The following is a 115,343-nucleotide window of genomic DNA, read 5'->3' as shown; positions in this document are numbered from 1 at the left end:
GACTTTTACATTGTTTTGCCTTGCCATCTGAACTAAGAAATAATTTGCGGAAAGATCATGGTATGGTTCTTCATATGCAATGGCAGTTTTATTTATATGTTTAATTATATCTGCAGAATCTGCGTGGGAAATGATATGATTTAGAGAGTGTAGTTTTGCAGTCTCCATAGCTGGTTCAATTTCGTTTAATTCCTTATAATTATTGAAGCCTAGCGTTAATGCCTTAATATTTGGTTTCATTTTAGAAGCCAATATGGCAATTAATGAAGAGTCAATACCTCCGCTCATAAATGTACCCACTTCTACATCTGCATTAAGTCTTAGTTTTACAGCCTCATACAAAGCTTCATCAATTAATTTTGATGCGACCTTTTCATTTATTTCAAAATCAATTGAATTTGTTGGTATATTCCAATATTTTATTTTCTTTGATTGATTTCTATTAAGATCAATACTTAAATAATGACCAGGTTCAAGAGCATAAATATTTTTAAAACATGTTACTGGTCTTTGGGCAATTGAATATCTAAAGTTTTGTGATAGTCCTTCCCAATTAATTTCTTTTTGATATAATTCTGAATCTATAATAGCCTTTTGGGTGCTAGCAAAAATCAAAAACTCTTTATTTGGATAAAAATAAATTGGTTTTATACCAATTCTATCCCTTGCTATAAAAACTATTTTTTTTCTAAGGTCGTAGATTGCTAACCCAAACATTCCATTAAATTTATGTAATGCCTTTTCTCCCCATTCAATATAAGATTTCAAAACTACTTCTGAATCAGATTGAGACCTAAAGGTATGACCTAAAGAAATTAATTGATTTCTTAATTCCTTATAGTTATACACTTCACCATTAAAAACTATACAATAAGCGTTGGATTCATCTACCATTGGTTGATGACTTTTATTGCTTAAATCAATAATTTTGAGCTGTCTAAACCCAAATCCAATTCTAAACGATTTTTGAAGATTATTTTGAATATGTGAAAATTCTTTAGATATACTATTATCACCAATATAATTATTGATTCGATCATCCACTAGTATATATCCTTCGTCATCTGGCCCTCGGTTTATCATACTTTGAGTCATGTTCACTAAAGCATTGGCATTACATGTTACACTATTAAAATTTATTATCCCAGAAATTCCGCACATTTATTTAATTTTTCAAAATGTTGTTGTATTGATTTGAAAATGAATTAGCAATAGTGTTAATACTATATAATCTTTTTATTTCATTATGCATAGTTTTTGTATCTATTGGAGAATTTAAATTTAGATGATACTGAATAGCATCTAAAAGTGCATCTTCATCTCCTACATCAATAATTTTGCAGTTAAATTTATCTAATTCTCCGGCAATTCCTGTATTTGTAGCTACAACGGGTGTTCCGCATGCAATTGCTTCTGCCAAAACAATTCCAAATGTTTCATAATTACTAAAAGAGACATATAAATCAGCGTTTTGATATATAGCAGCAATATCTTTGTGTTCTTTCCCAGGTTCGAATTGAACAATTTGATCAGTAAGACCGAGGTTTTTTTTATAGGCAAGAAATTCTGTAGGATCTCCATTTCCAATAATCTTAAAAACAAAATCATCCCTCAGTTCAGAAAGTCTTTTAATTACATTTAAAATGCCAAAAATGTTTTTTTGAGGATTATATAAATTAGAAATATGAACTAAAGTGAACTTCGAGTTTCTTTTTATTGTTTTTTTAGGTATGAATATCTTGGTATCAATAACATTTGATATAACCTTATATTTGCCCTTCAAACCAAAGGAAATCATTGCGTTTTCTAATTCATAACTAACTGGACAAACCAAATCTGCTTTTCTAATAATTAATTTGGTAAATAATTTTCGTAATGGTTTAATTTTTTTGTTTAATGGGAATTCATAATCTGTCCAATGTTCACTAACGATATATTTTTTTTTGTAGAAAATTTTATAAAATAGTGCAATAAGTCCAGAAGGGTACGTTACATTAACATGAATAAGATTAAATATCCCAACTTTTCTAATAAGTAGTTTATATATTTTAAAATAAAACCACATTTTTACCAGTGGGTTTGTGAATTTTTTTAAATACCCGATATAAATATTTATATCATCTTTGGTAAATATATTTAGTTCGTAATTTTCTTTAAGAGATTCATCAGTAATTACATGAACAATCGAAACATTTTGAAGAGTAGATATTGCTTGAGCATGTCTAAAAATAAAATCGCCATCAGTAGGTCTAACTCGAGATGGGAGCCAACTACACAAGAATAGAATATGAAGTTTTTTATTCAAAAAAAATATTATTTAAATTTCGTATTATTTATAAATTAAATACTATTATTGAATAGTAAGTAATCCTGTTGTTAGTATGCTCCAAATAAGAATTGCACTTGCCAAATTAATTAAATTAATTTTTAAAATTGGGTTTGTCAAGGATAAATATTTTGGCTTGTATAAAAGAGTTTTTAAACCATTTAAATTATTCAAAGGTGTTGTTCTGCGACACTCTATAAATGGAATAAATTATGACTTACATATTGATGATTGGATTCAATCTCAACTCTATTTTTTAAATGAGTATGAAATGCCTGAAATCAAGGCTTTAGGAAGATTTCTGAATGATGGAGATGTTTTTGTTGATATTGGAGCAAATATTGGTTTATTTACGTTAAATGCGGCAAATTTAGTTGGGGAATTTGGAAGTGTAATAGCTTTTGAACCTTTTAAAATGAATTGGAATTCTCTAAAGAAAAATGTTTTGTTGAATAGGTATACTAATATTAAAATTGAAAATTTCGCAATTGGTGAAAAGAATGGAGAAATATCATTATTCTATGATGATAGTGAAAGTAATTTGGGAATGGTTTCTTTTAAAGAAAAAGGAAACTCAATAAAAGAGAATATTGAATCAATAACATTAGACACTTATATTAAAAATCACTCAATTACTAAAGTAGATTTCATAAAATTGGATATTGAAGGTGGAGAATTTAATGCTTTAAAGGGTATGATTGAAACTTTGAACCGTTTTAAACCAACTTTGTTAATTGAAATTTTGAATGACGAATTTTACAAAGACAACAATGATAGCATTGAAAACTTCTTGAGTAATTTAGGATATAGTAAATTTTTTATTGATGATGAGGGGGATGTAAGTAAAAAACAAAAAGAACTAAAAAGAGAAAACTATATTTTTTCTCAGTGAATTATATGAATTTAAAACATGTGTTTTTTGATTTAGACCACACGCTGTGGGACTTTGAGCGAAATTCTGCTAAAACATTTAAGCATATATTTCAATTAAATAATATTGGTGCAGACATCTCTGAATTTCTAAAGCGTTACGAATCAATAAATTTTGAATATTGGCGTTTATATAGAGTAGATAAAGTTACAAAAGAAGCGCTTAGGTATGGTAGGTTAAAAGATTCTTTCGATGCGATTAATTACACCATATCTGATCAGATGATAGATAAATTGTCGGAAGATTATATTACTTTTCTAGCTGCCTATAATCATGTGTTTGAAGGTACATTTGAGTTGTTAGATTATCTAAAACCAAAGTATCAATTACACATAATTACAAATGGTTTTGAGGAAGTTCAAAATAGAAAGATTGAAAATTCTAATATGACATCTTATTTTAATCAAATCATTACATCTGAACAAGTAGGTGTGAAAAAACCAAATCCTAGGGTGTTTGAATATGCCCTACAAAAGGCCAATGCAAAACCAGAAGAAAGTATTATGATAGGTGATAGTTTTGAAGCTGATATACAAGGGGCTATGAATTGTGGTATTGATGCTATTTTTTTTAATGAACAGAAAAAGAAAGTTGAAGAGGAAATTAAAAGTGTTACCTCCCTCTTGGATATAAAAAAATACTTATAAATATGAAAAAATACCCCTTTAAGTATTTGTATGTGGCTATACTATTTTCTTTTAGTAGTTGCATAAGTGATATTGACTTTGACCAAGTAGATGATATCGCTATTGAAACAGAACATTTAGCTACTTTAGTTTATTTTAACGTAGATGTTAATTCTTTTCTCGATGATCTAGGAAATGAACTTTTAATCAGTTCAGACACATTAGAGCTGCCTATATTTAACGGGCCTTATAATGAAAACTATTTGGTCCAAGTTGATTTTAATTTTGAAGTTTCAAATACTTTCGATCGAGATTTTGAGTATCAATATGAATTTTTAGATGAGTTTTATAACGAGGTGTATGAGTTTTCTCCTGTGATTGTTCCATCGAACATAAATAACTATCAACAAGTACAGACAATCAATAGCGATATAGAAGATGTTTTACAAACTAAATATGTTGTGCTGAATTCAAGATTATACCCAGGAAATACACCTTTATCCTCTGCTGATCCATGGATTATAAACTTTAAATCAGCAGTACGATTATACTATATAGTTACAGTTGAAAATGAATAAACTTAACCCCATTTTAATATTTTGCTTGTTCTTTCTAGGCATAACATATGCTCAAAATCAACAAATTATTTATGATTTTGATGAGGTGCCTCAAACCTTATTACTTAATCCTGGAGCCGATTATAGTCATGATATGTTTATCGGAATACCTTTTCTTTCTGGTTTATCTGGTCATGGAGGGGTAACCAATTTAGATGCTTATGATATATTTTCAGATGATGGTAGAAGTATTAACGACAAAATAAGAGATGTTTTATATCGATTGGAAAACGATGATTCTTTTATTCTAAATGAAAAGATAGACATTTTGCATGCAGGTTTCAGATTGAATGAAAATGATTTTTTGAGTTTTGGATTTTATCAAGAATTCGACTTTTCTTTTTACTATCCAAAAGATTTGATTTTGTTGGGTTATGAAGGTACTTCAAATATAAATACCCCTTATTCTATTAATGGACTCAACTTTAAAACGGATGTAATAGGAGCGTTACATATTGGCGTTTCTCATAAGGTAAATGAAAATTGGACTATAGGAGGTAGGTTTAAAATATATTCTGGGGTAGCTAATGCACAATCTAAGAATAATCAAGGTACATTTTACACCTCTCTCGGTTCAGACAACTTGTATAGACATCATATAGAAAATGTATCGGCGTTAGTTCAGACCTCAGGAATTATTTTAGATGATTATGAGAATATAGACCAATCTTTCTATTTAGGTAGATTATTTGGCTTTAAAAATGCTGGTTTGGGTTTCGATTTTGGTTTTACTCATAAACCAAATGATCAATGGAAAATAACGGCAAGTGTATTAGATGTTGGTTTTATAAAAAATAAAAGTGAAGTTTTAAGTTATAATGCTAGAGGTAGTTATAGTACAGAGGGTTTGGAAATTCAATTTAACCCAGATGAACCAATAGAGTATTGGGATGATTTTGTAGATGAGTTTGAAGCAGATTTGCCTCTAGATTCTATATATACAAATTACAATTCTTATTTACCAATTAAATTGAATTCTTCAATTAAATTTAGTTTTGGGCAAGAGCATTATGAAGATTGTTCAAAAAGTAATAGTGATAGTCCTTATAGAAATGCAATTGGGGCGCAATTATTTATGGTTACTAGACCAAAACAGGATTATTTTGCAGGCACATTTTTCTATGAAAGACGATTTGGACATGCATTTACTACAAAGTTAACCTATACTTTAGATCCGTATTCTTTTAAGAATGTTGGAGTAGGAGTTTCTGCTAAAATTAGTTCGTTTAACTTATATCTGGCGGCAGATAATTTATTGTCACTCCAAAATGTTGCAAAGGCAAACAGTGCATCATTTCAATTGGGAATGAACTTTATTTTTGATAGAAAATTTCCGTAGCTTTATAAAAATTTAAAAAAATCATGCGTAAACAAACATTTTTATCTTTAATTATCGGACTTATTTCATTTAACGTATTAGCACAATCAGAATTGAATGCTTATAAATATGTAGTAGTGCCAATTAGATATGATTTTCAAAAGAAAGATGATGCTTTTCAAGTAAATTCATTGACAAAATTTTTATTCGAGAAAGAAGGTTTTGCTACAGTATTGAGTTCAGACACATTTCCTGATGATCTAAAGGTGAATAATTGTTTGGCTGTTACAGCGAGATTAATTGATGGCTCTAGTATGTTTACTACTAAAATGCATTTTGAATTAGTTGACTGTAATAATAAGGTTGTTTACACTACCAAAGAAGCCAGATCGAAAGAAAAAGATTATAAAAGGGCTTACCATGCTGCTGTAAGAGCTTCTTTGCAGGACTTAAATCAACTTAATTATGCATATGAGTCAGAAACAATAAGTCTGGAACCTTCAGTAACAGCAAAAGTTACCCAGTCATCTGAAGCAACTAGGACAGTTTCAAAAAATGTCAATATAGTTGCAAATAAAAATGAAACACCACCTAATAATTCAACGATGTCTTCTGCAAGTGTTACAGCCCCTGTTATAGTTAAAAAGCCTGAGGTTAAAAAGCAGGTTGACAAAAATGTACTGTATGCCCAAGAAATTGAAAATGGGTATCAGTTAGTAGATAGCACTCCTAAAGTAGTTTATAAAGCCTATGGAACTTCTATTAAAGATGTTTATATTATTAAAGATGGAAACGGTATAATTTATAAAAATGGAACTGTTTGGGTAGCTGAATATTATGAAGGTGACACTTTAATCCAAAAAGAATTGAATATTAAACTGTTGTAAACAGTTTACTCATAACCATATTTTTTCCAACGCTTTTTGAGAGTTTCTCGAAAAGCGTTTTCTCTTGCATTCATACCAGGATCATAAATTTTAGTGCCACTTATTGAGTCTGGTAAATATTCTTGTTCAACAAAATTTTGAGGGTAACTATGAGAGTATTTGTAATCTTTACCATAATCTAATTCCTTCATTAATTTTGTTGGTGCATTTCGCAAATGCAATGGCACTGATAAATCTCCAGTTTGACGCACTAATTGTTGCGCTTTTCCTATTGCTTCATAAGAGGCGTTACTTTTGTTGGAATTAGCAAGATAAACAGCACATTGACTCAATATAATTCTAGCTTCTGGATATCCGATAGTCGTTACTGCTTGAAATGTATTATTTGCCATAATAAGTGCTGTAGGATTGGCATTTCCAATATCTTCAGAAGCAGATATGATCATACGGCGCGCGATAAACTTTACATCTTCTCCTCCTTCTATCATTCTTGCTAACCAATAAACTGCTCCATTTGGGTCTGAACCTCTAATTGACTTGATAAATGCTGAAATTATGTCGTAATGTTGCTCGCCAGTTTTATCATAGCGTGTCATATTTTTTTGAACTCGACTTATAACAAATTCATCGGTAATTTCAACCGGGTCTTCAGCACCCATAACTAACAGCTCAAAAATATTTAAGAGTTTTCTTGCGTCACCTCCTGACATACGCAAAAGCGCATTGGTTTCTTTTAGTTTAATTTTTCGATTAGACAAAATAGTATCAACTTCCATAGCGCGATTTAACAAGGCTATTAAATCTTCTTTTGAGAAAGGTTCTAAAATATACACCTGGCATCTTGAGAGTAGGGCAGGTATAACTTCAAAACTTGGATTTTCTGTTGTCGCACCAATCAAAGTAACCCAACCTTTTTCTACGGCACCTAATAGTGAGTCTTGCTGTGATTTACTAAACCTATGAATCTCATCAATAAATAGTAAAGGGTTTTTGGTAGTAAATAATCCATCACTTTGTTTTGCTTTATTAATGACATCTCGAACCTCTTTTACACCAGAATTAATGGCGCTCAAAGAATAATATGGTCTATCTGTTTCTTTTGATAAAATATTAGCTAACGTTGTTTTTCCAACACCTGGAGGCCCCCAAAAAATTAAAGAAGGTACCATGCCGTTAGCTATTTGTTGCGTTAAATAACCTTGGTCTCCAACAAGGTGTTGCTGACTGATGTATTCATCAAGAGATTTTGGCCTTATACGTTCTGCTAATGGTTCATTCATAGAAGGATAAAATTAATGCTTTTAGGTATTTTGAAATAATCTAACTGACAAAATTTCTGAAATCTTTATTTGGTTTTATATTTGACTAATAGAGGTATGGAAGACTCACAACAATTTAAGTATCACCCTAAGGTAATTCTTGTGCCATTTATGTTGGTTTTTAGTATTTGGCTGGTGTTTTGGTTAGAATTAACGTTTCATTGGGATTTTGCAAAGCACGGTATTTACCCAAAGCGTTTATCGGGTTTACAAGGAGTATTGTTTTCTCCATTTATTCATGGTTCAGTTGAGCATATAGCTAACAACTCAATTCCATTGACTGTATTAACAGCAGGCTTATTTTTCTTTTATAAAGAAATGGCTTTTAGAATTTTGATTGTTGGATGTGTGCTAACGGGATTGTTAACTTGGCTCATAGGTAGACCTTCTTATCATATAGGAGCAAGTGGAGTAGTATACCTGTTATTTAGTTTTATATTTTTTAGTGGGGTTATTAGAAAGCACATTCGATTAATTGCTTTGTCTTTGGTAGTCGTATTTTTATATGGAAGTATGGTGTGGTATGTTATGCCAATTAAAGAAGGTATGTCTTGGGAAGGACATCTCTCTGGATTTATTGTAGGATTTCTTTTTGCTTTAATTTTTAGAAAAAAAGGACCTCAAAAAAAACAAGTTGTCTTCGAACATACCGCGTTTGACGATATGTTTGATGAAAATGGAAATTTTGTTCCAACCGAAGTCGAAAGTAATAAGTAATTACTTTAGGCGCTGTCTTGTGGCTTCATATAAAAGAGCGCCACAGGCCACAGATACATTTAATGATTCAATACTACCTAAAAGAGGTAATTTGGCCTTAGCGTCTACCATTTTAAGTATTGAAGGCTGAATCCCTCTTTGTTCAGAACCCAAGATTAATGCAGTGCCTTTGGTAAAGTCTATATCATAGGCTGTATCTTCTGTTTTTTCTGTTGCAGCCACCAATTGAATTTCTGAAGCTTGCAGTGCAAATAGGGCATCTTTTAAATGATTAACTCTAGAAATGGGAACTTTAAAAGCTGCTCCTGCAGATGTTTTGATAGTTTCGGCATTTAAAGGGGCACTACCTGATGTTTGAATAATAATCCCGTTTACTCCAGTACATTCAGCAGTTCTAATTATTGCTCCAAAATTTCGAACATCGGTAATTTGATCTAATAAAAGAAATAATGGAGTAGAGTTAGCCTCTAATGAATTTTCAATCAATTCATTTAAATCTACAAAAGAAACTGGTGAAATACTTGCTGCCGCTCCTTGATGATTGTTATTCTTAGAAAGATGATTTAGTTTTTCAACTGGTACATAACTAAAAGGAATACTATACTCTTTAATAAGTGCTGTTAATTCAGTATACAAATGGCCTTTTAAATCTTTTTGTAAATAAACCTTTTGTATAGTGGCATTAGCATTAATTGCCTCAATAATGGCTCTTAAACCAAATATTTTTGTAGATGTAATTTCTTCCATGCGGCAAAGGTAGAAATAAAAACTCCTTCATTTTAATAAATGAAGGAGTTTATGAATTAAATTGTTTCGATATTGTTATCTAATTATGATTTTTTCTGTACCAACTTTATTTCCTTGTTCAAGTTTAACAAAGTAGACACCACTTGCTAGTATAGAAGTATCAATAGATTTATTTTCATTAGAATCTAATGATCTATTAATAAACGTTCTGCCTTGCATATCATAAACAGAAATACTAATAGGCTTAGATGAAGATTCTTCCATACTAAAGAATACTCTATCTCCTGCCGGATTTGGCCAAATACTATAACCAGTTAATTCATTATCACCAACTGAAAGTGAATTAGAATCAGCACCAGAAAGAATTAATGAAAATTTTTGTTCATCATCTGTTAATGTTGATCCTTTATGGCTAATGGTAACTGTGTATTGCCCTGAACTAGGAAATGAAATTTCAATTTTTTCAACATTATCAACAGTGTTGTCTCCAGTAGTTGCAAAACCACTGACGTTATTTCGATCTAATTTCCAAGGGAAAAATGTATCAGTGTCTTTAGTAATTCTTAAATCTAGGTCGTTAACTAAGGCCGCTATAGAGCTATTTGTTGACCCTGATTGATCTGTTCCTGGTGGGTCTGTCCAAACCACAGTACATACTAATGGTTCAGAAGCAGTAGTAACCTCAACATTAAAAGAAAAGTTTCCCCCGTTGTTTAAAGTACTTTCTAAAATTACGTCTCCATTATTAAACTCACTTGTAATAAGCTCTGCTGCAGCCTTAGAATTCAATAATCCCCAGCCAAATATAGCATCTGGTCCTGTTATTAAATTGTCATCATCTGCTGTGTGAATTGCAAGTGCTTTTAATGTAGCTGAACGCATATAGCTAGAGTTCAAATTATTATAGTATTCTTGTAATAATAATAAAGAACCTGTGACATTTGGTGCAGACATAGAGGTGCCTGTATATGTAGCATAAGACGTATTATTTGTACCAGTAATTGGAGAATAAACAGAAGTTCCGTCACCTGTAATGTCTGGTTTAATTCTACCATCATCACTAGGTCCTTGACTGCTGCTGGAATTAATAAAAAGACTTAATAAATCTCCAGAACCATTTGGATTAATTACTGGGTTATTTGCATTAGCTATTACCAAATTATTTTTTGCATTGCTAAAAGTAGTTAACTTATCATAATTAGGTGCTAATCCACCAGTATAAGAGTCATTGCCGCTATTTCCAGCAGATGAAACCATTAAATAATAAGGAGCATTGTACATGATATCATCCCACAATCGTGCGTCAGAATTGTAACAACCCATCATCCATGTAGGGGCATTTTGTTGCCCAGAATTATTAAGAACTGGCACTCCATATGAATGATTTGATAATAATAAACCATTATTCGTTGCTTCATCTAATGCTTCTAAATCATCGTTATCCCAATCAAATGATGTAAGTGTTGCTTTCGGAGCCATTCCTTTTGCTTGAGATATAACTCCCTTGGCTATTATTGTACCCGAAACGTGTGTTGAGTGATTACTCTGATCGTTTGAAGCAGAAGAATCTGGAGTGTTTACTCTAGATTGTGATGATTCTGCCCCATAACCTGTAAACTCCTGATGTGTAACAAGGGTTGGTCCACCATCCCAAGTAGCAACGTGCATATTTTCTCCTTCTAAATTTAAATTTAAAGTGCCTGAAGGTTGCAAAAAATCAGTTCGTGTGGCTTGAGCACTACCTGCATTAGCTGTAGCGATAAAAACAGGTTTGTCATTTATTATTGCTTTTAAACTATAATAAACTCCATTACTTGTAAAAGATCTTTTGACCCTAAGATTGTGTTCTAAATACGTTTTGATTTCTTCTTCAAGTAAAGTATTTTTTTCTTTAAGGTCTTGTTTTAATTGTAATATAGCATCTTTATCATAGGAACTAATTATTATGTCCTTTTCAGTTTTAGTTTGTGAAGAACTAACTATACTGAAAAATATGATTGATAAAAATGTTAATTTTTTAATCATAAGAATTGAATTTTAATCTATTTGATGAAAAAAGGAGCACGCGTGCTCCTTTTTTATAAAACTATATATAATATAATTTACTTATATACCCGGAGTCAATGTTACATCAACAGTAAATGGAGATGTAAATAAAGCTTGAGTTAAAGTATATGTAATAACTTGGTCACAAGGAGAAAATACGCCAGTACCTCCAGTTGCCCACGCATCATTACCATCAAAATCAACACTAAAGTCTTCATTAATAGTAATAGTGCCAGAATATACATAAGCACCGCTAAATCCTGAATTACCAGTAGCCCATGCAACAAAATCAGTACCCCAACCTGTAAAAACTGTCCATTGGTTGGTTGTGCCAGGTACAGGAACTAACTCTACAGAATATGCAGGTGCATCATCATCAAATGCTACAACAGCAGCATTATAATCGGTTGTGTTTAATCCATCAAAAGGACAAGATTTGAATAGGTTTAATTCAAATGTATTGTTAAGACCAACAATTACTCCAGCAGAATCTTCTGCAGTTAATACTAATAATGCTCTTTTTCCTTCGATTAAGGCGTTATCAAAATCACCAGTTACAATAAATTCTGTCACTATATCACCTTCGTTAAACATAGTACTAGAAGTAATTTCGAAATCAATACCTTCTTGTGCAGAAGACGAAGGGTCAACAGATATGTCAAAGGCAATATCTGAATCTGCCAAAGCAGTAGAGCTAACTAATATTTTAATTTCATTATCACCTCCATCTTCAACAAATAATGAGCCAGATGAGCTAGTGAAAGAAATTAGAGCATCTCTATTATTCAAGTAATCTGTATTACCTTGATCTCTATCACAAGAAATAAATAATGTGATAGATAGAGCTATCGTAAATAATTTTATAATTTTTTTCATAATGTTATAATAATATTATAGTGGTGTATAAACTGAAACTCCGTTTTCTCCGTATGCTTCGCAATACCAAGAAATTGTAACAACCCCAGTATTTAAATCTACTGAGTTAACGCCTCCATCTAAAGGAATACAAGCTCCCCATTGATCGCTTTGTCCAGTCCAACCAATTTGACCACAGTTTTCTGTAAATTGTACTACAAAGTCTGAAGTACCATATGCAGAACTATATGGTCCATCAGAATAAAGACCACCAGAGAAATCAAATATTTCATATAAACCAGCTTCTTGGTCGATCACTGAAATCTCTACTTCCATAGTATTAGTACTGTATGAAGGCAAAAAATCGTGATAACCATAGGTTGTAGTTACGCTGTAACTCCCTCCAAGATCAGAAATACATTTTTGAACTATATCAAGGGTAAAAGAATTATTAACCATTACCTCATTAACACCACCACCATTAATACTCAATACTAATTGAGAACCTTCTGAAGTTGTACCTTCAAAGATACCTTGAACTTGAATTTCTCCAAAGTACTCTCCTGCAGGAATAACGATATTTGTAAATGGTAAAGAATAATCTACTCCTTCCACTGCAGTTGAACTTTCATCTATAACAACATTAAATATTCTTTCAGTTGAACTTGTATTTGTTGCTCCGATTTGTATTGTAAATACATCGGCATTTGGCGTAACAAAGTAATTTCCAGTAGAACCAGCCGTAAAATAAGTAACTGGTGTTCCATTATAATTATTTGCATCTACTCCATGATCTTCGTCATCACAAGCTGTGAAAACCAATGAAGCAAAGAGTAGAAATATATATTTTAGATTTTTCATTTTATTATTTTTTTATTAATACTCTGGGTTTTGTTGAAACTCAGGATATACATTTATTTCTCCTTGAGGAATAGGCATTTGGAATAAATGATCACCCGCATTTAAATCTGTAAATCCTGGAGGGTAAGGAGTTCCTGTACCATCAAAAAACTCTCCATTACTGGGGTTACGATTAATACTTTCTCCCCATCTTTTAATATCAAATAACCTATGACTTTCAGCAAAAAACTCTAATCTTCTTTCTTTTTTGATAGCATCTAGTAAAGCAGCTCCAGTTTCATTTCCTGATGAGAATGTTGAGTACCTATTAGCTCTAACCATATCAAGAGCATCTAGAGCAGGACCATCTTGATTTAGCATGGCATGAGCCTCAGCTTTATTTAAATAAACCTCAGCTGCCCTTATAAGTTTTGGATCAACAATACCATTATTTTGACCAGCTTCACCAAACATTTTAGTAATAGCGTTGTATAAATTTCCTTCACTATCAGGTAAAATTTGCGTATAAGCTGCTTTACGGACATCGTCGGATTCGTACATATTGAATAAGTCAAATTCCATAACGTATTCTGGTACTATTGCACCTGCATTAGATTGACTCCATTCTACACCAATATTAACACCATCAAGTACTCTATCTTGATCGATTTTCATAATTACACCATCTTCTGAACCATCTACCCATATTTGTGCAAAATTTGAAATTTCTGATACTGGTGTGTTAACTCTATTGGCAGCATTAATTGCATCTTGATAATCTCCATTATAAAGATAAACTCTAGATAATAATGCATTTACTCCATCTCTATTAAAAGCACCTACGCCATTATCTGCACTAATTAATGTTCTAGAAGTTTCTAGTTCAGAAATAATGAAATCATACGTTTCTTCTACCGTTGGTCTTAACTTTCTAATATTAGGATCTAATTCAACAATTACTGGCATTCCTAACGAAGCAGATGCGCCGGCAGATTGAGTTGGTATTTGAGAATATAATCTAACTAAATCAAAATGTGCTAATGCTCTAGCAGTTCTTGCTTGAGCTAAAATGTTAAGAGCACCAGGAACTCCTTGAATATTATCAATATTGTCAATGATAAGATTTGCTCTGTTAACTACTACGTAAGCAGAAGACATTAAGTCCCACGCTACGTTAGGGTTATACCTCCACTCATGAAAAGCTTGATTACTTCTTCTTCCAGCAGGAGCTATAATTACATTGTCTGTTTGAATATCTGGCCTACTTGTAAAACTTCCACCATAGTAAGCACCATTAAGGAAACCAGAATAAACACCGCGCATTGCAGTTTCAAAATCACCAATAGTTTTATAATAACTATCTGGAGATAATGAATCGTTGGGCAATTGATCTAGGTCATCTTCACAAGACTGTAAAGATGTAAACCCAACAACTAAAATAAATATTTTTATAAAATTTTTCATAATCATCTATATCTAATAATTAAAATTTAATATCTACACCAACTGATAAAGACTGAACTTGTGGGTAGCTATATAAGTTATAGTTACCAAAACCTACACCATTGGCAGTTTCGCCACTACCAATACCAACTTCAGGATCTCCATTAAAGTGCGGAGCCCAAGTCCATAAGTTTTGTCCTTGTACAAATAATCTCACTGAATTTAACCCCATGTTTAAATCTTGAATTGGTAAATTATATGCAACAGTTAGGTTTCTTAATCTTACGAAGTCTCCTTTTTGTAACCAGCGGTCACTAGATTGTTGTGCCTCATTTCCATAGATTGGATTAGGTAATACATTGGTATCTCCTGGGTTTTTCCAATAGTTGAATGCATCTACTCTTTGATTAGAATCTACACTTTGTCCGTCACTTAACATGTTAGATTCCATGAAGTTTTGAATATAGTTACCAACTTTATAATAGAAGTCAGCAGATAAATCAAAGCCTTTATACCTAAAGAATATGTTAGCACCTCCATCAAAATCTGCTATTGGCGATTTACCGCTTAATAGTTGATTTGCATTAGAATCATAAACAGAAGTAATATTATTGTTTGAATCATAAAACAAAGGTTGTCCATTTGCTGGATTAATTCCAGCCCATTTTGGAAGATAGTATGAATAAATCTCTTCTCCAACTCTAAGTATATTATCACCAACAATAATATCCTCATCATTAACTAATTTAGTTACTTCATTATCTACAAATGCAATATTACCACCAATAGTTAATAACATATCTTGGTTTTTAATTACATCAGCTGAAAGTTCTATTTCAAGACCTTTGTTTAACATTTCTCCAATGTTACTGAAAATTGAACCATCTGGCTCACCTCCTAAAGCAGGAAGTGGAGCATTTAGCAGTAAATCAGATGTAGTTCTTTGATAATAATCAACTACACCACGGAATCTCCTGTCCCATCCAGTGAATTCAACCCCTACGTTCCAAATAAAGTTCTTTTCGAACCCTAAATCTGGGTTTCCGTTGTCTGTAGGAATTGCTGTTGATTGACCACCTAAACTACCAAATTCTAATGTGGCCAAAGCACCATAAGAAGCTAAACCATTTCTATTACCAGATGTACCTGCAGAAGCTCTTAATTTTAAATCGTTAATAAATCCGTCTTGGTTAAAAAAGTCTTCTTTACTAATATTCCAACCAGCACTAGTAGACCAAAACCATCCGTATCTATTATTTGCTCCGAACACAGATGAACCATCACGTCTTATAGAACCTGTAACAATATATTTTGAGTCATAATTATAATCTAAGAAACCACCATAAGATACAAGAGTATTTTCAAAAAGATTCGTGCTAGCAGCATCAGGTAAAGCAGCTACAGCTTGTACAGATAAGTCTGGATTAGAAAAACCTCTACTTGTTAAACTGTAATTTGTTGTAGTTCTTTCATTATATTCAAATAATGCTGTTAAATTTAAATTGTGTTTCTCAGCAAAAGTATCGTTGTATTCAAATAAGTTTGTAATAGTATAATCTAAAGAGCTAGATCCGTTATCAGTTTTGATACCTGGATTGTCGGCATCACCAACATAACCATCTAGAATAGAACCTGGCTTAATAAAGTATTCCCTTCTAAATCGTGTATTAGTAGCACCTGCTCTAAAAGTATTAGAGAATTTGTCGCTAAATTTAACTCTAGCGCTAAAACCTCCAACAATAATAGTTCTGTATTCATCCTCTGGGTTGTTTATAAGGGCCTCAGAGATTGAGAAACCAGCTCTTGTTGGATTAAATTGAGGTTGTCCATTTTCATCTAAAACCAATTCATTGTTATCATCTACAATGTATTTGGGTTCATATGGGTTGTAATCATACATTGCCCTAAAAGGGTTTTGAACATTGTTTCGATCTCTTGGTTCGTCACTACTTGTTGTAGTAATACTAATGTTTGCAGACATATCTAACCATTCTTTTGGGCTAAAATCAAGGTTCAATCTTGAATTAAGTCTTTCGAAACCAGCAACATCTTTAATTATACCAGTGTTTCTATCATGTCCAGCACTAAAAAAGTATGACATGTTTTCGCTACCACCAGCAACAGAAAAGTTATTTGATTGAATTTCTGATTGTCTGATTAATGTATCAATCCAATCAGTATCTCTTCCCACTAAACGTTCATAATCTTCATTAGATTGAATAGTTGCACCTGGCAAAGAAGCTGCGTTAGAAACACCTAATGCCGATAATTCTCTTTCGTATTGAATTTTTTGAGCGGCATTCATCATTTTAAAATTATCTTTTATTCTTTGACCAATACCATACCTCGAATTAATTGTTATTTCAGCATCTCTATTTCTTTTTCCAGATTTTGTCTTAATTACTACAACACCATTTGCAGCTCTAGATCCATATTTTGATGCAGTAGCGGCATCTTTTAGTACAGACAAACTTTCGATATCATTCGGGTTGATTGAATTCATGTCTGGAGCAACGATACCATCGATTATATAGAGTGGTGCACTAGAAGCGTTAATAGAACCAACTCCTCTAACACGAACAAAGGCCGTTTGACCTGGTTTACCATTTGCAGCAACAACTTGTACACCTGGAGCAATACCTTGTAACATGTTGTCAATAGATACTGTAGATGATAATTTAGTTAATTCTTCTCCAGTAACCACTGCAACGGCAGAAGTTAACTCTTCTTTTTTCTTTGAACCAAAGGCTACAACTACTACTTCATCAAGTACATTGTCTGACTCCATAATAACGTTGATTGAGCTTGAAGCTCCAACAGTTATCTCTTGATTTGCCATACCAACGAAACTGAACTGGAGAACATCTCCTTCACTCGCTTCTATAGCATAGTTTCCGTCAAAATCAGTTTCAGTACCAGTAGTTGTTCCCATTACAATGACGGTAACACCTGGAAGTGGACCTGTATCGTCAGAAACATTACCTGAAATTGTTTTAGTTTGTGCAAAAGAAACCTGCACAGCAAACGCCAAAAACAGCGTTAAAATTCCATTAAACTTTGTTTTCATTATGTAATTATTTGAATTAATTTCGCTCAAAAATCTTAAAATATACTTAATAAACCAACTTTTTAACATAAAAAGAGTTAATTAAGTTAACGAAAACTTAACATATTTTGATAATTCTCCAATAATCTAACCTTTCATTTTCTTTATAGTCAGTCAGTAAGATGAAATTATTCAAGGTCTTGATTGAGTAGAAATTAGTTAGTCATTTTGAATTTTGTGAAACTGTGTTTAGTTAAATAAAAAAAGCCGTTACAAAAGTAACGGCCTTCAATATTCAAATAATTAATTCTTAGTTAATGTCCCACCACATTTTGGTAGTTAAGTTACCAGGATCTGAGGTTACCAAATCTAAGTTTGCTGAATTCGTTTGTGTTTCAGAAAGAGGATAAGGCAATTTAACAGGAATTGAACTAATTACGCCTTCACTAGTTGGAGTTAATACAGGCTGATCTAATCTTCTCCATTCATTCCATGCTTCGAAACCATTCATATATAGTGCTATCCATTTTTGATTACCAATCGATTCGTCCCAATTAGCAGCATCATAAGAGTTGGCAGCTAAATAAGCTGAAATTGCAGCGCTATCTGTAATACCCCATTGTTCCATTGAAGCTGTTACTGCATTGTTGTATGCAGCTTCAGAATCTCCAGAAATTCCAATATTTCTCTCGTAAATTTCGGCTAACAAGAATTCAACTTCAGCATAAACCAACACATGGAATGGCGTAGTTGCTTCTCTCACAGCATCATTTGGTCGAGATGTAGTTGGTTTTAAAGCGGTGGCATCGTTATCAGATAAACCATAAGGCATACCAACATAATCTCCGCCAGAAGCTAATTTTGCAAACATATCTAATCTAGGATCACCTAAATCTTTTAATTCTTCTACAAGTAATTCTGAAATACAGTAGTCATCACGATTACTAATTTGAGGGCTGTAGTTTCTGTATAAAGGATTTGCTCTAGCATCTACATTAGGATAATTAAAATCTGCATTATCCATGTTACTAGTCATTAACCCACCGCTAATTGCTTTATTAATATATGAACTTGCTATTGTAGAATCTACGTCTAACAATCTCGAAGCATATCTTAACATCAAAGAATTAGCAAACTTTTTCCAAGCTGAAACATTACCTCCAAATAAAACCTCTCCTGAAGAGAAAGAAGCTTTTGAAGTATTTAATCCTGTGGCTGCCGCATCAAGAGTTTCTAGAATACCTATATAAATTTCTTGTTGAGAATCATATTTTGGTAAACTAACATCGCTTAACGCTTCTGAATAAGGAACATCTCCAAAACCGTCGGTTAATACGCCAAATACCTGAGCTTCCATAATATCTATTATGTATTGTTGGTTCGCTTTGATACCTTCATCAATATCTAACGCTGCAACTAAATCACTAGCAGCTTGAAGTTCTTTAAGAACATCTGTATACAAGAATCCCCAAGTACCATTGAAACTAGTTACATCATAGTTATATCTAGAATCTTCTGTATACTCATTTTGAGCCCATTGTTGTACCATTAACAAACCGAAATCTGCATTTAAAGAGGTGCCATTCAAGCGATCATAAAATCTATACTGCGCTGTGGTTAATAATGTACTCGCAGGTACAGATGTTGCTGAATTTGGATCATCATTCATGTCTCCAAAATCGCTACAACTTACTATCATTAGTGCTGATAGTGCTGTGAATATATAAAATTTTACTTTTTTCATTTTATCCATTTTTAAAATTTAGTTGAAATACTAAAACCTAATGATCTCTGTGATGGAACTTGCGCGTTTTCTAAACCTTGAGTGTTTCCAGATCCAGTAACAATTTGTGGATCAATGTATGGAACGTCAGCAGATAGAATCGCTAAGTTTCTACCAAAGAAACTAACATTTAAAGTTTCCAAGAAAGTTTTATCTAAAACTTTTGGTGAGAACGCATAGCTTACTCTTAAATCTCTAAATTTCAAGTAGCTTGCATCATATACATTTGGAGCAGCTTTTCTCCAATGAGTTTGGTAGTATGTTTGAGGATCAACTCTTAAATCATTCACTGATCCATCTTCTCTTACACCTGGTAAAACCATTCCGTTTGCACGAGTATCAGACTCTCCATTGAATCTTACAGTTTCTGGGTGCATACCTGAGTATTTAGACCATTGTAAAGAAGTAGAGTGAATAACACCACCTACTTGGAAATCAAATAAAGCAGCTAAAGTAATGTTCTTGTATGTGAAAGAAGTATTGAATCCACCTACCCAGTCAGCAATAGCAGAACCTAAATACACTCTGTCGTCAGTAAATAAGTACATACCATCATCTCCAACAACTTTGTTTCCATTATCATCTCGGATAAAGTCTTGTCCATACAATGCCATATAAGGTTGGCCTTCTTGAATTCTTAAATCAGCAGCCCAAGTTCCTCCCATATTAATACTTTCTACAACAGAGTTGCCATCTTCATCTTTTAACAACTCAACAACCTCATTGTTTTGGTTTGTTAAATTAAGTCCAACATTCCATTGGAAATTCTCTGTTTGAATTGGCGTACCATTTAATTGGAATTCGAAACCGTAGTTTCTCATAGATCCAGCATTCACAATAGCAGATGAGTAACCTGTTGTTGTAGATGTAGAAACAGGGAAAATTTGATCATCTGTTGTTCTGTCATAATAAGCAGCATCTAGAGATAATCTACCACTAAACAATTTTACGAAGAACCCAAATTCATACTCTGTAGTTAATTCATTTGTTAATATTGGGTTATTTCTAGAGTTAGGAACATCATAAATTGGATTACCATCAAAATTAGGAGTAATTGGATTATATACATCATATAACCTGTATGGACCAGCATCGTTTCCTGCTTGAGCAATACTTGCTCTAATTTTAGCAAAGTTTAAAATGCTGTTTCCTTTTAATGCAGGTAATTCTGTTAAAGCAAAACTCACAGAAGCAGCAGGGTAGAAATAGCTATTATCATTCTCTGGTAATGTAGAAGACCAGTCGTTTCTAGCTGTTAAGTCTAAGAATAACATATCTTTCCAATCAAGAGAAGCTGACGCGAAAATACTATTAATAGATCTGTTAGCCTCATAAGTGTCCGTTGATGGATCTTGAGCAGAATTTGCAATGTTAAAGAATTTATCAATTACTAATCCTCCATTTGCAGTAGTAGTTAATCTTTTTTGAGATTGAATCATAGCGTTACCTCCAACGATTGCTGATAAACCGAAGTCATCACCAAAATCCGTGTTGTAGTTAATTCTACCTTCAAAGTTAGATTCTTGGAATTTTCTTTCTGTTTCTGTATAGTCAGAACCATTTACAGATCCTAAAGGAACTCCTTCTCTAAGTGAAAACTGGTACCAGTCTGTACCTGCTCTACCCGAAATACTTAATTTATCTGTGATTTGATATGATAATGCAATGTTACCATATAATCTATTCTTTAAATCTTCTTGCAAGTAATTGTTTCTTACCCAATAAGGATTGTCAAAATAGTTAGGGTCGAAGTTAACGCCAGTTAAGTTGTCAGATCCATCTTTAGTAATACCTTTAATATTCCAAGTGTACTGAGAACCATCACTTAAGTATTGTTGTTCTTCTAATCTCTTAACATCTAATTGTGTTTGCCACCATTGCGTGAAAGCTTGCATAGGATTTGTATTGTCATATCCTGTAGCATTTCTGTTTTCTGCATCAGTTTGAACATAATTAGCATTAAATTCTGCTTTGAATTTGTCTGTTAAGTTGTAAGAGCTGCTCATGTTGAAAGAATTTCTTCTTAATGCTGCATTAGGAGTAGTACCTGTTTGGTAAAGGTTCGTATAACCCAGTCTGAAAGCACCTTGATCATTACCACCTGAAATAGCAACATTATTCGTTAAAGTTAAGCCAGTATTAAAGAATTCTTCGTAAGAATTTTCTGGAGCAACCCAAGGTCTAACTTCTTTATAATTCGGAGAGTTTGGATCCCAAGAATCCCAGTGTCTAACCATCATGTTAGGATCGTATTTTGGTCCCCAAGAACCATCTTTTGCATAGTTAGGTGCAAAATACTCAACACCATCTTGAAAAAATCTGTTAAAACCTGATGGATGTGAACTGTAAATTGAACCTCCACCATATTCTTGCTGCATAGGGATTAAATTGATAACATCGTCAAAAGTTACCGAAGTTTCAAAAGTAACACCTAAACCTTTTTGAGCTTTACCAGTTTTAGTGGTAATTAAAATAACACCATTCGCACCTCGTGATCCATAGATAGCAGTTGCAGCAGCGCCTTTTAATACAGACATTGTTTCGATATTAGCCGGATCAATATCAGCAGCTCCATCACCATAGTCGTAAGCACCACCACCAAATCCTCTTTGTTGAGAACTTGAAGCATAGTTGGCATTATTAATAGGTACACCATCAACAACAAATAAAGGCTGGTTGTTTCCTAAAAAAGAGTTTGCACCTCTAATTGTAATTCTCGCAGAACCACCAATTGCAGAAGGAGATCCTTGAATTTGTACACCAGCTACTTGACCTTGTAATGCGTTAACAATGTTTACTTCTTTCGCTTGGCTAATTTGTTCGCCTTCAACTTTCTGAACTGCGTAACCAATAGCTTTTTCTTGTTTCGAAATACCTAATGCAGTTACAATAACTTCATCAAGCATATTGTCAGATTCTAGAACAACATTAATCTCGTTGCTTTCACCTACACTAATTTCTTGAGAAGCCATTCCAACAAAACTAAACTGAAGAACATCTCCAGAAGCAGCTTCGATAGAGTACTTTCCATCAAAATCAGTCTCTGTACCATTATTGGTACCTTTAACTACAATACTAACACCTGGTAACGGACCTGTTTCATCAGTCACATTTCCAGTGATAGTTTTTGTTTGCGCAAATGATATTTGCGCAATTAACGCTAGGACAAGCGTTAAAATTCCATTAAACTTTGTTTTCATCATATATATATTTGAATAAATTACGGCCAAAAATCCTAAATTAATGTTAAACAAAAAATTTTTAAGAGTTAAAAATGTTAAAATTATTAACAATTGGTAACTGTGTTAAGAATTTTAAGAATATTTAAATTATTTAACAAAATATTGAATATTATTTAATAATTTGTTTTTAGATTATTTTAACATATTTAAAGTGTTTATCCCGCTATTTTTAAAAGTTTTAAATGTGTAAAATACTTATTTCATTTATATTAAGCTCTTTGATGTATTGAATATATTTTAACATATTAAGATATTTATTAGAAGATATTCTATGGTGTAATATGTTTTAACTTGAATTTAGGCTTCGTAATAAGTTAAATAAATAAATAAATATCAATTAAAAGTTAAATATTGTAAGTTTTAATTTGAGAATACGTCAGCATTTTGCTTTTTTAGATGAATAATTTGGAATATTTAGTTATAAGTGTTTAATGTAAAGGTCATAATTAATTTTGGTTTCAATGTTCAGATTTGATTTTGCCTCAATTTTTAAAGGAATAGAATATTTAGTAATTTTTTATGGAAGTTTTTTAGCTTGATTTTAGCATTAGAAAGTATTATAGGAGTATTAAAATGATAACCAATAGAGTTATTCGTTTTTATGGTATCAAATTATTGCTTTAAGCAGAAGTATTTATTCTCAAAGTTTGATAGAAGAAATTAATAAATTAAGGAAGTAATAATGCGGAATTATGAATGGTTTATTCACAATGCTACCTCATACTTCGCAATAATAATCTTATTGTAGCTTTAATTTTTATTCTGTTATTTCTATTGTTTTTATCTTAGGTCTCTGAATTTGCAGCTCTAAATGAGTACATTAAAATTTTATTATTAGAATTAATCTCCTTTAATCTTCAGCTTAATATCCAATTTTTTTGTGCATTGTATCATGATATTAGATCAAAATTACTTTAAAATTTTTCCATCTAGATTTCAATCCTATAATATGTCCTGTGAAATGTATATTTGTTTTTCTAACCTGCCTTCTCATTTTGACAATGAAAATTATTATGTGGAGTTTTTAATGAGAATTATCTCTATTGGTATATGTCTTTTAGAGTAGTAAATTGACTCTCATAACAACTGTTGTGGTCTGCCTTTTTCGTTAGGATTGAGCCCGTAGTATATTGAACAGAAGCTATTATCTTTTTAGTAGTCTAAAAGAATTGCGTTAGTTTAATATGGAATTTTGTGTTTTGAATGTTAAATGGTGTCGATTCTTCTTTCCCTAAAGCGTAGCTCATATCTATAATGCCTGAATTTAATTGGTATTTATAACCAATTCCAAAACTATAAAGATTGTTTTTTATACTTTCTATCGTGTTTTCAATTCTTCCAACATCTGTTATTGAATATAAGAATGATGTGAAATTTAGTTGGTAACGATATTCTAGATTGAATATAATGTATGAAGAGCAGAAAATACTTTCTTCGTTAAAACCTCTTATAGTGTTTGTTCCGCCAACTCTAAATAATTCATTAGTGTAAAGCTCATCAGATAATAGTAGGCCGCTTTGATTTTGTATGAATATAAAATTTCTAGGGTTTAGCTTCCAATTGTAATAGCCTTTAAAATTGTATCGCTGCTGATTTAATTTTACATTATTGTCTGTATTTGTTTTGTTGCCAAAGAGGCCTTGGGCTTGAATAAATGTTTTGTAGTTAATTATTTGATTTTCGGAAAATTGTCTAAAGCTATATTCGCTACCAAATAGTTTGGATTTAAAATTGATAATTTCAAGAGAGGTGCTGTAGTTTTCTAAATCATTAGAGCTTTCGCTAAAATAGGTTGCGGCTAATGTGTGGGAAGGGTTGATATTGTATTTTAATCGGATTTGGGTTTTTATGTTTAAGAATGTTGAATCTTGCTTGTAAAGATTAAAATTCACTTCTGGTGTAATTGGTGAACTGAATAGAAATGGTAAGGATAAGAAGGTATCAAATTGCTTTCTGTCATCAGCATTGCTTTTCCATTGAATATTTAATTGCTCTCCTTTATTGATAGCATTGTTGAGTTGTAGGTCTAGATATCCGTCAAATTCAAGTTTGTCTGTATTGCTTGAAGAAAACCCTATAATTCCATCAAATTGATTTGCCTTTTGTTTTTTAAGGTACAGATAAACAATTGTCGAATCTTTAGTAAAGAGTATTTCAGGCTCTTTGCTTTCGGTTGCGTAGTTTAGAGAGTTTAAGGCTTTTGAAGCATTATTTATTTGATCCTTTGAAAAAGTTTGTCCAACTTTTAGATTGGCATAGTGTTTTAGGAATGATCTTGGGAAATTTTTATATCCTCCTATAATTATTTTGTCAACCCTTCTTTCTTTTGAGGTTCTAATAGCTAATTCGGCTAATAAAGTATTTTTAGAAATTGAAATATTCTCAAGTTTTACTGTTGTAAAGGGTTGGCCTTGAGCTTCGAAAGAATTGCTAATTTCTTGAAGTGTTTCTTCAAGTTTATCGAATGGTAGCGTAATGTGATTCTTTTCAATTGATTTGTTAATGTACGGTTTAAGTGATTCGTCTATCAGAATCTTAGCACTGTCAATTTTAGCTCCAAGAGAAAAGTAGCTTAAATATTTATTTTGATTTAAGATTGTTATAGAGTCGTGGGTAGATTGTATAAAGCCAATTTGCTTTAATTGGCTGTTTATGTTTTTAGAGTAGTCTTCAATTTCTTTTTTAGAATTGAATTTTTGAGTAGGTTTTAAGGAGCTTAAAACAATTTGTTCTAAACTGTCTATACTAGCTAATTTCAACTCAAATTCTTGACAAAAAAGTTGAGGGATGGCACAGAAAAAAAATAGTGTATATATATAAGGTGTAATTGAGGCTTTCAATTCTTTCTGCAATATGAATTAAAATTTCGTGTGAATATACCTTTTTGAACTTACATAATAGGCTTAATAAAAAATTAATTACCAGCTATTTGATTAATTCATTTTTAATCGTACATTTGCACACGCTAAAAAAAGCGGTTTATTAATTTTAAAAACGTAAACAATAATTAAATAGTATGCCAACTATACAACAATTAGTACGCAAAGGAAGAACCAGTATAACTAAGAAGAGTAAATCGGCTGCTTTGGATTCATGTCCTCAAAGAAGAGGGGTATGTACGCGTGTTTACACCACTACACCTAAAAAACCTAACTCGGCAATGAGAAAGGTTGCAAGGGTTCGTTTAACAAATGGTAACGAGGTGAACGCATATATCCCAGGAGAGGGTCATAACTTACAAGAGCACTCGATAGTATTAGTTAGAGGTGGAAGGGTTAAAGATTTACCAGGTGTTAGATACCACATTGTACGTGGTGCGTTAGATACTGCCGGAGTAGAAGGTAGAACGCAACGTAGATCTAAATATGGTGCTAAAAAACCTAAGTAATTAACAACTTAATGTAAAGACATGAGAAAAAGAAGAGCGAAAAAAAGAATTCTTTTACCAGATCCAAAATTTAACGATCAGTTAGTAACACGTTTTGTGAATAACTTAATGTGGGATGGTAAAAAATCAGTGGCTTTTAAAGTGTTTTACGATGCATTAGACATTGTAGAGCAAAGAAAACAAGACGAAGAAAAAACTGCTTTAGAAATTTGGAAAGACGCATTAACTAATGTTATGCCGCATGTAGAGGTTCGTAGCCGTAGAGTAGGTGGAGCAACATTCCAGATTCCAATGCAAATTCGTCCAGACCGTAAAATTTCAATGGCAATTAAATGGTTAATTAGTTACTCTAGAAAGCGTAATGAAAAAACGATGGCTCAGAAATTAGCGGCAGAAATTATTGCAGCTGCAAAAGAAGAAGGTGCTGCAGTTAAGAAAAGAGTAGACGTACATAAAATGGCTGAGGCTAATAAAGCATTCTCTCACTTTAGATTTTAATAAGAAATGGCAAGAGATTTAAAATTTACAAGAAACATTGGTATTGCTGCGCACATTGATGCAGGTAAAACTACTACTACAGAACGTATTTTATATTATACGGGAGTTTCACATAAAATTGGAGAGGTGCACGATGGTGCTGCTACTATGGACTGGATGGAGCAAGAGCAAGAAAGAGGTATTACAATTACTTCTGCTGCTACAACTTGTGAATGGCAGTTTCCAATTGAGAATGGTCAGCCAACTCCAGATACTAAAGGATATCACTTTAACATTATTGATACTCCGGGTCACGTTGACTTTACAGTAGAGGTAAACAGATCTTTACGTGTATTAGACGGTTTAGTATTCTTATTTAGTGCAGTTGATGGTGTTGAGCCTCAATCTGAGACTAACTGGAGATTAGCAGATAACTATAAAGTTCCTAGAATTGGTTTCGTTAACAAAATGGATCGTCAAGGATCTAACTTTTTAGCTGTTTGTCAGCAAGTAAAAGATATGTTGAAGTCTAACGCAGTGCCAATTGTATTGAACATTGGTGATGAGGCAGACTTTAAAGGTATTGTTGATTTAGTGAAGAACAGAGCTATTGTGTGGCATGATAACACACAAGGGGCAACGTTTGATGTAATCGACATTCCAGAAGATATGAAAGAAGAGGCTGCTAAGTATAGAGCCTTATTAATTGAAGAGGTTGCTAGTTACGACGAGAACTTATTAGAGAAATTCATGGAAGATGAAGACTCTATTACAGAAGAAGAAGTGCACAATGCATTAAGAGCTGCTGTAATGGATATGGCTATCATCCCAATGATTTGTGGTTCTGCATTTAAAAACAAAGGAGTTCAGTTCTTGTTAGATGCAGTATGTCGTTACTTACCTTCTCCAACAGATAAAGAAGGTATTACAGGTGTGAATCCTAACACTGATCAAGAAGAGTTGCGTAAGCCAGATGTAAAGGAGCCTTTTGCTGCTTTAGCATTTAAGATTGCTACAGATCCTTTCGTAGGTCGTTTAGCATTCTTTAGAGCTTATTCTGGTAGATTAGATGCAGGTTCTTATATTTTGAACAATCGTTCAGGTAAAAAAGAACGTATTTCTCGTATCTACCAAATGCACTCAAACAAGCAAAATGCTATTGACTATATTGAAGCTGGTGATATTGGTGCAGCTGTAGGATTTAAGGATATTAAAACAGGAGATACAATGTCGGCAATGGATGCTCCAATTGTATTAGAGTCTATGGACTTCCCTGATCCAGTAATCGGTATTGCCGTTGAGCCAAAAACAAAAGCAGATGTAGATAAATTAGGATTAGCTTTGGCTAAGTTAGCAGAAGAAGATCCAACATTCCAGGTTAAAACTGATGAGGCTTCAGGTCAAACAGTAATTTCTGGTATGGGTGAGTTACACTTAGATATTATTGTAGATCGTTTAAAGCGAGAGTTTAAAGTTGAAGTAAGTGTAGGTGAACCTCAAGTAGAGTACAAAGAAGCATTAACTAGAACAGCAGAGCACAGAGAAACTTATAAGAAGCAATCTGGTGGACGTGGTAAGTTTGGTGATATTGTATTTGAAATGGGGCCTGCTGATGAAGACTTTAAAGGACCAGGATTACAATTTGTTGATGAGATTAAAGGTGGTCGTATTCCAAAGGAATTTATTCCTGCAGTAGAAAAAGGATTCAAAGAGGCTATGAAGAATGGTCCTTTAGCTGGATTCGAAATGGATACTATGAAGATTACTTTAAAGGATGGATCTTTCCACCCTGTAGATTCTGATGCACTTTCATTTGAATTGGCTGCAAAATTAGGGTACAAAGCTGCTGCAAAAGCTGCTGGTGCTGTAATTCTTGAGCCTATCATGAAAATGGATGTTGTTACTCCAGAAGAAAACATGGGTGATATCGTTGGTGACTTGAACCGTCGTAGAGGTCAGGTTAACTCAATGGATGATAGAGCAGGAGCAAAAGTTGTAAAGGCAGATGTGCCATTATCAGAAATGTTTGGATATGTTACTACATTAAGAACATTATCATCTGGTAGAGCAACTTCTACTATGGAGTTCTCACACTACGCTCAAACGCCATCGAACATTTCTGAAGAAGTAATTGAAAAGGCAAAAGGTTAATCTCTAAATTATAACACGATGAGTCAAAAAATTAGAATAAAATTAAAGTCTTACGATTACAATTTAGTAGATAAATCTGCTGAGAAAATCGTAAAAACTGTAAAGAGTACTGGTGCTGTAGTTAACGGTCCAATTCCTTTACCAACTCATAAAAAGATTTTTACAGTACTACGTTCACCACACGTAAATAAAAAATCTAGAGAACAATTCCAATTAAGTTCTTACAAAAGATTATTAGACATCTATAGCTCTTCATCTAAGACTATTGATGCTTTAATGAAGTTAGAACTTCCTAGTGGAGTTGAGGTTGAGATTAAAGTGTAATTGAAACCTTTCGGTAGCAATGCCGAAATACATGTCCGGAGCGATTGACGAAGGAAAAACGGAAAAAAATACGACAGGGTTGAAGTATTTTTGACCCTGTTTTTTTAAATAGAAATAAAGTAAATAATTAAATTAAATTAAAATGTCTGGGTTAATAGGAAGAAAAATCGGAATGACCAGCTTATTTGACGAGAATGGAAAGAATATTCCATGTACTGTTATTGAAGCAGGTCCGTGCGTTGTTACCCAAGTCAGAACCGAAGAGGTAGACGGATACAATGCGTTACAACTTGGTTTCGATGACAAAAAGGCAAAAAGCTCTAATAAAGCTTTAGATGGTCACTTTAAAAAAGCAGGTACCGTAGCCAAGAAAAAAGTCGTTGAATTCCAAGGGTTTGAAGAAGAGTACAAATTAGGAGATTCAATTACGGTTGAGCACTTTGAAGAAGGTGAGTTTGTAGATGTTTCTGCAACTTCTAAAGGAAAAGGTTTCCAAGGTGTTGTTAAACGTCATGGTTTTGGTGGTGTAGGTCAAGCTACTCACGGTCAACATAACCGTTTAAGAGCTCCTGGTTCTATTGGTGCTGCATCATACCCTGCAAGAGTATTCAAAGGAATGCGTATGGCAGGACGTATGGGAGGTGATAAAGTGAAAGTTCAAAATTTAAGAGTTTTAAAAGTAGTTGCAGATAAAAACCTACTTGTTGTAAAAGGATGTGTTCCTGGTCACAAAAACGCTTATGTAATCGTTCAGAAATAATGAAAGTATCAGTTTTAGACATTAACGGAAAAGATACAGGAAGGAAAGTAGAGCTTTCTGATGATGTATTTGCAGTAGAGGTGAACGATCACGCTGTTTATTTAGATGTTAAGCAACACTTGGCTAACAAAAGACAAGGTACGCACAAATCTAAAGAAAGAGGTGAAATTACTGGTTCTACTAGAAAGATTAAGAAGCAAAAAGGTACTGGTACTGCTCGTGCAGGTAGTATTAAATCTCCTGTTTTTAGAGGAGGTGGTAGAATCTTTGGTCCAAGACCAAGAAACTACAGCTTCAAATTGAACAAGAATTTGAAAAGATTAGCACGTAAGTCAGCTTTAAGTATTCAAGCAAAAGACAATAATATTATTGTTGTAGAAGACTTTAATTTTGATGCTCCAAAGACTAAGAGTTTTATCTCTGTATTGCAAGGTCTTGGTATTGAGGGTAAAAAGTCTTTGTTTGTGTTGGGTGATTCAAATAATAACGTATATTTGTCATCACGAAATTTAAAGCGTTCTAAAACCGTAACTAACTCAGGTTTAAATACTTACGAGGTTTTAAATGCAAATAAAATTGTCCTTTTAGAGGGTTCTTTAGAAGGAATTAATCAAATTTAAGCTAAATAGGTAAGAAAATGAGTGTATTAATTAAACCTATTATTACGGAAAAAATGACAAATGATAGCGAGTTGAACAACCGTTATGGATTTGTTGTAGAGAAGAGTGCTAACAAAGTTGAGATTAAAAATGCTGTAGAAGCAACTTATGGTGTATCTGTAAATGCAGTAAGAACGATGAACTACCCAGTTAAACGTTCTACTAAATACACTAAGAGTGGAATTGTACAAGCTAAAAAGAGTGCTTATAAAAAGGCAATCGTTCAGTTAGCAGAAGGAGATAATATAGATTTTTATAGCAACATTTAATAAATAAAAAATGTCAGTTAGAAAACTTAAACCAATAACACCAGGTCAGCGTTTTAGAGTTGTGAATGGGTTCGACACCATCACTACTGATAAGCCGGAAAAGTCATTATTGGCACCGAAAAAAAGGTCTGGAGGTCGAAACAATAAAGGTAAAATGACTATGCGCTACATTGGTGGTGGTCATAAAAAACAATACCGTATTATTGATTTTAAAAGAAACAAAGCAGGAGTTCCTGCAACTGTAAAATCAATTGAGTATGATCCAAACCGTACTGCGTTTATCGCTTTATTAGTGTATGCAGATGGTGAGAAAAGATATATCATTGCTCAAAACGGATTAAAAGTAGGACAAGAAGTAATTTCTGGTGACACTGTAGCTCCTGAAGTAGGAAATGCAATGCCATTAGGAAATATGCCATTAGGTACTACGATTTCTTGTATCGAATTACGTCCTGGACAAGGTGCTGTAATGGCGCGTAGTGCAGGTTCTTTTGCTCAATTAATGGCAAAAGATGGTAAGTATGCTACAGTTAAGTTACCATCAGGTGAAACAAGATTAATCTTGTTAACATGTATGGCAACAATTGGGGTTGTGTCTAACTCAGATCATCAGTTATTAGTATCAGGTAAAGCTGGTAGAACAAGATGGTTAGGTAGAAGACCTAGAACGAGACCAGTAGTGATGAACCCGGTTGATCATCCAATGGGTGGTGGTGAAGGTAAGTCGTCTGGAGGACACCCAAGATCTAAGAATGGTATCCCAGCTAAAGGATATAAGACTAGATCTAAGACCAAAGCAAGTAATAAGTATATCGTAGAACGTAGAAAAAAATAATAAGACATGGCACGTTCATTAAAAAAAGGACCTTACGTTTTCCATAAATTGGAAAAGAAAGTACAAGCGAATATTGATTCTAATAAAAAATCAGTTATCAAGACTTGGTCTAGAGCATCTATGATTGTACCAGATTTCGTTGGACAAACAATTGCAGTGCACAACGGTCGTCAGTTTGTACCAGTATATATTACTGAGAACATGGTAGGGCATAAGTTAGGAGAGTTTTCACCAACACGTTCTTATAGAGGACATGGTGCTGACAAGAAAAATAAAGGTAAAAAATAGTAGGTAATCATGGGAGTTCGTAAAAAATTAAGAGCACAACAGATCAAAGAAGAGAAAAAGCAAGTTGCTTTTGCTAAGCTTACAGGTTGTCCTACATCACCAAGAAAAATGCGCCTAGTTGCAGACTTAATTAGAGGAGTTGAAGTTGAAAAAGCACTTCAAATCTTAAAGTTCAATGCTAAAGAAGCATCAATTAACTTAGAGAAGTTATTGTTGTCTGCAATTGCTAACTGGCAAGCAAAGAACGAAGATTCAAGTATTGAGGATGCAGGGTTATACGTTAAAGAAATTTTCGTAGACAGCGCAGGTATGTTAAAAAGATTAAGACCAGCACCACAAGGTCGCGCGCATAGAATTAGAAAACGTTCTAATCACGTGACATTAGTGTTAGGTAATAAAATTGTTGAAAGCAAATAATTCAAAATAGACATGGGACAAAAGACAAATCCAATAGGGAATCGTTTAGGTATTATCAGAGGATGGGAATCTAACTGGTATGGAGGAAATGACTATGGCGATAAAATTGCTGAAGATGATAAAATAAGAAAGTACGTACGTGCTAGATTATTTAAAGCAAGTGTATCAAGAATTATTATTGAGCGTACACTTAAACTTGTAACCGTTACTATCACTACGGCTCGTCCTGGTATCATCATTGGTAAAGGAGGTCAAGAGGTAGACAAGTTAAAGGAAGAGCTTAAGAAAATTACTGGTAAAGAAGTTCAAATTAACATTTTTGAAATTAAAAGACCAGAACTTGATGCAACATTAGTAGCGGCAAGTATTGCACGCCAGATTGAGGGACGTATCTCTTACAAACGTGCAATTAAAATGGCTATTGCTGCAGCTACTAGAATGAATGCTGAAGGTATTAAAGTTCAAATTAGTGGTCGTTTAAACGGAGCTGAAATGGCACGTTCAGAGCACTTTAAAGAAGGTAGAATCCCTCTTTCAACTTTCAGAGCTGATATTGATTACGCATTTGCCGAAGCTGATACTACTTATGGTAAGTTAGGTATTAAGGTTTGGATCATGAAAGGTGAGGTGTATGGTAAAAGAGAGCTTTCTCCATTAGTTGGTTTGTCAAAGAAGCAAGGAGGAAAAGGTGGAAAAAGACAACCTCGTAGAAGAAAATAATTTTATTCAATTTAGAAGACAATGTTACAGCCAAAGAGAGTAAAATATCGTAAAGTACAGAAAGCAAAAGGAAATATGAAAGGGAATGCCGGTAGAGGTACTCAACTTTCAAATGGAATGTTTGGTCTTAAAGCATTAGATCAAGATTTGCTTACATCTCGTCAAATCGAAGCGGCACGTATCGCGGCAACGCGTTACATGAAAAGAGAAGGACAATTGTGGATTAAAATTTTCCCAGACAAGCCAATTACCAAAAAACCATTAGAAGTACGTATGGGTAAAGGTAAAGGTGCTCCTGAGTATTTTGTTGCAGTTGTTAAACCAGGTAGAATTATGTTTGAAGTTGGTGGTGTACCAATGGATGTTGCAAAAGAAGCATTGCGCTTAGCTGCGCAAAAACTACCAGTTAGAACAAAGTTTGTAATCGCTAGAGATTTTGATAACGCATAATCATTAAGAGTAATGAAACAGTCAGAAATTAAAGAATTATCAACTGAAGATTTGCAAGAACAACTTGTACAGTTGAAAAAGAATTATACTGATCTAAAAATGGCACATGCTATAACTCCGTTAGAGCAACCATTACAGTTAAGAGCCCTGAGAAGAACTGTTGCTAGAATTGCTACAGAATTAACTAATAGAGAAGTACAATAGCATTTAAAGATGGAAAAAAGAAATCTTAGAAAAGAAAGAATAGGGGTAGTTTCTAGCAATAAAATGGACAAGTCTATTGTTGTTTCAGAAGTAAAGAAAGTAAAGCACCCTATGTACGGTAAATTCGTATTGAAAACAAAAAAATACGTTGCACACGATGAGACAAACGATTGTAACATTGGTGATACCGTTAGAATTATGGAAACACGCCCTTTGAGTAAATCAAAGCGTTGGAGATTAGTAGAAATCCTAGAAAGAGCTAAATAATTTATTATGTTACAGACAGAATCAAGATTAAAAGTAGCTGACAATACTGGAGCGAAAGAAGTTTTAGTAATTCGTGTTTTAGGAGGAACTAAAAAACGTTATGCTTCTATTGGAGACAAAATTGTTGTTACAGTAAAGCAATCAACTCCAAACGGGAACGTGAAAAAAGGTCAGGTGGCTAAAGCAGTAGTAGTACGAACTAAGAAAGAAGTTAGAAGAAAAGACGGTTCTTATATCCGTTTTGACGACAATGCTTGTGTATTGTTAGACAGTAATTCTGGTGAAATGAAAGGTACTCGTGTGTTTGGTCCAGTTGCAAGAGAGCTTCGTGAGAAACAATTCATGAAAATTGTATCATTAGCACCTGAAGTGCTTTAATAAACTGTAAGAAAACATGGCAAAGTTAAAGATTAAAACAGGTGATACAGTAAGAGTTCTTGCTGGAGATCATAGAGGTGAAGAAGGAAAAGTATTACGTGTTTTTCCTGAGAAAAATAGAGCAATTGTAGAAGGCATTAATATGGTTTCTAAACATGCTAAACCAAGTGCGGCTAACCCACAAGGTGGTATTGTAAAGAAAGAAGCTTCTATTCATATTTCTAACTTAGGTCTATTAGAAAACGGAGCACCAGTGCGTGTAGGTTATGCTGTAGAAGGAGATAAGAAAGTAAGAGTTTCTAAAAAAACCAATAAAGCAATTTAGTGATGGCATATATTCCAAGACTTAAGCAAGAATATAAAGATAGAGTAGTAGCTGCTCTAACAGAAGAGTTTGGTTACAGCAATGTAATGCAAGTACCTAAATTACAAAAAATTGTAATTTCTAAAGGTGTTGGTGCTGCTGTAGCTGATAAGAAGTTAATTGATCATGCAGTAGAAGAGCTAACCAAAATTTCTGGGCAAAAAGCTGTTGCTACTAAATCTAAAAAAGACGTTGCAACCTTTAAATTAAGAAAAGGTATGCCAATTGGTGCTAAGGTAACCTTAAGAGGTGAAAAAATGTACGAATTTTTAGATAGGTTAATCACTGCTTCGTTACCACGTGTAAGAGATTTTGACGGAATCAAAGCAACAGGTTTTGATGGTAGAGGTAACTACAATTTAGGTATTACTGAACAAATTATTTATCCTGAAATCGATATTGATAAAGTGAATAAAATTGGAGGTATGGATATTACTTTTGTAACATCTGCAAATACTGACAAAGAAGCTAAATCATTATTACACGAATTAGGTTTACCATTTAAAAAAAATTAAGAGATGGCTAAAGAATCAATGAAAGCCCGTGAGGTAAAACGAGCAAAAATGGTTGCAAAATATGCTGAGAAAAGAAAAGCTTTAAAAGAAGCTGGAGATTACGAAGCATTGCAAAAATTACCAAAAAACGCATCTCCTGTAAGAATGCATAACCGTTGCAAGTTAACAGGTCGTCCAAAAGGATACATGCGTCAGTTTGGAATTTCTCGTGTTACATTCCGTAAAATGGCTAACCAAGGATTAATTCCTGGTGTAAAAAAAGCAAGCTGGTAAAAAAGTTTAATTGGTTAAAGGTTTAGTAAAAACTAAAAACCCTAACCGCAAATTAATTTATATGTATACAGATCCAATAGCAGATTATCTAACAAGAATTAGAAATGCTGTAAAAGCAGGACACAGAGTAGTTGAGATCCCTGCATCAAACCTTAAAAAAGAGATTACTAAAATCTTATTTGACCAAGGATACATTTTAAGCTATAAATTTGAAGACAATAGTGTACAAGGCACTATTAAAATAGCTTTAAAATACGACCGTCAAACTAAAGAGTCTGTAATCAGAAAAATCGAAAGAGTAAGTAAACCAGGTTTACGTAAATACGCTAGTGCTTCAGATATGCCTAGAGTATTAAACGGATTAGGTATTGCAATTGTTTCTACATCACACGGTGTAATAACAAACAAACAAGCAGTACGTGAAAACGTTGGTGGTGAAGTTTTATGTTACGTTTATTAAAAAGTAGAAGAAAATGTCAAGAATAGGAAATAGCCCAATAGCAATAGCTGAAGGAGTTACTGTTGACGTAAACAACAACGTAATCACAGTAAAAGGAAAACTTGGAGAATTATCTCAAGAATTTGATGGTGTTTCGATTAAAGTAGAAGAAGGTAGCGTTGTTGTAGAGCGTGCTTCTGAAAGTAGAGACGATCGCGCAAAGCACGGTCTTTACAGAGCTTTAATTAACAACATGGTTTTAGGTGTATCTAAAGGATGGACTAAAGAATTAGAATTAGTTGGAGTAGGATATAGAGCATCTAACCAAGGACAAAAATTGGATTTAGCTTTAGGTTTCTCGCACAATATCGTAATGAATATTGCGCCAGAAGTAAAGGTTGAAACAGTTTCAGAAAAAGGTAAAAACCCAATCGTTAAATTAACTTCTCATGACAAACAATTAGTTGGTCAGGTAGCAGCAAAGATTCGTTCTTTCCGTAAGCCAGAGCCTTACAAAGGAAAAGGAGTTAAATTCGTAGGTGAAGTATTAAGAAGAAAAGCAGGTAAAACTGCATAATTTATAAGAGTTATGGCATTATCAAAGCTAGCAAGAAGACAAAGAATTAAGTATAGAATCAGAAAAGTTATTTCTGGTACTGCATCTAAACCTAGATTATCAGTATTTAGATCTAATAAAGAAATTTATGCTCAATTAATAGATGACGTAGCAGGTAAAACCTTAGCTTCTGCTTCATCAAGAGATAAAGCAATTGCATCTGGACCAAAATCTGATGTTGCTGCCGCAGTAGGTAAAGCAATCGCAGAAGCTGCTTCTAAAGCAGGTGTTGAAACAGTTGCGTTTGACAGAAACGGTTATTTGTATCACGGTAGAGTTAAAACTCTAGCAGAAGCTGCAAGAGAAGCAGGTTTAAAATTTTAAGAAATTATGTATCAATCATATAAAAACGTAGAAATCGTTAAACCAAGTGGTTTAGAACTACAAGATCATTTAGTAGGTGTTCAACGTGTTACCAAAGTAACTAAAGGTGGTAGAGCGTTCGGATTTTCTGCAATCGTAGTTGTAGGTGATGGTAACGGTGTAGTAGGTCATGGTTTAGGTAAATCTAAAGACGTTGCAACTGCAATTGCAAAAGCAATTGAAGATGCAAAGAAAAACTTAGTGCGTATTCCTATTATCAACCACACATTACCACACGAGCAAAAAGGTAAATTTGGTGGTGCAAGAGTATTCTTAAAGCCTGCAACACACGGTACCGGGGTAATTGCCGGTGGTGCTGTACGTGCGGTATTAGAATCAGTAGGTGTACATGACGTATTATCAAAATCTCAAGGTTCATCAAACCCTCACAATGTTGTGAAGGCTACTTTTGATGCTTTATTAAGATTACGTAGTGCTGCTACTATTGCAAAACAAAGAGGAATTTCTTTAGAAAAAGTATTTAAAGGATAAAATCAATTGTACGATGGCAAAAATTAGAGTAACACAAGTTAAGAGTAAGATAAGACGTCCTCAAAACCAAAAGAGAACGTTAGAAGCATTAGGCTTACGTAAGATTGATCAGGTAGTAGAGCATGAAGCTACTCCTACAATCCTTGGAATGGTAAATAAAGTTAAACACTTAATTTCTGTAGAAGAAATTAAATAAGATATATTGTAGTTATGGCATTAAATAACTTAAAACCAGCAGCTGGCTCAGTAAAAGGAGCAGCAAAAAGAGTTGGTAGAGGACAAGGTTCTGGTAAAGGCGGAACAGCTACAAGAGGTCATAAAGGTGCAAAATCTCGTTCAGGATACTCTCGTAAGATTGGATTCGAAGGAGGGCAAATGCCTTTGCAAAGACGTGTGCCTAAATTTGGTTTTACTAACATCAACCGTAAAGAGTATACAGGTATCAACTTAGATACTTTACAAGCTTATGTTGATGCAGGTAGAATTAAAGACACTGTAGATATGACAGTTTTGGTTGAAAACCGTTTAGCTCGCACAAATGACTTAGTGAAGATTTTAGGAAGAGGAGAGTTAAAAGCAAAATTAAACATTACAGCGCATAAATTTACAGCAACTGCTCAAGCAGCAATCGAGGCAGTTGGCGGTTCAGTAACAACTTTATAATAACGAAATTATAAATGAAGAATTTTATACAAACCATTAAGAACATTTGGGCAATTGACGAATTAAAGAACAAAATTCTGATCACCTTAAGTTTTATGGTTATTTACCGTTTTGCTGCGCAAGTAACATTACCAGGTTTAGATGCTGCTGTTATTGCAGAAGCAATGGAAAACAATTCTAACACTGGTGGTTTAATTGACATGATTAATATGTTTACTGGAGGTGGGTTTACTCGCGCTTCAGTTATGGCTTTAGGTGTAATGCCATATATTTCTGCATCTATTGTAGTACAGTTGATGGGAATCGCGATTCCTTATTTACAAAAACTACAAAAAGATGGAGAAAGTGGTAGAAAGAAAATTACACAAATTACACGTTGGTTAACAATTGGTATTACCTTGGTTCAAGGTCCTGCTTATATTGCTAACCTAGGTGGTGTTGGTATTCCAGATGCAGCCTTTTTAATTGGAAAAGGTGGATTGTTCTGGTTTACTTCATTAATCTTATTAACAACAGGGTCTATCTTTGCCATGTGGTTAGGAGAGAAAATTACTGATAAAGGTATTGGTAATGGTATTTCTCTTTTAATTATGATTGGTATTATTGCTAGTTTCCCAAGTGCGTTTGCACAAGAAGTATTATCAAAAGTAAGTAGCGAAGCCTCTGGAGGAACTGCAGGTGCTGGTGGTATTATGATGGTGTTAATTGAGGTTATTGTATGGTTTGTAGTTATTATGGCTTGTGTTTATTTAGTTACTGCAATTAGAAAAGTACCTATTCAATACGCAAGAAAAACTGTAGCAGGTACTGTTCGTGACGTGGCTGGAGCACGTCAATATATTCCGTTAAAGTTAAATTCAGCGGGTGTAATGCCAATCATCTTTGCTCAGGCAATTATGTTTGTTCCAGGTGCTTTACAACAAGCTAACTTTAGCCCTGATTGGTTAAAAACAGGTGCAGGTTATTTTAGTGATTTTAATGGCTTAGGATACAATTTATTGTTTGCCTTTTTAATCATCATCTTTAGTTATTTCTATACAGCAATTACTGTTAAGACGAATGAGATGGCTGCTACATTAAAAAGAAGTAACGGATTTATTCCAGGAATTAGACCAGGAAACGAAACAGATAATTATTTAGATAAGATTTTATCTTTAATTACGTTCCCAGGATCAATCTTCTTGGCGTTGCTTGCAGTATTACCTGCCTTTGTAGTAAAGTTTGGTGTGCAACAAAGTTGGGCAATATTTTATGGTGGAACATCATTGTTGATTATGGTAGGAGTTGCTATAGATACTATTCAACAAATTAATGCACATTTATTAAACCGTCAATACGATGGCTTAATGAAAACAGGAACAAAAAGAAAATCAGGACTATAATGGCAAAACAAGCAGCAATAGAACAAGATGGTACAATTACAGAAGCATTGTCTAACGCAATGTTTAGAGTTGAACTAGAAAACGGTCATATTGTAACAGCACATATCTCAGGTAAAATGCGTATGCATTACATAAAATTATTACCAGGTGATAAGGTAAAACTTGAGATGAGTCCGTATGATTTAACAAAGGCAAGAATTACTTATAGATACTAAACAACAAACGATGAAAGTAAGAGCATCATTAAAAAAGAGAAGTGCCGAGTGCAAGATTGTGCGTAGAAAAGGCAGATTATATGTAATCAATAAAAAGAATCCTAGATTTAAACAAAGACAAGGATAATTATGGCAAGAATAGCAGGTATTGATATCCCAAAAAATAAAAGAGGAGTAATCTCTTTAACGTACATTTTTGGAATTGGTAGAAGCAGAGCTAAAGAAATTTTAGCAGCTGCCAATGTTGACGAGAGTAAAAAAGTTCAAGATTGGACTGATGAAGAAATCGGAAGCATTAGAGAACAAGTAGGAACTTATACCATTGAAGGTGAATTGAGATCTGAAACTCAATTAAACATCAAACGTCTAATGGATATTGGATGTTACAGAGGTATTCGTCATAGATCAGGATTACCATTAAGAGGACAGAGAACTAAAAACAACTCTCGTACTAGAAAAGGTAAGCGTAAGACTGTAGCTAACAAAAAGAAAGCAACTAAATAATAAGTAGTATCATGGCAAAGGCAACAAAAAAACGTAAAGTTATTGTTGAAGCGGTAGGTGAAGCTCACATAACTGCATCATTTAACAACATTATTATCTCTTTAACCAACAAAAGAGGCGATGTAATTTCTTGGTCATCTGCTGGTAAAATGGGCTTTAGAGGCTCTAAAAAGAACACACCTTATGCAGCTCAAACAGCAGCAGAAGATTGTGCAGCAGTTGCTTACGAAGCAGGTTTAAGAAAAGTGAAAGCTTACGTGAAAGGACCTGGTAACGGTAGAGAGAGTGCAATGAGAACACTTCATAACAACGGAATTGAAGTAACAGAAATTATTGATGTTACTCCAATGCCACACAATGGATGTCGCCCTCCAAAAAGAAGAAGAGTATAACAAAATTAAATTTTTAACAATAGGATAAAATGGTTATCGAAGGAGTAAGCCTTAATTCATAACCCCTATTAACAAATAAAATAAAAATGGCAAGATATACAGGACCAACAACTAAAATTGCACGTAAATTTGGCGAGGCAATATATGGAGCAGATAAATCTTTTGAAAAAAGAAACTATCCTCCAGGACAACATGGTAACAACCGTAGAAGAGGTAAAAAATCTGAGTACGCGGTTCAGTTAGCAGAAAAACAAAAAGCAAAGTATACTTACGGTATCTTAGAGCGTCAATTTAGAGGTTTATTTAAAAAGGCATCTAGTGCAAAAGGTATTACTGGTGAGATCTTATTACAATTATGTGAGTCGCGTTTAGACAACGTGGTATACCGTTTAGGTATCGCTCCTTCTCGTAATGCTGCTAGACAATTAGTATCACACCGTCACATTACAGTAAACGGTGAATTAGTAAACATTCCATCTTACTCGTTGAGAGCAGGTGATGTAATTGCTGTTAGAGAAAAATCGAAATCTTTAGAAGTAGTAGAAGCATCATTAGCTAACAATAGCAATGTTTACGAATGGTTAACTTGGAATGGAGATAAAATGGAAGGTACTTTCGTATCTGTTCCAGAAAGATTACAAATTCCAGAAAACATCAAAGAACAATTAATCGTAGAGTTATACTCTAAATAATAATTAATCATATTGGTATTTGGCCAAAGGGTTTTTAAGTATTTCTTCAAACTTCTAAACCGCGCAACCAACTAACAATTAAAACGAAGAAAACAATGGCAATATTAAATTTTCAAAAACCTGACAAAGTAATTATGATCGACTCTACCGATTTCGAAGGTAGATTTGAGTTCAGACCGTTAGAACCAGGATTTGGTTTAACAGTTGGTAATGCTTTAAGAAGGGTATTATTATCTTCATTAGAAGGGTACGCAATTACATCAATCCGTATTGAGGGTGTAGAGCACGAATTTTCTACAATCACTGGTATTGTGGAAGATGTTACAGAAATCATCTTAAACTTAAAGCAAGTTCGTTTTAAAAAGCAAATAGATGACACAGATAAAGAATCTGTAGTAGTTTCTGTTTCAGGTCAAGAGCAGTTAACTGCTGGTGACTTACAAAAGTTTATCTCAGGTTTCCAAGTATTAAATCCAGATTTAGTAATCTGTAACATGGAAAAATCAGTAAACTTACAGTTCGAGCTTTCAATTGAAAAAGGTAGAGGGTTTGTTCCAGCTGAAGAGAATAAAAAAGCAGGTGCACCACTAGGAACTATTTTTACAGATTCTATTTTTACGCCAATTAAGAACGTAAAATACGCTGTAGAAAACTTCCGTGTAGAGCAAAAAACTGATTACGAAAAATTAGTATTTGATATCGTTACTGATGGTTCAATCGTACCACAAGACGCATTAACAGAAGCTGCAAAAATCTTAATCCACCACTTTATGTTATTCTCTGATGAGCGTATCACTTTAGAGGCTGATGAAATTGCACAGACTGAGACATATGATGAAGAGTCATTACACATGCGTCAGTTGCTTAAAACAAAACTAATTGATATGGATTTATCAGTTAGAGCATTAAACTGTTTAAAAGCAGCAGAAGTAGATACGCTTGGAGACTTAGTATCATTTAATAAAAACGACTTAATGAAGTTCCGTAACTTTGGTAAGAAATCATTAACTGAATTAGATGAGTTAGTGCATGGAAAAGGTTTAAGTTTCGGTATGGACTTAAGTAAATATAAATTAGATAAAGAGTAACCTCTCATATTTTGCGCCCCAATAATGGGTTGAGGCAAGATGAGAGCAAATTTTAAACGTCATGAGACACGGTAAAAAATTTAATCACTTAGGCAGAAAAACAGCGCACAGAAAGGCGATGTTAGCCAATATGGCTTGTTCATTAATTGAGCATAAAAGAATCAACACTACAGTTGCTAAAGCTAAAGCTTTACGTCAGTACGTTGAGCCGTTAATTACAAAGTCAAAAGAAGATACTACACACAACCGTAGGGTAGTGTTTAGTTACCTTAAAAACAAATATGCAGTAACTGAGTTATTTAAAGAAATTTCAGTTAAGGTTGCAGACAGACCAGGAGGGTATGTTCGTATTATCAAATTAGGAAATCGTCAAGGTGATAATGCACCAATGGCAATGATTGAATTAGTTGATTACAACGAAATTTACAATCCAAAAGGTAAGAAGAAGAAAAAATCTACACGTAGAGGTAGAACCAAAAAAGCTGAGGCTACTCCTGCAGAAGCTCCAGCTGCTTCTGAAGAAACACCTGAAGCGACTGAAGAATAAATGAGAGTATTGCATTTATAATATGAAAAAGGATAAGCTAACCCGTTAGTTTATCCTTTTTTTTTAAATTTGAACCCAATAAAAATCACATCTAAAAGCAACATAACAACGTGAATTATTCAACTCGTAAAAAAGCCATTTTATTATTAGAAGACGGAACCATGTTTGAAGGGAAGTCAGTAGGAATTGACGGTACTTCATTTGGTGAAATTTGTTTCAATACAGGTATGACTGGATACCAAGAAATTTTTACAGACCCATCGTATTTCGGACAAATGATGTTAACTACCAATGCACACATTGGTAATTACGGAGTTGATGAAGTAGATGATATAGAATCTGATTCTATTAAAATTGCGGGCTTAGTTTGTAGAAACTTTTCATATAATTTTTCAAGAGATAAAGCTACAGGTAGTCTAGAGGATTACTTTAAGAAATACAATCTAATTGCAATTTCTGATGTGGATACTAGAGCAGTTGTAAAACATATTAGAGATAAGGGAGCAATGAATTCTGTTATAACAACAGACATTGATAATTTAGATAAAGTAAAAGCTGAATTAGCGGCACAGCCAAATATGGACGGTTTAGAGTTAGCTTCTAAAGTTTCTACGAAAGAACCTTATTTTGTTGGAGATCCTAATGCACCAATTAAAGTCTCTGCTTTAGATATTGGTATTAAAAAGAATATTTTACGCAATCTTACTTCTAGAGGATGTTACGTAAAAGTATTTCCTTATAACGCTACTTTCGAAGAGTTAGCAGCATTTGAGCCTAATGGATATTTCTTATCTAACGGACCTGGAGATCCAACACCATTGGTAGAAGCTCAAGATTTGGCAAAAGAGATTATTAAAAGAGATTTACCTTTATTTGGTATTTGTTTAGGGCATCAAGTTATTGCTTTGGCAAATGGTATAGAGACCTACAAAATGCACAATGGGCATAGAGGTATCAATCACCCAGTTAAAAATTTATTGACAGGTAAAGGTGAAATTACATCTCAAAACCACGGATTTGTTGTAAAGAAAGAAGCATTGGATGCTAACGATGCTTTTGAAATGACTCATCAACATTTAAATGATGGTACTGTAGCGGGTATGCGTATGAAAGATAAAAATGTATTTTCTGTACAATACCATCCAGAAGCAAGTCCAGGACCAAATGACTCGGTGTACCTATTCGATCAATTTATAGATAATATTAAAAAATCAATGTAATTTCAATAAGGTTAAACAATCAATTGACATCATTTTGAAGATTTACTAATTCTGCAATTATTTAACCTTATTTTAATGACATTACTAAGGGGTTTCGTACCTTTGGATTTTAGACTAAAAAATAATTAAAACATTATATTATGAGTATCATTATTAACATTCATGCAAGACAAATTTTTGATTCACGTGGTAACCCAACTGTTGAGGTAGACGTGGTAACAGAAAATGGTGTTTTAGGTAGAGCAGCGGTTCCATCTGGAGCTTCTACAGGAGAGCATGAAGCTGTTGAATTGCGTGATGGAGGAAACAACTATATGGGTAAAGGTGTTTTAAACGCCGTTAAAAATGTTAATGATGTTATTGCTCCTGAGTTATTAGGCGTTTCTGTTTTTGAGCAAAACGCTATTGATCAATTAATGATTGATTTAGATGGTACAGCAAACAAAGCTAAATTAGGAGCCAATGCTATATTAGGTGTTTCTTTAGCGGTTGCAAAAGCTGCGGCCAATGAATTAAATATGCCATTGTATCGTTATGTTGGAGGTGTAAGTGCAAATACATTACCAGTGCCAATGATGAATATCGTAAATGGTGGTTCGCATTCAGATGCACCAATTGCATTTCAAGAGTTTATGATTATGCCTGTAGGTGCTTCTAACTTTACACACGCCATGCAAATTGGTAGTGAAATTTTCCATAACCTTAAAAAATTACTTCACGACCGTAACTTAAGCACTGCAGTAGGTGATGAAGGTGGTTTTGCACCAACTTTTGACGGTACAGAAGATGCATTAGATACAGTTATGGCTGCTATTGAGAAAGCTGGTTATAAAACCGGAAGTGAGGTAATGTTAGCATTAGATTGCGCTTCTGCAGAATTTTATGTAGATGGTAAATACGACTATACAAAGTTTGAGGGTAATAGTGGTGTTGTAAGAACATCTGAGGAACAAGCAGACTATTTAGCTGAATTAGCTGGTAAGTATCCAATTATCTCTATTGAAGATGGTATGGATGAAAACGATTGGGATGGTTGGAAATACTTGACTGATAAGATCGGAGACAAAGTACAGTTAGTAGGTGACGATTTATTTGTTACAAATGTTGAAAGATTAGGTAGAGGTATCGATAATGGTATTGCAAACTCAATTTTAATTAAAGTAAATCAAATCGGTACTTTAACAGAAACAATTGCAGCAGTTAATATGGCCCACAATGCTGGGTATACTTCAGTAATGTCGCACCGTTCTGGAGAAACTGAAGATAATACAATTGCAGATTTAGCAGTTGCATTAAATACAGGTCAGATCAAAACTGGTTCGGCATCTCGTTCTGACCGTATGGCTAAGTACAACCAATTATTAAGAATTGAAGAGGAGTTAGCAGAAGTGGCTTATTACCCTAAAGAAAAGGCTTTTAAAGTAAACTGAGAGTTTCTTTTTAAATAATACAAAAGCCGGTGTTTTTACACTGGCTTTTTTTATGGGAAACATTTAGTAATTCCTTAGGATTTTAGCAAATTCTTCACTTTTATTTTCGTGTTAAAATTCGTACTTTCGTGGTCGATTAAAAACAACAAAGAAAAACAAAGAACATGGCAGATACGGCAAAGTTAGAGATTAACGGTCAAGTGTATGAATTTCCAACATTTACAGGAGTTGAAAATGAGACAGCTATAGATATTTCTAAACTTCGAGCTGCTACGGATGGTGTTATTACGATTGACCCTGGTTTTAAAAATACAGGATCTTGTGTTAGTGAAATTACGTTCTTAGAAGGAGAAAAAGGAATTTTAAGATATAGAGGTTTCAGTATCGAAGAATTGGCAGAAAAAGCATCTTTCTTAGAAGTAGCCTACTTATTGATTTTTGGAGAATTACCAACTCAAGAAGAATTAGATAAATTCCATAGTGATATAAAAAAGCAATCTATTGTAGATGATGATGTAAAGAAAATTTTAGATGCTTTCCCAAAATCAGCACATCCAATGGGTGTGTTATCATCTTTAACAAGTGCACTTACTGCGTTTAATCCAGAATCTGTAGATATCAATTCAGAAGAAGATATGTACAATGCCATTGTTGGGATTTTAGGTAAATTTCCGGTGTTAGTAGCTTGGACTATGCGTAAGAAAAAAGGCTTGCCTTTAGATTACGGAGATAAATCTTTAGGGTACGTAGAAAACGTATTAAAGATGATGTTCAAAGAACCAAACGAAGAGTTCGAATTAAATCCAATTGTTGTTGATGCTTTGGATAAGTTATTAATTCTTCATGCAGATCACGAGCAAAACTGTTCTACTTCTACAGTTAGAGTAGTAGGTTCTTCGCATGCTGGATTGTTTGCTTCTTTATCAGCAGGTATTTCTGCTTTATGGGGTCCATTGCATGGTGGTGCAAATCAAGCTGTTTTAGAAATGTTAGAAGCTATTAAAGAAGATGGTGGAGACACTAAGAAATACATGGCAAAAGCAAAGGATAAGACAGATCCATTCCGTTTAATGGGATTCGGGCATAGAGTATATAAGAACTTTGATCCAAGAGCAAAAATTATTAAAGTTGCTGCTGATGAAGTTTTAGGAGATTTGGGGGTACAAGATCCAATTTTAGATATTGCAAAAGGATTGGAACAAGAGGCCTTAACAGACGACTATTTTGTTGCAAGAAAACTATATCCGAATGTAGATTTTTATTCTGGTATTATTTACCGTGCAATGGGTATACCAGTAGAAATGTTTACAGTAATGTTTGCATTAGGTAGATTACCAGGTTGGATTGCGCAATGGAGAGAAATGCGATTACGTAAAGAGCCAATTGGAAGACCTAGACAGATTTATATTGGTAAAACTGAAAGAGCTTTTAAGCCAATCGAAGAGCGTTAAAAAAAGAAAACATAAAACTACCAGCCATTTTGTTATCAGCCCTCGAGCTATGTGCAAAGTGGCTTTTTTAATTGACTATGCTTAAGATTAACATTCATAATGAAATTAGTCCGTTAAAAGCAGTTGTATTGGGTACAGCTGTTCAGAACGGTCCGACCCCAAAACCTGAAGATTGTTACGACCCTAAATCATTGGAAAATGTTTTAGCAGGGACTTATCCATTAGAGGAAGATATGGTTGAAGAGTTAGAAGGTGTTGCAAAGGTTTTTGAGAAATATGGAGTTAAGGTATTTAGGCCAGAGGTGCTCAAAGATTGTAATCAAATATTTGCGAGAGATATTGCCTTTGTAATTGAGGATAAATTCATTCAATCTAATATATTACCTGATAGAGATAAAGAAATTCATGCCATAGATCATGTGATTGAATTGATTGATTCTGATAATGTTATTGCGTTGCCTGAAGAAGCACATGTAGAGGGTGGAGATGTTATGCCTTGGGGAGAATATATCTTTGTTGGAATTTATTCTGGAAAAGATTATCCAGAGTATATAACTGCTCGTTCAAACATGGATGCAGTCATAGCATTACAGGAATTATTTCCAGATAAAATGGTAAAGTCTTTTGAGCTAATAAAATCGAACACAAATCCTAAGCAGAATGCATTGCATTTAGACTGTTGCTTTCAACCAATAGGAAAGGGAAAAGCTATAATGAATCCTGATGGATTTTTAGTAGAGAGTGAGTATGAGTTTTTAGTAGAATTATTTGGAAAAGACAATATTTTTGAAATAACGAACGAAGAGATGTATCATATGTTCTCAAATGTTTTCTCTATTTCTGAGGATGTGATTATTTCTGAAAAATCTTTTACCCGTTTAAATACTTGGTTAAAAGGGCAAGGATTTACAGTAGAAGAAGTGCAATTTTCTGAAATTTCAAAACAAGGAGGATTGCTTCGCTGTGCAACACTTCCTTTATTTCGAGTATAAGTCATTTTTAAATGATAGACCGAGTGTAACTTGTAAGAATAGCCCCTTTATAGCGTCTTACAAGTTGGGGTTATTTTATAAATTATGGAAGTACTAAAGCAAAAATCAATTCAAGAGTTAATTATAAAAGCGTTGAGACATGCTTTAACATATCAAGAGTATTTAGAAATGATAGAACGATATGTAAACGCAGAAGCTACTTCCGGTAGAGATCAGTCAGAAGGATTGATAAACTACACCAAATTAAACCATCGTAGAATGAAACGTTGGGATAAAACTGTAAAGATTTCTGATGAAGTTAGAAAGGTGTTTAAAAACACAAATCATTCTTTAACGTGGTTGGTTCTAACAGAGAGTTGGTGTGGTGATGCGGCTCATGTAATTCCAATACTCAATAAATTGGCTGAACTCTCAGACAATATAGATTTACGTCTTATTTATAGAGATGAAAATCCTATTTTAATGAGTCACTTTTTATACAATGGTACGCATTCAATTCCTAAGGTAATTATGTTTGATAATAACACTCAAGAAGTAGTTGGAGAGTATGGTCCAAGACCGAACGTTTTAAATCAAATGGTTACCGATTTTAAGAGAGAGCATGGACGTTTATCAGCGGAATTTAAAGAAAATTTGCAGCGTTGGTATAATAAAGACAAAGGTCAAACAATTATAAATGAGTTGACTAGCTTCTTAAAGACCCTCTAATTAGAGCGCAGATTTTTTAAAGATTTAGGATTTTAGTTTCTTTAAGTTATTAATACATTTGTAACTCTTTTAGAACTTCTAAAATCAAAAAACTGCATGCAACAGATTACCGATACTATTTTAATGGTGCGTCCTATTAACTTTAGGATGAATGAGCAGACTGCCGTAAATAATTACTATCAACAAAGTATAGATAATGTTTTGCCAGCAACAATTCAAAAACAGGCAGAAGAAGAGTTTGACACTTTTGTTAAAAAATTAAGAAAAGCAGGTGTTCGAATTGTGGTAGTTCAAGATACCCTGGAACCAAATACACCAGATTCTATTTTTCCAAATAATTGGGTTAGTTTTCATACAGATGGTACAGTTGGAGTGTATCCAATGTTTGCAGAAAATAGAAGGTTAGAACGTCGCGAGGACATATTAGAGCAACTGGAGTCAGAAGGTTTTCTTATTGAAAATGTAGTTGATTATACTTCGGCTGAAGAAGATCAGCTATTTTTAGAAGGAACAGGTAGTATTATTTTAGATCGTGTTAACAATATTGCTTATTGTGCTTTATCTCCTAGAGCCGACGAAGATTTGTTTATTGAGTTTTGTGAAGATTTTGAATATACACCTGTAATATTTACTGCCAATCAAACCGTTAATGGTGAGCGTAAGGCAATCTATCATACCAATGTAATGATGGCCTTGGCTGAAGATTTTGCAGTTATTTGCTTAGATAGTATAGACGATAAAAAAGAGAGAAAAATGGTTCTTAAGCAGTTAAAGGAATCTGGAAAACAAATTGTTGCTATAACAGAAGCACAAGTAGAGCAATTTGCAGGTAACATGCTCGCTGTTAAGAATGCAAAAGGAGAACGAATTACCATAATGTCTGAAGCTGCATATCAGAGTCTAAATGCAAATCAGGTTGGTATAATAGAAAAACATTCTAAAATTCTTTACAGCAAAATTAATACGATAGAAACCTGTGGGGGTGGTAGTGTGAGATGTATGATGGCCGAAGTGTTCTTGCCAAGAGCATAAACAAAAAAAGCTTGCCCTAAAATTAGAACAAGCTTAAAGCTAAAATATATATAACCTTTGTTATGCTTAGTTGATTTGCTTTTTTAAGCAGATAAAATATCGCCGTTACCTTTGGTTGGTAAGTCAGATTTACCCATTAAGTAAATATCAACCTGTCTAGCAGCTTCTCTGCCTTCTGATATTGCCCAAACAATTAAAGATTGTCCACGACGCATATCTCCAGCGGTAAAAATGTTCGGTATATTCGTTTGGTATTTACCGTATGCTGCTTTGTAATTTGATCTAGTATCTTTTTCAATACCCAATTTATCTGCTAAAGTACTTTCTGGTCCTGTAAATCCTAAAGCCAATAATGCTAAATCACAAGGCCAAGTTTTTTCCGTTCCTTCAACTTCTATTAATTGAGGTCTCTTACCTGGCTCTATTTCCCACTCAACTTGAATTGTTTTTAAAGCGATTAATTTACCTTCTTCATCTTTAATAAACTCTTTCGTATTGATTAACCACTCTCGTTCACAACCTTCTTTGTGAGAAGAAGATGTTTTTAACTGAAGTGGCCAATATGGCCAAGGAGTTTTATCACTTCGCATCATTGGTGGTTTAGGCATAATCTCAAAGTTGGTAACAGACTTTGCACCTTGTCTGTTAGAAGTACCAATACAGTCAGATCCCGTATCTCCACCTCCAATAACAATTACATCTTTACCTGTAGCCAATACTTGATTTTTTACTTTTTTACCAAAGACAACTTTAGTTTGTTGCGTTAAGAAATCCATTGCTTGTACTACACCGTCTGCATCAATACCTGGTGTAGGTAAACTTCTTCTTTCTGTTGCTCCACCGCAAAGAACTACAGCGTCAAAAGCTTTCAGATTTTCAACATCGTAATTAACACCTACATTTACATTTACTTCAAAAGAAATTCCTTCGGCTTTTAGAATAGAAACTCTACGGTCTATAATTTCTTTTTCCATTTTAAAGTTTGGAATACCATAACGTAAAAGCCCTCCAATTTCATCATCGCGTTCAAATACAGTAATCGTATGACCTGCACGATTTAATTGTTGTGCAGCGGCCAAACCAGCGGGACCTGAACCAACAACTGCGATTGTTTTACCTGTTCTTGTTTTAGGTAATACAGGCTTAATCCAACCTTCTTTAAATGCGCGTTCTACAATATTTTTCTCAATATTCTCTATAGAAATAGGATCTTCTATAATACCCAATACACATGCTTGCTCACAAGGTGCTGGACATAAACGACCTGTAAATTCTGGAAAGTTGTTTGTAGAATGTAAAATCCAACTAGCACGTTGCCATTCACCTTGATGCACCATGTGATTAAAATCTGGTATTAAATTACCTAATGGGCAGCCACTATGGCAAAATGGAATTCCGCAGTCCATACAACGAGAACCTTGATCCGAAATTTCTTTTTCGCTTAATGGAATAGTAAATTCTTTATAATGCTCTATACGTTCCTTAACTGGTTTGTAGGCTTCATCTTTTCTGTCTATTTCTTTAAATCCTGTTACTTTTCCCATCTTCTTATGCTGTTAATTCTTCTACCATAGGTTCTTCTGTCTCTATGCGTATCAACGCTTTCTTATATTCAATTGGCATCACTTTTACGAATTTCTTCAATGATGATTTCCAATTGTTTAATATCTCTTTACCACGATTACTATTCGTATTTGCTACGTGCTTTGTAATCATGTCTTTTAATTCTTGTTCATCTTGTGCTGAGATTGCTTCAAATTCAATAGTTTCCGTATTACACAGTCCTTTTGTAAATTTATCTTCAGCATCAAAAACATAAGCAATACCACCACTCATACCAGCGGCAAAGTTTCTACCTGTTTTACCGAGTACAACTATACGCCCACCTGTCATATACTCGCAACAGTGATCTCCAACTCCTTCAACCACAGCTGTAGCACCAGAGTTTCTAACGGCAAAGCGCTCTCCGGCAATACCGTTAATATAGGCTTGACCTTCTACTGCTCCGAACAAACAAACATTACCTACAATAATATTTTCTTCAGCATTAAATGTTGATACCTCTGGAATCTTTACAATTAATTTAGCTCCAGATAATCCTTTACCTAAGTAATCGTTTGTGTTGCCATTTACAGTAAATGTTAATCCATGAGCCCCAAATGCACCAAGGCTTTGTCCTGCAGAACCTGTGAAGTCAATATTTAAAGTATCTTCAGGTAATCCTAGATGTCCATATTTTTTAGAAATCTCGTTACTAACAATCGCACCAACAGTTCTATCGGTGTTTTTTATATCGTAACTTAAATTCATCTTTTCTTTTCTAAACAAGGCTCTGTGAGAATCTTTCAATATTTCGAAATCTAACACATTGTCTAGGTTGTGATCTTGTTGCTCTGAGTTTCTTACAGGCATTTTGCTATACCCTTCTGGTCTGTATAAGATAGAAGATAGGTCTAAGCCTTTAGCCTTGTAATGTTTTATGGCTTTATTGGCATTAATCTTATGCGTTTGACCAACCATTTCAGTTAAGGTTCTAAATCCTAACTGTGCCATAATTGCTCTCAATTCTTCTGCTACATAATAGAAGAAATTAATTACGTGCTCTGGTGTGCCTTTAAAGTTTTTACGCAACTCTTTATCTTGAGTAGCAATACCTACCGGACATGTATTTAAATGACATTTACGCATCATGATACAGCCTGAAGCTACAAGTGGAGCAGTGGCAAATCCAAATTCTTCTGCACCTAATAAAGCAGCAATTGCTACATCGCGACCAGTTTTTAACTGTCCGTCACACTCGACAACAATTCTGCTTCTTAAATCATTTAATACAAGCGTTTGTTGGGCTTCAGCTAAACCAAGTTCCCAAGGTAAACCTGCATGCTTCAATGAGGTTAGAGGAGAGGCTCCAGTACCACCATCATATCCAGAAATTAGTACCACATCTGCTTTTGCTTTAGAAACACCTGCTGCAATGGTACCTACACCAACTTCTGATACAAGTTTTACATTTATTCTAGCTTCTCTATTGGCATTCTTTAAGTCGAAAATCAACTGAGCTAAATCTTCAATAGAGTAAATATCATGATGTGGTGGCGGAGAAATTAAACCAACAAATGGCGTTGAATTTCTTGCAGCGGCAATCCATGGCAATACTTTTTCACCCGGTAATTGTCCACCCTCTCCCGGTTTTGCGCCCTGAGCCATTTTAATTTGAATCTCTTTGGCGTTTGTTAGATAATGAGAAGTTACACCAAATCTACCAGATGCTACCTGCTTAATAGCAGAGTTTCTACTATCGCCATTTACATCAGGTTGAAAACGTCTTCTGTCTTCACCACCTTCACCAGAATTGGATTTTCCTCCAATACGGTTCATAGCAATGGCTAAATTTTCATGAGCTTCTCTTGAGATAGATCCATAAGACATAGCACCTGTTTTAAAGCGCTTTACAATATCTGTCCATGGTTCTACTTCTTCAATAGGAATTGGGTCTAAATTATCGAATTCAAACAAGCCACGAATAGTCATTAAGTTTTCTGACTGCTCATTAATTGCTTTTGCATAAATGTCGTAACTACTCTGGTCGCTTAAGCGAACAGCTTGCTGTAATTTAGAAATAGTTGTTGGGTTGAATAAGTGGCGTTCACCATTTCGTCTCCATCGGTAATCTCCACCAACGTTTAAACCTAAACGTTTGTTGATGTATTTATCAGGATACGCATATTTATAGCGTTCTCTAATTTCTTTTTCTATTTCGTACAATCCAATACCTTCAATTCTTGAAGCTGTATATGGGAAATACTTGTCTACGAATTGTGAATTGAAACCAACGATTTCAAAAATTTGAGAACCTCTGTATGAATGTAGGGTTGAAATGCCAATTTTATTCATAACCTTTAATAAGCCTTTGCCAATTGCCTTGTTGAAATTGTCAACTGCTTTTTGCTCATCCATATTTGTAATAAAGCCATCTTTAACTTGTTTTCTGATGATTTCATTTACCATGTAAGGATTTATCGCACTTGCACCATAACCAAATAAAGTTGCAAAATGATGCGGTTCTCTTGGTTCTGCAGATTCTATGATAATATCAAAATAAGAACGCTTGCGCAATCTATTCATTTGATGATTTACATACGAACAAGCCAATAAAGCTGGAATAGGAGCGAGTTCTTTATTTACACCTCTATCAGATAAAATAATAATATTTGTTCCGCGTTCAAGTGCTTTGGTAACTTGAGTAATAATGTCTTCTAAAGCATCTTCTAATCCATTTAAGCCTTTTTCAATTGGATACAACATGCCAATTGTTTCAGCCTTAAAAGTGCCTACTGAAATTGTTCTAATTTTTTCTAAATCGTCGTTAGAAATTACTGGATTTTGAATGCGTAATTTTCTACATTGACGCTCGGTAATACTAAAGATGTTTCGGTCTTTACCTAAAGCCAAACTAATATCGGTTACAATCTCTTCTCTAATTCCATCTAAAGGTGGGTTGGTAACCTGCGCAAATAATTGCTTGAAGTAGTTTGATATAATTTGTGGTCTATCTGATAATACAGCCAAAGGAGTGTCTGTACCCATAGAGCCCAATGCTTCTTTAGCATTTTGAGCCATAGGAGTAATAATCTCCTGCATGTCTTCTAAGGTATAGTTGAATAAACGAAGTCTTGTTTTCATATCGATAGTTTCGATAGGGCAAGCATCGTTAGTATAAGGTACATCTTTTAAATGTAGGCGTGTATTGTCTAACCACTTTTTGTAAGGACGCTCAGATACAATCTTTTCTTTGATTTCTTCATCATTAATAATTCGTCCCTCATTCATGTCTACCAAGAACATTTTACCAGGTTCTAAACGACCGTGTTTTACCACGTTTTCTGGTTTAATATCTAGTACACCTATTTCTGAAGACATCACTACGTTTCCGTTTTTTGTAACGGTGTAACGAGATGGTCTTAATCCGTTTCTGTCTAATAAAGCACCAATATAATCTCCATCTGTAAATGGTACTGAAGCAGGACCATCCCAAGGCTCCATAATACAAGCATTATACTCATAAAATGCTTTTCTTTCTGGAGACATTGTTTTATGTTTTTCCCAAGCTTCAGGAATCATCATCATCATTACCTCTGGCAATGATCTGCCAGTAAGTGTTAGTAATTCTACAACCATATCCATAGAGGCAGAATCAGATTTTCCTGGTAAAATAATTGGGAATAATTTTTCTATTTCATCACCAAAAATGTCACTCTTCATGATTTCTTCACGAACTCGCATTCTACTTACGTTACCTCTTAATGTGTTGATTTCTCCATTTTGGCAAATATGTCTGAATGGTTGCGCAAGCTCCCATGTAGGCATTGTGTTGGTACTAAACCTTTGGTGTACTAAAGCCAATCTAGTAACAAGGTCTGGTTGCTGAAGATCGGTAAAGTAAGGGCCGATATCTTCTGGCATTATGATACCTTTATATATTAAGGTAGTATTTGATAAACTAGGTAAATAGAAATAAGAGCTTTCAGACATTTTAGAATTGGCAATCGCATGCTCCGTAATCTTACGAGCTGCATACAATTTCGCCTTAAATGTTTGTTCGTCTTTTATCTCACCTTTACCTATAAATATTTGCTCTATATTAGGTTCTGAGGCTAAAGCTATTTCACCAAGATGAGAAGAGTCTACTGGAACTTCTCTCCAACCAAGAATAGTTAGACCTTGACTTAAAATTTCTTTCTCAAATAACTCTTTGCAGTATCTATATTGATTGGTGTTCTTAGGTAAGAAAACCATACCTACGGCATATTCTCGTTGTTCAGGTAAATCAAATTTACAAACACGTTGAAAATACTTATGGGGGATATCAATTAATAATCCTGCTCCGTCACCCGTTTTACCATCGGCACTTACACCGCCACGATGTTCTAGTTTTACTAAAATCTCTAAAGCATCATGAATAATCTGATTGGTCTTTTTTCCTTTCAGGTTACAAATAAATCCTGCACCGCAATTTTCATGCTCAAATTCTGGTAAATATAAACCTTGTTTTTGTATCATATAATTATTAATAGGGAAACAAATTTATGTAAATTGATGCTAATATCTTAACAAAACAAGGGTAACTGTTGAAGAAATGCAGTAAATAGAAATTAACCTTAAAAATAATTTAAAATGTAAAATTATTGGTTTTAAGATTGAAGAATATGTAAAAAAAAGAAGCGTCCAAATTGTGAAATTTGGACGCTTGTAGTAAAAAAAGAAAATATAAATAGCTATTAATGCTCGTTCATTCTAAAGTCAGAGTAAGCACTCATTCCGTGCTCATGACCATCTAATCCTTCTAGCTCTTCTTTTTCAGAAACTCTAATACCTACAGTTTTCTTCAAGATGAAGAAAATGATGAATGCAGAAGGAATACAAATTGCAGCATAAGAAGCAATACCAATTAATTGGCTTACAAACTGATCTACACCAGCCAATGCTCCAAATAGACCTACAGCTAAAGTACCCCAGATACCACAAATTAAGTGTACAGCAATAGCACCAACTGGATCATCTAATTTTATTCTGTCAATGAATGCAACAGCAAATACAATTAAAGCACCTGCAATAGCGCCAATAATAATCGCATCTTCTGGACTCATTTGATCAGCACCTGCTGTAATACCAACTAAACCACCTAAAATACCGTTTAAGAACATAGTTAAATCAAGATTCTTGTATTTTAAGAAAGATACTAAAGCGGCAACTACACCACCTGCAGCAGCAGCTAAACAGGTTGTTACTAAAGTTAAAGATGTTAACTCTGGATCTGCAGATAAAACTGAACCTCCATTAAATCCGAACCAACCTAACCATAGGATTAAAACACCTGCAGTCGCTAAAGGAATATTATGACCTGGAATTGCTTGTGGTTTCCCATCTTTGAATTTTCCTATTCTGGCGCCTAGTAACCAAACAGCAACTAACGCAGCCCATCCACCAACAGAGTGAACTAAAGTAGAACCAGCAAAATCATAGAATGGAGTTTCTCTCATATCCAAGAATCCGCCACCCCATTTCCAAGAACCTGCGATTGGGTAAACTAAACCAACATAAATAATAGTAAAAATCATGAAAGGTCCAATTTTAATACGCTCAGCTACAGCTCCAGAAACGATAGTTGCAGCAGTAGCAGCAAACATTCCCTGGAATAAGAAGTCAGTCCACCAAGTGTAACCGCCATCTGCATAATCAGGAGTCATTCCATTTTCAGGTGGAGCAATTCCAAATCCAGCAAATCCAAAGAATCCTGAAGAGTCTTCAGCAAATCCCGGGTACATCATATTGAATCCAACTATGTAGTATAGTAATAAACCAACAGTGATGATAAAGATATTTTTGAAAAGAATATTAATGGTATTCTTTTGTCTTGTTAAACCTATTTCTAAAAATGCAAACCCTGTGTGCATAAAGAAAACAAGTGCTGTACAGATCATCATCCATACGTTATTTGTTGTAAGTAATTCCATAATGAATTGTTATTTAATTGTGTGTTTGGTTTGAAATTATTTTAAGGTTTGACCACCTTTTTCACCTGTTCTAATTCTATAAACTTCGCTGATGTCTGATACAAAGATTTTACCATCACCTACATCTCCTGTAGCTGCACTTTTTAGAATGGCATCAATAGTAATTTCTTCGAAATCGTCGTTCACAACGATAGATAAGTAGCGGCGTTGAATATCACTAGTGCTGTATGCAACACCGCGATATACATGACCTTCTTTTTCATTTCCTAAACCTGTTACATCCCAGTAAGAGAAGAAGTTAACACCTACTTTATGTAAGGCTTCTTTTACTGTTGTAAACTTTGATTTTCTGATAATTGCTTCGACTTTTTTCATGATAAATTGGATTAATTTGTTAGAAAGAATATACTGCAGCAAGTACAAATGAGCTTAAGCTTTTTTGTGACATGCCATCAGCATCCATAAAGTAAGCAGAGTCATCAGAACTTGAGTCAAGTCTTAATTCAGGAATAATAGTTAAGTCTCCAATGTGAACGTTACCTGTTAAAGTTGCAGCGAAAACACTTGAGTCTTCAACGGCAGTTCCAATAGCACCAAATCCGTTAATTTCTTGGAAATACTCAGCTCTTAAACCAATTGTAAAAGTTTCTGAAGTTGTATATTGTGGGTAAATGGCCGCACCGTAAAATCCTAACTCATTCGCATCATCTTCACCATTGTTGAAATATGCAGCGTTAAGACCTAAATAAAAGCTATCAGAAATGTCAAATCCACCTGTGAAGTCTAATTCATAAGCTCCGTGGTCTACTAATAAATTTAAGTATTGGCCTTTGTAACCTAATTGGAAACCAAATGCGTATGTGTCAGTTGGGTTAAACTCTGTTGCATCTGTCGGATTCATAACTGAGAACATAAAAGATAGGTCTTCTGTTACTGCATAATCAGCTTTAATACCTGTGTGGCTAAATGGTCCGTAAGAGAACAAGTAAGAAGTACTGTAGTTAAAATTAGCAGTTGGAGAAATTACCTCATACCCTAAGAATGTGTTGAAGTTACCAAAGGTTAAGGTTAATTTATCACTTACATTCCAGTATGCATATAACTGGTTAACAATGTTACCAGTTGCAGAATACATTGGAGATGCAAAAATAGCGTCTGTTCCTCTTGGTCCATATACTAAATCAGCAACAAATCCTACTTTTTCTCCTTCATAGCTCGCAACTAAATTTGCCATACCTAAAGAGAAGCCTGGTAAGTTAGCAAAAGATGATCCAGGAGCAATTCCTTCTTTGTTGGGTGCATTTAAGTTTGCACGGTAGTAAGCATCGATACTTCCAGATAGAGAGAATTTGCTTTTTTCTTCGGTTTCTTCTTGTGCATTTACGAATAATGTAAGTAATGATAAGAATAGTAGTGTTAAATTTTTCTTCATAATTGATAAATAATTTGGTTATTAAACGCCCCAAAAATATTTATAAATAAATGTGAATTCCTAATTTACACCTCTCTGAACCCTTTGATTTTGTTGGATTTTAGAACTAATGCCTCAAAAAAAAACCCGTTAAAATTTGAATATGATAATTTGAGCAAGTCTACTTCGTTAGTAAAAAATGGACTTACTAATTTTTGCGAAAAATTTTATGAATATGATAAAAATGATATTTTGATGAAAAAAATTCAACGAAAACTTTCGAAACGAATATTAAATTTATCAAAAAATAGAAATCATTGAAAATAATTCAAATAATTAAAATTCTTATTAAAGATAATTCACTATAGCTTTATGATAAAATACTTCTAGAAATTACAACTTTCTGAATTTCAGAGGTTCCCTCATATATTTGTGTGATTTTTGCATCGCGCATTAGTCGTTCTACATGATATTCTTTCACAAATCCATATCCACCATGTACTTGAACAGCTTCTACCGTAATACGCATCGCTTTTTCTGCTGCATATAATTTAGCCATCGCGCTGGCTTCAGTGTAGTCCTCTCCTTGGTCCTTTATCCATGCAGCTTTAATGCAGAGTAATCTAGCCAATTCTATTTCTGTAGCCATATCGGCAAGTTTAAATGCTATTGCCTGATGCTTGCTAATCTCTTTACCGAATGCTTTACGTTCTTTAGAATATTGTAAAGCTAATTCATAGGCTCCAGCCGCAATACCCAATGCTTGTGAGGCAATACCTATTCTGCCTCCTGCTAACGTTTTCATAGCGAATTTAAAACCAAAACCATCTTCTCCTATTCTGTTTTCTTTTGGTATTTTAACATCGGTGAACATTAAAGAGTGGGTGTCAGATCCTCTAATACCAAGTTTATTTTCTTTAGGGCCTACAACAAAACCATCCATACCTTTTTCAACTATAAAAGCATTTATTCCTCTATGACCTTTTTCTGGGTAGGTTTGTGCGATAACCAAATATACAGATGCTGTGCCTCCATTAGTAATCCAGTTTTTTGTGCCATTTAAAAGGTAATAATCTCCTTTATCTATTGCAGTTGTTTTTTGTGAAGTAGCATCACTACCTGCTTCGGGTTCGCTCAAGCAAAACGCACCGATAATCTCTCCAGTAGCTAATTTAGTTAAGTATTTCTGCTTCTGTTCTTCGGTGCCAAATTGTTCAAGACCCCAACAAACTAGAGAGTTGTTTACAGACATGATTACAGAAGCTGAAGCATCTATTTTTGAAATTTCTTCCATAGCTAAAACATACGAAACGGTATCTAAACCACTCCCGCCATATTTAGGATCTACCATCATACCCATAAAACCAAGATCCCCCATTTTTTTTATTTGTTCATGTGGAAACTCTTGCTTTTCATCTCTTTCAATAACACCTGGTAGTAATTCAGTTTGTGCAAAATCTCTAGCTGCATCGCGTATCATAAGTTGCTCTTCGGTCAACGTAAAATCCATAGTCTGTAAAAAATTAGGTCAGATTAACAATAATTCACAAAGATAGTATAAAAAATAGAGAGATAATTACGAATATAATAATATTATTTCTGCTAAAATCGTTTGTATATTTACCTTATGAGTGAACAAATTTATAAAGTCATTGGTTTAATGAGTGGTACTTCTTTGGATGGAGTTGATTTGGTGTATGTTACGTTAGAGGTTAATGGTTGCACAAATTTTAAAATTCATAAAGCAGCAACTATTCCGTATTCAATTAAATGGATGGAAACTCTAAAGACTGCTTTCGGAAAAACTTTAGATCAACTGGGGCAATTGAATGAGGATTATGGAAAATATTTAGCCAGTGTTATTAATGATTTTATCATTACTAATAATATTGACGAGGTTGATTTTATAGCTTCGCATGGACATACTATTTTTCATCAACCAGAGAAAGGGATCACTGTTCAAATTGGGGGGGGACAGATGATTGCAAATGAAACAGGTATCAAAACGATATATGATTTTAGAACTCAGGATGTTAAATTGGGTGGGCAAGGAGCTCCATTGGTACCTATTGGAGATGTATTGTTATTTTCTGATTTTTACTACTGTTTGAATTTAGGTGGTTTTGCGAACATTTCATATGATTTTAATGGAGAGCGTATTGCATATGATATTTGCCCTGTGAATATTGTAATGAATCCAATTGCTAATACTTTAGGAATGCCTTATGATGCGTTTGGCAAAGTTGCAAGAAGTGGTGAAATCATTCCTGAATTACTTGATGAACTTAATGCTTTATCATTCTATAAAGAACCTGCTCCAAAATCTTTGGGCTACGAGTTTGTAGTAACTCATATTAATCCTTTAATAGAGCCGTATTTAGAGAATGTGGCAGGCGTTTTAAGAACCTTTGTAGAGCATTGCGCTATGCAAATTGGGGCTCAAGCAAAATCTAAAGGAAACCTATTGGTAACTGGTGGAGGTGCATTCAATACCTTTTTAATGGAAAGAATGAAAGTGTATTGTGCAGCACAAATTGTAATACCGTCTGACGATTTGGTAAATTATAAAGAGGCGCTCATCTTTGCTTTATTAGGGGTGCTTAAGCTAAACGATAAAGTAAATTGTTTAAAAAGTGTATCTGGTGCAAGTAAAGATCATAGTAGTGGTGTAATTGCTTTACCAGAAATGGTTTAACTAATTAAAATGGCATAGTAGTAAAATCTAATTGGCTTTTTTAGAAATTAAAGACTAATTTTGAGAGCTCTTTGAGTAAAATTGCATTAAAAAAAAGAAGTAGCTTCTAAAACTTCATTAAATTTACAAAGAGAAAATAATTTAATTTTTATGTATAAGTATTTCTTAGGACAGAGTCCAGCTTGGTTTAAAAAGGTAATGATAACGTTTTTAATCATAAATATTCCGCTGTATTATTTGAGTCCAACTATAGCTGCATGGTTATTTATTGGAGAGTTTATTTTCACCTTGGCTATGGCTTTAAAATGTTATCCGCTTCAGTCAGGTGGATTGTTGGCTATAGAAATTTTGGCCCTCGGTTTAACAACACCTTATAAAGCAATGCATGAAATAGAATCTAATTTAGAGGTAATTCTATTATTAGTCTTTATGGTTGCAGGTATCTATTTTATGAAGCCTTTACTGATGTATATCTTTAGTAAGGTCTTTACCAAAATTAGATCAAAACTTTTACTGTCTATGCTGTTTGTTTTTCTATCAGCAGTATTATCGGCATTCTTAGATGCTTTAACGGTAACGGCAGTTTTGATTAGTGTTGCTGTTGGATTCTACGGAGTCTATCATAAAATTCACTCTAGTTCTAGTGATTATGATAAAGACGGTGTTCTAGATAGTAAAGATTTAAGTGGAGAAACATTAGAGCAATTCCGTTCTTTTTTAAGAAGTTTAATTATGCATGGTGCTGTAGGTACAGCATTAGGGGGTGTTTGTACTCTTATTGGAGAACCTCAAAACTTATTGATAGGTGATAAAATGGGATGGGATTTTGTTCAGTTCTTCTTGATGATGGCGCCTATTACGATTCCTGTTTTAATTGGAGGTTTAATAACTACAGTGGTTTTGGAGTTAACAGGATGGTTTGGTTTTGGAGCTAAATTGCCAGATGTAGCTAGAAAAATTATAGAAGGCTATACAGAGGAGCAAGACAAGGAGCGTTCTGATAAAGAAAAATTTGGATTAAAAGTACAAGGAGTTGCTGCAATTTTATTGATTATTGCATTAGCTACGCATGCTGCACCTGTTGGTATGATAGGTTTAGCACTTATTATTTTCCAAACAGCATTTATGGGTATTACAGATGAGCATGCCTTGGGTCATGCTTTTGAAGAGGCTTTACCATTTACAGGACTTTTAGTAGTGTTCTTTGTTGTAGTAGCTATGATACATGATCAGCATTTATTTAGTCCTATAATTGCTTGGGCTCTAGAATTGCCGATAGAAGAGCAGCCTGCGATGTTTTATGTAGCAAACGGTGTATTATCTGCAATTAGTGATAATGTGTTTGTAGCGACAGTATATATAGGAGAGGTTCAAGCGGCTTTTGAAGCTGGTACCATTTCTAGAGAACATTTTGAAACTTTAGCTATTGCGATTAATACAGGTACTAACTTACCAAGTGTTGCTACACCAAATGGTCAAGCTGCATTTTTATTTTTACTAACGTCATCTTTAGCGCCGTTAATTAATTTGTCTTACTTTAAAATGGTTAAAATGGCATTTCCTTACACTATTGTTTTAGGAGGGTTAGGATTGTTGTTTGTGAAATTAATGTTGTAAAAAACTTGAAAAACAATACTATAAAGCCGTTAATTATGAAAGTAGTTAGCGGCTTTTTTATTTGCGATAAACAATTTTAAAATTGTAATTTCGTTACAACAATAAACTCGTGTAACCTAACCAAAAATTCCAAAGACAAAATGCAGAACGAAACACAAGAAATTCTAGAAGAAACATTATCAGAAGAAAAAACATTGTCCATTTATAATTTGATTATGGATGGCGGTATCGGAGGACAAGTGGTTATTGTCATCTTGTTTATTCTATTAATCGTTGCTCTGTACATTTATTTTGAACGTATTTTCGCGATTAACGCAGTTTCAAAAACAGATGCTAACTTTATGAATCAGATAAAGGATCAGGTTGTAAATGGTAAGTTAGATGCGGCAAAGGTATTGTGCTCGCAAACTAATTCGCCAGAAGCTAGATTGATTGAAAAAGGAATCTCAAGAATTGGGAAACCTCTAGAAGATATTAATACGGCTATAGAAAGCGCAGGTACTCTAGAAGTATACAAACTAGAGAAAAATGTAAGTGTTCTTGCAACTGTTGCTGGTGCTGCACCAATGATTGGCTTCTTAGGTACAGTAATAGGTATGATATTAGCTTTTCATGAAATGGCATCCGCAGGAGGTCAAGCCGAAATGGGCTCTTTAGCTTCGGGTATTTATACAGCCATGACCACTACTGTTGCTGGTCTTGTGGTGGGTATTGTGGCGTATATTGCTTACAACTACTTAGTTGTTAAAACCAATAAGGTAGTGCATCAAATGGAAGCCAAAGCTGTAGAGTTTTTAGATTTATTAAACGAACCGGTTTAATAAGGGGGTTATGAAATTTAAAGGAAGAAATAAAGTAAGTCCAGAGTTTAGTATGAGCTCAATGACTGATATTGTGTTTTTGCTATTAGTATTCTTTATGCTAACTGCAAACTCGCCAAATGCTTTAGATTTAATTTTACCAAAGGCTAAAGGTAAATCTACCAATACCCAAAATGTTTCTGTAAGTATTAAAAAGAATAATACCTTCTATATTAACAGTCAAAAAGTGAATGAGTCTAATATAGAAGAAGAGCTAAGAACTGTTATGGTAGGTAAAGAAAATCCAACCATTCTTTTAAGAGCAGAAGAAGGTGTGCCAATTGAAGAAGCAGTAATGGTTATGGATATCGCGAATAGAAATCGGTTTAAAGTAATCTTAGCAGTTCGTCCTAAATAGTATGAAAATATTTGATACTGTACATAAAAGAAAATCTGCCGCAATTACAACTGTAATTGCTATTCTTATTTTGATTCTAATTTTCTTTATTGGTTTAAAATATATGGATCCTCCAATAGAGTCTGGTATTGCGGTTAATTTTGGAACGTCTACAGTTGGTAGTGGTAATGTGCAACCTACGCAAAAAGTACGTACAGAGCCTATACCAGAACCACCAAAAGAAGAAGAGATTGCTCCAGTAGAAGAAGAGCCTGTAGCTTCTGAACCAGAATCAGCACCAGCAGAAGAGATTTTGACAAATGATACTGAAGAGTCTATAAAAATAGATAAGGCAGAAGAAGAGCGAAAAGCAAAAGAGAAAGCAGAAAACGAAGCTAAAGCAGAAGCAGAACGAATTGCAAAAGAAAAAGCTGAAGCTAAAAGAAAAGCCAAAGAAGAAGCTGATAGAATCAAAAAAGAAGAAGCTGAAAAGCGCGCTAATTTAGACGCTATGATGGGTGGACTCAATAAAAGCGATGGAACATCTGGTGGAGAAGGAGACGATACTATTGGTGGAGATAAAGGTAAAGAATCTGGCGATCCAAATGCAAAAGGCTATTACGGTAATGGTGGAAATGGTCCTGGAGGAAATTATCTATTAGGAAATAGAAAGCCATTAGAGACACCTGATCCTGATTATGAATGTGAAGAAGAGGGAGTTGTGATTGTCAGTATTCAAGTAGATAGAAAAGGTAAAGTTATTAAAGCAACACCAGGTGTAAAAGGGACGACTAACACAGCAGATTGTTTGCTAAGTAAAGCAAAGGAAGCTGCATTAAAAACAACTTGGCAACCAGACCCTAAAGCAGGTGAAAAACAATTAGGTATAATTAAATACCGATTCTCATTGAGAAACCAATGACGTATCAAGAGACTTTAGATTGGATGTTTTCTCAACTTCCAATGTACCAAAATCAAGGTAAAACTGCATTTAAAAAAGATTTGGATAATACCATTGCCTTAGCAGAGCATCTTGGTAATCCGCATAATTCTTACCCTACAATTCACGTGGCGGGTACCAATGGTAAAGGTTCAACAAGTCATATGATTGCTAGTGTGTTGCAAGAAGCTGGGTTAAAGGTAGGGTTGTATACTTCGCCGCATTTAAAAGATTTTAGAGAGCGTATTAAAATTAATGGTCAGCCAATTTCTGAAGTAGAAGTTGTAGATTTTATTGAGTATAATCATGACTTTTTTGAGAATCATAAACTTTCGTTTTTTGAAATGACAGTTGGTTTGGCGTTTGAGAGTTTTAAGAAGTATCAAGTAGATATTGCAGTAATTGAAGTTGGATTGGGTGGTCGTTTAGATTCTACCAATATTATTACGCCTTTAGTTTCTGTAATTACAAATATCGGATTAGATCATGTGCAGATGTTAGGAGATACCCTGCCCTTAATTGCTGCAGAGAAGGCAGGAATAATTAAACCTAAAATTCCTGTGGTTGTTGGCGAGTTTCAAGAAGAGATTCATTATGTTTTTTACAATAAGGCTTTAGAAAACAGAAGTAGCTTGTTTTTAGCAGAACTAAATATAAAAGAGGATTATTCAACTGATTTGCTCGGATCTTACCAGTTAAAAAATTGTAAAACTGCGGTTCAGGTTTTAACTGTTTTAAAAGATAAATACCCTGAATTAACAGAAGAGGTAGTTCGAAAAGGGCTTCAAAATATAGTTCATAATACAGGTTTGTTAGGTAGATGGCAAGTATTGAATGAAGAGCCTTTAACTGTTTGTGATACTGCTCATAATAAAGAGGGGTTGTCTTTTGTGTTGGAACAAGTCAAAAATCAATCTTATCAAAAATTGCACATTGTTTTGGGTGTAGTTAATGATAAGTCTTTAGAAGATATTTTACCGATGTTTCCTGAAGATGCTACATATTATTTTTGCAAACCAAATATTCCGAGAGGCTTAGATGTAACAGAGTTGAAAGATGTCGCTCAGCAATATGGTTTGAATGGAAAAGATTTTAATAGTGTTGATGATGCGTTTAAAGAGGCTAAATCTGTAGCTACTAAAACTGATATGATTTACGTTGGTGGGAGTACTTTTGTAGTAGCTGAGGTGGTTTAATATTTTAGTATATTTGTGTATACTAAAAGATTTGCTATGAAAATATTCCAAGTTTTTACATTTGTTTTATTGTTATGTGTTCCTTCTTTGCTTATCGCGCAAGAGGCTGAGGATGGATTTGTACCTGCCTATATTTTGGTGCATAGAGTGCATTTGGCAAATCAAGGAGATATAGATTTTGAAGATTGGAAGGCAACTGAGATCGAATTTTACAATAAGGTCACAGCCAAGAATGATTTGATTTTACATGCAGGAGTTTATGTACATTATTTAACTCCGAATAGTTCAGAATTACTTTTCTTATCTGTGTATGACTCATTTGCAGATTTTGAAAATGCGCTTCAAATTAATGAAGAATTAATTCAGGAAGGGTGGGAGTCAGAAGATGAGAGGAATGCTTTTTTTGAAAAACAGCAAACCTTTTACAGCGGTTTTTATAGTGACGAAATGTATAGTACATTACCCTATTATAAAGATGTGTTAGAGGATAGTAAGGAACCAATGATAATTCATTTAAGAAAGCATGCTATTGGAGAGGGAGGTAGTGGTTATGATGCTTATTTTAACCATGTGATTATGAAAAATAAATATGTAAAAGGTTTTTATACAATGAAGCATTTATTAGGAGGTAATAATTATGACGCCTATGAGGTTTCTATTCTTAAGGATTTATCAGATTTAGAGAAATCTTTTAAGGAGGAGAAGAAATTACTTGAGAAGCTGTATCCTGATGAGCAAGAACGTAAAGACTTTTTGAGAGAATATGTTAAAATATTTAGCAAGCATGGAGATTTTGTCTATAAAAATGTTCCTGAATTAGCGAAGTAATTTGCTGGTTATAAAGCGCTTTATTTTTGACCTAAAAAAAAGTTTATTTTTATGCAAAAAAAACTTTGTAGGTTTTAAAATCTCTCTTATATTTGCATCCGCTTAGGGCGATTAGCTCAGTTGGTTCAGAGCACCTCGTTTACACCGAGGGGGTCGGGGGTTCGAATCCCTCATCGCCCACTAAAAAAAATCCTGCTAGAAATAGCAGGATTTTTTTTTGCATAAATATTTACTGCGGACTAACCAAGGTTAAAAATGGATTAAAGCATTTGTAAAAAACATCATTTTTTTGATGTTTAAATAACAATGTTTTAGTGTTTTTAAATTAATTTTGTTAGTCTGTTAATTTCGAAATCGATTTAGTCGAAATCCTTTAAAAATATAGGAAACTACTAGGTTAAACATTAAATTTGCCTGATTTAAAATTTATGGATAAAAAAGTAAAGAAAATAGCCGTATTAACCTCAGGTGGAGATGCACCAGGGATGAATGCAGCAATTAGATCAGTTGTTAGGGCTTGCGCCTATTATCAGATAGAATGTGTTGGTATTTATAGAGGTTACCAAGGCATGATAGAGGGTGATTTTAAAGAAATGAATGCCCGAAGTGTAAAAGATATAATTAACAAAGGAGGTACTATATTAAAATCGGCACGGTCATCTGAATTTAGAACCAAAGAAGGTAGAAAAAAGGCTCACGAAAATCTTTTGAAAGAAGAAATCGAGGCTTTTGTTGTTATTGGTGGAGATGGTAGCTTTACAGGAGCTTTGGTGTTTAACGAAGAGTTTGGATTTCCTGTAATGGGAATTCCAGGTACCATTGATAACGATATATATGGAACTAAGTTTACCTTAGGCTATGATACAGCTCTTAATACTGTTGTTGAGGTTATTGATAAGATTAGAGATACTGCAAGTTCACATAATCGATTGTTCTTTATTGAAGTAATGGGAAGAGATGCTGGTCATATTGCATTAAATGCAGGTGTTGGAGCAGGAGCAGAAGAAATTTTAATACCAGAAGAAGATCTTGGATTAGATAGATTGTTAGACTCTTTAGAAAAGAGCAGAAAATCTGGTAAAACTTCTAGTTTAGTGGTGGTTGCGGAAGGTGATCGAATTGGCAAGAATGTATTCGAATTAGCAGAATACGTAGAAGAACATTTCCCTTTTTATGATATTCGAGTATCAGTACTAGGTCATATGCAACGTGGAGGGTCTCCATCTTGTTTTGATAGAGTATTGGCTAGTAGAATGGGAGTAAAAGCAGTAGAGACTCTATTAGAAGGTAAATCTAACCTAATGATAGGAGTTGCTAATAATGAGATGATATTAACATCACTTGAATTAGCGATTAAAGGAAAATCGGAAATAGATGCCGAATTATTAAAGGTATCAGATATAATGACTACATAATAAAAATTGAATAAAAATGTCTAAAACTAAAATTGGAATTAACGGATTTGGTAGAATTGGTAGAATTGCCTTTAGAGTTGCAATGTCTAAGCCAGAAGAAGTAGAAGTGGTAGGAATTAATGATTTACTTGATGTAAACCATTTAGCTTACTTATTAAAGTACGATTCTGTTCACGGTCAGTTTGATGGTGAAATCAGTACAAACAATGGTAACTTAGTTGTAAATGGTAATGAAATCAGAATTACTGCAGAGAGAAATCCAGCTGATTTAAAGTGGGACGAAGTTGGTGCTGATGTTGTTTTAGAATGTACAGGTATCTTTACTACTTTAGAAAAAGCGCAATTACACATTGATGCTGGTGCTAAAAAAGTAGCTATTTCTGCTCCATCTGCTGATGCTCCAATGTTTGTAATGGGTGTGAATCATAAAGAAGCTAAAGCTTCTGATACAATTGTGTCTAATGCTTCTTGTACAACGAACTGTTTAGCTCCTTTAGCTAAAGTAATTAACGATAAATTTGGTATTGCAGAAGGTTTAATGACTACTGTGCACGCAGCAACTGCAACTCAGTTTACTGTTGATGGTCCTTCTCGAAAAGATTATAGATTAGGTCGTGCATCATTAAATAATATTGTACCTGCATCTACAGGAGCTGCAAAAGCGGTAGGTAAGGTAATTCCAGAATTAAACGGAGTATTAACTGGTATGGCATTTAGAGTACCAACGGTTGATGTTTCTGTTGTAGATTTAACTTGTAGATTAGAAAAGAGCGCTTCTTTTGAAGAAATTAAAGCGGCTCTTAAAGAAGCTTCAGAGAACGAATTAAATGGTGTATTAGGTTATACTGAAGAAGGTGTAGTATCTCAAGATTTTGTTTCTGAGCCAAAAACAAGTACTTTCGATGCCAATGCAAGTATGGCATTAAATGATAATTTTGTGAAGTTAGTTTCTTGGTATGATAACGAGTTTGGTTATTCTACCAAATTAATTGAATTGGCACAACACATTGATTCATTATAAAAAGTAACTTAACTAAAACAGATTCAAATGATTTTAATTGCTGATGGAGGTTCTACAAAGTGTGATTGGATAGTAATGGATACTCAAGGTGAGGTTGTTTGTAAAACAAGAACACAAGGTTTAAATCCAGCAGTTTTACCAGTAAATATTTTGATTGATAGATTAACTGATAATGAAGAGTTAAAAGAGTATCAATTAAAAGTTTCAAAAATATATTTTTACGGTGCAGGTTGTGGTACAAATAAGCCCACACAAGCGCTTAGAGAAGTTTTTGAAAACTACTTTGCAAATGCACAAGCCTTTGTTAAAGAAGACACTTATGCAGCAGCATTTGCAGCTACAACAGAGCCAGGAATCATCTGTATATTAGGAACAGGATCTAATAGTAGTTATTTTGACGGTACAGAGGTACACACAACGGTACCATCATTAGGGTATACTTTAATGGATGAGGCGAGTGGTAATTATTTTGGTAAGAAATTAATCAGAGATTATTATTACAAAAAAATGCCAGAACATTTACGTCAGGAATTTGCCTCAAAGTTTGATTTAGCAGCAGATTCAATTAAAGAGAATTTGTACAAGAAAGAAAATCCTAATGCGTATCTAGCGCGTTTTGCAGAATTTATTTTTAGAAATGAACGCAACGATTATTTTAATGAAGTTTTAAAGAAGGGAATGAAAGACTTCTTTAAAAATAGAGTGCGTACTTATGATGTGCATCAAGAAGTACCTATTCACTTTGTTGGTTCAATTGCTTTCTTTTCTTCGGATGTAATATTGAAAACCGCTAAAAAATACAACTGTACTATTGGTAATATTGTTAGAAGACCGATTGATGGTCTTATTGAATACCACCAAAGACAATTACAAGAAGTCTAAGGTTCTTTCAAGAGCCATTCCTCTAGATCCCTTAATAAATAGAGGTTGATTTTGGAACTGCTTGAAAGCATCAGATTTAATAAAATCTTCAAAGCGCTCAAATTTGAGCGCTTTTTTTATTCTTACTCTATAAAAGTTTTGTCCAACCAATGCTATATTCTTAAATCCTAAAAAAACTGCTAATTCAGCTGTTGCTTGATGTTCTTTTAAACTTGAGTTTCCTAACTCAAACATATCTCCAAGAATAATAGATCCATTTGGATTGTTAAGTGCATAATTTTTTAATGCAACTTCCATACTACTCGGATTTGCATTATATGCATCTAAAACAATATTAAAATTATTCTTTTCAATTATTTGAGATCTATTGTTAGATGGCGTGTAGTTTGAAATCGCCGCTTTGGCTTTTTCTATATCAACTTTAAAATGATTGCCAATAGTTAGCGCAGCGGCAATATTATTATAGTTATAGCTTCCAATTAAGTTTGAGTTAATAGGTTCTTGGTGGAAATATAATTTTACAAACGGATTAGCTTCTAGATATTCTAAAGTTGGCTCAAATGATACAATGTTTAAAATGCCTTTAGATTGTTTAATTTGAATCTCATCGTTGGAATTGACAAATACAGTACCGTTTGCAGCTCTGAGATAATCGTATAATTCAGACTTTCCTTTTATAACACCATCAACACCTCCAAAACCTTCTAAATGTGCTTTCCCAAAATTGGTAATATAGCCAAAATTAGGTAGCGCTATAGAGCAAAGAAACTCTATTTCTTTTTGGTGATTTGCGCCCATTTCTACGATTCCTATTTCAGTAGCGGGCGTCATACTTAATAAAGTAAGAGGAACGCCAATGTGGTTATTTAAGTTTCCTTTTGTGGCAGTTACCTTATACTTCTGTTTTAGTACCGAAGCTATCAATTCTTTTGTAGTTGTTTTACCGTTACTTCCTGTAAGAGATATAATTGGTATGTCTAATTGAATTCTGTGATATTTCGCTAATTCCTGTAGAGTTTCTAAAACATCATCAACTAAAATTGTATTGTCTGAGGCATACCTAGGGTCGTCAATTACAGCGTATTTTGCACCTTTTTTAATAGCCTCTTGTGCGAATTTATTACCATTAAATTTGTTTCCTTTTAGAGCAAAGAAAATTGTGTTTTTTCTAATGTTCCTAGTGTCAGTATCAACCAAATAGTATTGGCTGTATTTTTCGTGTAAAGTATTAATTGTCATAGTCTAAAAATAAAAAACCTCGTTAAAAAACGAGGCTTTTTGATTTTAAAAATATAATTTTAATTCTTCTTTTCTGTGTATCTCGTTCTACGCTTATAAGTCATAGGACCAAGCTTATCGGTAGCGCATCTGAATCCTATAAAACTTGTTGCCATATATTCTGGTAAGAATCTTCTTTGAGCTGGATCTAACCAATACTCTCTGTCTTGCCAAGAACCACCTTTGTAAACTCTTGTTTGATCACTAATTAAAGTCGTACGATATTCTTCATCATATTCTTTAATTCGTAATCCACTTTCTCCGATTTGAGTTGGAGTAACAGGTGAGTTATACATTCTAGGTTTTACATCTAATTCTTCTTCGTCTTCTTCAAACATTTTAGTAGATGCTAAATCGCCATCTCTATTGTCTACATTGTATGCTTTCTCGTAATTGTTGCGCATGTAGGCATCATCTTTGGTGATCGGAACATATTTTACGCTTCCAGGTAAATCATTTACATTTATTTGTCCGTTTGGTAAAGTGTCATATGCAATAGTATTCACATCAACAACAACAACTTTTCCTTCGTCATCAATCATTGGTTTTGTAAATACATTTCCTCTGTAATAATTCATGTCGTTTGCGTCTGTATCGATAATTGGTCGATAAACGTCTGCCACCCACTCAGCAACGTTTCCAGACATGTCATATAAGCCGTATGCATTTGGACTATATTGACGAATTGGCATTGTAATATCACCACCATCATTACTCCATCCAGCAACTCCGCTATAATCTCCACGACCTTGTTTAAAGTTTGCTAGCTGATCACCTTTAAATCTGCGTGATGAATTACGTGTATATTTTCCATCCCAAGCATATTTTTTACGACCTCTAATATTGTTATATTCTCTATTTCCAACATCTGCTTTTGCAGCATATTCCCATTCTGCCTCAGAAGGTAATCTAAATGTTGGAGAAATAATACCATCTGAGACTTTTGGTAAAATAATATTGTCATCACGAGATCTAGACGGTTCATACACGGCAGAATCTCCCTCAAATAATAAAAATGGATCTTTAATAAATGTATCAGCATTAAAATATTTTGTACTGCTAATTTCCATTGAGTCCATTTCGTAATAGTTTTCCATCACGCCTTTATCAAATAAGGTTTTTTCTGAAACTCTATCACTTCTCCATACACAATAACGGTTCGCTTGTTTCCAAGAAACACCCACAACCGGATAGTCTCTGTACGAAGGGTGTCTTAAATAGTTTTGTGTTAACAATTCATTTGCACCTAAGGTGTTTCTCCAGACTAGAGTGTCAGGTAATGCGCTAGTGTAAATGTGTTTTGATTCATCATTACCAGAAGGGAATACTTTTTGCAACCAATCTAGGTAGAATAAGTATTCAGCATTTGTTACTTCTACTTCGTCTAGGTAAAAAGAGCGAACTTGCATTTGAACAGGAGTTGTATTCCAATCAAAAAGCACATCGTCTTGAACATGGCCCATTGTAAATGTACCACCTTCGATAAGCACCATGCCTGGAGGTGTTTCTTGACCTCTATAGTCGCTAGCATCAGAAAAACCAGCGTCAGTTTTATCTTTCGAGCTCCAGCCTGTAAGTGCTGTGCTATTGTCGTTTTCACGATTATGGCAACTAGTAAATGAAATAGTAAGTAGTGCTAATAGTAATAAGTTAATCTTAGTTTTTGTAATTTTCATAATACAAATCAACTTTAGGGTTTCATTTAGTGGACGCAAGATACACCAAATAATTATTTTCGCAAGTTATTTTTAACAAATGTCATCTAGGTTTTTGTCTCTGTATAACGATTGTTTTTTCCTTTTATTATGCGTATTGTTGTATATATTTAAAATAACTAGTTCCTTTAAGCGTTATTCATACTAATATGAGAAAAAACTTCAACCTTTTAGTTGTATTACTCTTTTGTTACTCTGGGATTTACGGTCAAAAATTGTCTCAAAAGAAAGTAACCCTAGTTTGGGGATCTACGGTGGTAGAAACAAACCGGGGATCTAAAATTAGCATCCCTAATGTAGAAGGATTTGGGTTGGATGCTCAATTGTTGCCAGAATTTGCGCAGTCTTGGGATATTGAAAAAGGATTAGAAGTTGCCTCATATGAACTGTTAAATGTACAATATGAAATCATTAGCGCTTCATCAATTTCTTCTGAAGTTAGAACTGTAATAGCTCCTGACATTAAAAGTGAGTTGGTAGTTGCCAATCATAGAAATAAGGCAACACTTGAATTGCTAATGACGCCTGTGGTGAATGATGGAGGCGTTTATAAAAAAGTAGTTTCTTTTCAATTAAACTATGCTACAAGGCAATCAAGAACTTCCGAGAGAGGTACTTTTAATAGAGCATTTAATTCAGTATTGAATACCGGAAACTGGTATAAATTTGCTATAGATACTACTGGAGTATATAGAATTAATAGATCTTTTTTGCAAAGTTTAGGTATAAAGACAAATGATGTAGATCCTAGAACCATTAAAATTTATGGAAACGGTGGAGCAATGCTGCCAAATAGAAATAGTGATTTTAGATACGATGGGTTACAAGAAAATTCTATCTATATAAGCGGAGAAGAAGATGGTAGTTTTGGTAGTAGTGATTATATTTTGTTTTATGCGAAAGGTCCCGAAACTTGGGATATAAATTCAACTTCCGGAATTGCATCTCACAGAGCAAATATTTTTGATGATAAAGCATATTATTTTATAACCTTCGGTGGTGAACAGGGTAAAAGAATTCAAAATCAAAATCCAATAACAGAGGCTGCCACGCAAGTAGTCACAAGTTACGATGATTATACATTTTACGAAAAGGAAGAGTATAACTTATTTTCAGTAGGTCAGCAATGGTTTGGAGAAGAAATGTCGTTTGAGCCAGATCAAACATTTGTTATTCCTTTTAAAAATTTAGATCCGAATTATCCGGTTAGAGTAAGGGTTCGTGGAGTTGCTGAGTCTTTTAGTGCTTCCTCCATGAGTATTCGTGTAAATGGTCAAGATGCATTTACAATAAACTATCCGGCATTGGTTTTGGGAAGTTTGATCAAAGCCTATGCAAGAGAGGGAAATACACAAATGAATTTATCTGGAGATTCAATTACAGTAGAGGTGTCTTTTAACAACAATGGAAACCCTGCAGCTAAGGCATTTCTGGACTTTATAGAAATTAATGGTCAAAAATTATTACAAGTTGATAATACTCAATTGAGTTTTCGAAGTTTTGATGCAGTAAATAGTGGTGGTGTTGCAAGTTATGAAGTTCAAAACGCTGAAGAAATATGGGATGTTACAGATTTTATAAACCCTCTAAGAGTGACGCCAGAGGAAGATGGAAGTACCTTTAAGTTCAAATCAGAAGCTAATGAGTTAAAACAATTTGTAGCACTAAATGATGTTGATTTTTATACACCCGAAATCATTACAAGTGGTCCAATTAAGAATCAAAATCTTCACGGCATTCAAGATATAGATTATCTTATTGTTACCAGAGGTTTTTTAATGAATGAAGCTGAGGTTTTAGCAGATTTTCACAGAGATCGAGGTTTGACGGTAGAAGTGGTTGACTTAGAGGAGGTTTATAATGAATTCGGGTCTGGGAGTCCAGATTTAACCGCAATAAGAGATTATGTTCGGTACTTGTATGACAATGCTTCAAATGTAGAGAACAGAATCAAATACGTTCTGTTGTTTGGAGATGCTTCTTATGATTACAAAGATAGAATTATTGGAAATAACAATATAGTCCCGGCAGTTTTAGCCTACGAGAGTTTTAACTTAGCCACGTCGTATTTAACAGACGATTATTATGGAATGATGGATCCAAACGAAGGTTTGCTAACCTTTGCTGATAAACAAGACGTTGCTACAGGTAGGTTTCCAGTTACAACTATTCAGCAAGCCAAGGAAGCTGTTAACAAAGCTATGACCTACTCCTCTTCTGAATCATATGGAGACTGGAGAAACTTAGTAACAGTCGTGGCAGATGATTTAGATGTCGCAACTGAATTTACTATACAGCAAAGTATGGAGAATATTGCAGATACTATTCGTGTAAGAAAACCATTACTAAATGTTAAGAAGATATATGCAGATGCTTTTGTACAAGTTTCGACTGCTGGAGGAGAACGTTATCCAGATGTATACGACGAAATAGAAAATACCCAAGCTAAAGGAACATTATTATTGAATTATTTTGGACATGGCGGAGAGGATGGTTGGGCTTCAGAAAGAATACTTGATATTCCTATGGTTAGAGCCTTGAGCAACATCAATACATTACCATTAATTATTACTATTACTTGTGAGTTTTCTAGATTTGACAATCCATTGAGATTATCAGGTGGAGAATTTTTAATTTGGAATGCTGATGGAGGATCTACTTCTCTTATTACAACTACAAGAGAGATATATGTAAATGTGGGGCGTGTTTTTAATGACCGTTTAATGAGAGTATTGTTAAATTTTGATAATGAAAATTTAACAATAGCTGAAGGTTTGATGTCAGTTAAAAATCAATTTTCAACCTCTCAAAGATTATTTATATATTTTCTTGGAGACCCTGCAATGGATTTAGCGGTTCCAGAACCAGATGTGCGATTGACACATATGAATGGTATAGACATTTCTCAATCCATAGATACCATAAAGGCTTTGAGTAGAGTTACCTTAGAAGGAGCAGTTACAGATTCAAATGGAAATGTTTTATCTGATTATAATGGTGAATTATCTACCATAGTTTTTGATAAGCCAATTACTAAGACAACCTTAGATAATGATAATTTTGGAAGAACTATGGAATTTGATGCTTTAGAAAGTAAAATTTTTAGAGGTCTTTCTTCTGTTGCAAATGGCAGATTTGAATTTGATTTTGTAGCACCAAGAGATTTAAGAATTGCTTATGGTCAAGGTAAAATTAGTTTTTATGCAGATAATGATGATGTTGATAAAGCTGGTTATAATTTTGACGTAACCATTGGTGGCATCAATTTAGATGCTCCAGAAGATAATTTGGGGCCAGATATAGAATTATTTATGAATGATGAAAGTTTTGTAGATGGAGGAAATACAAATGGTTCTCCTTACCTGTTGGCATTGCTTTCTGATGAAAATGGAATAAATACTTCTATTACCTCTGTAGATCACGATATTGTTGCAATTTTAGATGGTGAAACCTCAAATCCGTATGTATTAAATGATTTTTATCAGACCGAGTTAGATGATTATACAAGAGGAAGAGTTAGATTTCCCTTTAGAGATTTAGAACCTGGTTTACATACTTTAGAATTATGTGCTTGGGACACCTACAATAATTCATCATGTGCTACGTTAAACTTTTTTGTAGTGAGTGACTCAGAGATGGTATTGGATAACGTATTAAATTATCCGAACCCATTTGTAAATTATACCGAGTTCTGGTTCAATCACAATAAACCAAATGAACCATTGGATGTACAAGTTCAGATTTTTACAGTTTCTGGTAAATTGGTTAAGACCATCAACCAAACTGTAAATTCAACAGGTAATTTATCAAGGTCGATTACTTGGGATGGTTTAGATGATTTTGGAGATAAAATAGGAAAGGGTGTTTATGTGTATAAACTGAATGTTAAAAGCACCTTATCAGATGTCTCTGCAGAAAAATATGAGAAATTAGTAATACTTCAATAAAAAGTATTTTATTTGTTAAAACAATCTTAATTCATGAAAAACGCAGTAATCGCTATTATAGCATGCTTGTTTGTAATTCCTACTATTAAAGCACAAGACGAACCTAATCCAATAACCACAGCAGCTCCATTTTTGTTAATTATTCCAGATGCAAGAGCAGGTGGAATGGGAGATGTAGGTGTAGCTACTTCGGCAGATGCTAATTCGCAACATCACAATCCTTCTCAATATGCATTTTTAAACACATCGTATGTAGTTGGATTAAATTACACCCCTTGGATGCGTGAATTAGTAAATGATATTTTCTTAGGTGGTTTTACATTTGCGAACCGTATCAATGAGCGAAGCGCTTGGGCAGGAAGCTTAAAATATTTTACCTATGGTGAGATTCAGTTAACAGATGGAGGAGGTAATCCTATAGGTGTAGAGAATCCAAATGAATTGGCAATCGATGGTACATATGCCCTTAAATTAAGTGACTATTTTTCGATGGGTGTAACCTTGAGATACATAAGGTCTGATTTGGCTTTGAGATCTTCTGATGCGCTTTTAAACACAGTAAATTCTTTCGGAGTAGATGTTTCTGGTTATTATCAGTCTGATGAAAAGAACTACGGTGACTTTAATGGTCGTTGGAGAGCTGGTTTTAATATTTCTAATATTGGTCCAAAAGTTTCTTATAGTGATGATACTGATGAAAATTTTATACCTACAAATTTAAAGTTAGGTGGTGGATTTGATTTTATTTTAGATGACTATAATAGAATCAATACTACTTTAGAGGTTACTAAATTGTTAGTTCCAACACCTCCAATTCGAGATGATGAAGGAAATATTATAGATGGTAAAGATGATAATGTTGGTTTTGCTCAAGGAATGTTCCAATCGTTTGCGGATGCACCAGACGGATTTAGTGAAGAGATGAAAGAGTTTACTTGGGCTTTAGGAGCCGAGTATGTTTATAATAATGCTTTCGCTTTAAGAACAGGTTATTTCCACGAAAGCGAATACAAAGGTAATCGTCAATACTTTACAGTTGGAGCTGGATTTAAATTTAAAGCAACGACTTTAGATGTTTCTTATTTGTTTAGTTCTTCAGACGTAAATAATCCTTTAGAAAACACATTACGCTTTAGTTTAGCATTTAACTTTGGAGATATCTACGAAGATTTTTAGTATCTTCGAAGTATGAAAAAATTGCAACTTACGACCTCAATTACCGTGTATGACGACGTAACTGAGTTGCCCAAAGATGTACAGCAATTGATGAACGCTGCTATTGACGTTCGAAAAAATGCATATGCGCCGTATTCACAATTTCTTGTGGGTGCGGCTTTGTTATTAGATAATGGAACTATTGTTACTGGGTCTAACCAAGAAAATGCTGCATATCCAAGTGGGTTGTGTGCCGAACGAGTTGCTGTGTATTATGCGGGAGCTCAGTATCCTGATGCTAAAATTTTAAGAATTGCAATTACGGCAGGTTCGATTCATGAAACGTTGACAGAGCCAGTTGCACCCTGCGGTTCATGTAGACAATCGTTATCTGAATATGAGAAAAAACAAAATGCACCTATGGAAGTCTATTTTATGGGTGAAACAGGTAAAATTATTAAGACAGACACTCTGCATGATTTGTTGCCTTTAGCGTTTGATAAAACCTATTTGTAGTTTAACGTTCTACCCATAAATATTGTAGATAGCGCAAAGCAGTGATTAGCTTTGTTTTTCTTGACTTAGCCTTCAAAGTAAACATATTTAATTGTTCAGGTTCTACTTTCCTACCATGAACCATAATCCAATTAATTTTTTTTAAAGCATCTAAATCTTCCAGTGGGTTTCCATCAAGTAATAATAAATTAGCTTTTTTTCCAACAGCAATTGTGCCTAAATCATTCATGATTTGGTGCGTTTTAGATGGGTTGATGGTGGCCGTTTTAAGTACTTCATAATTACTCAATCCCGCCTCTGCATAAAAGGCTAATTCTTCTTTAATAGATGCTCCAGGTGTAGTAATGCCAATACCTGCATCACTACTTGAAACTAGAGTAACTCCTGCGTCATGCAGCAGTTTAATTAAATATAAATGAAACTGGTGCTGCGAAAGAATTCTGTTTTTGGTTCCAGAATTTTCTTTAAGTGCTTCTTGCCACCTATTTACCTGATTTTTCGCATCGATATCAATTAACAAAGGGTTCATATATGCTGCAGACTCACTATTCAAAACATCGCTGTTTTCCAGCATCTCGAATATCTTATAGAATCCTGTAATAGTTGGGCTAAATATTTGATCTCTTTCCGCCATTATTTTTGCAATATCAACTGCTTTTACTGAATCTAATTGATAGTTTAACGCCTGCTGGTAAATATCTTCAGTATGTTCAATAGTTGCGATTTGAGGATGAAACTGTTCTGTATATTCTACTTTAAAACTTGGATGTGCTACAACATCCATCTGTAAGGCTTCAGCTTCTTCTACAATCGCAATATATTCTGCCTCGGTCATACCCGCATATGTTTTGATAAAATCATAACCTCTATTTTTATACGATTGTACCAATGCTCTAGCCTCTTTTGGATTCCTAATTTGAACTTTATCATCACCCAAATCATCTTTTCCAGTTAATTTTGGTGATGAGGTGTAAAATGAGGGAGCAACTAATTCTTGATTATTGATTTGCTCTTTTAAGTCTAAATGAAAAGGTAATCCCCATAAATTTCGAACACCAGTAACTCCATTTGCTAAATACAATCCTAGTTCTTGTTTGTCCCAAATATGAACATGCATATCTATAAGGCCAGGTATTAGAAATTGATTATTTCCATCGATAATTTCAATGTCTTTATCTGAAATATTTTGAGCTACCTCCTTTATTGTTCCATTTTCAACAAGCACATCAAAATTGGTTAAAACTGTATCTTTAGTCATTGGTATGACCTGAACATTTTTTATTAAATAGCTTTTATTTTGTAGTTCAGGATATTTGTCTAATTGTAAATATGAGGTTCTCTTTTGATCGATTAATATTATTGTTAGCACTACTAGTAATAATAAAGTAACTAATGCCAAAAGAACTTTCAGTGTGGTTTTCAGTATTTTCATGCTAATTTTTTAGTGTGCCTATCCAAACGTTTCCCTTTGGAAATGCGTATATTCTTGGCTGTTTTTGTTGTACTATTCTATGAGGCTTTTTTAACTGCTTTTGTAACCATCGTACCTCATTTTGATGAGCAAGTTCATTGATATAAAAATTAGGGTCATTGGTGTTGTCTTCAAAAATAGACTCATCTATACCCAAAGACCATTCAAAATCTATAAATAAATTATAATGTGATCTGTAGTTGTTTATTGGAAAGTTTTTTTTTGTATCCCCAACTGTAAAGACTTGGTTATAATAATTAATATACTCTCCAATGGCGCACACAACTTGAGATTGGGCAAGATTAGATTCGTAAAGCCAAAATTTCAAATAATAGGGCTCTTCAAGTGCTTCTATGGTCAGTTTCCAGTTGTTATATATTTCTAGAAAACCATTTAAAATTAGTCTTCTTGTTTTACCATGTGGTTCTGGTGTAATACTGTTACCTAAATTTAAAGAGCCCCAAGGATGCACTCTGAATTTTACATAATCTCTTCCGCAATTTTTAACAGTCTCTAAATTGAGATCTTTATTTCTGTCAATCCATTGTTCAATATCTTTCCAAAACCTTTTATGGCCCCTAATTTTTTGTTTCATTTATTTGGTATTAAATAACGAAAATACAAAACAAAAAGGCTTCCCAATTGGAAAGCCTTTTGAATAGTTTAAAACGAATTTTATTTGATCGCTTCAGAAACAACGGTGCCAGATGTGCCATTAGGGAATGCAATACCTAGCAACGCTGACATTGTTGGAGCAATATCGTTAATATTGGTTCTGTTATACGTATGACCTTGTTTAACACCTGTACCGTAAAATAATAAAGGAACATGTGTATCGTAATTGTAAGCAGAACCATGAGACGAGCCTGTTTTACTATAAGAAATTGTAGCAGGATTTAGAACGTACATAATTTCTCCAGAGCGTTTTTGATTGTATCCGTTTTTAAGTAATAATTCAATTCCTTCTTGAGCAGTACTATTTTTTACTTCAGTAGCAGTATACGCCTTATAAACGTTTTTGTAGTTTATAATTTCTTCAATCATTTCAAGTTGTACCATGGCAAGGTGTAGGCCTAATTCTTTTATTTTTTCGCGATCAAAGAAAATATCAGCATAATCAACATGTTCTATTAGGTCTTCTCCATATTTTGAAATAGAAAATTCACTTAATTGTTTTTTGAATTCCGACTTATCAAAATATCCTGCTGGTATTTTTTCTGAGGCTAAATACGAAGGAACATCCACTGCGCCATGGTCTGCAGTTAAGAAAACTGTGTAGTTACCCTTACCAACATTTTTATCTAACTGATTTAATAGGTTTTCTAAATTTTTATCAAGTCTTATATAAGTATCTTGAATTTCTTTAGAATTTACTCCAAAATTGTGTCCTACATAATCTGTGCTAGAGTAACTAACAGTTAAAACATCTGTATCGTTATCTGCACCAAGTTGTTCGCCTTGAATAGCAGCTAAGGCAAAATCTGTTGTTAAGTCATTACCATAAGCGGTGGCTTTTAAAATATTGTAATTGCCGTTCTTTTTACTTAGTGATTTTAAATCATATGGAAATGTCGCATCATCTTTACCTTTAAATCCACCTTCAAAATTGTTTTTATCCGAACCGCTTTCAACATAAGAATCGATAGGGTAGTAGGTATCCCAAGTTTTTAGATATGACTTAGCGATATCACTTTTATTAAAGGTTTCTACCCATTCTGGTAATTCATTCAAATAAAAAGAACTTGTTATCCAATTGCCATCTTTTCCTCCTTCAAACCAATATGCAGCATTTGCAGTATGCCCTGCAGGTAATATGGCGCCACGATCTTTAATAGCTATACCAATTGTTTTACCCCGCATTTGAGTATGAAGTCTATTTTCATCAGTAAAGGTTGTGGTTAACATTCTGTGAGGTGACATTTTTCCAGCATCAGCTTTTGTGCCAACGGGATTTACGCTATTATCTCCTGCGCAATACACGTCTTCTTTGTTTTCTTTGTCATACCAATTGTTGCCAATAATTCCATGATATTTAGGAGTTGTACCTGTATATACTGAAGCGTGCCCAGGACCGGTAGCAGTTGGTACATAATTAAAATGATTATTTTTACAATTAAACCCTTCGTTCATTAAACGCTTAAAACCACCTTCTCCATATCTATTAATAAAGCGTGTGAGGTAATCGTATCGCATTTGATCTACTACAATGCCTACTACCAATTTGGGCTTTTTTTCTTGAGAAAATCCAAACGTACTCACCAATATTAAAAGACCCAAAAAAAATGATTTTTTCATACTTATTTTAAAAGTTGATTTGAAAAACAAAGATACATTTTAAATAGGTTGAGCTATCAATTAATGACAATAATAGCGTTAGAATAAAGTTTTAATTTAATACTTTAGCAAAAACAATTTGCATGAATTACCTAGAGCATATTGGTAAATATTTTATCATGCTTCGGCAAGTTTTTACAAGGCCACAGCGAGGTAAAGTGTTTAGAGAAGTGCTATTCCGAGAGATTGACGACTTAGGATTAAAATCACTCGGAATTATTATGTTTATCTCTTTTTTTATTGGGGGTGTTGTTGCAATTCAAACAGCCTTAAGTGTAGATAGTCCTTTCATTCCTAAATATCTTATAGGTTTTGCCACAAAGCGATCTATGATATTGGAGTTTGGTCCAACCTTTACCTCTGTTATTTTAGCTGGTAAAGTGGGGTCGTACATTGCATCAAGTATTGGTACCATGCGAGTGACGGAACAGATTGATGCTTTGGAAGTTATGGGGGTAAACTCTTTGAATTATTTGGTTTTACCTAAAGTTATTGCAACGTTGTTTTTCTATCCGCTTCTTACATTAATTGCCATGTTTTTGGGAATTTTTGGAGGATGGGCTGCAGGTGTTTTAACAGATCTTTTTTACTCAGTAGATTACCTTGATGGAATTCGACTTGAATTCGATCCTTATTACATTCAATACGCACTTATTAAGACAGTAGTTTTTGCATTTGTAATTGCAACGGTGCCTGCGTATCACGGATATTTTGTAAAAGGAGGTTCGTTAGAAGTTGGAAGAGCAAGTACGCAGGCGGTAGTTTGGACAAGTGTTGTTATAATTACTTTAAATTATTTCTTAACTCAAATGCTTTTGGGATAATGATACAAGTTGAGAATTTACATAAGAGTTTTGGAGATGCTCATATTTTAAAAGGAGTAAGTACTTCTTTTGAAAAAGGAAAAACCAATTTAATAATTGGTCAAAGTGGTTCAGGTAAAACGGTATTTTTAAAATGTCTATTAGGATTGCATGAGCATGACGATGGTAATATTTCTTTTGATGGAAGAATTTATTCGGAGTTGAATATTGATGAGAGAAGGCAATTACGTACCGAGATAGGCATGGTGTTTCAGGGCAGTGCCTTATATGATTTCTTAACAGTAGAAGAGAATGTTATGTTTCCTTTAAAGATGTTTACGACGAAATCACAAGAAGAAATGTTGGAACGAGTGAATGAAGTTTTAGCACGAGTTAATTTGGATGGTGCAAATAGTAAATTTCCTTCTGAACTTTCTGGTGGCATGCAGAAACGTGTTGCTATTGCTAGAGCAATTGTAAACAATCCGAAGTATTTGTTTTGTGACGAGCCCAACTCTGGTCTAGACCCGCACACTGCAACAGTTATAGACAATTTAATACAAGAAATAACAAAAGAATACAATATAGTGACTATTATTAATTCACATGATATGAACTCTGTAATGGAGATTGGAGAAAAAATTGTTTTTTTGAAAGAAGGCTTGAAGGCATGGGAAGGCACCAATGAAGATGTGTTTGTGACAGATAATGAGGCGATTGTAAATTTTGTTTATTCATCGAATTTATTTAAAAAAATTAGAGAAGTATATTTAAAAGAAAGTAAACGATAAAAGTATTTGTTTTATTAAAACAAGTGCTTATATTTGCACCCGCTAAAACAATAGCGAATGACTTGATAGCTCAGTTGGTAGAGCACCTCCCTTTTAAGGAGGTGGTCCTGGGTTCGAGCCCCAGTCAAGTCACAAAAATCGTCAAATTTTATTGGCGATTTTTTTGTTTGATAGCAAAACAAAATAACTTTTCAATATGTCTTTGTAAACATTTGGTTTACTGATATTATTGACTATTGATAGATAAGTTTGTACTTTTAAATTTCTAAACAATTATTACTATTATGAAAAAGCGACTATCTCAACTTATTTTGGTATTCTTAATTTCTATGCCTGCACTCGCTCAGGAATTTGGGATTTCTGCCGAAATTAGACCGCGTTATGAGCATAGACATGGTTTTGGTACATTAATCGAAACGGATCAAGCAGGATCACATTTTGTATCCCAACGCTCTCGAATTAATTTTGATTTCGCTTTTGAAATGATCAAACTTAAATTTTCTGGACAGCATACTGGTGTCTGGGGAGATGTTGGGACCTTAGGGAAATCTGATAATAATTTATCTATTAATGAGGCGTGGGCGCAGGCTATTTTCTCTGATAAATTTTCAGTTAAATTTGGGCGACAAGTAATTTCTTATGATGATCAAAGAATAATAGGTGCAACTGCTTGGGCTCAACAAGCTAGGCGCTTTGATGCTATGGTTGCAAGATGGCAAATAGCAGAGAAAACGATTTTGGATGTTGGTTTATCTTTAAGTAATGACGGTGAAATAAGTGTTGGAGATATGCCCTATAGCAATGCAGCAGGTTATAAGGCAATGGGTTTTGGATGGTTTCACCATGACTTTAAAAACCTTGGTTTTAGTGCTTTATTTTTGAATAATGGTGTTGAGCATAATGTTTATGGAGATGATAATCTAGAAGTAGATTATACTCAAACATTTGGTTCTCATATAACTTATGATCTAAATAGGTTCTCGGCCGATGGGTCAATTTATTTTCAAACTGGTAAATTGAATACAAATGAGGTGTCCGCAACTAACTATGCATTAAATCTTCGATATATAATTGCAAAAGAACTAACAATAAATGTGGGTTACGAATATTTTTCAGGTAAAGATATGAATGATACCAGCAATGATGTAAAGTCCTTTAATCCCTTGTATGGTACAAATCATAAATTCAATGGTTTAATGGATTATTTTTATGTGGGAGGACAGCATTTGAATAATGTTGGTTTAAATGACTTGCATTTCGGTTTAACGTACAAAAAAGATAAATTTTTTGTTAAGGTAGCACCACATTTCTTCTTTGGAGCTGCTGATATTTATGATGGTTCTGTTAAAATGGATGATAATTTAGGATTTGAGATTGACATGACAACAGGATACAACTTTACAAGTGATATCAATTTGCAAGGAGGTTTCTCTATGATGTCTGCAACTGAGTCTATGGAAGTTATTAAAGGTGGTGGAGATTCCGATGAAGGTAATTACTGGGGCTGGGTAATGATCACGTTCAAACCAACTTTATTCAAGTCTAAAGCATAAGAAGCCAAAGAAATATAATAAAGTAAATTATGGCATAAGAAAGGCGTTTGTTTTCCTTTTTTACTGTCCGTATAATTGTATTGTATCCAATTCTAAACGGGTCTTAAGCCATAATTTTAATTGGCGCTCTTGTACCGTTTGATTTGGTATAGAGTCATACCATGTTACGTTAAAAACAGATATAGTGTCAACACGACTAAAATCGGTTGTAATAAAATTCGCGTAGCTCAATGTTTTAAGACCGCTGTAATTTATTTTTGCCTCCTCACTTAACTGCTTAAATGGCACTTTAGTGTGTTTGCGTAATTCTTGTTTTAGTTCAGAAATTTCGTCTTCACTTTCGGCTATTTTTTCATCTCTAGATGCAATAATTGACTGATTTCTTGAATATAAATCTGTTAATTCTTCAACTTTTTTTTCAAGATCAGTACTCACACTTTGTTCTATATTTAGTATAGTGCCAGTTAGTCTATAATCAGGTAACCTTTCTTTCCATTCTTTAATTTTACCCTCAGATAATAAGTTGCCATAAAGAATTAGCTTTACGGTTTTGGCGTCGTAATTAATATTCTCACTTTCTGTATCAAAAATATGAATGCCGGCAGTTTTCATATCCTCGATCAAATTTTCAACTTGATGTATATATCTATCCTTTTTGTAAAGCTGAACAAACTCATAAATACTAAAACTCATGATAAGCAATGCTACAAAACCAGCTATCTGTGCTACTCGTTTTCTTTTGGCAGAATTAATATATTTAACCATTGGAAAACGTAAGAATTTTACAATTAAAAAAGTAGCTAAAGCAATAAAGATTGTATTAATTGTAAACAAGAACATTGCACCAAAAAAGAACTGCATATCCCAAACAGCTAAACCGTATCCTGCTGTACATAAAGGTGGCATTAGGGCAGTAGCAATCGCAACTCCTGCAATGGTATTGGTTTGTTTGGAGCGTCTACTAATAGCCATTATAAGCGCCAACCCACCAGCTACTGCAACAAAAACATCCCGAACGTCTGGGGCTGTACGTGCTTTAATTTCTGGAGTTAACTCTTGGAATAATGGTATTTTAAAGAAAATGAATGAAGTAATTAAACTTAATCCAATCATTACCCCAAGATTTACAAAAGAACGCCTTAGAGTGTCAATATCATTAATTGCAATAGATAAGCCTACTCCTAATATTGGTCCCATTAATGGAGATATTAGCATGGCTCCAATTACAACTGCGGGTGAGCTAACGTTTAAACCAATTGATGCTATTAAAATTGAGAAAATCAATACCCAAGCTGTATGACCTTTCATAGAAATTCCATCTTTTATATCTTGAATAGTACCCTTTTTATCGGTATCGCTTTTAATTTCAAGTATACTGACTAAAATTACTTTGAAGTCATTCCAAATGGTAGAAAAATCATTTGATGTTTTTTCTTCTTGACCTTGCTTTTGTTCCTGATTATTAGACGTTGAGTTATCTTGCATAGACTAAACATATTCGTCGCCAAAGTCTTTTTTGGCTTGTGCGGTTATTTGCTTAATGTCTTGTTCATCGGCTTTTGGGCAAATGAGCAATACACCATCTTTTTCAACCACAATATAATCATTTAATCCTTGAATTATTACCTTTTTATGATTTTGGGTGCGCACCATATTATTTGATGCATCTCTGAATATGACTTTACCACCTACCGTAGAGTTTTTATCGTTGTCTTTGGGCAATTTATTATATAAAGACCCCCAAGTGCCTAAATCATTCCAACCAAAATTAACAGGAAGAACATATACGTTCTCTGCTTTCTCTAAAATACCATAATCAATAGAGATATTTTCAGCCCTTTCGTAATTGCTATTTATAAATCCAATTTCATTTGGAGTGTTATAGAATTCCTCTCCATTTTTGAAAAGTTGAAACATAGTAGGTAACGATTGCTTAAAAGCCTTTAAAATACTTTTTGCACTCCAAACAAAAATACCTGCATTCCAAAGATAATCTCCACTTTTTATAAAAGATTTCGCGGTTTCTAAATCAGGTTTTTCCGCAAACTGTCTTACTTCTTTTATTTTGTTTGCCCGATTTTTAAACCTAATATAACCGTATCCTGTATTAGGATTACTAGGTGTAATTCCCAGTGTCATTAAGACATCTTGTGTACCACAAAACTCAAAAGAAGATGCTATAGCCAAATTAAACGAATATTCATCTTCAATCCAATGATCACTGGGGGCAACAATCATAACAGCATTTGGGTTTTGTTGATAAATTTTTTGAGCAGCATATAAAATGCATGGTGCAGTATTACGCATGCAGGGTTCTAAAAGCAATTGATTTTCTTCTACACCTTTAAGTTGTGCTAAAATCAAATCCTTATATCTAGCATTTGATGATATTAATATGTTCTTAGATGGAATACTCTTTGAAAGTCTATCAAATGTTTTTTGAATTAATGAACTGCCAACACCTAACATGTCGTGAAATTGTTTTGGATAATTCTGAGTACTCATTGGCCAAAAGCGAGAGCCAACACCACCAGCCATTATTACTGCGTAGTAGTTTGAATTCATATGGTAAGTTTTTTTACTTCAGCATGTTGACTGAATAAATATGTTTTGTCATTTTTTAAATCAACGCAAGCAAATCGCGTTCGTCTTTTATCACCCATTTTAAAAGTTCTATTATTATATTCAAAAAGGGTCCCTTTTGGGATTTCAAAGATAAAATTCTTATCTGAGTTTTTTTCAAAAGATTTAAGGGCTAACGATAAATGTACATCACTATCTGTACTCGCCTTCGGGTTTTTTAAGTAATTGGCAAGATGGGGTAATATTTCAACAGGAAAAATAGTTGGGTCAATAAACGGCAGCATTAAATGTTGAAATGCAATTTTCCATTCTATACCATGTGGTTTCACCCTTCTGTATTTTAAATGGGTGACCAAATGAGCAATTTCATGAACATACGTCAATAAAAATTGATACTGATTTAAACTATTATTTAAAGAAATTTGAAATGTTTTCGAATCTAGAACTCTAAAATCGCCGTGTTTGGTATGTCTCTGATTTACAATTTTTAACCGATGTGGGTATTTCTCAATAAGTTCTTGAATTAAGGGTAAAGCATTAATTGGAATGTGCGATTGTACATCTTTGAGCATTTGGCAAATTTAGAATAATTAGTAAAACTTTAGTATACTTTAAACACTTGTTATTCTAACAACTGATATTTTTTATCAATTAGCATATATACTAAACAAACTTGCCTTTATTTATTGCTTTTTGTTGGGTATCTATAGGTTATGAATATAAGAGAATAGCCTCTAAAGTTTTCTAAAAAGTTGAGGTAGTTCATAAGAATACAACGTGAATTCCATTTAATTTAATAGGATATTCTTGGCCATTACAAGGATCTTTGTTTGGTAAAAATGGTAATTTTATTTTTGTAACTGTTGCTGAATATTTAAATCTCAATCAAGTTCATTTTAAAATCGATCTAAAGGGAGATTTAAAATAAGTTTCTGGAGTATAGCAAATGATAGCATATGGTCTAAAAATGTAAAAAATTTTCAATTAAAAGAAATTATTATAAATAAGATAAAGCTTGCTAATAGTATTCTTAAATATGAATTATAGTGTATAGCCTTTGTTTTATTTATAGATTTCGCATCTCAGAATAAAAAGGTTTAACAACTTTAAAAAAAAAATTATTTTCGTAATTATTAAAAAATTATAAACTATTAGACCTATGAAAAAAATTACTCTTTTTTTATTGTTAAACTCTCTCATTGGATACTCCCAATCCACAATTAATATTACCACATCAGGTGGATTATACGTAGGTGAGAAATGGGTAAATATCACCACAGAAGCAGATGGAGGTGGTACTCAGATTTGGGGGCAAGGTGATGAAACCCAGTGTAACGCTGGTGGATTAATTAATCAAGATATCTCAATAGCTCCAGGGACTTATTATGTTAATTGTTATGATCAATATGCTGATGGATGGGATGGTACACTCATTTCTGTAACCGCTTATGGTGTTGTTATAGGAGATAATGGTGGGGTTTCACCTGATGACGGACAAGATACTGATATAGATTCGAGTTGTGAGGGCACTGCCGATGAGCTAGAGGCATCATTTATGATTGTAGTTCCTAGCCCACCATCTTGTATGCCACCATCTAGTCTTACTGCAACGGTGAACTCAATATCAGAAGCTGAGATATCTTGGACAGCAGTAGGTACTGAAACAGAATGGACTTATGAATATGGTCCGGCTGGCTTTACTCAAGGAAATGGAACCATAGTGCAGGGGACAGACAATTCTGTAATTATAGAAGGTTTGACTTCTGAAGCAACCTATGATATTTATGTTCAATCAAATTGTGGTGGAACTGATGGTGATAGTATCTGGTTAACTATTTCTTGGACTATGCCAATGGCAGGAGACACTTTTGCAACAGCAACCACTCTTCCTTTTACAATTTCTCCAGAAGGAACTGGTTGTACAACACATAATTTTTCAGTTGATTTTACAGCATCAGGTCCTGGTTATACAATAAGTGGTCTTCCAGGTCAAGGAACTTCCATTCAAGGTTATGATGCCTTTTTTAACTGGACGGCTACAACCAGTGCATTACGTTACTGGGGTGATGGAGTTGGTAAACCATATATTGGTATTCATGATTCATCAGGTACTGAAATTGCTTATTCTACATTTAATCAGGCTGGTTTAACTTTGCAAGGTTGGGCTGTAGGAGATGAACTTGTTATAAGAATTTATGATTATGGTAATACTATGATTAATGTTGAATTTTGCTTGGAAGAATACACGCCTTCAGCACCAATTGTTCCAAATTATCAAGAATTTTTTGATGACTACATACCGATAGGCTGGAGCGAAGCAATAGGAGCCTATGGAACCCCCATTGGAACCAGTTCTACTTTTATCAATGATGATTTTGTGAACGATACAAGTAACCCAAACGGACAATCTGCTGGTGTTAATATTTGGGGGGCACTTACTGATGAGTATCTGATATCTCCAGAGTTTAACCTTTCAGGAGCTACTTATTACTTAAATTTTGATATTGGGTTAGTGGAATACAATAATACATCATCTGCAACTTTGGGATCTGATGATTATGTTGCATTACTGGTAACGCAAGATAACGGGGCTAACTGGATAGAACTTACCCGTTGGGATGCTACTACTCCAATAAGTAATACAGGGCAGTCTGTACAAGAAATAGAACTTTCAGGCTATGGTAGTACTGTTCAGTTTGCATACTATGCATCCTCTGGTTCTTTAGAGGATAATGAGGATAATGACTTCTTTATTGACAATTTCCAAATTACAACTACATCATTAAGTTCTGCTGATGAGGTAATAGAAGGATTTAAATTATATCCTACAATCGTAGAACAAAATTTGAATTTTAGCGCTTTTGAAAATGTTAAATACATTGCTATCTATAACCTTTTAGGACAAGAGGTGTTACAAACAGCTCCTAATATTTCTAACTCTTCTATAAATTTATCTGCGTTAAATGAAGGGGTTTATATGGTGAAGGTGCAAGTAGGAAATACTGAAGGAACATTTAAAATTATTAAAAAATAACAAATCATAATTCGAATTTTTGAAACGTCACGCTAAGCGTGACGTTTTTTTATTTAGCTGTTTTGTACGTTTGAAATCCATATGTAGGTATTGGTCAAATACTAGTAAACATCAGAGGAAAAATAAATGAGTAAATACCAAAAGATTCTTATAAATTTAAATAGTTGATATTATTACAGAGAGATTGATGAAGTACCATTTATATTTTATGAGAATCGAGTTTATTTTTTGATGAAATAATCGTAAAATTGTGCTGTTAAAAAATAGTTACAATGAAGTTGTTAGTATTCTTGTTCTTGTCAACAAGTGGTTTTGCGCATGATTACTATTTTGCTTTTGCCGAAATGGCATACAATTCGGAATCTCAGAAATTTGAAACTACTATTTCTATTTCGACGCATGATCTTGAGCACGCTTTAGAATACATTAAAAGTCCTGTAGGACATTTAGAGAAAGTAAAGAAGGGTTCGAAAGAATTCCAGATTTTACAAAATTACCTTAACCGACATTTTAAAGTAAAAGCTGCAAGCAATCATAGTTTTGAGCTTTTGGGCTTTGACACTAAGTTAGATGGTATTACTCATTTTTATTTGGAGTCATCTTCTATTATTGATCTTGCAGATTCGCTAGAAATTACTTTTGATGCCTTAATGGAAATGCATAAAGACCAACAAAATAAAATTACGTTTTATCACAATGATAACGCGTTTTCAAAACCCTTTTTATACACAAAAAGAACTCAAACAATAATCCTTAAATAATCAATCAATGCTAAAAAAAACACTATTCTTGGCATTACTTATGCCCGTATTAGCGATTGCGCAGAATAATAAATTTGCACAATTAGAACAGTTGTTACCTACTCCAAATGAGTATAGAAATGCTGCTGGAGCGCCTGGTCATAACTATTATCAGCAACAAGCAGATTACAAAATTGATGTAGAGCTTGTAGACGATGAACAAAAAATTATAGGTGATGAAACTATTACTTATACCAATAATTCTCCTGATGCTTTAGAGTATTTATGGATTCAGTTAGATCAAAACATGCGTGCGTCAGATTCTGATACTCACTTAATCAAAGTAGAGCGAATGGAGAACTTTAAATCAATCAAATCTGTTCAAAAGAAATTATTTGAATTTGATGGCGGTTTTAAAATTCAAGAGGTGAGTGCTACTTCAGGTAGAAAATTAAAATACTACATCAACAAAACAATGATGCGTATTGATTTAGATACGCCTTTAACTGAAGGTTCATCAATTTCATTTAAAATCAAGTGGTGGTATAACATCAACGACCGCATGAAAATTGGGGGTCGTAGTGGTTATGAGTATTTTCCAGAAGACGATAACTACTTGTATACGATAGCACAATGGTTCCCAAGAATGTGTGTGTATAATGATGTTGAAGGGTGGCAAAACAAACAATTCTTAGGAAGAGGTGAGTTTGCCTTACCATTTGGTGATTATGAGGTTGCTATAACAGTACCAAGCGATCACGTTGTTGCTGCAACTGGTGAATTAGCTAACGAGAGTAAGGTATTAACATCTGCTCAAAGAAATCGTCTAGCGCAAGCAAGAAAATCTGATACGCCTGTTATTATTGTAACACAAGATGAGGCAGAAGCTACAGAGAAAGAAAGAGCAAGCTCTAAAAAAACATGGGTATTTAAGGCTAAAAATGTACGTGACTTTGCATTTGCATCTTCTCGTAAATTTATTTGGGATGCCATGAATCAACCAGTAGGAGGTAAGAATGTATTATGTATGTCTTACTATCCTAAAGAGGGTAACCCATTATGGGAGCAATATTCTACTAAAGTAGTTGCACATACAGTTAAAACTTATTCTAAGTATACAATTGATTATCCTTACCCTGTTGCTATTTCAGTACATGCTGCTGATATTGGAATGGAATATCCAATGATTTGTTTCAATTTCGGTCGTCCAGAAAAAGATGGTACTTATACGGCTAGAACAAAGTACGGTATGATTGGTGTAATTATTCATGAGGTTGGTCATAACTTCTTTCCAATGATTATTAACTCTGATGAGCGCCAGTGGACTTGGATGGATGAAGGTTTAAATACTTTCGTACAATATCTAACAGAACAAGAGTTTGAAAGAGATTACCCTTCTCGCAGAGGACCTGCGCATTTAATTACAAACTATATGAGAGGTAACAAAGAGTACATCTCTCCAATTATGACAAACTCAGAGTCTATTTGGCAGTTTGGTAATAACGCCTACGGTAAACCAGCAACAGGTTTAAATATTTTAAGAGAAACAATTATGGGCCGTGAGTTGTTTGACTATGCGTTTAAAACATATGCTGAGCGTTGGAAATTCAAACACCCAACTCCAGCAGATTTCTTTAGAACAATGGAAGATGCATCTGCTGTTGATTTGGATTGGTTCTGGAGAGCTTGGTTCTTCACTACTGATCATGTTGATATTAGTATTGATGAGGTGAACTTGTACGAAATGAATACTGGAGATGCTACTAAAGATTTAGCACGTGCTAAAGAATTAGAAAGTAAAGAGGCGCAGCCTATTGGTGCAGTAAGAAATAAAAAACAAATTGCTACAACGTATAATGAGGCAGATCCTTCTTTGAATGATTTTTATACAACTTATGATGCTAACAATTCTGATGCTTTACATGTTCAAGAATATGAAATGTTCAAACAAAGAAGAACTGAAGAAGAATTAGCTTTGTTAAACTCTGGTAAGCAATTCTACGAATTAAAATTCTCTAATAAAGGTGGTATTCCAATGCCAATTATTTTAGAATTTACGTTTGAAGACAATTCATCAGAGACTATTAAGATTCCTGCAGAAATCTGGAGAATGGATCAAGAGCAAGTATCTAAAGTATTTATTTTCGATCAAAAAGTGGTATCTATTCAGTTAGATCCAAATGTTGAAACTGCTGATACAGATGTGAGCAATAACGCATGGCCTGCGCAACCTGTTCCTACGCAATTTGAATTATTCAAAAAGCGTAAATCAGGTGAGAATCCAATGCAAAGAAGTAGAAGAGCTGGTAAGGTTAATAATTCTACTCCAAATGTTTCTACTGACCAATAATATATAATGGTGTTCAAATAAAAAAGGCTTGGTAAAACCAAGCCTTTTTTTATGGAGTACTTAAAGATACTTGAAGTATCTTTCCGTTATAAACTTTATGGCCAGTTGAGGCAAAGTTGTATATGTATGCTGCCATTTCATCCGCGGTTACCGGAGCTTCATACCCTGGAAATGCTTCTTGCAACATCTCAGTTTGAACTGCCCCTAAAGCCAATGTATTAAAAGCGATACCAGAGTCTTTATACTCTTCAGCCAACAATTCCATCAAGGTAATTACAGCCCCTTTGGCCGAACTGTAGGCTGCTAAACCAGGAAACTTTAAACTCCCTTGTATACCTCCCATACTGGATATAGTTACAACATGCGATTTTTCTTTTAAATAGGGTAGTGAAAGTCTTGTTAATTCGGCAACTGCAAATACGTTTACCTGGTACACCTTTAAAAAATCGTCAGTTGTTAATTCAGAAAAAGGTTTATTGATTAATGAACCTGCGTTGTGAATTAAGATGTCTATAGATTGCCATTTTGAACCAATAAGATTTGAAATAAGTTCTAAGTCTTTAGCCTCAGATAAATCTGCACTTATGGCATGAATATTTGAATTTTTAAGTTTTTCTATAGGTGCAGTATTGCGAGAGATAGCTACTACTTGATGATTTTGATTGGCAAATAGTTGAATTAATTCAAACCCAATTCCTCTACTAGCACCAGTAATAAGTACATTCATCTGATAGATATATTAGTTATATTTGGTAAAAATAATTTAAAATCTTTGCACGACTTATGAAAAAATCAATCATTTTTAGTTTTCTGTTGTTTTTCGTTTTTCAACTATTTGCACAAAAAACCTTTCTACATTGTGGTGAATTAATTGATGTAGAAAATGGAAAAGTACTTAAAGCATATACTGTAGTTATTGAGGGTTCTAAAATTATTTCAGTTAAAAAAGGATATCAATCTCCAGAGGCTAATACCACTGCAATTGATTTAAAATCAAAAACTGTAATGCCAGGTTTAATTGATATGCATGTGCACTTAGAGGGAGAAACCAACCCAAAAGAATATTTGCAAGAGTTCACGCATAACCCTGCAGATAAAGCATTTAATTCAGTAAAGTTTGCCGAACGCACTTTACTGGCAGGATTTACAACTGTAAGAGATTTGGGAGGTAGTGGTGTTAATGTATCTTTAAGAGATGCAATTGAAGCAGGTAAAATAGTTGGTCCTCGTGTTTTTACTGCTGAAAAATCGTTGGCAACAACGGGTGGTCATGCAGACCCAACCAATGGATATAGAGATGATTTAGTAGGGAACCCTGGTCCAAAGGAAGGGGTAGTTAATAGTGTAGAAGATGCAAAAAAAGCAGTGCGCCAACGTTACAAAAATGGTGCAGATTTAATTAAGATTACAGCAACAGGAGGGGTTTTAAGTGTTGCCAAAAATGGACAAAACCCACAATTTACAGTAGAAGAAATTAAAGCAATCACTACAGCCGCTGCAGACTATGGATTTCATGTAGCCGCACATGCGCATGGTGATGAGGGAATGCAACGGGCCATTTTAGGTGGTGTAAAGACTATTGAGCATGGTACCTACATGAGCGAAGAGACTATGGAGTTGATGAAAGAACACAATGTATTTTTGGTTCCAACCATTACAGCAGGCAAAGAGGTAGAGGCTAAGGCTAAAGTTCCGAATTACTATCCAGATATTGTAGTGCCTAAAGCGTTGGCAATTGGGCCAAAAATTCAAGGTACTTTTGGATTGGCCTATAAAAAAGGCGTAGGCATTGCTTTTGGTACAGATGCTGGTGTATTTGAACATGGATTGAATGGCAAAGAATTTGGTTATATGGTGGAGGCAGGAATGCCTGCTATGGAAGCGATTCAATCGGCAACAATTACTAATGCGAAGATTTTAAAATCTTGGGAAGATTTTGGTAGCATTAGTGTTGGTAAAAAAGCTGATATTATAGCTGTAGAAGAAAATCCAATAGACAATATAGCAACCATGGAACAAATTAGTTTTGTAATGAAAGAGGGGTTTGTTTATAAAAATAACAGCCATAATAAATAGCATATAAAATACGCTTATTTATTTAGTCCGTTTCAAAAATAATATGCTGATAAGCTCCAATATCTGGTGCAAGAGTTCTGTCGACACCTAAAATATCGAATGGCACAAGTAATGCGTCTTCAAGTGAAGCAGTATTAACTCCAGCTGATTCTTCACCAATGATAAGTTGATTGGTATATGGGTCTTTAAAATCAGGATTCTCATTGATAATTGTATTTTGATAATGCATGGTATTATCAAAGTCGTATTCTGGTATACCATCAAAATTACCACTAAAGTCATCAAACTTTATTAAGCTGTTTTTAAAGTTATAATTAAAAGAGCTCCCCTCTACATTGTCTAATATCAATTCTATATTGCTATTTCCATAAATAATACAGCTGTTGAAATTTGCCGCATGTAGTGGTCTAGTTTCGATTACTTGATTTTCACCATCAATATAAGTGAAGAAATTGTTTACCAAAACTGCAGGAAATTGCCTGACACCATTTCTCCAATAATTGGCAAATGTAGAATGCGTGAAATTATAGGTGCCCCCAATTGTACAAGCCAAAGAAGAAAGTCCAGCATTGTTGATGACTAAATTCTCTCCTTCAATGTTTGTCTCTCTTGCCAAAATACCATAGTTGGCATGATTGTACAATTGCGAATTTTTGATAGTTAATGTCGGTTCAGTATCATTGCCAATTGAGTCAAGTATAATTCCAACACTTGCATTTTTTATAGTTGCAAAGTCAATGTTATGGTCTTTGCTTCCTGCACGTAGCCAAATTGCCCCCCATTGTCCAGGTGTTTCAGCAAACTGGGGTTCTAATCGATCTCCTTCTATTATAACTTCGTTATCTATAGTTCCATTAATTTCTAGTGTAGCATCTTTATCCACTATCAATCCAGAATTGGCATGAAAATGCACACGAGCACCAGCTTCTATTGTAAGTTTTTTATCAGCGGGTACTGCACAATAACCATAGATTACATAAGGTTTTTCGTTGGTAAAAGTAGTATCGTCATCTAAATAGAAACCTTGCACTTCTAGTGTTTCACCATTTGCAGTAGTTCCTATTGGTATGGTAGCAATCACTCCTTCAGAATCTCTACTTGGAAACAAAAAATGAGCGTCTTGAACCAACGTTACCAAATCAACATCTTGCGTTCGACTATCTGTGTCAAAAAGAATGCGATCTGTATATAAAGGATCTGAAAGACTATTAATGTCTACTGTAGTTTCAATAAAAATAAAAATTGAGTCTTTAGCCAAAACCTCAATATTGTTGAAAGATTTACCAGGAATACCATCTACATTTAATCTGTAGTTAGAAGACTCACCGCGTTCAAGAGTAATGCTTGGTATATGGATATCATCATTTGATGGATTGTATACTTTTAAATTGTAGGTACTTGATCCAATGTTTGTAAAAACGGTGTCTAAGAACACTGTGTCTTTAGAAAATCTAAGATTACCACTGCTCGGTATGGTTTCAAAATCTTCTCTACATGAAGCTAAGAGAATGATACATAAAACAATGAATGCAGTGTAAAAATGTTTCATAAAGCGGATTGAATTTAAAAATATAACACTAAAAATAAGTGATTATTGCTTATTGTCTTTTGATTAATTTGATTTCGAATACATTGCCCCAATTTTTGCCTGTAACAAATAATCGGTCGTTTTCAGCATCGTACGCAATACCATTTAAAACTTCGTCTTGCGGTACTAACTTCTGAGTTTTTGCCATTTCGGCTTTTAATTTATTTAAATCTGCAACCCCAACTACTTTACCATTAGAAGAATCGACCATTAAAATAGAGTTTTGCTGATATATATTGGCATAAATAATTCCATCTATATACTCTAATTCATTTAATTGCTCAACCTTTCTAGTATTGGTATATGCTTCAATAAAAGAGAGCTCTTTTTGGGTTTTAGGATCTAAGAACCAAATGCGCTCTGTTCCATCAGTTTTAATTAATTGTTCACCATTATTAGTCAACCCCCAACCTTGTAGACTATTTTTATATTTAAAGGTGCCTAGCTCTTCAAAAGTATTTTTATCGAAAATAAATCCAACACCTTTTCGCCATGTCAGCATAAAAATACTGTCTCCCATCATGGTAATACCTTCACCAAAATATTGTTCATCCAAATCAAACTTTTGTAAAACTTTACCTGTTGTCAACTCTACTTTTCTTATAGATGATTGACCATTTCTTCCGGTACTTTCGTATAAAAACCCATCATGGTATTCTAAACCTTGTGTATACGCTTTGGTGTCGTGTGGATATCTGTTGATTATTTCAAAATCATAAACAGATGGTTGGCTATCTGCTAAAAAGAAAACAGTTTTATTGATTTTTTTTGTTTCTCCATTAAAATAGGAAGTTGTCTCAATAGACTGCCTACCCAATTTAAAACTACTAATGTCTACAGAAGCTTCAAAGTTTTCGTTTAAAACAACAGGCTTATTATTTATAGTTACTACAACAGAATCTAACGGATTATTGTTTTTATCTTGTACAGCAAAAGTTAGTGGTTTAGATACCTGAATCGATTTTGGAGTAGTTACTTGAATTTTGTAAGCATCTTTACAAGATATAAGTATAATAGGGGCAATTAATAAGAGCCTTTTTAGTGTTTGAAACATTGGTATATTTTCTAATAATTTTTCAGACCAAATGTAATAATTTTAAGCTACTCAGCTGTTAAAATTGACAATCAAAAAAATAGCTGATTTTAAGTTTTCTAATTGAAATATTGTACCTATATTTGCAAACTCAAATTAGCAACGTCAAAAAGCGTTGTGAAAAATATAAAAAGATGAAAAAAGGTATACACCCAGAAAATTATAGAATGATTGCATTCAAGGATATGTCTAATAACGATGTATTCTTAACGCGCTCAACTGCTGATTCAAAAGAGACTATTGAAGTAGACGGTGTTGAGTATCCATTAGTAAAATTAGAAATTTCTAGAACTTCTCACCCGTTCTATACTGGTAAGAAGAAATTAATTGATACGGCTGGTCGTATTGATAAATTCAAGAATAAATACGCTAAATACAAGAAATAATATTGTTGTATTAATTAGTGTTCAAGATATAGAATCCTCAGTGAAAGCTGAGGATTTTTTTATGGCTTTTCTTTTCTTCTCAATTGGGAAGTTGATCCGAAAAAAAAGCCCGCTTAAAAAGCGGGCTTTTTTATATCTTAAATATAGATTTTAACCAACTAACATGGTAATTGGATTTTCTATATATCCTTTTAATGTTTGTAAGAACATAGCACCTGTAGCACCATCTACTGTTCTATGGTCACAAGCAAGAGTCATTTTCATCATATTTCCAACAACAATTTGACCTTCTTTTACAACTGGTTTTTGAACAATTGCACCAACAGAAAGAATTGCTGAATTAGGTTGATTGATAATTGATGTAAAGTAGTCAATTCCAAACATACCTAAGTTAGAAATAGTAAAGGTACTACCTTGCATTTCTTCTAAAGCTAATTTCTTATTTCTTGCGCGTCCTGCGTAATCCTTAACGGCAGCACCAATTTGTGGTAAGCTCTGTTCATCTGCATACTTAACAACTGGCACAACCAATCCATCTTCTACAGCAACAGCTACACCTATATGAACATGGTGATTTAATACCATTTTATCGTCAAACCATTGCGAGTTAACTTGTGGATGTTGTTTTAATGCTTTGGCAGTTGCCTTAACTACCATATCATTAAATGAAATCTTAGTATCTGGAATAGAGTTGAATTGTTTACGGAATGCAATAGCATTATCCATATCAAATTCAACAGCTAAATAATAATGGGGAGCAGAAAACTTAGATGCTGTTAAAGAACGAGCAATAGCTTTACGCATTTGTGAGTTAGGAATTTCTTCGAAGCTCTCAACACCACTTGGTGCAAATTGAACTACGCCACCACCTGAAGCAGCAGGAACAAAATTCTCAACATCTCTTTTTATAATTCTACCATGATCTCCAGAACCAGGAATCATCGCTAGGTTAAATCCTTTTTCTTCTGCCATTTTCTTTGCTAACGGCGACGCTATTACACGCTCATTAGAAGTTGTTGGAGCAGGAGCTGCAGTCTTAGGGGCTGCGGTCGCTGGTTTGGCAGCAGGAGCAGGTTTAGACGCAGGCACTGCTTTTGGAGTTTCAGCTTTAGGAGCAGGAGTTTCTTCTTTAACAGCAGCAGGTGCAGCTACTTTAAAGTTTTTAACAACATCATCTACATTTGTTCCAGCTTCACCAATTACAGCTAGTAAAGAATCTACAGCAGCAGTTTCACCTTCATTTAAGCCGACGTACAGTAAGGTTCCTTCATTGAAGGATTCAAACTCCATCGTGGCTTTATCTGTTTCGATCTCAGCTAAAATATCCCCTTCTTCAACGTTATCGCCAACTTTTTTTAACCAGCTAGCAACCGTACCTTCTGTCATTGTATCACTTAAACGAGGCATTGTTACCACAGTTACACCGTCAGGCACAACATAAGCTTCTTCTGCAGGAGCCACTTCTTCTGTTTTAGTTTCAGCAGGAACCTCTGCACTATTTTCCGCTTTTGGAGCTTCTTCAGAAGCAGGGGCAGGTGCACCACCTCCAGCTAAAATTTCTGAAATATCTTCACCTTCTTCACCAATAACTGCTAATAGTGAATCTACAGGAGCGGTTTTTCCTTCTTCTAAACCAATATGTAATAAAGTTCCTTCATAAAAAGATTCAAACTCCATTGTAGCTTTATCAGTTTCGATTTCTGCTAAAATATCGCCTTCTTCAACTTTATCACCAACGTTTTTTAACCAAGTAGCTACTACACCTTCTGTCATAGTATCACTTAATCTCGGCATTGTTATAATTTGAGCCATATTGCTTTTGTATTAGGTAATTATTGGTTTATCTATGTTTTATGAATGGGTAATCTTCTTGTTCGTATACCACATCGTATAATTGTTGTTTGTCCGGATATGCAGACTCTTCAGCAAATTTAACACAAGCCGCAACTTCATCTTTCACCCATTTATCAATAGCTTTGATTTCGTCTTCTGTTGCGTAGTTGTTTTCTTTAATAACATCTAACACTTGGGTAATAGGGTCAATTTTCTTGTACTCATTCACCTCGTCTTTTGTACGATAGTGTTGTGCATCTGACATTGAATGACCTCTATATCTATACGTTTTCATTTCTAAGAAAGTTGGTCCTCCACCAGAACGAGCTCTTTCGATAGCTTCGTGCATCGCTTCAGCAACTTTTACTGGATTCATGCCATCTACCGGTCCGCAAGGCATTTCATAACCTAAACCAAGTTTCCAGATATCTTCATGGTTTGCAGTTCTTGCAACAGAAGTACCCATAGCATATCCGTTATTTTCAACAATAAATACTACTGGTAAATTCCAAAGCATTGCCATGTTAAACGTTTCGTGTAAAGAACCTTGACGTGCAGCACCATCACCAAAATATGTTAATGTAACACCTCCTGTTTCAAAATACTTGTCTCCAAATGCGATACCAGCACCTAAAGGAATTTGACCACCAACAATACCGTGACCACCGTAAAATCCTTTTTCTTTTGAAAAGATATGCATTGAACCTCCCATACCATGAGAAGTACCTGTTACTTTACCGTATAATTCTGCAAATACTCTTTTAGGATCTACGCCCATTCCAATTGGCTGTACGTGATTGCGATAAGCAGTAATCATCTTGTCTTTTGATAAATCCATGGCGTGCAAGGCTCCTGCTAAAACAGCCTCTTGCCCATTGTATAAGTGTAAAAAACCTCTAACTTTTTGTTGGATGTATACAGCAGCTAATTTATCTTCAAACTTTCTCCAAAATAGCATGTTTTTATACCAATCTACATAGGTTTCTTTAGTGATAGGCTTCATAAAATGTCAAAATTATAAATGAGTATGCAAAAATACTATTTTATACCGAAAGTTAAAGAACGAATTTTAGTAAAATTTTTATCGAAATCGATTTTGTTAAAAGTTGATTTCTGGTTGATATTTCTTGATTGAAATGTTTTATTAAAATCTCCTTAATTTGAAATCATATACCCTTCAAAAGTTATTGTTTAATGAATAGGTTTTTAGAGAGACTAGAGATGTAGTATCTTAATAATTAAACCATTTGACTTTTAGATAGTCTTACAATTGATGAAAACTAACGAATTACACCACCTATTTTGGCGTGCAGGATTTGGAATAAGTCCTGAAATAGCCAATAAACTCGAAAGGAAAACGAGAAAGAACGTTGTAGATTGGCTTTTTCAAAAATCTGCTACAAACACTCCAATTACTGTTGACACTTCAGAATTGCAAAAATTCTATGCAGATAATCGTCAAAACTTTAAAAATATTCGTCAAGAATTTCAAAGAATGAATCGCGAAAAAGTGAATGAGTTTAGTGAAGTTTGGGTTGATAGAATGATTAGCTCTGAGGAGTTACTAAGAGAGCGAATGCATTTATTCTGGAGTAACCATTTTGTATGCAGAGATAGGAGTATCAATCATTTTCAACAGTATCAAAATACCATGCGGAAACATGCATTAGGTAATTTTGGTGATTATGTATTGGCAATCTCTAAAGAGGCCTCGATGCTAAAATATTTGAATAATAAGCAAAATGTTAAAGGGAAACCCAATGAAAACTTTGGTAGAGAATTATTAGAACTATTTACGCTGGGAATTGGTAATTATTCTGAACAAGATATAAAAGCTGCCGCCAAAGCATTTACAGGTTGGAGTCATAATCCAAGAGGAGAATTTATTTTTAGAGAAGGTAAGCATGATAATTCACAAAAGTCTTTTTTAGGAGAAAAAGGAAATTTTAATGGTGATGAAATTATTGATATAATTTTAACCAAAAAGGAATGTGCTCGTTTTGTTTGTTCAAAGGTATATAAATACTTTGTAAATGAAAATATCAACGCTACTCATGTCGAAGAATTAGCAGATGTATTTTATAAAGATTATGAAATAGAACCAATGATGCGTCATTTATTAATGGCTGATTGGTTTTATGATCAAAAAAATATAGGGAGTAAGATTAAATCTCCAATGGATTTGTATGTTGGAATTCAAAAGACAGTGCCTTTTAAGTTTAATAAAGGTCGCTCTTTAATGTATTTTCAACGAGAATTGGGGCAGGTATTAATTGACCCTCCAAATGTTGCTGGCTGGAAAGGTGGTCGCACTTGGATTGACAGTAATACAATGCTAGTTCGCTTAAAATTGGCCTCTATGGCCTTAAATCAAGCAGTTATTGCCTTAGATGAAAAGGGTGAATTTGAAGATTCGTATGAGATGTATTATGAACGAATGAAGAATCGTAAGCGCCAGTTAAAAGTAACTCCACAATGGAGTAGTTTTGATGAGGCTTATAAAAATGTTGCTGCTAAAGATTTAGAGCCATTTATACTTCAAGGTACTTTAAGTGAAGGAGCTAAAGAACTAATTGCTAACTTAGTAATTGACAATAAACACGACTACTGTGTGCAATTAATGTCATTACCAGAATATCAAATGTGCTAGTTATGAAACGTAGAGAATTTATAAGAAATAGTTCGCTTGCAACCAGCTTATTTATGGTGCCATCTTTTATGAAGGCTTTTGAAAATTTTGCGGCTAATACATTTGGTCATAAGCGATTGGTTGTAATACAGCTATCTGGTGGTAATGATGGTTTAAACACCATTGTACCATATAGAAATGACATATACTTTAAAAAGAGACCGAAACTAGCTGTTACTAAAAATGAAGTACTAAACGTAGATGGTGATTTAGGTTTTCACCCAAGTATGAAAGCATTTAAAGAGTTATACGATCAAGGTTATGTATCGATAATCAATAATGTTGGTTATCCAAACCCCAATCGTTCACACTTTAGATCTACAGATATTTGGCATACTGCAAGTAATTCTAACGAGAATTGGCAGTCCGGTTGGATAGGAAGGTATTTAGATCATTATGGGAGCAATCCGTATGATGCTATTGAAGTGGACAGTCACTTATCTTTAGCGTTGAAAGGAGAAAAAGCTTTTGGTATCGCAAATGACAATCCTTATTTAATGTATAGCTCATCTCGTGATCCATTTTTTAATAAACTAGAAAAATACAATGCAGATGAGCATTTAAGCGAGCACAATTTAGGGTATTTGTATAAAACCATGATTGAAGCTAAATCTTCTGCAAAATACATATTCGAAACAAGTAAAACGCATGCATCTAAGTATGAATATCCAAATAATCCGTTTGCGCAACAACTAAAAACAACAGCTCAGTTTATCAATTCAGGTTTATCTACACAGGTGTATTACGCCTCTTTAGGTGGATTCGATACGCATGCCAATCAGAAAGGACAGCAGGAAAGATTGCTAAAAGTATATGCCAACAGTGTTGCTGCATTTGTAAATGATTTAAAGAAGAATGATACCTTTAAAGATACGCTTATCTTAACTTTTTCTGAATTTGGTAGAAGAGTTAAACAAAATGCTAGTGGAGGTACGGACCATGGTACGGCCAGTAATGTTTATTTGATTGGAGAACATTTAAAGAAACCAGGATTTTATAACAATGCTCCTAATCTTTCAAATCTTGATAATAATGGTGATTTGAAATTTGAAATTGATTTTAGACGCGTTTATGCAACTGTATTAAAAGATTGGTTAAAAGTGGATGATGGCAAAATTTTAAACAAGCAATTTGCAACGTTAAACATAGTTTAGACCGATACGAATAAAAGCCTCAATAGAGGCTTTTTTTATACTTGTAGAAGTTTATGAATTTGTGCGTATTGCAAAAGCATAATGGTTTTACCATCACAAATTTGCTTGTTATTTACCATTTCTAAAGCTTCGCTAAACGAAACTTCGAGTACTTCAATATTTTCTTGTTCGTCGTCTAATCCACCTCCTTCGCTTACACGCATTTCATCTGTGTATTCTGCTATGAATAAATAAACAATTTCGGTGACTGCACCAGGAGACATATAGGCTTCCAATACACGTTCAATACTTTTTACGCGATACCCAGATTCTTCTTCGGCTTCTTTTTTAGCACATACCTCCGGTTCATCTCCGTCTAACAATCCTGCACAAACTTCAATACTCATACCATCTTCATTTCCGTTTAAATAAGTTGGCATCCTAAATTGTCTAGTCAATATAACAGAGTTCTTTTCTTTATTATATAATAAAATGGCTGCCCCATTTCCTCGGTCATAAGATTCGCGATGTTGTAGTTGCCATTCTCCATGATCACTTAAATATTCAAAAGATACTTTGTCGAGTTTGTACCAATTATCTGAAAGTAATTTCGTGCGAATATTTCGTACTCTTGGGTTCATAAAAAAAGTGGTTTAAAGTGCCAAAAATACACTAAAAACCACTTTTGTAAAACTTATTAATAGGTAATAAAAATATTATTACATATAATCTTCAATTGGATTACAAGAACAAACTAAGTTTCTATCTCCATAAGCATCATTTACTCTTCTTACAGTAGGCCAATACTTACTCTCTCTAATATAATCAAGAGGGAAAGCGGCTTCTTGTCTTGAATAACTAAAAGGCCATTCATCAGCTGTAACCATTGCCTCAGTATGCGGTGCATTTTTCAATACTGATTCTTCAGGATTATAGTTGTCAATTTCTTTCTTAATAGAAATCATTGCTGCAATAAAACGATCTAATTCTCCTTTATTTTCACTTTCAGTAGGTTCAATCATTAATGTACCTGCAACTGGAAATGAAAGCGTAGGAGCGTGGAAGCCATAATCCATTAATCTTTTAGCTATATCAACTACTTCGACACCTTTTTCTTTAAACTCTCTAAAATCTATAATCATCTCATGAGCAGCTCTTCCTTTTTCTCCTGCATATAAGATTGAGTAATGCTCTTCTAAACAGGATTTTAAGTAATTAGCATTAACAATGGCAATTTTAGTAGAATGTGTTAATCCTTCAGCACCTAATAATTTAATATAAGCGTAAGAAATAATATCAACTAAAGCAGATCCCCAAGGAGCTGATGATACTGCTGTAATTGCTTGTTCACCACCAGTCTTTATAACTGGATTAGATGGTAAAAATGCCGCTAAATGTGCAGCAACACAGATTGGTCCAACACCTGGTCCTCCACCACCATGAGGAATTGCGAATGTTTTATGAAGGTTCAAGTGACAAACATCTGCTCCAATTGTTGCAGGATTTGTCAAACCAACTTGTGCATTCATATTTGCACCGTCCATATATACTTGACCACCATTGGTATGCACAATCTCTGTAATTTTTCTAATCGCAGATTCGAAAACCCCGTGCGTTGATGGATATGTCACCATCAATGCAGCTAAATTGTCTTTGTGTAATTCTGCTTTTTCACGTAAATCGTCAACGTCTATATTTCCGTTTTCAAGCGATTTCGTTACTACTACTTTCATACCTGCCATTACCGCTGAAGCTGGGTTTGTACCGTGAGCAGAAGAAGGGATTAAGCAAATGTTTCTATGGTGATCACCTCTAGAGTGATGATATGCTCTAATAGTTAATAATCCAGCATATTCACCTTGTGCACCAGAATTTGGTTGTAACGAAGTTGCCGCAAAACCAGTAATTTCATTAAGTGCCTCTTCTAATCCTTTAAATAACTCCTGATATCCCTGTGCTTGACCAACAGGTACAAAAGGATGGATGTTATTCCAAGATCCATAACTAAGAGGCAACATTTCAGAAGCTGCATTTAATTTCATAGTACAGGATCCAAGAGAGATCATAGAATCAGTTAAAGAAATGTCTTTACGCTCTAATCTTTTGATATAACGCATCATTTCAGTTTCTGAATGATATGAGTTAAACACTTCATGTGTCATGTACGTTGAACTTCTCTCTAAGGATTCTGGAATAATTGTAGCGCTATTAATAACTAAGTCTATTGTATTTTTAACTTCGGCTTCGCAAAGTACTTTAATGATTTTTTCAACATCACTTTGCGTCGTAGTTTCATTAATTGAAATTCCGATTGTTGCTTTATCAATAATCAAGAAATTAATTTCATTTGCTTCTGCTGCAGATTGCACACTAAAAGCATTATCCACTTTTACTTTAATGGTATCAAAATAAATGTCGTTTTCTTGTTTAAAGCCTAATTCGGTTAATGTAGCAGATAGTGATTTAGCAAAACCATGAATTTTACTAGCTATATATTTTAACCCATGCGGGCCGTGATACACAGCATACATTCCAGCCATAACTGCCAGTAGAACTTGAGCAGTACAAATATTTGATGTTGCTTTTTCACGCTTAATGTGTTGTTCTCTGGTTTGTAAAGCCATACGCAATGCTCGATTATCATCAGCATCAACCGTTACTCCAATTATACGACCCGGGATGGATCTTTTGTATGTTTGAGATGTAGCAAAATAACCTGCATGAGGGCCTCCATAACCTAATGGAATACCAAAACGCTGTGTAGTTCCAACAGCAACATCAGCACCCATTTCAGAAGGGTTTTTAAGTAAAGTTAAACTTAATAAATCTGCTGCAACAACAACTTTTGTTTCATTTGCATGAGCAGCTGTTATAAACTCAGTGTAATCAACTACGGCACCATATTTACCGGGGTATTGAAGAATAGCTCCAAAAATAGATTCATTTAACTCTAATGATTCATGATTGCCAATTTGTAACTCTATCTCTAAAGGAGTTGCGCGAGTTTTTAAAATATCAATAGTTTGGGGTAGTACATCTTCTGAAACAAAAAACACATTGGCATCTGCTTTTTTCTGAGCTCTAGATCTGTTGTTGTGCAACATAATCATGGCTTCTGCAGCAGCAGTACCTTCATCTAGTAAAGATGCATTTACCATATCAAATCCAGTTAAATCGCCAATCATGGTTTGGTAATTTAAAAGAGCTTCTAATCTGCCTTGTGAAATTTCGGCTTGATAAGGTGTGTAAGAAGTGTACCAACTCGGATTTTCAAAAATATTCCGCTGAATTACGGGAGGTGTAATCGCTGCATGATATCCCAATCCAATATAGGTTGCAAACTGCTTGTTTTTTGCAGCTAAACCTTTAATGTGAGTTACAAACTCAGACTCATCTAAAGCAGCCGGCAAGTTCAATGGTTTATCAAGTAAAATATCATCAGGAATGGTCTGATAAATCAATTCCTCAATAGAGTTAACACCTATTTTTTGTAACATTTCTGTGACTTCAGACCCACGTGGTCCAACATGTCTTAAAACGAAAGAATCTGTTCTCATTTATAACTACATAATTTGATGCGCAAAATTACTCATTTTTCATAAAAGGATGCTTCATTAGTCGTTAAGAATTGTCAGATTTTCAAAACGGATAAAAAAGTATGAGTTGAGAATAAAAATGAATTTATTACAAATGAAAAGAACGCCTTTTTAAGGCGTTCTTTTACCCCCCCTAAGTATAGTTTTTGCAAACTATAATTATGTACATTAATGTCACTGATTCTCGCGTTGAGATTCCATTGTTTGGCTCAAATATCTTGTGGGGATTAGCATTACGGCATGAAGCAACGATATGTCATAGTATTTTTAGCAAAAGAGTCTAGGAGATTTTTTAGTTGATATAGATTCTAATGCTTTTGAAAGTATTTATATAAGAACGTTGATTAATTTTTTAACAAATTACGGTAACAATCTCATAATTTACAACTTTAAATAGGGTGGTTTTTCCTACCCATATAGTAAAACATATTTTTTTGTGTCTTTACCCTACATACAAATAAATAGAAAGGACGAAAAATAAATGTCGTCCCTTCTCCCCCTATTCATAGTCTTTTAAGTAAGACCATTAAATTATTTTTTTTAGTAGTTTGAAATGTTAAAAGAAATCATTGGTTAGTTATAAATATGCATTTAACAATTTTGAATTTATAACAAAAATGATAACTAATTATCTATATAAAAATTTTTTAGTGGGTAGTTTTCCCTACCCATTGCATACTAGTTTATGATATAAGTTGATTTTGGTGATTTTTTGAAGGATTCAGATTTTAAATTTTAACCAACTTTTTGGAAAAAACACCTTTATCCGTTTGAATGGAAATAATGTATAATCCTGAAGCAATATTATCCATATCAAAAAACAATTCTTTAGTTGTTCCAATTTTTCTCCCTAATTGATTGTGAATTTCTAATAATTTATATTCTAAACTAGGAGCAACTTGAATTTTGAATGAACTTTTTGTTGGATTAGGGTAGATTTTGGTTTGATTAATTTCAAAATCCTGAACACTTAATTGAAGTGCTGCACAGTCATCACTAAAAACGATACCTCCATCAAATATTGAATTGGAAGGTGGGACACCATCAACATCAACATCTACACAACCTAATAAGTTGTTATTGTTCGCGATTGTAAAGCTCATATTGTGATTATTTCCGTTTTGTAGATTTAGAGATTCTAAATCATTGCTAATCAAAAATAAACTGTGTAAACTTGAATTTGAAGAAACATTTAAGGTTTCAAGATCATTACTGCTACAGTATAATTCTTCTAAAAGTAAATTTTGGGAAACATCTAATGAAGATATATTGTTTCCTGAACAATCCAAATATCTTAAGGCTGTATTTTGAGTTACATCTAAATCAGTCAGATTGTTGTTTTGACATAATAGAACTTCCAAATTTGTAAAATATTCTAACCCTTCCAAATTGTCTATATTTCTGTAGGCTATGGAAAGAGTAGTGATAGAACTAATTGAAGCAGTAGATACGTAATCATCTAAAGTTGTATCATAACCTAAATCAATAAGTGACTGTTCAAAATTGTTGTCTGGGATAAAGATAGTTTGGCTGTAAGTGGCAATAAAACATAAGCCAATTACAAAAAGGGTTAGCGTTTTCATTTTCAAAGCATTTTTGTTGATTATAAACAAACATAACAATTAAAATGCACAAAATCAAGTTTTTAGGTTGGAGCTTCCTACTTTGTTATGTTGTGAATAATAAAGCAGAGAAGTTGTTTGATACCCTTAATGCATATAACTTTTTAGTTTTTCTGTTGTTTCTTTTCTATTGTGGACTCCTAATTTCTTGTAAATATTTTTAATATGATATTTTACTGTATTAGGAGAAATAAATAGTTGCTGAGCTATGTCATTATTTGTGTAACCATCTAATATTCTCTCTAAAATTTCAATTTCTCTTATTGTGAAAATATCGTTGCTAAATTTATTCACTTTTAATAAAAAGTAGAGTGGATTGCTATCAGGAGTATTTTTTTGTGTTTCAATTTGAGATTTCTTGATATATGATTTTAATTCTAAGATGATATCACGTTGTTTTTGAGAAATAATATCCATTCTGTAGGTAATTGCATAGGTGAAAATTAGCATATCAAAGCCCCCCCCAATTTTTAATGTTAATCCATCGGCACTCACAGGAAACCACCCGTAATTATAAGAAAAGGTTAGGTAAAATGCAGAAACTAATAAAACCATATAACCTAAAACATAAAATTTAGCATAGCTAATTTTACTAATGAGTTTAATAGCTAAAACCCAAACTGCTGTAAAACACACCATATCAATAAAATCAATCATACCAAAAAAGAATTGATTTTTGGTAACCATATATAGAATTGCAACTGCACTAACAGATGCAATACATACATATGCAAACTTTTTAAACTGTGGGTAATGCGTATTTAAATCTAGAAATTTATAAGAAAAAAGTAGCATAGTAATTTGCATTGCTACGTGATTAAAAGCTTCAATATTTAAATATGGTATACCTCTAAAGTAGCCATCATAAGTAAGTGAAGTAATGTTGTATGAAAGAAGAAATAAAGTGTAATAAAGATATACCTTATCAGAAAACCGAACATAGAAAAATAAATTAAATACAATTACAGCGAATAAAAATCCATAGTAAAGAGATTCAATAATTTTTTCTTTTTCTCGAGACACGTAGTAATCGTTTTCAAGTTCAATAGATATTGGAAAGTTGGGCTCTTTTTCAAATGTTGTTTGGAGATAATATGTATTAGTAGTTTTTGGATCTATTTCCAATAGAAAACTTGGAAAACGGTTACCCTTTACGTGTGGTAAATTATTACTATACGCCCTACTTTTATCTAAAAGCTCAAGAACAGATTCTTTTTTTGTGTATAAATGCACCCACCCGATGTTATGCGTTGGAACCCTTAATACATATTGAGCATATTCTGAAGAAGTATTATTTACTTTTAATTTTAACCAATATGAACCACTTTTAGTGCCAAAATGATTGTTTTTTGGCATTTCCTTAAAAGAAGCATTTAATATTTCCTTAGCAATATCTGCAGAAGCTTCTAGTTGAATAGCTTCAAGAGTATAAATTTTATTTTGACATTTTATTGATTGACAAGACAAAAGCCAAACAATCACAGAAAAACAGCATTTTATGGTCAAATTTCGCATTTTATGAGCGAATAGTATTAAAATTATATTAAGGTGTCTTAATGATTGCCAACTTAATACTTTTTGGGAGGCTGAGAAAATTTGAGTTTGAAAAATATAAATTTAGAACATAGTATTAGTTTAATTTACCTTTAACTAGTTAAATTTGATTTATGCTTTTAAAACGCTTTTTTAATTTTTATTTGTTTAGTAACATTCATGTGGCATTAGGAGTGTATTGTTTTTGTTTGATAACCCTAACTAATTTCGGTTTTACTCATAATGTAGTTGCTACTTTCTCTTTTTTTTCAACTGTATTTGGTTATAATTTAATAAGATTTACAAGTCAACCAACTAAAGATTCTTGGATCTATCCTTGGTATGCTCGTCATAAAAAACTGTTAGTGGCAATCACAATTATAACTGCGCTTATTGCTGCTTACCTTTCTTTTAAGTTGCACTATAAAGTGCTGTTATATATAACTCCGCTAGCATTTATCACTATTTTTTATGGAGTTAAAATTCCTTGGCTTAAAAAAGGATTGCGTTACATACCCGGGATTAAAATATTCGCAATAGCCGTTGTGTTTTCTGGTGTAACAGTAATTTTGCCTCTTGTTCAGGGGCAAGCTGAATTAACACTTGAGATATGGTGGTACTTCTTACAACGCCTAATTTTTGTCATATTAATAACATTACCATTTGATTTGCGCGATCTAAATACTGATGGAGGGGGTCTGAAAACAATACCGCAACAATTTGGAGTTTTTGTTACAAAAATTATAGGTTGTTTTTTGGCGCTAGCAATTGTTTTGATTGAATTGTATTTTCTAAATAATTCTTTGGTGAACATGGTTAGTTTATTAATTATCAACTCCTTGTCTTTAATTTTTTTATTGTTCGCAACTACTAAACAATCTAAATATTACAGTGCCTTCTTTATAGAAACGATTCCAATTTTTTGGTACCTTCTTTTATTGATTTTTAATCTGTAAATTTGGTGATGTACAAGAATCTACTATGAATTTACTCGAAAAAGCGCGTTCATTTGACGCCAATGATTCACTCAAGAAATATCGCGAAAAATTTCATATTCCAACAGACCAATCTGGAAAACCTTGGTTGTATTTCTGCGGTAATTCTTTAGGACTACAACCAAAAACAACAGCAGATTACTTAAATCAAGAATTAAAGGATTGGGCCAATTTAGGTGTTGAAGGCCATTTTGAAGGTAATACACCTTGGATGCCTTATCACGAATTTTTGACAGACGCTATGGCAACTGTTGTTGGAGCAAAATCTTCGGAGGTAGTTGTTATGAATACCTTAACCACCAATTTGCATTTGGCAATGGTTTCATTTTACAATCCTGTTGGAAGGAGAAAGAAGATTATTATTGAGAATGATGCGTTTCCTTCAGATAGGTATGCGGTTGCATCGCAAATTAAATTTCATGGAGGAGACCCGAATTCAGATTTATTAGTTTGGAAACCGAGAGAAGGAGAGGAGTTATTGCATTTAGAAGATTTAGAAGCCTTGTTAATTACTCATAAAGATGAGGTAGCTTTGTTAATGATTGGTGGTGTAAATTATTACACAGGTCAATTCTTCGATTTAGAAAAAATAGCAGATATTGGTCACCGTCATAATGCTATGGTAGGTATTGATTTAGCACATGGTGTTGGTAATATTCAGCCAAATTTGCATACTTCAAATGTGGATTTTGCAGTTTGGTGTACCTATAAATATTTAAATAGTGGCCCAGGAAGTTTAGGGGGATTGTTTGTTCATGAAAACCATGCTGAAGATAAAAATCTAAAGAGATTTGCTGGTTGGTGGGGACATAATAAAGAAACACGATTTAACATGCGTCATGACTTTGATCCAATTATTGGAGCAGAAGGATGGCAATTGAGCAATCCTCCAATATTATCTATGGCAGCTATTAAAGCATCGTTAGATATTTTTACTGAAGTAGGTATGGAGAGACTTAGAGAAAAGTCGATAGCATTAACTGGTTTCTTAGAAGAATTGGTTAACGAACTTGGAGAAGAGGTAATTAAAATAATAACACCAAAAAATCCGAGCGAGCGAGGTTGCCAATTATCTATACAGGTCAAGAATGCAAATAAGAAATTACATGAGAACTTGTCTAAAAGAAATGTGATATCAGATTGGAGAGAACCAGATGTTATTCGCGTAGCTCCAACACCTTTATATAATACATTTGAAGAGGTGTATCAGTTTGTTGAAATATTAAGAGATGAAATTGGGAACCTATAATAAGTATGAATAAATCAGAGAAAATACTCATAATTGGTGCAGGACTTTGCGGTTCTTTATTGGCTTTAAGATTGGCTCAGAGAGGATATGACATTCAATTGAGAGAGTCGAGACCAGATTTAAGAAAACATTCTATTAGTGCTGGTAGATCTATTAATTTGGCTTTTTCTAATAGAGGTATGAAAGCACTTGAAATGGCAGGTGTACTAGACAAAGTAATGCATTTATGTATTCCTATGCATGGGAGAATGGTTCATACATTAGAACAATCTTCTTTTATGGCGCCATATAGTGGTAGATCTGATGAATATATCAACTCTATATCAAGAGGTGAGTTAAATGGTGTTCTGTTAACAGAAGTAGAAAAATATGACAACGTTGAGGTGATATTTGAGAGTCCTTGTAGCTCTTATGACCAAGTTTCAAGTGTTGCCACATTTAGTACCAAAGATGGTGTCGAAATTGTGAATGCAGATATTGTTATTGGAGCTGATGGTGCTGGTTCTGTTGTTCGCAATTCAATTATTGATAAAGAAGAAGTTTCAGTTTCATTTTTGGATCATGGATATAAGGAACTTAGAATTCCACCATCGGAAAATGGAGGGTTTAGAACCGAACAGCATGCACTTCATATTTGGCCAAGAGGTCAATATATGTTAATAGCGCTACCTAATCTTGATGGGAGCTTTACAGTTACCTTATTTCTTGAAAATAAAGGAGCAATCAATAGCTTTGAATATCTAAATTCCGAAATTCGTATTCGGCAATTTTTTGAAGAGCAGTTTCCAGATGCCTTAGAATTAATGCCAAATTTGATTGAAGAATTTAAAGAAAACCCTGTGGGCTTATTAGGTAC

General features: G+C 33.9%; 105 protein-coding genes and 2 tRNA genes (2 of these 107 running past the window's edge). 72 read left to right on the top strand and 35 right to left on the bottom strand.

What is annotated here, in order from left to right; genetic code table 11:
• Together asnB and ACYQ5R_RS01635 are read right to left on the bottom strand one after the other, a co-directional pair.
• Positions 1–1,161: the 5' portion of an asparagine synthase (glutamine-hydrolyzing) gene (gene asnB, locus ACYQ5R_RS01640; RefSeq protein ID WP_460189162.1), read on the bottom strand. It extends 735 nt beyond the left edge of the window; the window shows 1,161 of its 1,896 coding nt (coding positions 1–1,161); it begins with the start codon at positions 1,159–1,161; its stop codon lies beyond the left edge, outside the window.
• Positions 1,162–1,165: 4 nt separating this feature from the next.
• On the bottom strand, positions 1,166–2,305 hold the full coding sequence (locus ACYQ5R_RS01635) for a glycosyltransferase family 4 protein (protein WP_460189161.1): 1,140 nt from the start codon (positions 2,303–2,305) through the stop codon (positions 1,166–1,168).
• Positions 2,306–2,462: 157 nt separating this feature from the next.
• On the opposite strand from ACYQ5R_RS01635, the gene ACYQ5R_RS01630 reads away from it, so the two are divergent.
• From ACYQ5R_RS01630 to ACYQ5R_RS01610, 5 genes are read left to right on the top strand one after another with little or no spacing between them, the layout of a single operon-like run.
• A complete protein-coding gene (locus ACYQ5R_RS01630) occupies positions 2,463–3,218 on the top strand; it encodes an FkbM family methyltransferase (protein WP_460189160.1) in 756 nt (251 codons plus the stop codon).
• A gap of 5 nt (positions 3,219–3,223) precedes the next feature.
• Positions 3,224–3,904, top strand: a complete 681-nt coding sequence (locus ACYQ5R_RS01625) for a YjjG family noncanonical pyrimidine nucleotidase (RefSeq protein ID WP_460189159.1) — start codon at positions 3,224–3,226, stop codon at positions 3,902–3,904.
• A 2-nt stretch (positions 3,905–3,906) separates the two neighbouring features.
• A complete protein-coding gene (locus ACYQ5R_RS01620) occupies positions 3,907–4,461 on the top strand; it encodes a hypothetical protein (RefSeq protein ID WP_460189158.1) in 555 nt (184 codons plus the stop codon).
• Positions 4,454–5,839: a DUF5723 family protein gene (locus tag ACYQ5R_RS01615; RefSeq protein WP_460189157.1), complete on the top strand. Its 1,386-nt coding sequence runs from the start codon at positions 4,454–4,456 to the stop codon at positions 5,837–5,839. Before ACYQ5R_RS01620 ends, ACYQ5R_RS01615 begins: the two co-directional genes overlap by 8 nt.
• Before the next feature lie 23 nt (positions 5,840–5,862).
• Entirely contained in the window at positions 5,863–6,705 is an 843-nt protein-coding gene (locus ACYQ5R_RS01610; RefSeq protein ID WP_460189156.1) for a hypothetical protein, read from the top strand.
• 5 nt (positions 6,706–6,710) lie between these two features.
• Here ACYQ5R_RS01610 and ACYQ5R_RS01605 read toward each other — a convergent pair whose 3' ends face one another.
• On the bottom strand, positions 6,711–7,985 hold the full coding sequence (locus tag ACYQ5R_RS01605; RefSeq protein WP_460189155.1) for a replication-associated recombination protein A: 1,275 nt from the start codon (positions 7,983–7,985) through the stop codon (positions 6,711–6,713).
• Positions 7,986–8,081: 96 nt separating this feature from the next.
• Between ACYQ5R_RS01605 and ACYQ5R_RS01600 the strand changes: the two genes are divergently transcribed.
• Positions 8,082–8,741, top strand: coding sequence for a rhomboid family intramembrane serine protease (locus tag ACYQ5R_RS01600; RefSeq protein WP_460189154.1), 660 nt, complete (start codon positions 8,082–8,084; stop codon positions 8,739–8,741).
• Here ACYQ5R_RS01600 and rlmB read toward each other — a convergent pair whose 3' ends face one another.
• The 9 genes from rlmB to ACYQ5R_RS01555 all read right to left on the bottom strand — a co-directional run bounded on the left by rlmB (position 8,742) and on the right by ACYQ5R_RS01555 (position 25,502).
• Positions 8,742–9,488, bottom strand: a complete 747-nt coding sequence (rlmB, locus tag ACYQ5R_RS01595) for a 23S rRNA (guanosine(2251)-2'-O)-methyltransferase RlmB (protein WP_460189153.1) — start codon at positions 9,486–9,488, stop codon at positions 8,742–8,744.
• A gap of 75 nt (positions 9,489–9,563) precedes the next feature.
• A complete protein-coding gene (locus ACYQ5R_RS01590; protein ID WP_460189152.1) occupies positions 9,564–11,513 on the bottom strand; it encodes a S8 family serine peptidase in 1,950 nt (649 codons plus the stop codon).
• Between the two features lie 81 nt (positions 11,514–11,594).
• Positions 11,595–12,410 carry a hypothetical protein gene (locus ACYQ5R_RS01585; protein WP_460189151.1) on the bottom strand — a complete coding sequence of 272 codons (816 nt, stop codon included), beginning with the start codon at positions 12,408–12,410 and terminating at the stop codon, positions 11,595–11,597.
• A 15-nt stretch (positions 12,411–12,425) separates the two neighbouring features.
• Positions 12,426–13,250, bottom strand: a complete 825-nt coding sequence (locus ACYQ5R_RS01580) for a hypothetical protein (protein ID WP_460189150.1) — start codon at positions 13,248–13,250, stop codon at positions 12,426–12,428.
• Positions 13,251–13,265: 15 nt separating this feature from the next.
• A complete protein-coding gene (locus ACYQ5R_RS01575) occupies positions 13,266–14,693 on the bottom strand; it encodes a RagB/SusD family nutrient uptake outer membrane protein (protein WP_460189149.1) in 1,428 nt (475 codons plus the stop codon).
• 19 nt (positions 14,694–14,712) lie between these two features.
• On the bottom strand, positions 14,713–17,739 hold the full coding sequence (locus ACYQ5R_RS01570; RefSeq protein WP_460189148.1) for a SusC/RagA family TonB-linked outer membrane protein: 3,027 nt from the start codon (positions 17,737–17,739) through the stop codon (positions 14,713–14,715).
• 289 nt (positions 17,740–18,028) lie between these two features.
• Entirely contained in the window at positions 18,029–19,462 is a 1,434-nt protein-coding gene (locus ACYQ5R_RS01565; protein WP_460189147.1) for a SusD/RagB family nutrient-binding outer membrane lipoprotein, read from the bottom strand.
• 11 nt (positions 19,463–19,473) lie between these two features.
• The gene (locus ACYQ5R_RS01560) at positions 19,474–22,701 is read right to left on the bottom strand and encodes a SusC/RagA family TonB-linked outer membrane protein (protein WP_460189146.1); all 3,228 of its coding nucleotides are present in this window, start codon (positions 22,699–22,701) and stop codon (positions 19,474–19,476) included.
• Between the two features lie 1,202 nt (positions 22,702–23,903).
• Positions 23,904–25,502, bottom strand: a complete 1,599-nt coding sequence (locus tag ACYQ5R_RS01555; protein ID WP_460189145.1) for a ShlB/FhaC/HecB family hemolysin secretion/activation protein — start codon at positions 25,500–25,502, stop codon at positions 23,904–23,906.
• Between the two features lie 257 nt (positions 25,503–25,759).
• On the opposite strand from ACYQ5R_RS01555, the gene rpsL reads away from it, so the two are divergent.
• From rpsL to ctlX, 38 genes are all read left to right on the top strand, one after another.
• Entirely contained in the window at positions 25,760–26,131 is a 372-nt protein-coding gene (gene rpsL, locus ACYQ5R_RS01550; protein ID WP_460189144.1) for a 30S ribosomal protein S12, read from the top strand.
• Positions 26,132–26,152: 21 nt separating this feature from the next.
• On the top strand, positions 26,153–26,629 hold the full coding sequence (gene rpsG / locus ACYQ5R_RS01545) for a 30S ribosomal protein S7 (RefSeq protein WP_460189143.1): 477 nt from the start codon (positions 26,153–26,155) through the stop codon (positions 26,627–26,629).
• A 6-nt stretch (positions 26,630–26,635) separates the two neighbouring features.
• Entirely contained in the window at positions 26,636–28,759 is a 2,124-nt protein-coding gene (gene fusA / locus ACYQ5R_RS01540; RefSeq protein WP_460189142.1) for an elongation factor G, read from the top strand.
• Positions 28,760–28,777: 18 nt separating this feature from the next.
• Positions 28,778–29,083: a 30S ribosomal protein S10 gene (rpsJ, locus tag ACYQ5R_RS01535; protein ID WP_089378517.1), complete on the top strand. Its 306-nt coding sequence runs from the start codon at positions 28,778–28,780 to the stop codon at positions 29,081–29,083.
• A gap of 142 nt (positions 29,084–29,225) precedes the next feature.
• Entirely contained in the window at positions 29,226–29,843 is a 618-nt protein-coding gene (rplC, locus tag ACYQ5R_RS01530; protein ID WP_460189141.1) for a 50S ribosomal protein L3, read from the top strand.
• Positions 29,843–30,463: a 50S ribosomal protein L4 gene (gene rplD / locus ACYQ5R_RS01525; RefSeq protein ID WP_460189140.1), complete on the top strand. Its 621-nt coding sequence runs from the start codon at positions 29,843–29,845 to the stop codon at positions 30,461–30,463. Before rplC ends, rplD begins: the two co-directional genes overlap by 1 nt.
• Positions 30,464–30,480: 17 nt before the next feature.
• Entirely contained in the window at positions 30,481–30,771 is a 291-nt protein-coding gene (gene rplW / locus ACYQ5R_RS01520) for a 50S ribosomal protein L23 (RefSeq protein ID WP_460189139.1), read from the top strand.
• A gap of 10 nt (positions 30,772–30,781) precedes the next feature.
• The gene (gene rplB / locus ACYQ5R_RS01515) at positions 30,782–31,606 is read left to right on the top strand and encodes a 50S ribosomal protein L2 (RefSeq protein WP_460189138.1); all 825 of its coding nucleotides are present in this window, start codon (positions 30,782–30,784) and stop codon (positions 31,604–31,606) included.
• 6 nt (positions 31,607–31,612) lie between these two features.
• Positions 31,613–31,894, top strand: a complete 282-nt coding sequence (rpsS, locus tag ACYQ5R_RS01510) for a 30S ribosomal protein S19 (protein ID WP_460189137.1) — start codon at positions 31,613–31,615, stop codon at positions 31,892–31,894.
• A 9-nt stretch (positions 31,895–31,903) separates the two neighbouring features.
• Positions 31,904–32,311, top strand: coding sequence for a 50S ribosomal protein L22 (rplV, locus tag ACYQ5R_RS01505; protein WP_460189136.1), 408 nt, complete (start codon positions 31,904–31,906; stop codon positions 32,309–32,311).
• Positions 32,312–32,323: 12 nt separating this feature from the next.
• Positions 32,324–33,031, top strand: coding sequence for a 30S ribosomal protein S3 (gene rpsC, locus ACYQ5R_RS01500; RefSeq protein WP_460189135.1), 708 nt, complete (start codon positions 32,324–32,326; stop codon positions 33,029–33,031).
• A gap of 21 nt (positions 33,032–33,052) precedes the next feature.
• On the top strand, positions 33,053–33,481 hold the full coding sequence (gene rplP / locus ACYQ5R_RS01495; RefSeq protein ID WP_460189134.1) for a 50S ribosomal protein L16: 429 nt from the start codon (positions 33,053–33,055) through the stop codon (positions 33,479–33,481).
• 12 nt (positions 33,482–33,493) lie between these two features.
• Positions 33,494–33,685, top strand: coding sequence for a 50S ribosomal protein L29 (gene rpmC, locus ACYQ5R_RS01490; RefSeq protein WP_460189133.1), 192 nt, complete (start codon positions 33,494–33,496; stop codon positions 33,683–33,685).
• A 9-nt stretch (positions 33,686–33,694) separates the two neighbouring features.
• Positions 33,695–33,952, top strand: a complete 258-nt coding sequence (rpsQ, locus tag ACYQ5R_RS01485) for a 30S ribosomal protein S17 (protein WP_460189132.1) — start codon at positions 33,695–33,697, stop codon at positions 33,950–33,952.
• Positions 33,953–33,958: 6 nt separating this feature from the next.
• A complete protein-coding gene (rplN, locus tag ACYQ5R_RS01480; RefSeq protein WP_460189131.1) occupies positions 33,959–34,330 on the top strand; it encodes a 50S ribosomal protein L14 in 372 nt (123 codons plus the stop codon).
• Positions 34,331–34,346: 16 nt separating this feature from the next.
• Positions 34,347–34,655 carry a 50S ribosomal protein L24 gene (rplX, locus tag ACYQ5R_RS01475; RefSeq protein ID WP_460189130.1) on the top strand — a complete coding sequence of 103 codons (309 nt, stop codon included), beginning with the start codon at positions 34,347–34,349 and terminating at the stop codon, positions 34,653–34,655.
• Positions 34,656–34,657: 2 nt separating this feature from the next.
• The gene (rplE, locus tag ACYQ5R_RS01470) at positions 34,658–35,209 is read left to right on the top strand and encodes a 50S ribosomal protein L5 (protein WP_460189129.1); all 552 of its coding nucleotides are present in this window, start codon (positions 34,658–34,660) and stop codon (positions 35,207–35,209) included.
• Positions 35,210–35,212: 3 nt separating this feature from the next.
• Positions 35,213–35,482, top strand: a complete 270-nt coding sequence (gene rpsN / locus ACYQ5R_RS01465; RefSeq protein WP_460189128.1) for a 30S ribosomal protein S14 — start codon at positions 35,213–35,215, stop codon at positions 35,480–35,482.
• A 61-nt stretch (positions 35,483–35,543) separates the two neighbouring features.
• On the top strand, positions 35,544–35,942 hold the full coding sequence (rpsH, locus tag ACYQ5R_RS01460; RefSeq protein ID WP_460189127.1) for a 30S ribosomal protein S8: 399 nt from the start codon (positions 35,544–35,546) through the stop codon (positions 35,940–35,942).
• 13 nt (positions 35,943–35,955) lie between these two features.
• Positions 35,956–36,498, top strand: a complete 543-nt coding sequence (rplF, locus tag ACYQ5R_RS01455) for a 50S ribosomal protein L6 (protein WP_460189126.1) — start codon at positions 35,956–35,958, stop codon at positions 36,496–36,498.
• 12 nt (positions 36,499–36,510) lie between these two features.
• A complete protein-coding gene (gene rplR / locus ACYQ5R_RS01450; RefSeq protein WP_460189125.1) occupies positions 36,511–36,861 on the top strand; it encodes a 50S ribosomal protein L18 in 351 nt (116 codons plus the stop codon).
• Between the two features lie 6 nt (positions 36,862–36,867).
• The gene (gene rpsE / locus ACYQ5R_RS01445; protein ID WP_460189124.1) at positions 36,868–37,392 is read left to right on the top strand and encodes a 30S ribosomal protein S5; all 525 of its coding nucleotides are present in this window, start codon (positions 36,868–36,870) and stop codon (positions 37,390–37,392) included.
• A 13-nt stretch (positions 37,393–37,405) separates the two neighbouring features.
• A complete protein-coding gene (gene rpmD / locus ACYQ5R_RS01440) occupies positions 37,406–37,588 on the top strand; it encodes a 50S ribosomal protein L30 (RefSeq protein WP_460189123.1) in 183 nt (60 codons plus the stop codon).
• Positions 37,589–37,602: 14 nt separating this feature from the next.
• Positions 37,603–38,055, top strand: coding sequence for a 50S ribosomal protein L15 (gene rplO / locus ACYQ5R_RS01435; protein WP_460189122.1), 453 nt, complete (start codon positions 37,603–37,605; stop codon positions 38,053–38,055).
• 14 nt (positions 38,056–38,069) lie between these two features.
• Complete coding sequence (secY, locus tag ACYQ5R_RS01430; RefSeq protein ID WP_460189121.1) at positions 38,070–39,437, top strand: preprotein translocase subunit SecY; 1,368 nt, start codon at positions 38,070–38,072, stop codon at positions 39,435–39,437.
• On the top strand, positions 39,437–39,652 hold the full coding sequence (infA, locus tag ACYQ5R_RS01425) for a translation initiation factor IF-1 (protein WP_460189120.1): 216 nt from the start codon (positions 39,437–39,439) through the stop codon (positions 39,650–39,652). Before secY ends, infA begins: the two co-directional genes overlap by 1 nt.
• Before the next feature lie 10 nt (positions 39,653–39,662).
• Positions 39,663–39,779, top strand: a complete 117-nt coding sequence (gene ykgO, locus ACYQ5R_RS01420) for a type B 50S ribosomal protein L36 (protein WP_073316873.1) — start codon at positions 39,663–39,665, stop codon at positions 39,777–39,779.
• A gap of 2 nt (positions 39,780–39,781) precedes the next feature.
• On the top strand, positions 39,782–40,156 hold the full coding sequence (gene rpsM, locus ACYQ5R_RS01415) for a 30S ribosomal protein S13 (RefSeq protein ID WP_460189119.1): 375 nt from the start codon (positions 39,782–39,784) through the stop codon (positions 40,154–40,156).
• An 11-nt stretch (positions 40,157–40,167) separates the two neighbouring features.
• Complete coding sequence (rpsK, locus tag ACYQ5R_RS01410; RefSeq protein WP_460189118.1) at positions 40,168–40,548, top strand: 30S ribosomal protein S11; 381 nt, start codon at positions 40,168–40,170, stop codon at positions 40,546–40,548.
• 86 nt (positions 40,549–40,634) lie between these two features.
• The gene (gene rpsD, locus ACYQ5R_RS01405; RefSeq protein ID WP_460189117.1) at positions 40,635–41,240 is read left to right on the top strand and encodes a 30S ribosomal protein S4; all 606 of its coding nucleotides are present in this window, start codon (positions 40,635–40,637) and stop codon (positions 41,238–41,240) included.
• A 95-nt stretch (positions 41,241–41,335) separates the two neighbouring features.
• Positions 41,336–42,328: a DNA-directed RNA polymerase subunit alpha gene (locus ACYQ5R_RS01400; RefSeq protein ID WP_460189116.1), complete on the top strand. Its 993-nt coding sequence runs from the start codon at positions 41,336–41,338 to the stop codon at positions 42,326–42,328.
• A 61-nt stretch (positions 42,329–42,389) separates the two neighbouring features.
• Positions 42,390–42,875 (top strand): 50S ribosomal protein L17, encoded by a 486-nt coding sequence (gene rplQ, locus ACYQ5R_RS01395; protein WP_460189115.1) that lies wholly within the window; start codon positions 42,390–42,392, stop codon positions 42,873–42,875.
• A gap of 110 nt (positions 42,876–42,985) precedes the next feature.
• Complete coding sequence (gene carA / locus ACYQ5R_RS01390) at positions 42,986–44,095, top strand: glutamine-hydrolyzing carbamoyl-phosphate synthase small subunit (protein WP_460189114.1); 1,110 nt, start codon at positions 42,986–42,988, stop codon at positions 44,093–44,095.
• 140 nt (positions 44,096–44,235) lie between these two features.
• Entirely contained in the window at positions 44,236–45,525 is a 1,290-nt protein-coding gene (gene eno, locus ACYQ5R_RS01385) for a phosphopyruvate hydratase (protein ID WP_460189113.1), read from the top strand.
• Between the two features lie 164 nt (positions 45,526–45,689).
• Complete coding sequence (locus tag ACYQ5R_RS01380) at positions 45,690–46,976, top strand: citrate synthase (protein WP_460189112.1); 1,287 nt, start codon at positions 45,690–45,692, stop codon at positions 46,974–46,976.
• A 77-nt stretch (positions 46,977–47,053) separates the two neighbouring features.
• Positions 47,054–47,968: a dimethylarginine dimethylaminohydrolase family protein gene (locus ACYQ5R_RS01375; protein ID WP_460189111.1), complete on the top strand. Its 915-nt coding sequence runs from the start codon at positions 47,054–47,056 to the stop codon at positions 47,966–47,968.
• Positions 47,969–48,052: 84 nt separating this feature from the next.
• Positions 48,053–48,676: a thioredoxin family protein gene (locus ACYQ5R_RS01370; protein ID WP_460189110.1), complete on the top strand. Its 624-nt coding sequence runs from the start codon at positions 48,053–48,055 to the stop codon at positions 48,674–48,676.
• 96 nt (positions 48,677–48,772) lie between these two features.
• Positions 48,773–49,708, top strand: a complete 936-nt coding sequence (gene ctlX / locus ACYQ5R_RS01365; RefSeq protein WP_460189109.1) for a citrulline utilization hydrolase CtlX — start codon at positions 48,773–48,775, stop codon at positions 49,706–49,708.
• A gap of 83 nt (positions 49,709–49,791) precedes the next feature.
• On the opposite strand, the gene ACYQ5R_RS01360 is transcribed toward ctlX, so the two are convergent.
• The 6 genes from ACYQ5R_RS01360 to ACYQ5R_RS01335 form a co-directional block, all read right to left on the bottom strand.
• Positions 49,792–51,252, bottom strand: a complete 1,461-nt coding sequence (locus ACYQ5R_RS01360) for a glutamate synthase subunit beta (protein WP_460189108.1) — start codon at positions 51,250–51,252, stop codon at positions 49,792–49,794.
• Positions 51,253–51,256: 4 nt separating this feature from the next.
• The gene (gene gltB, locus ACYQ5R_RS01355) at positions 51,257–55,768 is read right to left on the bottom strand and encodes a glutamate synthase large subunit (RefSeq protein ID WP_460189107.1); all 4,512 of its coding nucleotides are present in this window, start codon (positions 55,766–55,768) and stop codon (positions 51,257–51,259) included.
• A gap of 218 nt (positions 55,769–55,986) precedes the next feature.
• Entirely contained in the window at positions 55,987–57,222 is a 1,236-nt protein-coding gene (locus ACYQ5R_RS01350) for an ammonium transporter (protein WP_460189106.1), read from the bottom strand.
• 36 nt (positions 57,223–57,258) lie between these two features.
• Complete coding sequence (locus tag ACYQ5R_RS01345; protein ID WP_460189105.1) at positions 57,259–57,597, bottom strand: P-II family nitrogen regulator; 339 nt, start codon at positions 57,595–57,597, stop codon at positions 57,259–57,261.
• A 19-nt stretch (positions 57,598–57,616) separates the two neighbouring features.
• Positions 57,617–58,654 carry an outer membrane beta-barrel protein gene (locus ACYQ5R_RS01340; protein ID WP_460189104.1) on the bottom strand — a complete coding sequence of 346 codons (1,038 nt, stop codon included), beginning with the start codon at positions 58,652–58,654 and terminating at the stop codon, positions 57,617–57,619.
• Positions 58,655–59,003: 349 nt separating this feature from the next.
• Positions 59,004–60,143, bottom strand: a complete 1,140-nt coding sequence (locus ACYQ5R_RS01335) for an acyl-CoA dehydrogenase (protein WP_460189103.1) — start codon at positions 60,141–60,143, stop codon at positions 59,004–59,006.
• Positions 60,144–60,260: 117 nt separating this feature from the next.
• Between ACYQ5R_RS01335 and ACYQ5R_RS01330 the strand changes: the two genes are divergently transcribed.
• The 11 genes from ACYQ5R_RS01330 to ACYQ5R_RS01280 all read left to right on the top strand — a co-directional run bounded on the left by ACYQ5R_RS01330 (position 60,261) and on the right by ACYQ5R_RS01280 (position 70,424).
• Positions 60,261–61,328 (top strand): anhydro-N-acetylmuramic acid kinase, encoded by a 1,068-nt coding sequence (locus ACYQ5R_RS01330; RefSeq protein ID WP_460189102.1) that lies wholly within the window; start codon positions 60,261–60,263, stop codon positions 61,326–61,328.
• Between the two features lie 150 nt (positions 61,329–61,478).
• Positions 61,479–62,945 (top strand): sodium/proton antiporter NhaB, encoded by a 1,467-nt coding sequence (gene nhaB / locus ACYQ5R_RS01325; RefSeq protein WP_460189101.1) that lies wholly within the window; start codon positions 61,479–61,481, stop codon positions 62,943–62,945.
• A 140-nt stretch (positions 62,946–63,085) separates the two neighbouring features.
• Positions 63,086–63,766, top strand: a complete 681-nt coding sequence (locus ACYQ5R_RS01320) for a MotA/TolQ/ExbB proton channel family protein (RefSeq protein WP_460189100.1) — start codon at positions 63,086–63,088, stop codon at positions 63,764–63,766.
• 10 nt (positions 63,767–63,776) lie between these two features.
• On the top strand, positions 63,777–64,163 hold the full coding sequence (locus tag ACYQ5R_RS01315) for an ExbD/TolR family protein (protein ID WP_460189099.1): 387 nt from the start codon (positions 63,777–63,779) through the stop codon (positions 64,161–64,163).
• 1 nt (position 64,164) lies between these two features.
• A complete protein-coding gene (locus ACYQ5R_RS01310; RefSeq protein ID WP_460189098.1) occupies positions 64,165–65,064 on the top strand; it encodes an energy transducer TonB in 900 nt (299 codons plus the stop codon).
• Entirely contained in the window at positions 65,061–66,278 is a 1,218-nt protein-coding gene (locus tag ACYQ5R_RS01305) for a bifunctional folylpolyglutamate synthase/dihydrofolate synthase (protein ID WP_460189097.1), read from the top strand. The genes ACYQ5R_RS01310 and ACYQ5R_RS01305 overlap by 4 nt, the downstream gene beginning before the upstream one ends.
• Before the next feature lie 36 nt (positions 66,279–66,314).
• Positions 66,315–67,106: a hypothetical protein gene (locus ACYQ5R_RS01300; RefSeq protein ID WP_460189096.1), complete on the top strand. Its 792-nt coding sequence runs from the start codon at positions 66,315–66,317 to the stop codon at positions 67,104–67,106.
• Between the two features lie 105 nt (positions 67,107–67,211).
• A tRNA-Val gene (locus ACYQ5R_RS01295) sits at positions 67,212–67,286 on the top strand.
• Between the two features lie 248 nt (positions 67,287–67,534).
• Entirely contained in the window at positions 67,535–68,521 is a 987-nt protein-coding gene (gene pfkA, locus ACYQ5R_RS01290; RefSeq protein WP_460189095.1) for a 6-phosphofructokinase, read from the top strand.
• A gap of 16 nt (positions 68,522–68,537) precedes the next feature.
• Positions 68,538–69,542 carry a type I glyceraldehyde-3-phosphate dehydrogenase gene (gene gap, locus ACYQ5R_RS01285; RefSeq protein WP_460189094.1) on the top strand — a complete coding sequence of 335 codons (1,005 nt, stop codon included), beginning with the start codon at positions 68,538–68,540 and terminating at the stop codon, positions 69,540–69,542.
• A 27-nt stretch (positions 69,543–69,569) separates the two neighbouring features.
• The gene (locus ACYQ5R_RS01280) at positions 69,570–70,424 is read left to right on the top strand and encodes an N-acetylglucosamine kinase (RefSeq protein ID WP_460189093.1); all 855 of its coding nucleotides are present in this window, start codon (positions 69,570–69,572) and stop codon (positions 70,422–70,424) included.
• On the opposite strand, the gene ACYQ5R_RS01275 is transcribed toward ACYQ5R_RS01280, so the two are convergent.
• Positions 70,410–71,663: a UDP-N-acetylmuramoyl-tripeptide--D-alanyl-D-alanine ligase gene (locus ACYQ5R_RS01275; protein ID WP_460189092.1), complete on the bottom strand. Its 1,254-nt coding sequence runs from the start codon at positions 71,661–71,663 to the stop codon at positions 70,410–70,412. The genes ACYQ5R_RS01280 and ACYQ5R_RS01275 overlap by 15 nt on opposite strands.
• 59 nt (positions 71,664–71,722) lie before the next feature.
• The gene (gldJ, locus tag ACYQ5R_RS01270; RefSeq protein ID WP_460189091.1) at positions 71,723–73,378 is read right to left on the bottom strand and encodes a gliding motility lipoprotein GldJ; all 1,656 of its coding nucleotides are present in this window, start codon (positions 73,376–73,378) and stop codon (positions 71,723–71,725) included.
• A gap of 188 nt (positions 73,379–73,566) precedes the next feature.
• Between gldJ and porU the strand changes: the two genes are divergently transcribed.
• The 3 genes from porU to cdd are packed head-to-tail and all read left to right on the top strand — an operon-like array spanning position 73,567 to position 79,035.
• Positions 73,567–77,364, top strand: a complete 3,798-nt coding sequence (gene porU, locus ACYQ5R_RS01265) for a type IX secretion system sortase PorU (RefSeq protein WP_460189090.1) — start codon at positions 73,567–73,569, stop codon at positions 77,362–77,364.
• A gap of 33 nt (positions 77,365–77,397) precedes the next feature.
• Positions 77,398–78,540, top strand: a complete 1,143-nt coding sequence (gene porV / locus ACYQ5R_RS01260) for a type IX secretion system outer membrane channel protein PorV (RefSeq protein ID WP_460189089.1) — start codon at positions 77,398–77,400, stop codon at positions 78,538–78,540.
• A gap of 12 nt (positions 78,541–78,552) precedes the next feature.
• Positions 78,553–79,035: a cytidine deaminase gene (cdd, locus tag ACYQ5R_RS01255; protein WP_460189088.1), complete on the top strand. Its 483-nt coding sequence runs from the start codon at positions 78,553–78,555 to the stop codon at positions 79,033–79,035.
• A 1-nt stretch (position 79,036) separates the two neighbouring features.
• Here the strand turns inward: cdd and ACYQ5R_RS01250 are convergent, their stop codons facing one another.
• The 3 genes from ACYQ5R_RS01250 to pafA form a co-directional block, all read right to left on the bottom strand.
• Entirely contained in the window at positions 79,037–80,467 is a 1,431-nt protein-coding gene (locus tag ACYQ5R_RS01250) for an amidohydrolase family protein (protein WP_460189087.1), read from the bottom strand.
• A gap of 1 nt (position 80,468) precedes the next feature.
• Positions 80,469–81,101, bottom strand: a complete 633-nt coding sequence (locus ACYQ5R_RS01245; protein WP_460189086.1) for a hypothetical protein — start codon at positions 81,099–81,101, stop codon at positions 80,469–80,471.
• An 80-nt stretch (positions 81,102–81,181) separates the two neighbouring features.
• Positions 81,182–82,801: an alkaline phosphatase PafA gene (gene pafA / locus ACYQ5R_RS01240; protein ID WP_460189085.1), complete on the bottom strand. Its 1,620-nt coding sequence runs from the start codon at positions 82,799–82,801 to the stop codon at positions 81,182–81,184.
• Positions 82,802–82,923: 122 nt separating this feature from the next.
• On the opposite strand from pafA, the gene ACYQ5R_RS01235 reads away from it, so the two are divergent.
• From ACYQ5R_RS01235 to ACYQ5R_RS01220, 4 genes are all read left to right on the top strand, one after another.
• Entirely contained in the window at positions 82,924–83,664 is a 741-nt protein-coding gene (locus ACYQ5R_RS01235) for an MlaE family ABC transporter permease (RefSeq protein WP_460189084.1), read from the top strand.
• Positions 83,664–84,434, top strand: coding sequence for an ABC transporter ATP-binding protein (locus ACYQ5R_RS01230; RefSeq protein ID WP_460189083.1), 771 nt, complete (start codon positions 83,664–83,666; stop codon positions 84,432–84,434). Before ACYQ5R_RS01235 ends, ACYQ5R_RS01230 begins: the two co-directional genes overlap by 1 nt.
• A gap of 59 nt (positions 84,435–84,493) precedes the next feature.
• Positions 84,494–84,566, top strand: a tRNA-Lys gene (locus ACYQ5R_RS01225).
• 152 nt (positions 84,567–84,718) lie between these two features.
• Positions 84,719–85,987, top strand: coding sequence for an alginate export family protein (locus tag ACYQ5R_RS01220; RefSeq protein WP_460189082.1), 1,269 nt, complete (start codon positions 84,719–84,721; stop codon positions 85,985–85,987).
• Positions 85,988–86,047: 60 nt separating this feature from the next.
• Here ACYQ5R_RS01220 and ACYQ5R_RS01215 read toward each other — a convergent pair whose 3' ends face one another.
• From ACYQ5R_RS01215 to ACYQ5R_RS01205, 3 genes are read right to left on the bottom strand one after another with little or no spacing between them, the layout of a single operon-like run.
• The gene (locus tag ACYQ5R_RS01215; protein ID WP_460189081.1) at positions 86,048–87,472 is read right to left on the bottom strand and encodes a DUF389 domain-containing protein; all 1,425 of its coding nucleotides are present in this window, start codon (positions 87,470–87,472) and stop codon (positions 86,048–86,050) included.
• 3 nt (positions 87,473–87,475) lie between these two features.
• Complete coding sequence (locus tag ACYQ5R_RS01210) at positions 87,476–88,552, bottom strand: mannose-1-phosphate guanylyltransferase (RefSeq protein ID WP_460189080.1); 1,077 nt, start codon at positions 88,550–88,552, stop codon at positions 87,476–87,478.
• On the bottom strand, positions 88,549–89,142 hold the full coding sequence (locus tag ACYQ5R_RS01205) for a SprT-like domain-containing protein (protein ID WP_460189079.1): 594 nt from the start codon (positions 89,140–89,142) through the stop codon (positions 88,549–88,551). The genes ACYQ5R_RS01210 and ACYQ5R_RS01205 overlap by 4 nt, the downstream gene beginning before the upstream one ends.
• 587 nt (positions 89,143–89,729) lie before the next feature.
• On the opposite strand from ACYQ5R_RS01205, the gene ACYQ5R_RS01200 reads away from it, so the two are divergent.
• From ACYQ5R_RS01200 to ACYQ5R_RS01190, 3 genes are all read left to right on the top strand, one after another.
• Entirely contained in the window at positions 89,730–91,604 is a 1,875-nt protein-coding gene (locus tag ACYQ5R_RS01200) for a T9SS type A sorting domain-containing protein (RefSeq protein WP_460189078.1), read from the top strand.
• A 272-nt stretch (positions 91,605–91,876) separates the two neighbouring features.
• Positions 91,877–92,365 carry a DUF6702 family protein gene (locus tag ACYQ5R_RS01195; RefSeq protein ID WP_460189077.1) on the top strand — a complete coding sequence of 163 codons (489 nt, stop codon included), beginning with the start codon at positions 91,877–91,879 and terminating at the stop codon, positions 92,363–92,365.
• Positions 92,366–92,372: 7 nt separating this feature from the next.
• A complete protein-coding gene (locus ACYQ5R_RS01190; protein WP_460189076.1) occupies positions 92,373–94,694 on the top strand; it encodes a M1 family metallopeptidase in 2,322 nt (773 codons plus the stop codon).
• A 49-nt stretch (positions 94,695–94,743) separates the two neighbouring features.
• Here ACYQ5R_RS01190 and ACYQ5R_RS01185 read toward each other — a convergent pair whose 3' ends face one another.
• Positions 94,744–95,421: an SDR family NAD(P)-dependent oxidoreductase gene (locus tag ACYQ5R_RS01185; protein WP_460189075.1), complete on the bottom strand. Its 678-nt coding sequence runs from the start codon at positions 95,419–95,421 to the stop codon at positions 94,744–94,746.
• 56 nt (positions 95,422–95,477) lie between these two features.
• Between ACYQ5R_RS01185 and ACYQ5R_RS01180 the strand changes: the two genes are divergently transcribed.
• Positions 95,478–96,770: a metal-dependent hydrolase family protein gene (locus ACYQ5R_RS01180; protein WP_460189074.1), complete on the top strand. Its 1,293-nt coding sequence runs from the start codon at positions 95,478–95,480 to the stop codon at positions 96,768–96,770.
• A gap of 22 nt (positions 96,771–96,792) precedes the next feature.
• Here ACYQ5R_RS01180 and ACYQ5R_RS01175 read toward each other — a convergent pair whose 3' ends face one another.
• Positions 96,793–98,319: a hypothetical protein gene (locus ACYQ5R_RS01175; protein ID WP_460189073.1), complete on the bottom strand. Its 1,527-nt coding sequence runs from the start codon at positions 98,317–98,319 to the stop codon at positions 96,793–96,795.
• A gap of 49 nt (positions 98,320–98,368) precedes the next feature.
• Positions 98,369–99,412 carry a glutaminyl-peptide cyclotransferase gene (locus ACYQ5R_RS01170; RefSeq protein ID WP_460189072.1) on the bottom strand — a complete coding sequence of 348 codons (1,044 nt, stop codon included), beginning with the start codon at positions 99,410–99,412 and terminating at the stop codon, positions 98,369–98,371.
• Between the two features lie 173 nt (positions 99,413–99,585).
• On the opposite strand from ACYQ5R_RS01170, the gene ACYQ5R_RS01165 reads away from it, so the two are divergent.
• Complete coding sequence (locus tag ACYQ5R_RS01165; protein WP_460189071.1) at positions 99,586–99,837, top strand: type B 50S ribosomal protein L31; 252 nt, start codon at positions 99,586–99,588, stop codon at positions 99,835–99,837.
• Between the two features lie 150 nt (positions 99,838–99,987).
• On the opposite strand, the gene ACYQ5R_RS01160 is transcribed toward ACYQ5R_RS01165, so the two are convergent.
• Positions 99,988–101,649, bottom strand: coding sequence for a pyruvate dehydrogenase complex dihydrolipoamide acetyltransferase (locus ACYQ5R_RS01160; protein WP_460189070.1), 1,662 nt, complete (start codon positions 101,647–101,649; stop codon positions 99,988–99,990).
• A 28-nt stretch (positions 101,650–101,677) separates the two neighbouring features.
• Entirely contained in the window at positions 101,678–102,673 is a 996-nt protein-coding gene (pdhA, locus tag ACYQ5R_RS01155) for a pyruvate dehydrogenase (acetyl-transferring) E1 component subunit alpha (RefSeq protein ID WP_460189069.1), read from the bottom strand.
• 270 nt (positions 102,674–102,943) lie between these two features.
• On the opposite strand from pdhA, the gene ACYQ5R_RS01150 reads away from it, so the two are divergent.
• Positions 102,944–104,320, top strand: coding sequence for a DUF1800 domain-containing protein (locus ACYQ5R_RS01150; protein WP_460189068.1), 1,377 nt, complete (start codon positions 102,944–102,946; stop codon positions 104,318–104,320).
• 2 nt (positions 104,321–104,322) lie between these two features.
• Positions 104,323–105,513 carry a DUF1501 domain-containing protein gene (locus ACYQ5R_RS01145; protein ID WP_460189067.1) on the top strand — a complete coding sequence of 397 codons (1,191 nt, stop codon included), beginning with the start codon at positions 104,323–104,325 and terminating at the stop codon, positions 105,511–105,513.
• A gap of 35 nt (positions 105,514–105,548) precedes the next feature.
• On the opposite strand, the gene nudK is transcribed toward ACYQ5R_RS01145, so the two are convergent.
• The 4 genes from nudK to ACYQ5R_RS01125 form a co-directional block, all read right to left on the bottom strand.
• Positions 105,549–106,133 (bottom strand): GDP-mannose pyrophosphatase NudK, encoded by a 585-nt coding sequence (gene nudK, locus ACYQ5R_RS01140; protein ID WP_460189066.1) that lies wholly within the window; start codon positions 106,131–106,133, stop codon positions 105,549–105,551.
• 78 nt (positions 106,134–106,211) lie between these two features.
• Positions 106,212–109,049, bottom strand: a complete 2,838-nt coding sequence (gene gcvP / locus ACYQ5R_RS01135; RefSeq protein ID WP_460189065.1) for an aminomethyl-transferring glycine dehydrogenase — start codon at positions 109,047–109,049, stop codon at positions 106,212–106,214.
• 767 nt (positions 109,050–109,816) lie between these two features.
• A complete protein-coding gene (locus tag ACYQ5R_RS01130) occupies positions 109,817–110,671 on the bottom strand; it encodes a T9SS type A sorting domain-containing protein (protein ID WP_460189064.1) in 855 nt (284 codons plus the stop codon).
• A gap of 126 nt (positions 110,672–110,797) precedes the next feature.
• Positions 110,798–112,192, bottom strand: coding sequence for a 7TM diverse intracellular signaling domain-containing protein (locus ACYQ5R_RS01125; RefSeq protein WP_460189063.1), 1,395 nt, complete (start codon positions 112,190–112,192; stop codon positions 110,798–110,800).
• A gap of 185 nt (positions 112,193–112,377) precedes the next feature.
• Here ACYQ5R_RS01125 and ACYQ5R_RS01120 point away from each other — a divergent pair, with 185 nt between their 5' ends.
• The 3 genes in view from ACYQ5R_RS01120 to ACYQ5R_RS01110 are tightly spaced (at most 25 nt apart) and all read left to right on the top strand, a layout consistent with a single transcriptional unit that may run on beyond the window.
• On the top strand, positions 112,378–113,199 hold the full coding sequence (locus ACYQ5R_RS01120) for a UbiA prenyltransferase family protein (protein WP_460189062.1): 822 nt from the start codon (positions 112,378–112,380) through the stop codon (positions 113,197–113,199).
• A gap of 25 nt (positions 113,200–113,224) precedes the next feature.
• Positions 113,225–114,487, top strand: a complete 1,263-nt coding sequence (gene kynU, locus ACYQ5R_RS01115; protein WP_460189061.1) for a kynureninase — start codon at positions 113,225–113,227, stop codon at positions 114,485–114,487.
• Between the two features lie 5 nt (positions 114,488–114,492).
• On the top strand, positions 114,493–115,343 hold the 5' portion of the coding sequence (locus ACYQ5R_RS01110) for an FAD-dependent oxidoreductase (RefSeq protein ID WP_460189060.1). It continues 484 nt past the right edge of the window; the window shows 851 of its 1,335 coding nt (coding positions 1–851); it begins with the start codon at positions 114,493–114,495; the stop codon falls past the right edge of the window.

Source organism: Urechidicola sp. KH5, assembly GCF_054661455.1.
Note: the sequence above shows the minus strand (reverse complement) of the source record. Positions and strands in the feature narration are given on the sequence as shown.

What these genes read in the sequence shown, in the direction of transcription:
- pfkA (WP_460189095.1), top strand. Translation starts at nt 67,535, where the DNA reads ATGGATAAAAAAGTAAAGAAAATAGCCGTATTAACCTCAGGTGGAGAT.
- ACYQ5R_RS01625 (WP_460189159.1), top strand. Translation starts at nt 3,224, where the DNA reads ATGAATTTAAAACATGTGTTTTTTGATTTAGACCACACGCTGTGGGAC.
- nudK (WP_460189066.1), bottom strand. Translation starts at nt 106,133, where the DNA reads ATGAACCCAAGAGTACGAAATATTCGCACGAAATTACTTTCAGATAAT.
- rpsL (WP_460189144.1), top strand. Translation starts at nt 25,760, where the DNA reads ATGCCAACTATACAACAATTAGTACGCAAAGGAAGAACCAGTATAACT.
- nhaB (WP_460189101.1), top strand. Translation starts at nt 61,479, where the DNA reads ATGTATAAGTATTTCTTAGGACAGAGTCCAGCTTGGTTTAAAAAGGTA.
- ACYQ5R_RS01575 (WP_460189149.1), bottom strand. Translation starts at nt 14,693, where the DNA reads ATGAAAAATTTTATAAAAATATTTATTTTAGTTGTTGGGTTTACATCT.
- rplR (WP_460189125.1), top strand. Translation starts at nt 36,511, where the DNA reads ATGGCATTATCAAAGCTAGCAAGAAGACAAAGAATTAAGTATAGAATC.
- ACYQ5R_RS01360 (WP_460189108.1), bottom strand. Translation starts at nt 51,252, where the DNA reads ATGGGAAAAGTAACAGGATTTAAAGAAATAGACAGAAAAGATGAAGCC.
- pdhA (WP_460189069.1), bottom strand. Translation starts at nt 102,673, where the DNA reads ATGAAGCCTATCACTAAAGAAACCTATGTAGATTGGTATAAAAACATG.
- rplB (WP_460189138.1), top strand. Translation starts at nt 30,782, where the DNA reads ATGTCAGTTAGAAAACTTAAACCAATAACACCAGGTCAGCGTTTTAGA.
- rplQ (WP_460189115.1), top strand. Translation starts at nt 42,390, where the DNA reads ATGAGACACGGTAAAAAATTTAATCACTTAGGCAGAAAAACAGCGCAC.
- rpsH (WP_460189127.1), top strand. Translation starts at nt 35,544, where the DNA reads ATGTATACAGATCCAATAGCAGATTATCTAACAAGAATTAGAAATGCT.
- ACYQ5R_RS01320 (WP_460189100.1), top strand. Translation starts at nt 63,086, where the DNA reads ATGCAGAACGAAACACAAGAAATTCTAGAAGAAACATTATCAGAAGAA.
- ACYQ5R_RS01195 (WP_460189077.1), top strand. Translation starts at nt 91,877, where the DNA reads ATGAAGTTGTTAGTATTCTTGTTCTTGTCAACAAGTGGTTTTGCGCAT.
- ACYQ5R_RS01610 (WP_460189156.1), top strand. Translation starts at nt 5,863, where the DNA reads ATGCGTAAACAAACATTTTTATCTTTAATTATCGGACTTATTTCATTT.
- gltB (WP_460189107.1), bottom strand. Translation starts at nt 55,768, where the DNA reads ATGATACAAAAACAAGGTTTATATTTACCAGAATTTGAGCATGAAAAT.
- cdd (WP_460189088.1), top strand. Translation starts at nt 78,553, where the DNA reads ATGAAAAAATTGCAACTTACGACCTCAATTACCGTGTATGACGACGTA.
- gcvP (WP_460189065.1), bottom strand. Translation starts at nt 109,049, where the DNA reads ATGAGAACAGATTCTTTCGTTTTAAGACATGTTGGACCACGTGGGTCT.
- rplF (WP_460189126.1), top strand. Translation starts at nt 35,956, where the DNA reads ATGTCAAGAATAGGAAATAGCCCAATAGCAATAGCTGAAGGAGTTACT.
- secY (WP_460189121.1), top strand. Translation starts at nt 38,070, where the DNA reads ATGAAGAATTTTATACAAACCATTAAGAACATTTGGGCAATTGACGAA.
- ACYQ5R_RS01580 (WP_460189150.1), bottom strand. Translation starts at nt 13,250, where the DNA reads ATGAAAAATCTAAAATATATATTTCTACTCTTTGCTTCATTGGTTTTC.
- ACYQ5R_RS01570 (WP_460189148.1), bottom strand. Translation starts at nt 17,739, where the DNA reads ATGAAAACAAAGTTTAATGGAATTTTAACGCTGTTTTTGGCGTTTGCT.
- ACYQ5R_RS01215 (WP_460189081.1), bottom strand. Translation starts at nt 87,472, where the DNA reads ATGCAAGATAACTCAACGTCTAATAATCAGGAACAAAAGCAAGGTCAA.
- ACYQ5R_RS01205 (WP_460189079.1), bottom strand. Translation starts at nt 89,142, where the DNA reads ATGCTCAAAGATGTACAATCGCACATTCCAATTAATGCTTTACCCTTA.
- gap (WP_460189094.1), top strand. Translation starts at nt 68,538, where the DNA reads ATGTCTAAAACTAAAATTGGAATTAACGGATTTGGTAGAATTGGTAGA.
- ACYQ5R_RS01315 (WP_460189099.1), top strand. Translation starts at nt 63,777, where the DNA reads ATGAAATTTAAAGGAAGAAATAAAGTAAGTCCAGAGTTTAGTATGAGC.
- gldJ (WP_460189091.1), bottom strand. Translation starts at nt 73,378, where the DNA reads ATGAAAATTACAAAAACTAAGATTAACTTATTACTATTAGCACTACTT.
- ACYQ5R_RS01280 (WP_460189093.1), top strand. Translation starts at nt 69,570, where the DNA reads ATGATTTTAATTGCTGATGGAGGTTCTACAAAGTGTGATTGGATAGTA.
- rpsM (WP_460189119.1), top strand. Translation starts at nt 39,782, where the DNA reads ATGGCAAGAATAGCAGGTATTGATATCCCAAAAAATAAAAGAGGAGTA.
- rpsK (WP_460189118.1), top strand. Translation starts at nt 40,168, where the DNA reads ATGGCAAAGGCAACAAAAAAACGTAAAGTTATTGTTGAAGCGGTAGGT.
- rlmB (WP_460189153.1), bottom strand. Translation starts at nt 9,488, where the DNA reads ATGGAAGAAATTACATCTACAAAAATATTTGGTTTAAGAGCCATTATT.
- ACYQ5R_RS01590 (WP_460189152.1), bottom strand. Translation starts at nt 11,513, where the DNA reads ATGATTAAAAAATTAACATTTTTATCAATCATATTTTTCAGTATAGTT.
- rpmD (WP_460189123.1), top strand. Translation starts at nt 37,406, where the DNA reads ATGGCAAAAATTAGAGTAACACAAGTTAAGAGTAAGATAAGACGTCCT.
- fusA (WP_460189142.1), top strand. Translation starts at nt 26,636, where the DNA reads ATGGCAAGAGATTTAAAATTTACAAGAAACATTGGTATTGCTGCGCAC.
- ACYQ5R_RS01145 (WP_460189067.1), top strand. Translation starts at nt 104,323, where the DNA reads ATGAAACGTAGAGAATTTATAAGAAATAGTTCGCTTGCAACCAGCTTA.
- rplV (WP_460189136.1), top strand. Translation starts at nt 31,904, where the DNA reads ATGGGAGTTCGTAAAAAATTAAGAGCACAACAGATCAAAGAAGAGAAA.
- rpsJ (WP_089378517.1), top strand. Translation starts at nt 28,778, where the DNA reads ATGAGTCAAAAAATTAGAATAAAATTAAAGTCTTACGATTACAATTTA.
- porV (WP_460189089.1), top strand. Translation starts at nt 77,398, where the DNA reads ATGAAAAACGCAGTAATCGCTATTATAGCATGCTTGTTTGTAATTCCT.
- ACYQ5R_RS01220 (WP_460189082.1), top strand. Translation starts at nt 84,719, where the DNA reads ATGAAAAAGCGACTATCTCAACTTATTTTGGTATTCTTAATTTCTATG.
- ACYQ5R_RS01150 (WP_460189068.1), top strand. Translation starts at nt 102,944, where the DNA reads ATGAAAACTAACGAATTACACCACCTATTTTGGCGTGCAGGATTTGGA.
- ACYQ5R_RS01185 (WP_460189075.1), bottom strand. Translation starts at nt 95,421, where the DNA reads ATGAATGTACTTATTACTGGTGCTAGTAGAGGAATTGGGTTTGAATTA.
- pafA (WP_460189085.1), bottom strand. Translation starts at nt 82,801, where the DNA reads ATGAAAAAATCATTTTTTTTGGGTCTTTTAATATTGGTGAGTACGTTT.
- ACYQ5R_RS01120 (WP_460189062.1), top strand. Translation starts at nt 112,378, where the DNA reads ATGCTTTTAAAACGCTTTTTTAATTTTTATTTGTTTAGTAACATTCAT.
- ACYQ5R_RS01175 (WP_460189073.1), bottom strand. Translation starts at nt 98,319, where the DNA reads ATGAAACATTTTTACACTGCATTCATTGTTTTATGTATCATTCTCTTA.
- rplP (WP_460189134.1), top strand. Translation starts at nt 33,053, where the DNA reads ATGTTACAGCCAAAGAGAGTAAAATATCGTAAAGTACAGAAAGCAAAA.
- ACYQ5R_RS01305 (WP_460189097.1), top strand. Translation starts at nt 65,061, where the DNA reads ATGACGTATCAAGAGACTTTAGATTGGATGTTTTCTCAACTTCCAATG.
- eno (WP_460189113.1), top strand. Translation starts at nt 44,236, where the DNA reads ATGAGTATCATTATTAACATTCATGCAAGACAAATTTTTGATTCACGT.
- rpsS (WP_460189137.1), top strand. Translation starts at nt 31,613, where the DNA reads ATGGCACGTTCATTAAAAAAAGGACCTTACGTTTTCCATAAATTGGAA.
- ACYQ5R_RS01400 (WP_460189116.1), top strand. Translation starts at nt 41,336, where the DNA reads ATGGCAATATTAAATTTTCAAAAACCTGACAAAGTAATTATGATCGAC.
- ACYQ5R_RS01235 (WP_460189084.1), top strand. Translation starts at nt 82,924, where the DNA reads ATGAATTACCTAGAGCATATTGGTAAATATTTTATCATGCTTCGGCAA.
- rpsN (WP_460189128.1), top strand. Translation starts at nt 35,213, where the DNA reads ATGGCTAAAGAATCAATGAAAGCCCGTGAGGTAAAACGAGCAAAAATG.
- rplO (WP_460189122.1), top strand. Translation starts at nt 37,603, where the DNA reads ATGGCATTAAATAACTTAAAACCAGCAGCTGGCTCAGTAAAAGGAGCA.
- ACYQ5R_RS01160 (WP_460189070.1), bottom strand. Translation starts at nt 101,649, where the DNA reads ATGGCTCAAATTATAACAATGCCGAGATTAAGTGATACTATGACAGAA.
- ACYQ5R_RS01375 (WP_460189111.1), top strand. Translation starts at nt 47,054, where the DNA reads ATGCTTAAGATTAACATTCATAATGAAATTAGTCCGTTAAAAGCAGTT.
- rpsQ (WP_460189132.1), top strand. Translation starts at nt 33,695, where the DNA reads ATGGAAAAAAGAAATCTTAGAAAAGAAAGAATAGGGGTAGTTTCTAGC.
- ACYQ5R_RS01165 (WP_460189071.1), top strand. Translation starts at nt 99,586, where the DNA reads ATGAAAAAAGGTATACACCCAGAAAATTATAGAATGATTGCATTCAAG.
- ACYQ5R_RS01330 (WP_460189102.1), top strand. Translation starts at nt 60,261, where the DNA reads ATGAGTGAACAAATTTATAAAGTCATTGGTTTAATGAGTGGTACTTCT.
- ACYQ5R_RS01130 (WP_460189064.1), bottom strand. Translation starts at nt 110,671, where the DNA reads ATGAAAACGCTAACCCTTTTTGTAATTGGCTTATGTTTTATTGCCACT.
- rpsD (WP_460189117.1), top strand. Translation starts at nt 40,635, where the DNA reads ATGGCAAGATATACAGGACCAACAACTAAAATTGCACGTAAATTTGGC.
- rplE (WP_460189129.1), top strand. Translation starts at nt 34,658, where the DNA reads ATGGCATATATTCCAAGACTTAAGCAAGAATATAAAGATAGAGTAGTA.
- rpsE (WP_460189124.1), top strand. Translation starts at nt 36,868, where the DNA reads ATGTATCAATCATATAAAAACGTAGAAATCGTTAAACCAAGTGGTTTA.
- ACYQ5R_RS01180 (WP_460189074.1), top strand. Translation starts at nt 95,478, where the DNA reads ATGAAAAAATCAATCATTTTTAGTTTTCTGTTGTTTTTCGTTTTTCAA.
- ACYQ5R_RS01620 (WP_460189158.1), top strand. Translation starts at nt 3,907, where the DNA reads ATGAAAAAATACCCCTTTAAGTATTTGTATGTGGCTATACTATTTTCT.
- ACYQ5R_RS01615 (WP_460189157.1), top strand. Translation starts at nt 4,454, where the DNA reads ATGAATAAACTTAACCCCATTTTAATATTTTGCTTGTTCTTTCTAGGC.
- ACYQ5R_RS01585 (WP_460189151.1), bottom strand. Translation starts at nt 12,410, where the DNA reads ATGAAAAAAATTATAAAATTATTTACGATAGCTCTATCTATCACATTA.
- ACYQ5R_RS01370 (WP_460189110.1), top strand. Translation starts at nt 48,053, where the DNA reads ATGGAAGTACTAAAGCAAAAATCAATTCAAGAGTTAATTATAAAAGCG.
- ACYQ5R_RS01350 (WP_460189106.1), bottom strand. Translation starts at nt 57,222, where the DNA reads ATGGAATTACTTACAACAAATAACGTATGGATGATGATCTGTACAGCA.
- ACYQ5R_RS01210 (WP_460189080.1), bottom strand. Translation starts at nt 88,552, where the DNA reads ATGAATTCAAACTACTACGCAGTAATAATGGCTGGTGGTGTTGGCTCT.
- rplC (WP_460189141.1), top strand. Translation starts at nt 29,226, where the DNA reads ATGTCTGGGTTAATAGGAAGAAAAATCGGAATGACCAGCTTATTTGAC.
- rplW (WP_460189139.1), top strand. Translation starts at nt 30,481, where the DNA reads ATGAGTGTATTAATTAAACCTATTATTACGGAAAAAATGACAAATGAT.
- ACYQ5R_RS01565 (WP_460189147.1), bottom strand. Translation starts at nt 19,462, where the DNA reads ATGAAAAAAGTAAAATTTTATATATTCACAGCACTATCAGCACTAATG.
- ykgO (WP_073316873.1), top strand. Translation starts at nt 39,663, where the DNA reads ATGAAAGTAAGAGCATCATTAAAAAAGAGAAGTGCCGAGTGCAAGATT.
- ACYQ5R_RS01335 (WP_460189103.1), bottom strand. Translation starts at nt 60,143, where the DNA reads ATGGATTTTACGTTGACCGAAGAGCAACTTATGATACGCGATGCAGCT.
- ACYQ5R_RS01600 (WP_460189154.1), top strand. Translation starts at nt 8,082, where the DNA reads ATGGAAGACTCACAACAATTTAAGTATCACCCTAAGGTAATTCTTGTG.
- ACYQ5R_RS01380 (WP_460189112.1), top strand. Translation starts at nt 45,690, where the DNA reads ATGGCAGATACGGCAAAGTTAGAGATTAACGGTCAAGTGTATGAATTT.
- rplN (WP_460189131.1), top strand. Translation starts at nt 33,959, where the DNA reads ATGTTACAGACAGAATCAAGATTAAAAGTAGCTGACAATACTGGAGCG.
- kynU (WP_460189061.1), top strand. Translation starts at nt 113,225, where the DNA reads ATGAATTTACTCGAAAAAGCGCGTTCATTTGACGCCAATGATTCACTC.
- ACYQ5R_RS01340 (WP_460189104.1), bottom strand. Translation starts at nt 58,654, where the DNA reads ATGAAGAAAAATTTAACACTACTATTCTTATCATTACTTACATTATTC.
- ACYQ5R_RS01275 (WP_460189092.1), bottom strand. Translation starts at nt 71,663, where the DNA reads ATGACAATTAATACTTTACACGAAAAATACAGCCAATACTATTTGGTT.
- ACYQ5R_RS01190 (WP_460189076.1), top strand. Translation starts at nt 92,373, where the DNA reads ATGCTAAAAAAAACACTATTCTTGGCATTACTTATGCCCGTATTAGCG.
- rpsG (WP_460189143.1), top strand. Translation starts at nt 26,153, where the DNA reads ATGAGAAAAAGAAGAGCGAAAAAAAGAATTCTTTTACCAGATCCAAAA.
- ACYQ5R_RS01560 (WP_460189146.1), bottom strand. Translation starts at nt 22,701, where the DNA reads ATGAAAACAAAGTTTAATGGAATTTTAACGCTTGTCCTAGCGTTAATT.
- ACYQ5R_RS01245 (WP_460189086.1), bottom strand. Translation starts at nt 81,101, where the DNA reads ATGAAACAAAAAATTAGGGGCCATAAAAGGTTTTGGAAAGATATTGAA.
- ACYQ5R_RS01310 (WP_460189098.1), top strand. Translation starts at nt 64,165, where the DNA reads ATGAAAATATTTGATACTGTACATAAAAGAAAATCTGCCGCAATTACA.
- rpsC (WP_460189135.1), top strand. Translation starts at nt 32,324, where the DNA reads ATGGGACAAAAGACAAATCCAATAGGGAATCGTTTAGGTATTATCAGA.
- ACYQ5R_RS01605 (WP_460189155.1), bottom strand. Translation starts at nt 7,985, where the DNA reads ATGAATGAACCATTAGCAGAACGTATAAGGCCAAAATCTCTTGATGAA.
- infA (WP_460189120.1), top strand. Translation starts at nt 39,437, where the DNA reads ATGGCAAAACAAGCAGCAATAGAACAAGATGGTACAATTACAGAAGCA.
- ACYQ5R_RS01230 (WP_460189083.1), top strand. Translation starts at nt 83,664, where the DNA reads ATGATACAAGTTGAGAATTTACATAAGAGTTTTGGAGATGCTCATATT.
- rpmC (WP_460189133.1), top strand. Translation starts at nt 33,494, where the DNA reads ATGAAACAGTCAGAAATTAAAGAATTATCAACTGAAGATTTGCAAGAA.
- ACYQ5R_RS01200 (WP_460189078.1), top strand. Translation starts at nt 89,730, where the DNA reads ATGAAAAAAATTACTCTTTTTTTATTGTTAAACTCTCTCATTGGATAC.
- ACYQ5R_RS01250 (WP_460189087.1), bottom strand. Translation starts at nt 80,467, where the DNA reads ATGAAAATACTGAAAACCACACTGAAAGTTCTTTTGGCATTAGTTACT.
- ACYQ5R_RS01170 (WP_460189072.1), bottom strand. Translation starts at nt 99,412, where the DNA reads ATGTTTCAAACACTAAAAAGGCTCTTATTAATTGCCCCTATTATACTT.
- ACYQ5R_RS01300 (WP_460189096.1), top strand. Translation starts at nt 66,315, where the DNA reads ATGAAAATATTCCAAGTTTTTACATTTGTTTTATTGTTATGTGTTCCT.
- porU (WP_460189090.1), top strand. Translation starts at nt 73,567, where the DNA reads ATGAGAAAAAACTTCAACCTTTTAGTTGTATTACTCTTTTGTTACTCT.
- rplD (WP_460189140.1), top strand. Translation starts at nt 29,843, where the DNA reads ATGAAAGTATCAGTTTTAGACATTAACGGAAAAGATACAGGAAGGAAA.
- ctlX (WP_460189109.1), top strand. Translation starts at nt 48,773, where the DNA reads ATGCAACAGATTACCGATACTATTTTAATGGTGCGTCCTATTAACTTT.
- rplX (WP_460189130.1), top strand. Translation starts at nt 34,347, where the DNA reads ATGGCAAAGTTAAAGATTAAAACAGGTGATACAGTAAGAGTTCTTGCT.
- ACYQ5R_RS01345 (WP_460189105.1), bottom strand. Translation starts at nt 57,597, where the DNA reads ATGAAAAAAGTCGAAGCAATTATCAGAAAATCAAAGTTTACAACAGTA.